This is a genomic window from Ulvibacter antarcticus (genome assembly GCF_003688405.1).
GTDB classification, from domain to species: Bacteria; Bacteroidota; Bacteroidia; order Flavobacteriales; family Flavobacteriaceae; genus Ulvibacter; species Ulvibacter antarcticus.
On record NZ_REFC01000012.1, the window covers coordinates 288,357 to 403,699 of the forward strand.

Consider the following 115,343-nt stretch of genomic DNA (forward strand, 5'->3'; position numbering starts at 1 on the left):
CATGTTTAAATTCGCTGGTCGCCAAAACCACACCGCCGAGGAAAGCGCCCAAAGCGGGACTCAAACCCACTAATTCCATAACATAAGAGATCCCAAAAACAATCAATAATGCTGAGGCTGTTAATAGTTCTCTCACCTTAGTTGAAGCCACTTTTCGCAACATTGGGACAACAAGATATCGACCAGCAACCACTATGGATACTACCGAAAGTACAATCGCCAAGGCTTGAAAACCTAAAGGTAAATTATCTAGTAATTTGGTATGAACAGCAACATCGCCAGTGTTAGCAATTAGGGTCTTTTCAGTATTCGCCAGCAAAGGAAGAATACCCAACATGAAAATCACGATAATATCCTGAAATAGGAGAATTGAGAATGAAGAAGCTCCATAGGTCGTATTCATCAATCCCTTTTCTTTTATAGCCTGAAGTGTAATTGCAGTAGAAGAAAGTGCCACAGCCATTGAAACTGTTAATGAAATCTTCCAATCAATTCCGAAGGAAACAAAAAGCAGATATGAAATAAGCGTCGTACCAACGACTTGGACTCCTCCCATTCCAAGAATTGTTTTTCTCATCCTCCAAAAATCCTTCGGTTCTATCTCAAGACCAATTAAAAACAGCATCATAACCACTCCAAATTCTGCAATTTCCAGGATATCTTCACCTTCGTGACCCACGTATCCCAAGACATATGGTCCTATTAGAATACCTGCAAAAAGATATCCAATTACAGAACTCAAGCCTAGTTTTGTAGCAATTCGTACGCAGATAATCGCGCCGGCAAGAAAAACAATTATTTCAAAAAGAATACTTCCACTCATACTTTCATATTAAAACTAATTCTCAATCAATGGTGGCAACTAAACTATAGTTTTCACCTTACAGCAAAGGTATAATTTGAAATTGTTTTAATACATCGTATTAGGATTCTTCGAACTTTTCGGAATCTGTTGAATAGCATCCCAATGCTCGCAGATTTTTCCCTGTTCGTCAAATCTAAAAAAATCCATGGTCACATATTGATCATTTTCAGGCCATGTTTGATGCGTATGCAGTGCTACCAGATCTCCTTCCGCAATGCAACGTACAAATTCTATAGTCTTTTCGGGATACTCCTGTTGCATTCTTTCAAAATAAGTTATAAATCCTTCTGTACCATCTGCAACTTCTGGGTTGTGTTGTAGATACTCACTACCTACATATTCGCTAATTGCTTTTCTAGGGTTCCCTTTATAGGCAGTATCATAGAAAGCTATTGCATTTTGCTTATTATTCTCTAAACTCATTTCAAAAATTTTAGTTTTTTAACCAATCAACTACGCGAGTTGAGTCATAATTTCTGCTTCAGGTAATCTCGATTTTGGCAAAGCTGCATTAAAGTCGGTTGCTTTTCGATATCCCAAAGATACGACAGCCAATGCAGTAAATCCTTTTTTGCGAAGACCGAATTCGGTATCTAATGCTTTAAGGTCTACCCCTTCCATTGGCACGGCATCAATACCTAAAGCTGCCACACCTAGTAACAATGAACCCATATTCAAATAAACTTGTTTTTCCAACCAATGTTGCAAATCTTTGAAGTCGTATCTATGTAAATCTGCAAATACCTTTCTTCCGGCGTGCATTTGATCTTTAAACTCTTGTTTTGCATAACGACCATCCTTATCCTCCTGTTCTAATAAATGGCGCATATAGGTTTCATCTGCATCCGTTCTGGCACAAAAAACGATCACGTGCGACGCGTCCATTACCTTCGGTTTATTAAAGCTAAAAAAGCCTTCTGTTGCTTTGCTAACACGTTCTTTTCCTTCGGAAGTATTTGCAATAATAAAGTGCCATGGCTGCATGTTTGTACTTGACGGACTCAGGCGTAGAACTCCTTTTATTTGTTCGAAATGTTCTTCGGAAATTTTCTTGGAAGCATCAAATTCTTTTGCTGAATAACGTTTGTTCGAAATATCAATTAAATTCATCTATCAGTATTTATATATTAATTAAACTATAAAAAGTATAGTGACAAAAGTAATTACAGTTAATGTTTCTCACAATAACGGTCGAAAATGATAGTACAAAAAAAGCATACATAAAAATATTAACTATTTGTTAATCAGGATTTTAAAAATAAATTTATTTACTATAAAAAGTATAGTTGTATTAATAGTTATAGTGTTGTAGCTTTGCCCTTAAATATATCATCATTATGGAAGTAGCTCCTAAAAAACAAATCATAAAATATAACGATAAACTGTTTTCCTGTTCTACAAGCATCGCCATGGAATTAATTGGTGGCAAATGGAAAAGTGTCATTTTGGTTTATTTAATCGATGGTAAAAAACGGTATAGTGAACTTCGGAAATTAATTGCGACCATCACTGAACGTACACTTAGCTTACAGTTGAAGCAGTTGGAAAAAGATGGTTTAATTAATAGAAAGGTTTATACAAGAAAACCTCCGTTAAAGGTTGAATATTCGCTCACTCCTTTCGGTGAAAGTTTAGCGCCTGTTCTAATATCTATTGCCAAATGGGGAAACACTGTTGCAAATGAAAAGGGAGAGTTTTTGGAGGTAGATTAAAGTGAAGAATTATGATTAACAGACGGCTATATTTTTTTCAGAATAAACCTAAAAAATTGTTGGATTCTATCTATTAACCCGATGAATAGATATAATCCATAATAAAAAGTGATCGTAATATTTATCAAAATAAATAGGATTAATAGCCCCCATTTCAAGCGTACAGCCCAAAAAAACCAACTAATGTCATGTTCCGAATTCAAATCGTTTACAAATATTAAGAATTGATAGTTTTCTATGACGTCGGCAATACCTGGAAAAAAGCAAGCTACATATAAAAACCAAGGCAAGCTTTTACCTATAGAAAGGGCTAGTATTTTTATTGATATTAGAAAGAGCAAGGTATAAACTGCAATAAAAAACCAATCCAGAAACACATGATTTTTAAGTGTTTCTATCTTGTAGGGGGCTAACATTGCCTGTAGGTCATTCCAATTATTAGAAAACTGGATTTTCATTAAATTATCGACCTGATAATCATTAAGTAAGTAAAAAAGGCTTCCCACAATTAATAGAAAGGTAAATAAAACCCCCCAGCCAATACTGTATTTTACTAATTTGGTGAGCATGATTATTTCATTGGATTGTTAGCGCTATTTGTACGTATTTCATAGTATTCAGACCAGTTAAACTTTTCTAACTGTCGGATTGCCGCCTTAGCTCCTTCAAGAAACAAGGCTTTTTTATCTTCTGGTTTCATCCAAAAATTCAACCAATTAAACCCTTCTGTTTGTACGGTTTCTATACGAGTTTCAATTTCTTCATTTCGAAATAAATATTCATTATCATAAAAATTTCGAAAAGTAGAAAAGAAGGACATTATATACGATACCAACTTAACATTGTCAAACTCATCTTTTACTTTAAGTTTCTTTTTTTCTATTTCCTCGGGGGTTAGCTCTTCAGCTTTTTTGAGTACTCTTTTTGACAAGAGCACACCAAATGTTGGAAATCTAGGGTTTTTATTATCAATCCTATGAAACTCACGAATGGGAAAATTAGACAACATACCCCCATCCACAAATCTAGCTTCCAATAATACTGGATCTTTGGGTACGTTCGTGTTATAATGTTTTTTATTCGGAATAAATGTATAATAGATAAATGGAAGTGACATAGTAGCTCTTAAGTAGGCAGCCGGTTTTATTCTATCGGGATCAGTCCAGTAAAATCCAGCTTTTTCGGGAAATTTCACGATTCGATTATGTGTGAGATTTGCCGTTATTAATACTAATCTGCATGTTCCTTTTGTCTCCTTATACAGCTTGTTTTCTTTTAAGCGATCATTTAACTGAGATGTGTCATCTATTTGAAGTAAACCCAACAATTTATCAGCCCAGTTGTAAAACTCCTCCCCAGTGTTTATACCAAAGCTACTCTTAAGTAACTTTACCAATAAAATATAAACCAGAATGATAAACGCGCCAATATTCATAGTACCAATGAGAAAATCATACGTACGCAAATCTGAACCCGTTAAGCCCACACTGATATTAAAAATAAGGCCGAACAAGGCATATATTCCTACTAAAAAAGATAGTACTAAGATAAGACACAATAAACGCAACCACAGTGCCTTATAATTTTTAAATAATTGCCGCTGAATGGTTCCAATGAATCCAGATTTTTCCATGAATTTACTAAAATCGGTATTTGCTATTATGTGCGTTAGTACTTCCGATTTTGTTGTTTGTCTGTGTTCTTCAGGGGTACTGAAAGGAGATTCCTGTTCATAGATACTGTTAGGTAAGCCTGCCAAAAACATCGCATTAATGGCACCCGCACTCGTTCCACCATGGCTATAAAATCGGATACCAACTTTTTCCATGACATAGGTGTAGCCTAAAAGCGCAATCCCATACATTCCGCCACCTTGTTGAACAAGATCGATAACAGGTCTTTGGTAGATTTTTCCTTTAAAAGTTTCTGCGATAGTGACACTGGAAATACAATGACGATTAATTTTACCATCTTTTAGTTTGCTTCCAATTTTGGAGTCCTTTTTATTGATCTCTTCCTTAAGCAATTTATCGGCTTGAAATAACATTTCAAAAGTGTTTACTTTATTATTTTCTGCTATTGTCTTTTCCTTGTATGCCTTATTGAAAAAATCTTCTATATCCATTATGTAGCAATTCTATATTAATCATTAAAATATGGGTGGATCATATCTTAAAAATTGGCTCTGAATACATTAAAGATAATAGATTTAAAAACCAATGAAAACGCTTCTTCTTAAAAAGGGGTTATTACCCCTTCGTTAATTATTGATTTACCTCTAACCTCGATGATAAATATGAGTTACATTAGCGATTTACTTGAAAGTCAGACAAATCTAATAATCCTAACAAAAATCAATTTTTAATAATGGAAGAATACCTTGTAACTATTACCTGTGAGGATATTTCTATATTTAAAACTATCATTAAAGAGAATGGAAGGATCCTCGAAAAGTGTAAAGGAAGCCCGGTGAAATATTATTGTTTTAATGCCGTACTTTCTAAAACCGCAATTGAGAAAATAAGGCATTTTGCGCATGTCGAAATTAAAGAGACTCTTATTTCTAAATAGAAGATGAAATGCTCTTGATTAATATTGATAGCTAAATATGGATCATTTCGAGATTGAATTATAGTCAGTTTAAGATTTGAAATTATCTATATAGCGCGTTCAAGTATAAAATATTCTTTAATATTTCACTTCAAAAGTTAAGATTCGTTAAAGTTATTATTAAAGAAATACTAAAGTGCATTATCGATGCAGAATGAATGAAGAATATAATCTAAATTCGTGCTAACAAATAAAAAATCATACCATGAAAAGACAACAGAAAACAGGATTATTGGCGTTATTAGGACTTGGTGCAGGTGCGTTTGCGTTTTATAAATATAAAACTATGTCACCAGAGAAAAAAGCTCAGTTAAAAGGAGATCTTAATGATGCAGGGCGTAAAATAAAAGATAAAGTAGAAGAGGTAGAATCTACCCTTTCTGATAAATACGTTCAGCTAAAAAACACCGTTAGAAAAGAAGCTAATGATATTGCCAGCTAAACCTTTGGTAAGCTTAGACAAAAAATCCTGCTAAATGCAGGATTTTTTGTTTAGAAAAAGTGCTGTCGATCATCAACCGTAAAATGTCATATCGCATATAGCTTTTTAAATGATATAATGACTATCCTAACAGTAGAATTGGTGTTTTTTTTGATCTTAATTTATTATTACCTTTTTTGTAATAGTTTCCCTATTGCTCTTTAATTCAAGTAAATACACTCCGCTAGACAAATTTGATGTGTTATATTGAAGCGATTCATTTAGTTCGTTCTGGTTGTATAATTTGGAGTCAATTTTCTTTCCTTCTGTGGAATATAAAGTAAGTTCTAACTGTGTTAAGTTTTCAATATCTGTGATACGTAAATTAACAGCATTGGTTGTTGGATTTGGATATACCGAAATGCTATTGCTTCCTTGTTCAACTTCAGTAACATTCAATGTTCTATCGATTCTAAATAGCTTTGTGTTAGCAAGGATATCAGAATAATAAAAGAAATAAGCGTTTTGATCTGTAGTAAATTCATGGTGACTAAGGACATAAGTTTCCGGAACTTCAATAGAAATTAAACCCGAATTATTATATCCATAAAGTGTTCTTTCGTCAGCTTCATTTCGAAATGAAATGAAAAGCGTTTCCTCAAAAGCAGTATGTAATCCAGAAAACTCTAAGTCTTGTGGTGCATTTGGAACTAAGGTTGCTTCTGTATTTCCGGCTACATATTCGACCAAAACACTTTTGGATTCAGCATCTTGATAAGCCATCAACAACCTATTACTTAATGCTCCGGAGGTGTAAAACGCCGAATGGTCGGATGGACCTGGAATTTCAATCAATTCATTTCCGTCGAAAGAATATAGAAAAGAGGAAGATGTATCATGTCGATACACTATAAAATAATCCTTGCCACTCAACTCTCCAGCATATTGATATGGTTCTAAATTTGAAGAAGTTTCCATTGCAGTCAAAATCGTTCCATCGTAAACATAAACATTTCTTATCTCGGTGTCTTTATCTTCATAACGTAAAAACAATTTATCATCCTTTACTCCAACAATATCATATAGAACACTATTATTAGGGGGAACAATAGGAGCTAAATTACTGCCTTCATACGTATATAACTGAAATCGTTCACCAGTTGTTACTGTTTCATCGTAATAGCTTAGGATTAATTTGTCATTAAATTCAAATTCAATTTTTGCCAATCTGCGATCTGCCGGGTTTGGAATTACGTTAAATGTTACGCCATTAAATGTCCATAGCTTATAATCGTAAATCACAGTTGTAAGTCTGAGAAATAAGGTGTTTTGAAATTCAGAAAAATAGAAATTTCCTCCTCCAAATAAAGTCTCGGGTATCTCTGTTACAACTAACTCACTACCATCAAATGAAAGAAGGACTGGATCCTCGGCCGTTTCTTGAGCCGCAAAATAAATATGATTATTAAAAGTTGCCAAGTGAATAGCAACATCATACAATGTTGGAAGTTCGTATTCCGTGATTTGTGTTCCATCATATTCATATAAAGTATCAACCGTATGATTAGCCAAACTCACAAAATAGTTGTGATTTGAATATGCTCCAACATAATTTTTTAAAAAAGGTTGTGGTCCAAACGGAATTAATTCAAAATCAACTTCATCAAAGGCGTATATAGGATTAGGTTCTCCCGGATTATAATATTGAAGAAAATAGAGGGCATCATTGGATTTATCAAAGTCACCGTATGAAAGATCCGGCTGATTCAGTAACGGGTCTATCGACTGAGCAATGGAAGTCACAAAGAAGAATAAAGAAAGGAGAAAAAGAACCTTAAATTTTAATGATTTTTTTTCAATAGCCATATATATGCGATTTCTTATTAATTGATGTTTTATAAAGAAATCCAAATATAGAAAAATCTCGACATACTCGATACAGTTCTTTAGTTCGAGTTTATGCGATACAATTATTTAAGATTACTACTTTGTTTAAATTAATCGCAATTCAATTATACTTCCTTAGTTTATTGTTTAATAGGAAGCTTTATTAAAGACGGATATTCTGAAGAATGGTGAATCTTATTATGTGCCACAACACCTACAGATTCATCGTAGTTCTTGCCTCCAGTATTTAAATTACGGGCGAATCTCGGAAAATTACTACTGCTCACTTCAATTCTAATCTTATGGCCTTTTTCAAAATAGTTACTAGTCGACATAGGAGTTAAATTAACTTTATACACCTTCCCTTTTTCCATAAAAACTTCTTTTTCATATCCTTCTCGGTATCGTACTCTCTGGATGGTTTCATCTAGGTTATAAGCGGTTCCGTCGGGATATACATCGATTAGCTTGATAGTGACATCGGTATCCTTAACATCGGACGAAAGATATAGGCAAGACTCTATAAAACCGGTTACTTCTACTCCTTCCGCTAATACTTCCGAAGTATACACCAAAATATCCTCCCGCGTTTCCATTTGTTGCTGATCGAAAGCTCCACCTTCCACGGCATTTCCTGTACAGCATACATTTCCACCATGCGATAGCACAGGATTCATCGGGTCATATGTAAATGAATCCGGATTATCTTTCTTGGGTTTCTTTATCGTTAAAAGACCATCACCTGCAGCTGTATTTGCTTTTCCGTTACTGTTAAGATAATAAGTAACCATCTTTGTATCCTCCGGAGGCCATTCTTCCGAAGATTGCCATTTATTACTTCCCATTGTATAATACTGAACTCTCGGTGTTTTGGCTTTAAAGTCATTCTTTTCTCCCTTTAGCCAAAGGTCAAACCAACTATAAATAAGATCTTCATAATTTAGTCGAGCGTCTCCAATATTACGTTCACCTACTATAGTGTTTTCGGTAGCACGTGTATATCTACAATGCAAAGTGGGTGCTATTACCAAATATTGATTATCCCGAATTTCCTGCTTAGAGGCATTATATCGAATATCCTTAAATAAGGCCAAATTTGGACTAATAGACACATCGTACCAGGAAGTAAACCAGAAACTAGGCACATTAAAATCCATGCTGTCATGGTACAAACCACTCGTGAACCAATCGGGATGATTCGGAGTTCTCCTTACCATTTTATCGAACACTTCGCGCTTTCCATGTACATTTTGAATAATATCCTGAATAGGAAGATGACTTAATGCCTTGGCCATATCAATTTCCGGATTTTCCGGGGCCAGATCGTAAAACCTCGAAATACGAATTAAATCTTCCTGAGTAGCTCCTTCCGGGATCCGGGGCTTAAATTTATCATGCTCCACACCGTATAACCATGAAAAGAATAACAATTGCTCTGCTCCTCCTCTATACCAGTTCCCCTGCTCCATATAATCTCCCACTTTTCCAATTCCTGCTCCGTACCCCATAGGGACCATAGCGGCAAACGCAGGATTATCTAGAGCAGCAACTGCCATTTGCCATTCTGCTGTAGAAGAGCAGCCCCAAGCGCCAATTTTACCGTTAGACCATGATTGATCCTTCATCCACGAAAATGCATCGTATCCATCTGTCAATGGCATACCAAGTATATCCCATTCTCCTTCAGAATAATACCGCCCTCTTTCGTTCTGTACTACATACGCATATCCTCTTTTTACAGCATCATAGGCATTTTCTGCAGTTCTGGTTTTTTCTTCACCATCACCCCACGAATTAAAATTATAAGGGGTTCTGGAAAAAATAATCGGTACTTTTTTATCTGTCTTTGGTCTGTAAATATCGGTTGCCAATCGAATTCCGTCACGCATAGGCATCATTACTTTTTGATCGATAATTGCAATCTCATGTAGTTTTTCTAATACATCTTCCTGGGCTTGAAGGCACATACTTAAAAGGAGTATTAACAGAAAAAAGTAACGATTACAGGCAAAACGTTTCATGAGCTTAGTTTTTGATATTAATAGATGCTTAAAGATACTTAAATTGATAATCAGTATTTTCTATTTTATGAAATTTAGTATTTAACAATTTTATCTTAAAGAAAATACATATTGTTAATAAACTGATTTACAAATATTTATAAACCTAATTCTACTCAAACTTTAAATATTTTATCAAATCAATTTTAGTCGCATGATAGGCTTTAAAGCCAACTACACTAAATACTAAGACGAGCAGTAATATGGGAGTAACTATATATGGCCATATAGGCATGTCAATGCGATACACAAAATTATCAAGCCAGTTTTGCATTAAAAAATACGCGATTGGTAACAGTATCAATGAGGCGATCACTGTAATTTTTAAAAAACTGTTTATCAAGGGTAGAATTATTTCTCGTGCCGATGCTCCTAATGTTTTTCGAATAGCAACTTCTTTTAAGCGCTGTTGTATCGTTAAGGTAGCCAAAGCAAATAATCCAAGTAATGAAATGATAATGACCATAATCGATAAAATTAAAAACATGGTTTGTTGCTTTTGATATTTATCATAGGTCTCGGCGAACTTTTTATCGAGAAAGCCATAGGAAAAGGGATACTCACTATCTACATGAACCTTCCAAAAGTCTTCAATTGCAGAAATAGTTTGTGCGACATCATCAGATTTTACCTTAAACTGCATCGCATGAAGCCAGTCTTTTGAAAAAGAAAAAGTGTTCCAATGTAATAAGAACATTGGGTCTATTTTTGTATCGAAACCGTCAAAATGATAATCTTGTATCATTCCAATCACTTCTAGTGGTCTGTTATCCTCGTCCCGCATCCATCCTACTCGCAACTTTTTTCCAATTGGGTCATCATAAATTCCCAATCGCTTGGCTGCAGTTTCATTGATAACGATACTTGAAATTGTGTCGGATGAGAATGCTTCAGAGAAGCCTCTACCTTTCAAAACTTTCAGCTTTGCAAAATCGATATAATTGAAATCGACCAGATTAGAACCTGAATTAAAACCAACATCACCATAGGAAAGGTTGGTTCCGTTTACATTTCCTTCACCTGGAACAAACATGCTTGCAGACACATCAAGAATATTGGAGTTTTTCGATAATACTTGTTTTGCAAGTTCATATTTTTGGTATTCGCTTCCGACGTTAAAAACATCAACAACCAGAGTTTGATCTTTATCAAAACCAAGGTCCTTATTGATCATAAAATGTATCTGACTATAAATCACCAGAACACCAATTAGAAAAAACCCGGAGATTAGAAATTGCAATGCCAACATCGCATTTCGCACTAGAACTCCTTTTTTAGATCGGGAATAGTTCCCTTTTAATACTTCGATCGACTTAAATTTAGAAACATAGATCGCTGGCACAAGACCGATAAAGAGAGACGTAAAAAAGGCTACACCGACTATCTTAAGGATACTTGTTCCATTAAAAATGGAGATATCTTTTCCTATAAACTCGTTAAAATAAGGCAAGATAAGCTCCACTAATAGCAAAGCAAACAATAATGCCATAAAACCTTGAACTAAAACCTCCAAAATATAATGTATAGTCAGCTCCTTTTTCGAAAGTCCTAAAGTTTTTTTAACTCCAACTTCCTTAGCTCTCTGGCTTGCAGACGCGGTTGAAAGGTTAATGAAATTTACACAGGATATAAGGATAAGTAATAACGACAGCCCAGTAAGCACCAATAATAGCTGGTAATTTCCCTTCCCGCTCGGGCCGGCATAATCTGCCTTATGATGCAATCGAATGGTTCCCAGATTTTCGAGCAGCACTTTTATAACGCCATATTTATCATCAAATTCTTCTAGAGTTATCCCACTACCCTCTAATTTTGGCTTTATATTTTTCTCAATAATAATATTGTTCATTTTGCTTTTTACTTCCGCTACATCGGCTCCTGGAGTAAGTTTACAAAAGAGCTCATTTTGGAAATTCCCCCAATGTAGCTCGAAGGGTTCTGAGAACTGGATTAGTAGATCCGATTCATAATGGGAATTACCCGGAACTTCATAAACACAACTAACAGTATAATCTTCCTCGTCTATAGTAACAAGATTTCCGATTGCACTTTTATCCCCAAAAATCTCTTCTGAAAGGGTTTTAGATAAAGCAATATGCTTTCTGTTTTCTAAAAATTTACCTGAAGAACCTTCCAATATTTCAAAAGGGAAAAAATTAAAAAATTCTGGCTCGGTAAAAGTAGTTTTTTCAGTAAAAGTGTTCTGTCCATTGTACTTTAGAACACGGCTCCTATAAAATGGTGATATTAAAACCGTTTCTTCAACCTCCGGAATGTCACTTTTAAATAGAATTGCTTCTGCCGAAGTACTTGAAAAGTAAATCCCGTTTCGCTTAGACTCATTTGCTATGCGATAGACATCATCCTTATTGGGATTCCATTGATTGTAACTATTTTCATCATTAAAATAGAGCATTACAATAAGTAAACCTGCCAGACCTAAAGTCAGTCCAGAGATATTTACCAATAGATTTAGCCAGTTTTTTTTACTATTTCTATAAAATATTTTAAACCAGATTTTTAACATTTTTGTTTGTTTTGATGTTCGATTTTGATTGCTTTCTTCGGAAACGCTTGATTAATGCGCTATTATAATTTGGACGATTAGAGTTGATCTTTTACTGAATGAGAATGTCTAATTTTTGTTCGTTTTTTATTTCTGAAACAATTTCCCCATCCTTCAAGCTGATTGTTCTAGTTGAAAATTTTGCATCATAGGCAGAGTGAGTCACCATTATTATGGTAGTTCCCTGTGCGTTTAATTCGGAAAGTAATTCCATTACTTCATTTCCATTTTTACTATCCAGATTACCAGTAGGCTCATCAGCCAAAACAAGCTTGGGATTCGTAACTAAAGCTCTAGCCACTGCTACACGTTGTTGTTGCCCTCCTGAAAGTTGTAAAGGGAAATGTTTTGCTCTGTGTGCAATTCCAACTCTTTCAAGCATTTGGGTCACTTTAACTTTACGATCTTCCGGCTTCACTTTATTGTAGATTAAGGGAAGTTCGACGTTTTCGTACACTGAAAGCTCATCAATCAGGTTGAAGTTTTGAAACACAAACCCAATATTAGCCTTTCTAATAGAAGCTCTTTGTTTCTCATTATAAGATGCAACCTCTTCCACATCGAATTGATAACTCCCGTCATCCGGGGAATCTAGGAGACCAATAATATTTAGTAAGGTAGATTTTCCACAACCTGAAGGCCCCATGATTGATAGAAATTCACCTGTATTTACAGATAAACTTAATTGATTTAGTGCAGTAGTCTCCACTTCTTCAGTTCTATAAGTTTTAATAAGATTTTTAATTGTGATCATAGGTTAAAAAGTTTTAAGTAATTCAATTAATTCAGAAATGATTGTCAGGATTATGTTTAGAATGAATGTCATCATGCTAGTTTCAATTAATAGTTATTTCTTCTACGTCTAGAAAATCATCATAGCTGGAGATGATAACCTTGTCTCCTTCTTGAAGTCCGTCCATAATTTCGTAATAAAAGGGATTTTCTCTTCCTAGTTTTATGTTTCTTTTTACTGCTTTATTTTCAGAATCTAAAACAAATACCCACTTCCCATGTGTACTTTGATAAAACATCCCTTTGGAAATCAAAAGCGCCTGTTGACTATTCGATAAAAACAGCTTAGTTTGTAGCGACATTCCTCCTTTGATAGTATTGTTGAGTACCTCTTCGTCAAAAGTAAGTTCCACTTCAAATTGTCCGCTAACTACTTCGGGGAAGATCTTAGAAACAGATATTTCATAAGATTCAGATCCTACATTGACAATACCTTTAGTGCCTTCAACTAGTTTTGAAATATAAAATTCATCCACTTTCGCAACCAGTTTGTACCCATCCAGCACAGCAATTTTACCAACAGATTGCCCTTGAATGTAATTCTCTCCTAAATTTGGGTTGAAAGACGACAACATCCCATCTATTGGAGCTTTTAGTGTAAAGTTTTCCTTGTTTTTATGAAGTAACTCAAGGCTCTTCTGCATATTCTGAATTGAAACATCGATACGAGAAAGTTGCACACTTCTATCCCCTTTTTCACGAGATACGCTTTTTTTAATAGCCTCATTACGTTCGCTCTGATACTCGTATTCCTGTACCGAGGCCTTATAATCGTTTTTGGCAATTACATCTTTTCTATAAAGCGTTGTATCTGTTACATATTGACGCTTCGCATTTTTATACGAATTATCGATACTTAGTAATTGCTCAGTTAAATTGAGTTGTTGGGATTTTATATTTACACGTATGTTTCTTAGATTATTAATCTGTTCAACAATTGCCGTCTCCTGAGTTAAATAGCTAAGTTCTGCGTTCGGATTGTAAATTTTTAAAAGAGGCGTTCCTTTGTTTACCATTTGTCCACTTTCTACAAATATTTCAGATACAGCTCCACCCTGAACCACGTTTATTAAAACGGAAGTTTTAGGTTCAACCTGACTATTAAATAAAATCACATCTTCAAAATCGGCTTTTTTCACTTCTCTAATTGCAAGAGTATCATTATCTAGATTTACCTGTCTTTTTCTTGTAAAATTATAAACTGTCATTAATAACAATAGGATAAAAATGGTCCCACCAATAAGCATCTTTTTGTTGTTTTTATTTTTTGGTTTTAATTGCTTGTCCATTATAACTTAGTTGTTTTAAAAGATATATGCCACAAATATGCCATCAAAAAAAGAATTGTAAGTTATTGAATTATAAGTGTTTATGATTTATAGGTTTTCACTACTGTTCATTATCGAACATTTATTTGTTCGTTTTCAAACATCTGTGTACTTATGCATATGCGAAAGAAGGAAGCAACCATATTAATTGTAGATGATGATGACGATATTTTGTTTTCTGCCAGAATTAGCCTGAAAAAATACTTCACGACAATCTTAACTACAAATGATCCTCGAAAGATAACAACTAAACTATCTGAACAACTGGATGTAGTTTTACTGGATATGAACTACCGCATTGGCTTCGAAGATGGTAAAGAAGGCCTGTATTGGTTAAAGCATATTAAGAAAATTAGCCCTGAAACCACTGTCATTCTAATGACGGCATTTGGAAGTGTAAACCTTGCGGTCGATGCTATAAAAATGGGCGCAACCGATTTTATTCTTAAACCCTGGAATACAGAAAAATTATATAGTATTGTAAATGCAGGGGTCGAACTCGCCCGATCTAAACGCAAGAATACGCAGTTAGAATCGATACAATCGCAAAAGAATACTGAATTCCATAAAAAGACAGAACATATCATAGGTGATTCTCCTGCTATGAACCATGCTGTAACGATGTTAGAAAAGGTGGCACCTACCGATGCAAACATTCTGGTTTTAGGAGAAAATGGTACTGGGAAATACGTGTTTGCAAAGGAGATTCATATTCAATCTGAAAGAAATAATCATCCTTTTATTCATGTAGATCTTGGATCATTAAGTGAGTCATTGTTTGAAAGTGAACTATTTGGATATTCGAAAGGGGCTTTTACCGATGCTCATAAAGATACTTTGGGTCGATTTGAACTTGCAAAAGGGGGTACCATTTTTCTGGATGAAATTGGCAATATACCATTGCACTTACAATCGAAACTTCTTACGGTCATTCAAAACAGAAAAGTGTCGCGCTTAGGAGAAGCAACAGAGAGATTATTGGATGTGCGAATAATATGTGCCACCAATGCCGATATTTATCAAATGGTGGAAGATGGTGATTTTCGCCAAGATCTTTTATATAGAATCAATACGATTGAATTAAATTTACCTCCCTTACGAAACAGGCAGGAAGATATTTTACTTTTAGCGGAGCACTTTCTTAAAAATTTAAGTCAGAAGTACCGTAAGACGATTTCTGGAATGTCTTCTGAAACTATAAAGGCACTTCAAGAATATCATTGGCCAGGGAATATTAGGGAGCTAGAGCATATTATTGAACGGGCTGTTATTATTAGCGATCATCAAGAAATTGAACCTTCAGACTTACATTTTTCAAATCGAAAATTTGATAATTCGTCACCGCCTGCGACATTAAATTTAGAAGAAACCGAGATCAATCTTATTAAAAATGCCCTTGAGAAAAACATGGGTAATATTAGTAAAGCAGCCAAAGAGTTAGGGCTCACCCGCGCCGCTCTTTATAGACGTTTAGAAAAATATAATATCTAAAGTGATAAAATCAACCTACATACAAATCATAATTCGTTCGCTATTACTGGCAGCAACCGCGATCACATCTTTTTACACCCTACAAGAAAGTTTCTTAATCACTTCTATAGTTTTGATGCTCTTATTTTTGGGCCAGATTCTTCTATTCATAGATTATATTAAATCAACCTTGGCCGAAGTAGAAAAATCGATTGATTGCTTATTGTATGAGGACTATACATTCACGGTTCATAATAGCAAACAAAAGTATCCCTTACATCAAAAGACGGCATTACTATTAGAAAAATATAAGAAGGCTGCGCTTCAGCAAACCTCGGAGCAACAAATTTTCACTAATATCATTAACAGTTTGTCGATTGGTATACTTATGCTTCGGAAGGATACGGATGGTAAAATTGATGTGTATCAGTTAAATGATACGTTTGTTGATTTTTTGAACATTCCGAAGTACTACCAGTGGAATCTTCTGAAAGAAAAGATTAAACCAATAGCAGATATTTTTCAACACGAGGAATGGCAGAAGAGAAAACATGTACTTTCTCTGAAACTTAACGACACTACAGAAACTTTTTATTTTAAAACTGCAGTGACTAAAACCCATGAATTCGACTATTTGATTGTCACGATGGAAACGATTCAACAACTAATTGATAAAAAAGAGAAAGAATCGTGGTATAAACTGATGAATGTAATGTCTCATGAGATAATTAATACCATAACCCCAATAAGCAGTCTGGCTGAAAATTTAGATTCATTGTTGCAAGAAGGAGCGCCAAACGATGAAACTCTAATTGAGCTTTCACAGGGCTTGAACATTATAAAAAGACGCTCGCACCACCTCACCACTTTTGTCGATTCGTATCGAAAACTTGCAGAGCTGCCACTTCCTGAAAAAGAAATATTTAATGTTGCCCGATTAATCAGAAATACCATATCACTTTTTCAGCCTGAATTTGAAGAAAAAAAGGTGAACATCAACTTAAATGCTTCAGAAAAGCTGAATCTTTCAGCAGATAAAAAACAAATGGAGCAAATTCTAATAAACCTAATTACCAATAGCATTTTTGCGGTTTCAGGAACCGAAAATCCTCAAATCGATATTGAATTAGTTCAGAAAAACAACAAATGTATTATATCCGTTTCAGACAATGGGGAAGGTATTCCGAAGGACATTAAAGAGAAAATATTCATCCCTTATTTTACCACCCGTAAAAATGGCTCGGGAATTGGTTTAACGCTGAGCAAAAGCATGGTTGAATCGCACAACGGAACCTTATTTTTTAGTTCTGGAAATGGTAAAACCACATTTATTGTCAGTTTAAACAATTCAATTGCAATTTAAAAAATTCGTAATAAAACTATACCGACGTCATCCTTGTAAGCGCATCAAGGGCATAGTTAGCACCAATATTTGCGTCCAAATCCAAAGATTCTTCCCTTCCTAATGTGTAATACAAGGAATTGACATCTTTCTTAGAATAACAGACGATCATATCTGCCAGCACATTGTAAGCCCCTTTAGTCTTTTTAGCTCCGCTGTTAAGATCACCATAGCTATTGGAAGCAAACTTTTTACAACTCACGGTCTCATTTCTATTATTTATATAGCTACGTCCAGAGACTACCTGACAGCCTGCAGAATAATTTAGTCCTCCTATCCCACTCCAATGGATATTGATGCTATTATTTACATTTACCCCTCGTTTTACACCGTTTCTATCGGTCACTTCAAGGTCTTTACTTGTAAGAGCATTGTCGTCATTCCAATCGCGAAGTACCAACACTCCTGTTGAATCGAATGGTTTTAGTGCTCGATATATCTTTTTCTCTATGGAAATCTTATGCCATCCAAAACGATATTTATGCTGACCTTCTACTAGAAATGCTTCGTCCTTACGTCTAGCCATTCGAACACTAGGATCTGTAGAGCCCCAAAATTTAAATACCATTCCATTAATTAATAAAACGAAGATGTCGTCATTTTTACGATCTGAAATCGAAGTATCTTCTTTTCGTCGAATACCAATAAGGTGTATTTTATCTGTATCGAAATTCCAATCCTTAACTTTAATAGTAGAATATGTTTTATTCATCCCATTGACATGTTGCATGATTGGTCCCGGATTATTCATATAATGGGTTTTCGCTTTATTTAACAATGCGATCCAATCTTTATACTCTTTAGAGGAATTTGTCGGTGACCCTTTACCCCAATCTGCAACGATGTGCTGATCTTTCCAACGTTGCACGTGTTTCATGGTTCCATTTCCTACGATTCCATCCGGAACCATCGATTTGTCACCATTAGGATCCAATGTTCGAACATACTCTTGAAATAACCTGGCAGCAGCCTGAGTCACATAATCGAAAATACCATCTATCACGCCACGAGGCATAAATCCAGCTTTAAAAAGAAATTCCTGAAGTTCTTTCACCTGACTACCATTTTCTTCCCGAAAAGATCGCCAGGTGGTACGGTCGTCATCTCTAAAAGATACTTTTCCCACCAAAAGACCGTCTTTATGGTAAGGTGCTAAAAATCGTTTGCGATCTGCAGGAATTTTTCCGGTATCACAGCTGCCTAAGAATAGTGTGCTCATAATATTTTTGATTTAGTTAGTTGATTTTTTCATTAAGTCTCCATTGGTTACATACATATTTTCATAGGTTGATGTTTTTGTAACATCATTAGCTACAACTGTAATTTGATTTTTTTCGACATCAATTATATGCACGCTATTTTCATTTTGGTTTAAAAGATAAATTCGTTCGTGCGTTCTTCCCATATCTTTTAAATCAACCGAATACTCTTTCTCTTGCTCAACCCATTTATAACTCCATTTTCCGGGAGAGTCCATTATATAATATGTCGATAAATTTAAATTAATTAGCGTGGCGTTTAATATATCGAATGAGGACCCGGAAGTATCGTTAAGGGCTGTTTTCATTAGTGGATAAAGCTTTTTAAGTTCTAGATCTTCTCCAAACATTTGGGCACTACATAATATCATAGAATCGTCAATTACAATGTAATCTATGGTCTCATTGTTAATTTTTATTTGGCGCGCATTTATAAATTTCCAGGGAAACGATTTAGCAAGGTTTCCTTGATACTTAGTAAATGTTTTATTAGAGTCGTCAAACTTTATAAATTGATTAGGGACAGAATCAAATTGACTTCTAACATGCCATGTGCCCGGAAATACATAACCCATTGCATTTCTAAAGGAATACTTCAATTCATTTGGTAGAGTGGCTAAATTGGGATCGTAAGTAATGGCCAATTTAATAAGTAGATCATAAAATTCATCTGCTGTACCGTCGATGTTTCTTCGTATCCAGAATCCTGCTGCTTCCTTAGAGTAATAAGGAAATGCTCCCGGTTTAATTTTATCCATCGTATTGAAATAATATCGATACTGTTTATTTCTGAAAAAATTATACGGATTACCAGATTCCAGATGTTCTAAATAAGCCGCTTTTTGTTTTTCGACAAATAGTGAATCCTTTTTCAACAATACATAGCTTCTAATATAAGCTTCGGCAAGAATTTTCAAATGTTTATTATAGACCCGCTGCGTCAGTTGTTGAAACTCAGCATCGGTACCATCAGGAATCATATTATTCGAAATCCATTCAACAATCTCCGGATTATAGCGTGCAAAATCATTTTCGTAATACCTGATGCCTTTTTCATGAGGCCCACTTAAAAACACTTCCAGAGGATTGCTCATGAATTTGAATTTATCCATATTTAAAAGTGTAGCATGTTTTTCTGCTAAACCCCTAATACCTGTAGTGTAATCCAGTGGAACTTCAGCTTCAATAGCCGATTTCCATATATTCTTGATAATCCAATTATTAGCTCTTTGTTGGGCGAATAACACCTCATTTTTACTTTTATTAATTAAAAATAATGCAGTGATAGATCCTATTGCCATAATCCCTAGCATTATCATAATAAGTGCGATGGTAAAACGCTTTTTTTTCTTACGATCTCTTTCGGCTACTTCTATTTTTAGTTGTTCTTCATTACTTTTTTTTAGATATAAAATGCAATTGTCAAATCCTTGTATATATCGGTTACCCCATGCAGGAATCGGCTTAAAATTATCATACCACCCTTGTGCTGTTTGCAGCTCACTGCCCGTTAAATAATCTTTTTTTCCTTCGGAATGCAATCGAGTAGCATCCGATAGCTGTAAATAGTGAGATGCAGCTTCAGCTTCTTTATCCACCCATTTCCCAAGAGTGTTCCATTGTCTAATCAAACTTTCGTGGGAGATATCGATGATAATATCTTCTCCAGCTTTGCTTTGGTTTAAAAACGATCGCTGATTACCTATAAAAAGATTCACAATCTTGAGAACTTCTTCTGTGCTACCATTTGTTAACTCCACTAATTGAGAGAGCAATGCAGGACGTCTAATTTTTCGACCATTTTCATCTGTGGTCGACAGAGACTGAAATATTTTTTTTGTAAGCTCGAGCTCATTGTCGGTCATACCAATAAGTGCTTCATCGGCATGTATTGACAGTGCTTTTTTAATGCCTCCTATTTGTTCGTAATCTGCTAAATCGAGTTCACCATTATTATCATTCTTGATTTCATGTTCCCAAATACGCATCAATGCATGCTCTAACAATGGCAGTTCATCTTTTACTTTTCCTAAATCATTAAGAAGTCGGTTAGTGAGTGAAGGGTTGACTTTTCGACCAAATAGCTTAGCTGGAGCTTCAATCACGTATTTTAGTTGCTTTCTAGTCATATGTGGCACTAAATACTGACTTCGATTCATTGCCTCCGGAAGTCCATGAAACTGTGCACAATCTCCTATAAAATCAGATCTCATAGTCGTAACCACATAAATAGGGATTCTATTTTGTTCTGAAAGCTCCAGAATAATATTCACAAAATCTATTGCTTCATCAATTTTGGCAGCGTCATTATGTTCCATACCAAATCGAAAAAGTTCTTCAAATTGATCGATCAGCAAGAAAAAATTGGTGTTCTTATTTGTGTCTATTTCAGAAAGCAGTGAGAGTATAATACTCACTCCTTCTTCTTCAATTCGACGAGCTAATTCATCTACTTTATTTATATCCGGAAGCTCATTTGTTTGATCAAAAAAAGCTTTTGCGAGGTTCCATACCGGTTTTCGACCGGGTTTCATTATTGCAATTTGCCAGTGATCGCTATCCTGCACCAAATATCCTGCTTTCAATGACGGAATAAGACCGGCACGAATTAGTGATGATTTCCCACTTCCAGAGCCACCTACAACCGCCACAAAATGATATTGATGTAAACGCTGCAAAAGTTCTAAGATCTGATTATTTCTTCCGAAGAAAAGAATGCTTTCATCAGTATTAAAGGGTCTTAAGCCAACGTAGGGATATAATGAATACTCACTCATAACTTCTGCGCCTTTAAATCAACTAAAAATTTTGCAAGCACTCCTTTATTTATAACTACATCTCTACTACTGTTTACGATATTGACTTTCAAAAATTTCTGATTTATTAGAAGATCAGTATCATTTTTGGTTGGTGGAGCCATGTAAACGTAAAAATCTTCTATGGGATAATCATTGGTTACTATAAGTTGTAGGGCTGCACTCATGCGCTCTGTTAGCCACTCTTTAGAAACATTTCCGTAGATAAAAATCAGTTTTTTCACCTGACTCATTCGATCTCCCAATAAGTTGATGTTCTTTCTAGGGTCATCTTCTTGCGGATTAATATAGGGTTGAATATGGTTCTCAAGTAGCATTTTACTTAAGTTAAGTGCGTGCAATTGGTCTGTAAAATGGGTATCCAGAAGTACTTTCAATTGTTCAGTTTCTACAAAGTCATTCTTCCTTTTTGCTTCAAGTTGTTTGGCATAGGCAATAATTTCACGAGCAATTGAACTTTTAGAACTTCTTATAAATTCGTAGGCTTTTTGTGAAACCTTGCCCGATTCTAAGCCCTCAAGAAATGTTCTATAACTAGGATCTTCAATTTTAGAAATATCTGTTTCAGACGGTAGCCAAATCAATTGTGGTTTTTCAGATTCTAATGTTATTTGGGTTTGCCTTTGAGAATACCAAAATTCGGGGTCTCCATCAATCTCACGACCCGGAATACTGTCTAGTAAATGTACGGCGAGGTCGGAGGCTGCTATCATTTCTGCAACTTTTTCCTTATGTGACTCAGCATCAAATGGTGGAGGGACACCTTCCAAGATGTCAAAACCTTTTTTTTCAAGCTCGTAAATGATGCGTTTTCGAGGTGTACGAAGCGTGTCTGCGACTTCCCCCATATAGATTTTGAATGTCTTTTCGGAAGATTCTCCCTGCTTTTCTGTAACAGCCGTACTTTCTCCTTTAGGAAACTGAACTAGTAATTGCCAGATCGCATCTCGCAAACTCTGCATTTCTTTACGGAATTCTACAGAATTAACCTCCAAGGTGTTTCCGAAGAAATCCTTCTCTTTCGAATCGTGAAAAGGAAATCCTGTGGTGCCGCTAAGTTCAGTGGGCCATTCCTCAAAAGGGACATTATTTAGAAGGACATTTACAATTCGAGATCGATTATCGATAATTAAACCAACATTATCGTTTTCAGCTTTGTTTTTAAAGGATTCAACTTCCTTTCGGCAATAGTCGGATTGAATATAGCCAGGAGAGTTTAAGCAAATCATGATCGCAGACTTTTTTATTCCATCTTCGATCGAATTATCAAACACGACGCTACCATCAAAATTTCTATTATCCCACCAAATTTTAATCTCTCCCGAACGCCCATATCTTTTATCCAGCATAATGGTCAGGTTCTGAAAAAACAATTGAATCCAACCTTCCTCCTGCCCCGGAAATTTGGAATTATCAACGTGGGCATAACTTATAAATATATCGTAATCGTAACCCGGTGTAATAGCCATATTTAATTTGATTTAAAAAAATTCAAATTCTTAACCAAATGACCTTTAAATAGTAACAGGTTGCAATAAATGACAACACATTTACTTTTTAATGACCACAATAGCCTTCACCTAAATATTTTGGGGAGAAATTAGCACCGTTTTGGAAAAAACACATCAGTACTAAGATTAAAATGCTCATCAAGAACTAAGCATTTGTTGAGAACTAATTTAAACATAATTTTTAAAACATTCACTATGAATCTATTATCAAAACATATTTGTTTTAAAAAGAATTTTAGTCCAATGTCAATTCTGCATTATTTTTCTGTTTCTTTATTCATGAAGCGTTCCAGTATTACCAGCTTTTTCGAAGTATTAATGAAATAAACTCCAGTAAGTAATACGCCGGCGGCAATAATAGATTGTATAGTGACCGTTTCATTCAAAAAATACCACCCTAATGCGAGGGCAATAATTGGATTCACATAGGTTGAAGTAGCTACCTTTTCCGGAGACACTACCCTAAGTAGATAGTTGAAAGAAGTAAAAGCTACGATGCTTCCAAATATAATAAGCAACACCATTGACCATTGCACGTCGTTGCCCCATGTAGTTGGGGACGTCCATGTTTCACCAAATATAAGACTGGATATCAACAATAAAATACCACCAAACAACATTTGGTAACCCGTATTTACAAAGTAGTTTTCGGGGAGATCTGCTTTGCCAACAAACAAACTACCATAACCCCAACTCACCATACATGCAAAGATCATTAACATTCCTAAAACAGAATTCTCCTGACTTACAATCTGTTCCTGGCTGACCAGCAGATAGATTCCTATAAAACCTAAAAATACACCAACAACCGACATTGCTTTAATACGCTTTCCTTGAAATATTCGCATTAAAATAAGAACCACTAATGGCTGTGCTGATATTTCAAGAGCAGCAAAACCACTATCCACATATTTCAATGCCCATACTATTACCCCATTTCCGAAGGTGAGGAACAGAAAACCTGCTATTGTAGTATTTATAATCTGCTTTTTTGAAATCTTCAAACTTTTCCCCATAAATAAACAGAGTATGAAAATGAGGATACCTGCTGAAAGAAAACGTACTGAAGCCAACATAAATGGAGGTAATTCAGCTACTGCTATTTTATTAAGAAGGTAGGTCGAACCCCATATCACATAGATCGAGAAGAATGCAAGAATGATTAAAGTAGCACTGGATTTTTTATCCATATTTTGCAGTAATTTATATGCGATATTACAACAAATTGACGGCCCAATAAATATATTTTAGTTTTTTTCTTCGGAAGAATTATAATTTTCATTCCTTCTGAAACGAGGTCATTTTAAAACACAAAAGCTAAATTTCAATTTGCTTTTCAATGGGTTTGTTCCTTTCCGAAGTTAAAAAACGACAGATTTAAACTACAAAAGAGAGGCAATTAGGTCAGGGTCTGAATCTTCTTGTATATCTGAAAGTTTCAGAGTATCGAGAAACTTGTTAGAAAAAACTTGCTGCATTTTCTTTGATAACAAACTGCCTCTAAGCGCTTTCCATTGCTCCACTTTGTTTCCAAACATATGAGTTGCTAAATCGGGAAATGCCCAGTCTGAGATCTTTCCCCAATGAATCGTAAATGGAATATTGTTATTCTTTAAAACTTCCAGCATTCTGGTGCTGTATTCTTCCATACTTATCAGCTTGTTTGATCCACTCCAAATAATACCATCAATCTCAATCATACAAGTAATTGGAAATTTTGTAAATGCCAAGGTAGCTTCAGATTGCTTCACAAATCGCATGGCAAATATTCCGGGAATCGGGCCATCCTTTTTAGTCATTTTAGTAAGAATATTCAGTGCTTTTTCAGAATCAGAATGATCCACTCCTATTGACATCGCAAAGGCTGGTCCTTGATATGCGGCATCCCAAAAAGTTTCATATAAAGTACCAATGGTTTCTTCATTCACATTTGGCAAAACCGATTTCTCCAATCTCTTTATAAACCATGGGATACTGTTTGGAAATTTTTCACTTATTGAAATAAGCAAATAAATCAAATCCTTATAAATCGACTTCTCAATAGTGGTAAATGGATCCGGATAAGGTAATTGATAGGGCTTTTTATACATCGCTTCCACTACATACTCACTATCATCTGTATATGGGTTTATAAAGACTTTAAAGTGATAAGGAGTCAAAGGATTTCCCTGAGAATCGGTCTCCCCAGCTATTTTGAACTCCGAATTCTTAAAATCCATTGTATTCGAAAGTTTCATGGCTAGATTTTTATTAATCTTCCTAACATATCGTTTTAAGAGATATAGATCTTCAGCTTCCAAAACAATACCATGAATAAATCCAAAGGATCCCAATCCTACCAATGCTGCATTAAATAATTCGTCATTTCTTATAACTTTTGCATTTATTTTTTCGGCAAATGCATTTGTAAGCCCGGGTTTTGTATGACGCTCTAAATAGACATTGTCTGCAGGCGAAGGCCCGGTAATAATATTAAGTCCGACAATATAATCCTGTACAGAACCAACATTTAGCGCAGAGCCATGCACTCCTGTAGAAATACATCCGGCGATGGTCTGGCCGTTGCTCGCTCCCGTTGTTTTCAAGGATTTACCGTGTTCTTCTAATTTCTGTGAAATTTCCTTTATCGTGTTGCCACATTCAAAGAAAAATAAATTTCCTGCATTGTAAGAAGACAAGGCGTGTAAATCCTGAGGAAAAATATTCAGATCCAGATTCATCAAGTTATTTTGATGAACATTATCTTTTTGATGCGCAATACTCGACATAGACCAGCGGGATCCATATGCTCTAAAGCCTTCGTTTTGGTCTGCGCAGTCTTTTATTATACGCTGTATTTCTACAGCAGCATCATTATAACGATCTGTTGAAGACGGGATCGAAGCTCTACCTTCCAATCGAGTGACATACATTCTTTTTAAGGGAAACGGACCATTTTTATGTAAAGTGTCCCATTCTTGCTTTTCGAAAATAGTTGTGGTAGCCATAGTTTTTAATTTGAAGGTTTCATGCAAACGTATTTAAGTTTCACTTTACGTTTGCTTCCAAAGCTGAAGATATATTTCATGCTACCGCTAAAGGTGTTTTTATATTCTACCGAAAACAGTTTTCCAGTCTCACAGCCATCCCTTAAAACCCGAAAAATAACATCATCGGTTAGAGTTCCTGCTTTTAAAACTGTATCAATTTCGACCACCATTTTATCACGATACCAATCATCGCCTTCCATTTCAAGAGGTGGCATAGGTGATCCTTTGGTGCTCACAATACGAACGGAATAACAAGAGATCATCGTAAAAAACACGAAGGTCAGAATGATACTTCTAAGGAGAAATTTGCTGGTTAGTTGCATAACTCAATTGATTTTATTTATAATTAGTAATCAGTCCAGCGTACCAGAACAATCAATTACTTAAACCTATTAATGGGAGTTATATAGCTGAATATGATTCAGTAAGCTAAAGATAGCTTGTTTTTTTGAAATATGAAAATTAACTAAAAAGTAACTTATGTCTTAAAGTGTTTAATTTATATTTATGTTTCAAAATAAAAAACAAGGTGAATTATTATCTTTAAGTATTGATTAATCTAAATTTATTAAATGAAATTAAAACTTTCAAGTTACAACAGACGCGCACTTTATGGTGGAATTATTGCTGCATTTATAACAGGGTTTGGCGCCTTCATTTTAGGAAATATAAGTGGTTATGAAGCAAAATTGCTCATAAAAGCATCCTTACCTGGCATTAACACTTTGTGCAACACCATAGCCTTGGCTTCAGCTACTATTCTTGCACTACTTTTAACCTTACTTAGTGTGAGTTCCGGTTCCAAATCTAAACTGAAAGACTCTCATTATAAACAGGTTTTACGCATCGCAAAGACCGACACTGCGGTTTTTATCGTTTCTCTTATTACCTTCCAACTTTTCAATATTCCAATCACTGAAGCCGAAAACGTACCTCCAAGTTGGTATACAAATATCTACTATATAAGTCTTGGCGTTTCTGCCATTCTAAGCGGAGCACTCATTACAGTAGTAATAATGCTTTACAATGCCATAGTAAATATTATTAAAATAGTAGGACTGGGAGAACGCGATCATCCGCTTATTTTTCAAGAGGAAGAACAAAAAGAAGAGAAGGAATAATTCTCTTTACTTCTCCCAAAGACTATCCGTAAAATATTCTCTACTATCGAAAAAATTCTGAGTCACTTTAAAATCAGATTGAGCTGCGACCTTTTGTATTTCTGAAAGATCATATTTCTTAGATAACTCCGTCCATATCATTTCGTTCTTCTGAAAGCTTACTTCTAAGTTGAGTTTTTTTATACTAACCAATTGTTCCTTCAGACTTACTAGATAGCTCTTTACCTCTCCACTAAAAGGATTATAGGAACAAAAGAAATCGAAATCGTCTATATTAAAATTACCGTCAAATTCAGAATTTATCCTTCTTAATAAATTTAAATTAAATCGTTTTGTGATTCCTCCATCATCATTATATGCAGTGCGAATTGTATTTGGGTTTTTCTTTAAATCGATTCCTATTAACAATTTATCGCCTTTGTTCATATTCTTATTAAAGAGTTCCAAAAGAGACGTAACCTCGTCAGGTTGGTAATTCCCTATATTTCCGCCTAAGAATAACAACAAACTAGGTACATTGTGATTTGAAACTTTCTCCAAAATTTCAAAGTAATCCCCTACCTGTGGCTTTATTGAAAGTTCAGGTAATTGTTTCTTTAGTTTTTCTGAAAGGGTCGTAATGGCTTCCTGCGAAATATCAATAGGTATATAATCGAAACTTATATTTTCTGAAACAAGATACTCCAACAATTGAAAAGTCTTGAAACCGTCACCCGCACCAAATTCTATGATCTTAAAATGTTTGGAAAATTGGGTGGCACTCACTATATTTGAAGCTTGTTCCGTAAGAATTTCTAATTCACAATTAGTAGGGTAATATTCTGGCATCCCCATAATCTCACGAAAAATCCTACTACCTTCATCATCGTAAAAATATTTCGAAGACAGCTTCTTTTCTTTTGAAGTTAAACCCGAAATTACATCCTGTGCAAAAGTCTTATCCATATTATTTAGCTAATCGTATTCCTGAAAACATCCATCGTTCGTCAGTATGAAAGAAATTTCTGTAAGTATGTCTACTATGATCATCAAAAGTGGCAATCGAAGCACCTCTTAACACCATTTGATTCACCATAAACTTACCGTTGTATTCGCCTAAAGCACCCGGCACTTTTGAATATCCAGGATAGGGCAAGTAAGCGCTATTGGTCCATTCCCAAAGTTGCCCCCAATTTAATTTTGAAGATGCCACTTCCCATTCAAATTCGGTAGGAAGACGCAGTTGTTTCCATTCGGCATAGGCAGAAGCTTCAAAAAAACTAAGATGCTGTACAGGAAGGTTTGGTTGCAAAGATTTAAATCCAGACAAGGTATAGGCATGCCATTCTTCCTTTACTTTATGCCAATATTTTGGAGCTTTTATATTCTTCGATTGTATAAAATCCCATCCTTCGGCATGCCAGTAATTAAAATTAGAATACCCACCAGCATCAATGAATTCTATATATTCCTTATTGGTTACCAACTGATCACAAATTTCAAACTTCTGCAAATAAACTTTATGTTGCCCGAGCTCATTATCGAAACAAAATCCATCGCCCTTATACCCTATTTGATATATTCCCTCATCAAATTTTAAAAATTCTGGTGAGCTGTTTATTTCTGAAAAAGTAAGTTTATGCTCAACTATTGGAAAGGTGGGCTGATTTCCAAGTATATATTTTATATCATAATAGAAAAGTTCTTGATGCTGCTGTTCGTGCATAAGTCCTAATTGAAGCACTTCTTTTGCTTCTTCGGAAGGATTGCCATTTAAAAACTGCCCCATCTTCTCATCTACAAATGCTCGAAACTTAATTACTTCTTTCATCGTTGGCCGTGTCATTAGCCCGCGATTAGGACGTAATATTCTTGTTCCTGCATTATTGTAATAACTATTAAACAAATACGCAAAGTCTTCATCAAAGACCTTATAGTTTTCAGAATACTTAACTAATACGAACTGTTCAAAAAACCAAGTTGTATGCGCTAAATGCCATTTCGGTGGCGACACATACTCTACCGGCTGTACCGAGCAATCTTCAGGTTCAAGCGAAGCTGAAATTTCTAAAAATCTATTTCTGGTCTTTTTATAGGTATCTAATAAACTCATTTTATCACTTCTGTTTCAATTATTACTTCACTTTGTAATGTTCTGTGGACTGGACATTTTGATGCAATTTCTTTAAGCCGCTCTTGCTGCTTATCATCTAAATTTCCGACAAATTTTAATCGCTTGGAGATATGATCAAATCGCGTAGGTTTATCAACCTCAATCAAAAGATCATCACTGTGTTTCTTTGAATATGTGATATATGTGTACACTTCCTGCAAATCCCATTTCTTTCGTTCTGCATATAACTTTAGCGTCATTACAGTACAGGCAGCAAGACCCGCACTTAGCAGATCATAAGGTGAAGGACCGAAGTCATCTCCTCCTATACTTTCAGGCTCGTCAGCAGTAAACGAATGTTTTGCCGTTTGGATAGCAGTAGTGAAATTATGTTCTTTTAAATTGAGATGTGCCACAAGTTGTTCGCCATCGGTATTCAGCATTTCATTCTCAGCTTCGTCAAAATAAGCTTGCACCCAAACGCCAATCATATTTCCAACATATCGGCTGTCTTTTACATTAGTTAATAAATGATCTGCCTTGTCTAAACTCACAAAACTTTTGGGGTGCATAGCATTGAGATATAACTTTTGCGCATTGTCAATTCCAACAATGGCATCTATTGGAGAATGCAGTATTAGAATCGGTTTGCGTAAATTTTTTGTTATCTCCGGAAGGTCAGTCTTACTAAAATCATCAACAAACTCCTGATTGATCTTAAAAGGTCTTCCTCCAATATTAACAGCCACTTCTCCTTTTTCATTAACTTCATTAAACTGATGCGAAAACAAGTGAGTAACGTGATCAACAGTGGACGGAGCTCCGATTGTGGCAATCGCCTTTATGTTATCAAGTTTTGAAGCAGCTACTATCACTGCAGCACCTCCTAAGGAGTGTCCAACGAGTAAGGACGGAGCTTTATAGTTTTCTGTGATATAATTATTCACCGAAATCAAATCGTCTACATTGGCTGAGAAATGGCTTTCTGCGAATTCTCCTTCACTCTTTCCTAAGCCAGTAAAATCGAATCTCACAACTCCAAACCCATGATCTGTGAGGGATCTGGAAATATTTTTCACTGCACTTAAAGTACTGGAACATGAAAAACAATGCGCGAATATTGCAAAGTAGTTCGGTTTTTCATTGGCTGGCAATTCCAAATGCGCCTGTAGCTTATAGCCCTTCTGGTTCGTTATTTCGAGTTTTGTATTTTTCATTTGGCGTTTTCTTTTAGTTAGCTATCATCAATGAGCCGAGTTTCTTTTTGTCTACCACTTTCGAAAAGTTTTGAAGCAGTAGTTGTAATTTAGGATCAATAAAATTCTTACAAAATGGTTTCTCAGGGTCCTTGAAATAATAATTGGTTATTTCTGGCCTCGAAGCTTTGAATTCAACGAACGGAAGCGTTTCTGTAATAAGTTGTTCTTCAAAATTTGGTAGCAATTCGATCAATATCTTAACTACTTCTTTTTGTTGTACTTCGGAAAAGTAGTACACTGCAGACCGGTATTTGGTTCGCATAGAATGATATGAAGTACTATTATGTGTATGCAAATGCACTTCTACTAAGGTCTGAAGCGAGATTACTTCAGAATTAAAATGTACAATAACAGCTTCTGAAAAAGCAGTATTCTCTTCCGAAGAAGAGACATAGCCCTGTTCCACATCCTCGACCCCTTTTAACGATTGGAATACTGCTTCCGTACACCAATGGCAGCCTCCACCTAGTCCTATTTTTGTTAGATTTTGTTTCAAATTAATTCCTTTTGCTTTCTATTAACTGTTTGTCACCTTTAACATCATTATTTAATTTCTACTCCTTTCCAAAAAGCAACATATCCTTTAATAGATTTTGCAAGAGCAGAAATTTCCGGATAAAACCATGCAGCATCCTTATTTTGTTCACCATTTACTTCTAAAGTATAGTACGAAGCTTCCCCTTTCCACGGACAATTAGTGTGTGTATCGTTTTCCACAAAATACTCCTCATTAATACTGTCTGGCGGAAAATAGTGGTTTCCTTCAATTACAATGGTTTGATCACTTTCGGCAAGTACTTTATTATTCCAAATGGCTTTCATATTACCTTTTCAGTTTAAAATTATTTATAAAATCTAATACTTTTTCTTTCGGCATTTCACAGGGTTTTAAAAGCTCAGATTGTTTAGTAATATAATAGTTACAACTAATAAAATCAGTTCCTCCCAGGGCTTTGGCATACAACTTCATGCTTTTACCCTTATTAAAATCGGTTCGGGTAAGTCCATACTTTTCACCTTTATAATAAACTTCCGAATATCCAATCGGTATTAATTGCATCCTATCAATAATCATCTTACGAACTACAGGATAACATGGAACATCCTACCTTATTTCTAGCCCATTCGGGTCGTTTTACGAACCATTTCTCCATTTCCGGTTGCTCATCGTAAGGCTTTTTCAATAAAGTATATAATTCATCTATGAGCGAATAATCTCCTTTATCTGCAGCGTCAATTGCTAATTGAGCCATATAATTGCGAAGTACGTATTTCGGGTTTACAAGATTCATTTTTCCTTTTCTTTCTGAATCTGAAACACTTTCAAATTGCAATCTTAACGAATACTTTAAAAACCATTCTGCCCATTGTTTCTTTATCTCTTCTGAAACTTCCGAAGGTGAATAGAATGCATCTTCAATGTTTCCGATCCCTTCTGAAGTTTTTTCCTTCTCAAAATGACCCAGATTTCTAAAAAATAAGGTCATGTCTGTTTCAGACAGGTGTAAAAGTTTCTCAAGCTCCTGAATCATTTTCTCATCCTCGTCCCTTTCCGAAGCCAATCCAATTTTTGAACGCATCATCTCCAAATACTTTGTTCTAAAACTCGATCTGTAATCATTCAGAATAGCTTCCAAAGCCGCTGCATCATCGATTAACGGGAATAATGCATTCGCTAATTGCAGTAGATTCCAAAGTACAATTTCCGGCTGATTCCCGTAACGATATCTTTTGTGTTGACTATCAGTGGTATTGGGCGTCCAGCCAAAATCATAGCCTTCCAACCAACCATAAGGGCCATAATCGATTGTTAATCCTAAAATCGACATATTATCGGTATTCATAACTCCGTGTACAAATCCCACGCGCTGCCAATGAATCACCATTTCTAAACTCCTTTGGGTCACTTCTTTGAAAAAGGCGAGATAGGTCTCCTTCGATGGTTCTCCTAAATCTAAATAATGCTTACGAATTGTAAAATCAACTAAAGTTTTTAAAGTTTCATCATCCTGTTGGGCGGCGAAAATCTCATAACTCCCAAATCGCAAGAAAGATGGAGCCACCCTACAGACCACAGCACCCTTTTCATATTCCTGATTCCCGTCATAAAGCATATCGCGTAACACCTCGTCACCAGTAAACGCAAGGCTCAAGGCACGTGTGGTAGGAACTCCCAAATGATGCATTGCTTCACTGCATAAATATTCACGAACCGACGAGCGCAACACTGCCAATCCATCTGCCGATCTAGAATAAGGGGTAGGTCCGGCACCTTTTAATTGTAGGGTCCAGGAAGTGTTTTCCGATTCTATTTCGAATAGATTTATTGCGCGTCCGTCGCCTAATTGCCCTGCCCAATTCCCAAATTGATGCCCAGCATATAACATGGCGTAAGGTTGGGTTTCCGACTTTACTTTATTCCCGGTAAATAGTTGCAAGAACTCTGAAGATTCACTAAAAGATTGAGTCATTCCTAATGTTTTCAGCATTTCATCAGTCACGTGAAGCATTTCCGGGTTTTTGGTTCGAATAGGATTAACATACGAAAAACAAGCTTTAGACACTTGCCTTCTATAGTTTTCCATGATCGGATCAGCGGGTAATTCCTTGGTAAATGTGTTTTTTACTGTGAGGTTCATTAAGTATTTTTTATCCAATAATCTTACTCCATTTTTCACTATTTGCAGCTACCGATTTAACATAACCGCAAACGGCAACAGCCGAATGTCCTTCTTGCGTAAGTTTTTCAAATGTTTTTTCGACTAGAACTTTTCCAATTCCCTTTCCTCTTAAACTCAATGGGACTTCAGAATACACCAAGTACATTTTATCGTTTTTCAGTTCGTAATTTACTCTTGCCGTTGCCCCTTCTACCATCATAGTATAGCGGTTATTAGCTTTATCGTGTACTATTTCAAGTTCTTCTAATTTCAATTTTGAATTCATTTAATATGTGTTTTAAAAAAGCATGAGTTAAAGTAAATAGTAAGGTTTTAAATCTATTTGTCACATTGAGCGCAGTCGAAATGTCTCGGTTAAAAGATTATTAAGTTTTCGACTGCGCTCAAACGGACATATTTAATTGCTTGTTACTAAACCCCATGAATATTTATAAAAGTTCATTAAACCTTTACATTCTTTAATTTATCTGCGTGCATTTTTCTCAATTTTGCCAATTTTGGATCGATTACAGCGGTGCAATAGCCCTGCGTAGAATTATTTGCATAATAATCTTGATGTGCAGCCTCAGCAACAAAAAATTCGCCTATCGGACTTATCTCTGTAACAATTGGATTTTCATAATATGGAGCTATTTCTTTTGCAACCACATTGGCTATTTCGCTTTGTTTTTCAGTGTGATAATAAATCACAGATCTGTATTGTGATCCTCGATCTGCGCCTTGACGATTCAAAGTTGTAGGGTCATGGCTCGTCATAAAAATCACTAATAGATCTTCATAACTTATTTGATCCGGATCGAAGCTTACTTGAATTACTTCTGCGTGTCCTGTTAAACCTGAACAGACTTCTCTGTAAGTGGGAATTCCGGGCACTTTTCCGCCGGTATATCCTGAAACCACTTTTTCAACGCCTTTTACTTCATTGAAAACAGCTTCAATACACCAAAAACAGCCGCCACCAACCGTCATTAATTCTAATGATTTATTTTTCATTTTCTTGCCTTTCTTTTTCTATTTCCATCGATTCTGAATTGATACAATATCGCAATCCGCTGGGTTCCGGTCCATCGGGAAATACGTGCCCCAAATGAGCATCGCAGGTATTACACATCACTTCCACGCGCACCATTCCGAAGGAGCCATCCTTATGATATTTAATTGCATTCGATTTAATTGGTTGTGTAAAACTTGGCCAACCACTCCCCGATTCAAATTTAATAGTTGAATCGAATAATGCCGTACCACAACAAACACAGGCATACTTTCCTGCATCATGAATACTGCATAATGCTCCGCTATGCGGTGCTTCGGTACCTTTTAAACGGGTGATTCGAAACTGCTCCGGACTTAGAATTTCGCGCCATTCTTGCTCTGTTTTTTCAACTCTGCGATCGGGTATTGGGTTTCCATTGACACTAAAACTTATTACTTCTTTCCAGGTTAACATACTTCTTGCCTTTCTTTTTTTAGAATTTAATTGTTTAAGTTTTTACTCGAAACTATAGTCGTAATAAAAGTGATTTCATTTCAATTTACAAAACTCGATAGTTTCTTTGAGATCAGCAGTTATTGCAAAACTCAACGAATACAGTAAAGTTAAGATCATCAAGTTAAAATAGAGAAAATGAGATGCTAATTGATTGTTAATGTTGACGCGTTTGTGAAGTAGTTTCTCTTTGGAATACATTATAATTTTTAATTTTTCTTCGGAAAAAGCCAAATATAAACCTACGATCGTAGTAGAATATCAACCAATAAATCTATTCTAAAATAAGCCTCGAAACCTTAGTAGTTTCCGAAGCACTTAAACGTACGAAATACAGACCTGACTGCACTTTTACATTCTGAATATTAGTGCCATCCCAAACAAGCTGCTGGGCACCTTGAACCGATTCGTTTAATAAGGTCTTCATTATTCTACCCGAAATGTCAAATATTTCAACCCTAACATTCTGATCTTTTTTGCTTGTAAACTGAATAGTTGTCTGATCTTTAAAGGGGTTAGGAACACATTTTAAATTATCGACCACTTCCGAAGCAAAAGTAGTAATTCCCAAAAGTGAAGGGGTAATATGAGAATAATAAACATCCTGTCCTCCATTGAAGGTATTTACCCAGGCAAGATGCGCTCCGTTATTGTCGGAGACCATATCGAAATAATCTCCCATTTTATTTTGTTGAGGGTAGCCAATATTAGGATCGAATTGATCCGACAGTTTTAAATTTCCAGACCAAGTGACACCCTGATCTTCTGAATAAGTAAAATATAATGCCGACAGATTCGTACCTGAAGGTGCGTCTCGAGTATCTAGCCATGCAACATCTATTCTGCCATTAGGAGCTACAGACATGGTTCCAAACCACTGATAAGCAGTTTCACCAACATCGTCGTTAATGCGTTGGGGAGCATCAAAATTATTTCCGTTATCGGTACTTCTTGCGAACATTACATCTCCGGGATCACTAATAGAATTCCGATTGACGGATGCCAACACATATACATTATTTTGTCCGGGACCATTAGAAATATCGACATCCACCCAAACTTGACCCATGAGCCCTGAAGGATTAGGTGGTACTTGTGCCCATATACGCCCGTCCAGATCTACTGTACTCACAGAATCCCAGGTAACAGGACTTATATTCGGGTCCTGCGCGGTTGATGATTTCACCAACACTACATCCGATCCATATTTTCCGGTTATATACAACACACCGTCTGAATCCACTGCCAACGTGCCCCAGATGGGATTACTATCAATTAGTGAACAATTTTCAAAGGTATTACTGCCGTCTGTGGAGCGGGTAAAAAAACCTGGAGAGCAGGTCGTAAATGACGGATTCCAATTGGAATAATTATTTCTTGCACTTATGCCATTGGTTTTATCAATTCTCATCCATTGTTTGTCTCCTCCATAGGCAGGAAAAGGCGCGCCCCAGTCTACACCTCCATTGGTGATCTTATAGACATCACAATTAAAACCTCCTCGCAAACTGTTGTAATAAAAATTTCCGTTAGCATCAAAATCAAGAACCGGATCGGAGCGAAAAAATCCCGGATCCAAAACTCCCGGAAATTCCCAAGTTAAACCTCCGTCTAAAGAAAATCCATTGCCCGCCTGTCGAAAATTACTAGTCACAGTGTCAAACTGCCGCCATCCAATAACAATACGATTGGGATTAGTAGGATCCACCGCAATGGAAGGCTCATTTGCCGCATCGCCTAGTATATCATTACCATTACTATCTACATTTACCTGGCGCGTGAAAAAATCGCTGCCATTTATTCTATAAGATGGTCCGCGCTCCATGCTCTCTCTATCCACGAATACATAAGGGTCGTCGGGAACTTCAGTATGAGTCTCGCTCAAGTCTTGCGATCGTAGTGAAGGATAAACACATATTAATAAAACTGCACTGAAAACTTTTTTAGAAAGTGACTTAAACATGATATGAGCGTTTGAGATGTATTTAAAAATACGACTTCGGAAGAGATATCGCAACCGAAGTGCGTTTTTTAATTTGTTAGTTTACAGTTAATAAGTGTTTTACAATTCGGTTTTAGATAGAAATGAAGTCTGGCACTTTATTTGAAGTTTCTCTTTTGAATTAAAACCATCGATTATGAGATATTCAGATAAAGCGCCCGAGGTAAATGCAGGTAGTATGGCCGATATTGCATTTTTACTATTAATTTTTTTCTTAGTCACAACAACAATCCCAAACGACAAAGGAATAGCAAGAAAAATTCCACCGCCTTGCCCGGCTGGAATCGATTGCAATATGAAGTTGAAGGAAAGAAATGTGCTTCGAATTTTGGTAAATGAGAAAGATGAGATTATGGTCAACAACAAACTGACCGATTTAATGGAACTAAATGAAACTTTAAAGGTTTTCATAGATAATAATGGAGATAGTAGCTGTAACTACTGCAGTGGAAGTAAGCTAGACACTTCTTCCGAGAATCCGAATGAAGCCACAATTACCGTTAACGCAGATCGAAATTCTTCTTATGAAACGTATATAGCGATTCAGGACGAATTGACTCGAGCCTATTTTGAGCTCCGTGAGAATTACGTGAAAGAAGTTTTAAAAACATCAACTGCCGCACTATCTTCAAAGGATATAGAGAAAGTTCAAAAAGCATATCCTTTCAGAATTACCGAGGCATCAACTCAATAAAGAACCACAATTTCTAAGCATATATTTCAGTAAAGAAAAAATATGTAGGAAACTTTAAATATTTTCTTACATTCGTTTTTTAAAATAATAAAGAATCATGATTAAAAGAATAGTAGTATTTGCCCTAATTTTCACATGTAATTTGACTGTTTTCGGACAGGAAGAGCCAATTCAAATAGTTGATGAAACAGTCGCCAACAGACTAATGTTATATGCTTTAAATGAAACTGATACTGATTATGATGTAATGATCACCGTCGATGGGTCAGGGTTTAGACAAAGCAAGGCTAAGCCAAGAATGACAAGGGTTCCGGCAACTTCACGTGTGCAAATTGCAAGGTTAATGATAAACCGTGGTGAAAATCCAAAATACACTTATACCTTGGTTGTAAATGATAGCCTTTCAAGAAGAGCCTTGAGGCGTGAGTTTGAGTTGGTAAAAATTGCACCTAAAAAACCAATCACTGTGTACATCACCCAAAATTGCATGAAATGTGATAGTATAATGCAGCCATTGAAAGATAGTAAATGGCAATTTGATAGTCACAATTTAGCTGAAAAACCAGAAATGGCTAAGCAACTTAAAATGGCGGTTCCAGAACTGGACGTTATGGAAACTCCTGTTTTTAGCATTGGAGGTTTAATATTCCCTGAAGTTAAAAATTATGAAGAATTAATGGAAGAAATGACTAAAGAATAAGTATTACTCTCATTTCTAATCCTAAAATAGCTCCTGAAAAGTAAATCTTATGTCGGTTCGAGCGCAGTCGAGAACTTTGAGTTGTTAATTATATCGTAGGTCTCGACTGCGCTCGACCGGACAACTAGGTATTGATTATAAATTCCTAATTAGTATACACTACCATCTAATAGGTCGGTAATCTTTCAAAAATTTACCGCACCAATGCTTTCCTGAATTAATACCATCAAACAATGGATCCATCACCCTAGCTGCACCATCAACTATGTCTAAAGGCGGTTGAAAATCGTGTAATTCTGCTTTTCTTTTTGCCAATTCAATCGGATCTTCATCGGTTACCCATCCCGTGTCTACAGCATTCATATAAATACCGTCTTTCGCTAAGGTAGCCGAGGATGTGTGTGTCAACATATTTAAAGCAGCTTTCGCCATGTTGGTATGTGGGTGGCGATCTTCTTTGTGAAAACTATGGAATTTTCCTTCCATTGCGGTTACATTAATGATGTGCTTAATTCCTGTGTTTTCTTTTTTCATTAGGTCGGAAAGGCGGTTACACAAAACAAACGGAGCTACTGAATTAACCAACTGTACTTCAATCATTTCGGTGGTTTCAATTTCACCTAAACGCAAGCGCCAGCTATTGGTTTTCCGAAGGTCAACTTGTTGTAAATCGGCATCCAACTCCCCTTCCGGAAAGACTTCTTTAGCACTTAAGGAATTATCGAAACTATAAGGAATTTGGGATAATTTTGCAGACGCACGAATTCCAATACCGGGTTCGGGACCGTGCCAGGTAACAGGTAAAACGTTATTCTGATTATTGGAAGTAGCCAAAGCAAGTGACTTAAGCTCTTGTAAACACTGTTCATGATCTTGCAATAGATCTTTGGCAAATTTTGGAAGTAAGTCCAAGGACATTTCTTCTTTTTCCATTAAATGCTGATAAAATCCGGCAGGTCTTCTAACGGTTTGTGCTGCATTATTGATTAGAACATCCAACCGATCGTATTTCTGTTCAATATAATTACAAAAAATCTCTACACTAGGAATATGACGCAGATCGAGGCCATGAATTTTAAGACGATGTCCCCATTCTGTAAAATCTTCTTCCTTGGAAAAACGAAGGGCAGAATCTACCGGAAACCTTGTGGTAGCTACAACCGTTGCTCCTGCACGTAAACACATTAGAGTAATATGAAATCCAATTTTTAAGCGAGAACCGGTAATTACTGCTACCTGACCTTTAAGGCTCGATGTTTGAAACCGTTTGGCATAATTAAAATCTCCACAGTCTCCACACATGGTATCATAAAAGTGATGCAACTTAGTGAACGGTGTTTTACAAACATAGCAATTTCGGGGCGTTTCTAATTCGAGTTTAAGGTCCTTAGATTTCCCCGAGAGCTCAATCATTTTGGGCGCCACAAATACAGTCGCTTCGCGTGCGCTACGAATACCAGTTACTTTACGAGCGTGTTTATCTCGGGCAGCTTTTTTACGCCGTTCGTTCTTTTTGGCATCTTTTTTTCTTTTTGCAAACTCTTCTCTATTTGGACGGGAAAACATTCCGGCAGCTTTAATTAAGGCAGTCCGTTTTTCTTTTGGAATATCAAAAATCTGATTGGTGTCACCTACCAACTGATTCAACACAACAATACATTTATCAATCTCTTTTTCAGTCAACTCCTCTTTCACTTCCAAATTAGTTTGCTTCATGGTTTTGTAATAATCGTGCAAATATATAGCAAAAACCACTTCATATTATTAAATTTATTCAAAGGGCTGATATAACTAAATTCTACTTTACTCCAGAATAGAAATACGTACTTTTCTATTCTTTAATTTACTGTTATTGAGTGTTTTAACGATATTATCTGCAAGTGATACTGGAACTGCTACATAACTGCAATCTTGCTTTAATTCTATCACCCCTAGTTGATCTTTCAATAGTTTTCCCTGCTTAAAAAATAAACCTGCAATATCACCTTTCGAAATTTTATCTTTTCTTCCTCCCGAAATGTATAAGGTTTCCCATTCTGATGGCTTCGGAAGTGGTTGTGATTTCAAAACTTCTTTTTCTGAAATATTTATATAATCGGGAAGCTTCTCGTCCTTTCCTAAAAGCAAATACGCAGTCCCTTCAGCATTCATACGGGCTGTTCTACCGTTGCGATGCGTAAATTCGTGCTCTTTGAAGGGTAGCTGATAATGGATAATAAACTTCATTTCAGGAACATCAATTCCTCTCGCTGCCAGATCCGTAGCAATTAAGACCTGATTTGTTCCGTTTCTAAACATAATCAACGCTCTTTCCCTATCTATTTGCTCCATTCCACCAAAAAAACAACCGTGACTGATTCCTTTTTCATAAAGATAATCACTCACATACTCGATGGTATCTTTAAGGTTACAGAAAATGATTCCGGGAGCATTTCCTATATGCGATAACAATTCAACCAAGGTTTCAAGCTTATCTCTGGTTGGCGACTCTACTATTCGCACCTTTAATTGCGATTCCTTTTCTGCAATGAAATTAAGCTTCTTAGGATCTTTTAATCCAACAAAAGCAGGTATTTTAACGGCCTGTGTTGCAGAGGTAAGTATTTTTTTCTTCAGCTTCGGAAGCGCGGCTACAATCTCTCGCATTTCAGTCTCAAAACCGACTTCAAGGGATTTGTCGAATTCATCTAAAACCAGCGTCTTTATAGAATCTGTATCAATAGTTTCTCTTCGGAAATGGTCTGCAATTCTTCCCGGAGTTCCAATTAAAATCGCAGGAGCATGTGCCAGATCGATCTTATCCTTCCCAAAAGGCCTTCCTCCATAAACAGCATTTGCCTTAAACCCTGTACCCATTTCACGCAATACACTTTCTATCTGAAGTGCCAGTTCTCTTGAAGGTGTTAAAATTAAAACCTGTACTTTTTCAGAATCCTGATCCAATGAATCAATTATAGGAAGTAAAAATGCCAGTGTTTTTCCGGTACCGGTTGGAGAAAGCAGCAGTATGTTTGAAGCGCTATCAATTGCAGCAGCCGCTTCCTGTTGCATCGGATTGAGTTTTTCAATTCCTAATTTTTTGAGAATACTTTTCTGATCTTTATGGTTATTGGACATGGTGTAAAACTTCGGTTAATGGGAGTAGGGATTTACTAACGCTTGTTGCGCTTGTTATAATTTTTATCACCCCTCGTCTTTGGCTTTTTATATTTCTTCTCAATTTTCGCTCTATAAGATCCCCCTTGATTCTCTTTACTATTCTTTTCACTTTTCTCGTGAAAGCTAGCACCTTTGGTTTCAATAACAGCCGCTTTGTGCGGATTATTGATTTCAACTATTGCTGGTTGTTCTTCGGGGGTAAGTCTCTTTGAAACCTCAATGTTTGAAGGTATTTCCAATTTTGGAATTGAGTAATCCATCAACTTTTCTATGCTATCTTTAAAAGGTGTTTCAAATTCAGTATGAAACAATAACGAACGTCCCTCCTTCTCTGCACGTCCAGTTCTTCCAATTCTATGCATGTAATTTTCGGGATATCGCGGGGTATCGAAATTAATTACATGTGTTATTTTGTCTAAATCCAGACCACGTGCCATTACATCGGTAGCTACCATGATTCTATTCTTCCCTTCATCGAACTGATTGATAGAACGAATACGATAATTCTGAGTTTTGTTAGAATGAATTAAACAGGATTCTTCGCCATAAGGCTCTTCCAATTCTTCGAAAAGTCTGTCGGCACTGCGTTTGTTCGATACAAAAACCAAAACTTTACTAAATACCTCTTTATCTTTCAGCAGATCTATAAGTAGATTCACTTTTGTATAAAAATTAGGAACTGCGTACGAATGCTGCGTTATATTTTCAAGAGGTGTTCCACTTATAGCTACGGAAACTTTTTTTGGATTGATAAAGAAATCGTTAATAAGCACATCAACGTCTTCGGTCATAGTAGCCGAAAACATAATATTTTGACGCCTTTCAGGAAGCAATTCGAAAATATTGGTTAGCTGAAATCTAAAGCCCAGGTCCAACATCACATCAACCTCGTCAATTACTAATTTCCTTACCGTTTTCAACTGAATTACTCTGCTTAAACAGAGGTCATAAAATCTTCCGGGAGTAGCAACAATAATGTCTGCCCCCTCGTCCAAGGCTTTTTTCTGGGTATTTATATTGGTGCCTCCATATACCCCAACTACTCGTTGCGGCATATATTTTGCAAATTTTTCTATTTCTTCAACCACCTGAATAACGAGCTCCCTAGTAGGGACAAGAACCAAAACTCTTAGGTTAGGCTCTTTTGAAAATCTCATGCTCTGCAGTATGGGAAGCATATAAGCGAGTGTTTTCCCTGTACCCGTTTGTGCGATCCCTACCATATCCTTTCCAGACATCACCACAGAAAATGCTTCAGACTGAATTGGAGTCGGTGTTTCAAACCCAAGATCGTCTATTGCATTGTGTAAGAATTTATTCAGTTTTAAATCTTCAAAAGCACTCATGAACCAATTTTTGGCAAAGGTACGGTTTTGTAGTACGGTGCGATAAGAAAATAAAGGATTGTTGAAACCATAGCGGAAGCTTCCCTTTTAGCTACCTTTGCCACTAATAATTTCTAATTCTTAGGCAAATTGCATCCAAAAAACATTCACAACGACGCATATAATTTCGATGCACTTTGTAAAAGTCATCCCCAACTAACAGAATTTGTAGTCATTAATGAGTACGATACCGAAACAATTGATTTTTCAAACAGCGATGCAGTTCTTCATTTGAACAAAGCATTGTTATCGCATCACTACGCTATTTCTGATTGGAACATTCCTCCCCATTACTTATGTCCGCCAATTCCCGGGAGAGCAGATTATCTATTTTATATTTCAGATTTACTTTCTGAAAGCGGGGTCACCAAGAAAATAAGAGGTCTTGATATTGGTGTTGGTGCCAATTGTATTTATCCCATTTTAGCCGCGAGATTATTTAAATGGAAGATGGTTGGGGCAGATAGTGATGCTTCCGCAATTGCTTCAGCTAAAAAAAATGTAAGTGCTTCGGAAGGATTAGCGGAGTTGATCGAAATACGATATCAAGATAATAACGCTAACATATTTGAAGGCATCATCGCTCCCAACGAATATTTTGATTTCACCATCTGCAACCCACCTTTCCACACTTCCGAAGAAGAAGCAACAAAAGGTACACTACGAAAACTAAGGAATCTACATCAAAAGGATCAACCATTTCAGACAAAGAAAGAGATTACCCTAAATTTTGGCGGACAAGCCAATGAGCTGTGGTGTAATGGTGGGGAAGCACTGTTTATAAAGCGAATGGTAAAACAGAGTGTTCAATTTAAATCGCAAGTTGGATGGTTTACCACTTTGGTTTCAAAAAAAGAAAATCTCAATAAGATCTACAAACAAATAGATAAACTAAAGGCTACGCATCAAACTATTAAAATGGAACAAGGAAATAAACAGAGTCGGTTTGTTGCATGGACGTTTGAAAAGAATTGAAGTGTTAACAACTTGAATGAAATTTGCGTCAAAATCCAAAACATCCCCTCCTAGCCTCCCCTTCAAATGGGAGGAAAATATAATTTCTTACATCTTTAAAAGAACAAGACGCTATTCCAGATCTTCATGGGCTTCTATATCTTTCCGAAGATCTAATTTACGGAAGGTTGGCGATACAATTCCAGTAGTTACAACGGTTATCAAGGTCATTGTGCCTCCAAATACCACCGCAACCACCGTTCCCATTAATTTTGCTGTTACACCGCTTTCGAAGGCTCCTAACTCATTTGAGGAGCCAACAAACATTGAATTCACTGAAGCAACTCTTCCACGCATTGCGTCCGGAGTTCTAAGTTGAAGTATCGTTTGACGAATAATCATAGAGATCCCATCTGTTACTCCACTTAAAAATAGAGCGATTACCGAAATCCAAAAGACCGAAGAGAGTCCGAAAACGATCATACAAACACCAAATCCGAAGATTGCCATCAACAATTTCATTCCGGCGTTTTTATTTAGCGGGAAATAGGCAGATGTAAACATTATTATTAAGGCTCCAACTGCCGGGGCTGCACGAAGAATTCCGAAGCCCTGAGACCCCACATGTAAAATGTCCTGAGCAAATATGGGTAATAAGGCCATAGCACCTCCGAAGAGTACGGCAATCATATCCAGTGTTAATGCACCGAGAATAATTTTGGTATTCATGACAAATTTAATTCCTTCTTTTAGGCTTTTAAATACAGGTTCTCCGATATTCGGATTTAAAATCGGTTTTTTTGGAATCTGTGACAAACCTAATAAAGCAATCAAAGAACAGCCGAAGATTAAAAACATAGAACCATGGACACCTATAAAATGAATGGCAAAACCACCGATTGCGGGTCCAATTACTGCGCCCATTTGCCAGGTTGAGCTACTCCATGTTGCCGCATTGGGGTATAATCTTTTAGGTACCAATAAAGAAAGTAAAGAAAATATGGTTGGTCCAATAAAGGAACGAACAATACCCCCCAGAAAGACAAGGAAATAAATACAATACAAAATTGTTTGTAGAGAAAGGTCTTCGACTAATACGGGCCAGGTGATTAAAAAAAGTCCAAGACTTATTATTGAAAAACCTAGAATGCATTTAACTAAAAGCCCTCGCTTTTCCTTTTGATCGACGATATGGCCTGCAAATAAAGCCATGGCAACTGCCGGAATAACTTCCATAAGTCCAATAATCCCGAGCGACAATGGATCTTTTGTAAGGGAATACACTTGCCATTCTATAACTACAAATTGCATAGTCCATGCAAATACCATTGCGAAGCGAACCAACAAGAAAACTCTGAATTCTTTATATCGAAGCGAAGCGTAAGGATCTTTTTGAGCCATAGATGACATTGGTTTAACGCATGTTAATCCAAAGGTGGATGACCATTAATTTCTTCAAAGATCCTATCGAAATTTTCACGTATATAATTTCGAAGTTTAAGTCTATAATCGTCTTTTAACCAGGAGATAAAGTTATGAGTACTCTTACTAATGCATTTCGAATAGCGTTCAATACGGAAATCGATGTCGTCGCCAAGCATTTTCGCCAAGCCCAGTGCATCATAGACATCCTCACTGTTTTCAGTACAGATATAAGCATGCTGGTCGATAGAGCGCTCGAGTATCACTTTTGAAGTCTCACCATTTCGAACCGATTCTGTATATGCATTCTTAATATCAAAGTAGACTTCCTTCGATTTTCCAAACTCGGCTCTTAGTTCGTCTGGCATTTCATACCTAAAATGACTTTCAAGTTCATCATCATCCATTAAGCTGTCTAGATAGGACGACGGATATTTAAAAATTCTTTGCCAATCGAGATCAGCGCCCCAAGGTCCGAAACGATGAAAATTGTTTCCGAGATCAATGACGTTGAAAATGTTTTTATTTTTCAGAATACGTGATCCACGACCAATCATCTGATAATATAAGGTAAGGGATTTTGTTGCTCTATTTAGTATAATAGAATCGACAGTTGGTTCATCGAAACCAGTTGTTAAGATACTTACAGATGTTAAAATAGCATCTGGCGTATCTCTAAACCATTTCAGGATGTGTTTTCTTTGTTTTTTAGTAGCAGTATTATCCAAATGCATTATCGGATATCCTGCGTGTTTAAATGCGTCATATACAAATAAAGAAGTATTGATACCATTGTTGAAGATCAATGTCTTTTTTCCGAAGGAACGCTCTCTATAGGCCTGTAGTAAACGAGTTAACATATCATTCCCCATATACAAATCATCTGACGATTTCACTGTATAGTCACCATTAGCCCCCACTTCAAGAGATGTTAAGCCTACATTATAGGAAAACACTTCTGCTCTTGATAGAAATTCATTTTCAATTAGGGATTCGATACTTTCACCTACGATTAAATCATCGTAGTTCTCATTCATGGGAAGCTTGATATTCGAACTAAGGGGTGTAGCAGTAACTCCCAGAAGAAAAGATTTCTCAAAAAACTTAAACAGTTTTGTAAAGGAGTTATAATGTGCTTCATCAATAATCACTAAACCTATATCAGAAATATCCAGTTTATCGTCCTGTAATCGATTGTTTAGTGTTTCGACCATTGCGACGAAACAGCTGTAGTCAGCTTGGTCATCGAGATTTGCCGTACTATTAATCACCTTGTTTACCACATTAAACTCGGTAAGCATCGTTGATGTTTGCTTACAAAGTTCAATCCTATGAGTAAGCACTAAAACTTTTTTATTGTGATGTTTAAGATACTGACGGACAATTTCAGAAAATATGACCGTTTTTCCTCCTCCTGTAGGCAATTGATAAAGCAAGTGATAATCTTCCGGGGCATCTTCAAAACTTTTAAAAATTTTATCGATTGCACCTTTTTGATAACTATAAAGAGCTTTACCACTAGTAGTTTCCTCCAGGACTGAAATTGAATCTTTCTGAGACATTGAATTTTTTTAGACGTGCAAAGATAGTTTCTATAAAGGGTTTTTAAAGAATATAAATCAAAAAAATCTTTTTCTCTTCGGAAATGGATACGTAAATGTTCTTATCCACATCTCCAAAACGCAAAAATATACTTTGAAATTGTAAGCCCTTTTCATGAAAATATGAGGCCAAAATCTAAAAGAATTTGTAATGTATTTCGCACAGTAAATAGCTTTCAATTCCTACAAAAAAATAAAGAATATTAACATTATTCGACATAGCGTAAACTATAGTCGTTTAAAAGCATTATCTAAATATTTATTTAACAGTTGGTTACAGAAATAGAATTATCTTTGTAGAGCCCAAATTAGTCATATATGAAGATTCATTATTCCTACAAATTATTCTCCTTTCTGTCCATCTTATTGTGGTCATTTACACATTCATTTGCTCAAGTTGGAATTAATACTACAACTCCAAGAACAACTTTAGAAGTTGGTGGAGATTTAAGAGTTTCAGAAAGTTTAGAAATTGGGACTCTAAATCCGTTAGTTGATGCTGACACTTCTACCTTTCTCATTCAAAATAATTCAAATTACATAAAATCGCTGGATGTAAGTAATCCAACGGGGGCCGCTTTAGGATATATCCAAGAATATGTGATTACAAATCCAGAATTAGATTGGGTACGTGATTTTAACACTGGAATTGATTCTAAGGATTATGTATTAATAGTACTTTCTGCTTCATACGACCTTGAACTGAAAATTTCTACCTCCTCAAATGCTGTAGACAATTCCAGTCTGCCGTATACTGCAACTTTTATTCAAGGAAACAAATGGCATATTATCGCGGATTATCCTATGGTTGCCAATAAGGATACATCTGCAATCGGGACCTGGACCATCACTACCTTGATTTTTTCTAAAGATCTTTCCAAGCAACTAGGAAGCCTTAATATCCCCATGTTAAACGCATCGACCGGAAGTGCATTATCTCCAATCATCGATTAAATACTACCTTCTATGAAAAAATTAATAATCGTAACCTTATTATTAGTGTGTTCTAAAATTATAGCCCAGGTTGGGATTGGAACAACTAAACCGTCGGCAGATTTACATGTTGGTGGAGATTTACTTGTACAAGATTCATTTTACTTAAAGAGTCTTGGTACTGTCTCTCCTACCGATGAAAATTTCAAACTCATAGCTTTGAATACAAACTCAACTCCAGCTGGTGAAGTTAAAGTTCTTGATGTGGATGCACTTTCTGTAGCACCTGTAAATGTGATTAATTATGAATTTACCAATATCTCTCTTGATAATTTAACCGATTTGGATCTTCAATATGATTCTTCAAAATATATTGTTGGGATAGCGAATTTTAGATATGTAGGAGATGCAATATTAAAAGGACCAGATCCGGTAACAAAATCTATAGGAAATTTTGTGGTGCGAACCTTCGAAAGTGGAGGTACATGGCATCTTGAAATAAAAAACAGAACTTTAGATTTGGCTGTAGGAAAATCGGTAACATATCACGCCACACTTATTATTTACGATAAATCTTACTACAAACATTTAGCCCCAATCACAACAGACCTAGGGGGATCGAATTCAGGAAATGCATCCTCTGTCCCAGTTTTAGAATAATATAATACCTACACTATGAAAGTATCAATGCTCAATATATCACTATTATTAATAACCAGTTTCTGTTTTGGACAAGTTGGTATTAACAAATCGAATCCAGCAAGTACTTTGGATATAAATGGTGACATGAAAACAGATGGCAGTGTTTATCTAGAAGCTCCTGGTGAAAGCACCACAATTAGAAATTCTAAATTACTTATTGTTTCCCCAACCGACAATATTGTTAGGTATGATATTGATGTGAGTAAATATGGTCCGATAAATTACGCTGAGTTTGTATTTAGAGGGCTATCAAAGAATGGTCTACATGATTATGACACTAAGATTTCTACAGACAAATACATTGTCTCGGTACAAGGTTTCTATTATTTAGAAGCAGTTACAGATGATACCGATATTATGGCTTACAGTAATATTAGTACTAATAATGTAGAAGGTTTTCAAGTGTATGCCTATGCAAATCCGGTAACAAACACTTGGTTTCTAAGAGCTTTTGTAAATAATTCAGAGTTTAGAACAAGAATTGCCGGTGTTTTTGCGGGAACTCCAATAGATATGTATTTGAATCTTATTATTTATAGAAACGGATTTATCACAAAGGAAAGAACCGCCATGAGTATAGATATGGGTAATTCAGAAACAGGAATTGCGCCGCTCCCAACGGGATTCTAAAATTTCATTTTAGTTTTAATTGTTAGTTAGTTTAAACGAAGAGGTGCTATTTAGTGTGGTTTCCTCTTCGTTTTTTTTGACTTCTACTTTGGTGGAAAATACTCGTGCACCCTACTCCATCCACTTTTCTTTCAAACTTAATTACAAAGTGGTTTGTTAAATAATTGTTAAAATAGTACTTTGCATTACATAGTACTGTAACATTTATATCTATCGCTCGTCTATTAAGTATAACAATCAAAAAACAACAATCATGAGAACTTTAGACAGCAATCAAATTACAGAAAGAATAAGCACAAGTAAAGCTTACGCATGGAACCTAAAAAGACGTTATAGATAGTCTTTCAGAAAAAATTCCTCAATCAAAAAACAAAAACAATGAGAACTCTAGACAGCAATCAAATTACAGAAAGAATAAGCACAAGTAAAGCTTATGTATGGAACTTAAAAAGACGTTATAGATAGTCTTTCAGAAAAAATTTATCAATCACAATTCATTCATCAATCAAAAAACAACAATCATGAGCGCATTAAAAAATAATTTAATTATCGAAAGAGTAAGTACAAGTAAAGCTTACGAATGGAACCAAAAAAGACGCTACAGATAGCCTTAAGACCTAATAACTTTAAACCCAACCACCATGAGAACGTTAAGTAACTTTCAGAAAAAGAGAAAATTTGGATGGCAAAAACAGGATCTACTAGCCTATTTTGAAGAAGACGTCCTAAACAACCTGAAAGATCCATTATTCCCCAGGTTTAGACGTTCCCTTCTTTAAAGAACTAACTAACAATCAGACAAACTGAATTTTAAATTTTTAAAATTCAGTTTTTTTTTGTCTTAATCGTAAATTCCAAATTCATCATTTTCTTCCCAAAAGAACATATGTAATGATTTATCATTTTCAGATTCTTCAAGTAGGAAGCTGTTTTCGTTTTGAAAGTCTTCCGAAGCAATTTCAAAATAAATATTCGATTCGGCTGCAAAGTCATCTTCAAACTGAAATAAGATGTCTTTTTCTTCTAAGTTTTGTTCGTTATAATTTTTCATGACAGTAAAATTTAAAGTTACATTTCCACTACTGTGGTTTTCTATTGTCAAAAATATGCTCCAAATCTAATTCTACCAACAACAAACACCCTGAATACAAACGACTTACGCCCCGATTTTACACAGGAAAAAGCCTGTTTATAGACAGGAAAAAGCTGTGATCCACAAAATTACATAGGTGCTTCAACTTGATACTTCAATGTACATTCCACCAAGCTGTCTACTGTTAGTGGAATACTTGGATTGGTATAATTAGAGTATATTTGGTAGCATAATCTCAACAACTAGCCACAATGAAAATCAACACAGTTTTAAAATGTTTTTATTTCTCTCGTTCTTTTCTGAAAAGTTATCGAACCCTAATCATGCTTTTAATTGTTTCATTGGTCACAATTTCTTGCAAACAGAAAACCGAAAATACCGCTATGACTGAAGCAGATATTATTTCAAAAGCTAAAGAAATCCACGATAGAGTAATCACATTGGATACACATTGCGATATTAACGTAAAGAATTTTACAGACTCTATAAATTACACACAGGATCTTGAAAATCAAGTGACTCTACCAAAAATGAAGAAAGGAGGTCTCGATGTTGCCTGGTTCATAGTTTATACCGGACAAGGAGAGCTAAATGCAGATGGTTATGCAAAAGCGTACGAAAATGCAATGTCGAAATTTGAAGCTATTCACAAACTCACCGAAGATATCGCGCCCGATCAAATTGCATTAGCTACCACTTCCGAAGAGCTTAGAACAATTATAAAATCCGGAAAGAAAGTAGCAATGATAGGTATTGAAAACGGTTATCCTGTAGGATTGGATATTTCGAATGTTCAGAAATTCTACGATCTTGGCGGACGATATATGTCACTTTCTCATAACGGCCATAGTCAGTTGTGCGATAGTAATACCGGCGAAGAAGTTGGAGTTTGGCTACACAATGGGCTCAGCGAATTAGGTAAACAAGTAGTTACCGAAATGAACCGTGTTGGAATGATGATCGATGTTTCTCATCCTTCAAAAGAATCCATGCGACAAATGATCGAATTAAGTAAAGCACCAATTATTGCATCTCATTCTTCCGCCAGAGCATTATGTGATAACAGTAGAAATCTGGACGATGAGCAATTACAATGGATGAAGGAAAACGGAGGTGTTGTACAAACTGTAGCCTTCACTTCTTATTTAAACACAGAGAAATACGAGACTCGTGCTAAGGTCGAAAATGAAATTGGAAAAGAAATTGCAGACTCTATGGGAATAAAATGGTTGGCGCGAAAGGAAATTATGGCCTTACCTCCGAAAGAGATCGCAAAATATTTTGAATTCTTAGGGAAAATGAGGCCAATACAGAAAAGGAAATTAGCTACAATGACCGGCCTCCCTCCTGCTGTAGATGTTTCCGACTTTGTTGATCATATCGATTATTTAGTTGAAAAAATTGGAATTGACCATGTTGGCATTAGCTCCGATTTTGACGGAGGTGGTGGAATTGAAGGTTGGAGCGATGCTTCGGAAACATTTAATGTTACGCTCGAACTAGTAAAAAGAGGTTATTCTGAAGCGGATATAGAAAAACTTTGGAGTGGTAATTTATTGAGAGTTCTGGATGAAGTACAGGCTGTGGCTAATGAAATTGAATCTGAAAGCTAACAGAAAGGTGAAACTTAGCTTTTATCCATACTGTTTATCTCTGTGATTGAAATCCTTTTTAAAGAAACACCTCTTTAAATTGAATACCCAATGTTTGACGCAACTCGCGAATATTCTTTTCTTCACCTGGTATAATCAGAGCCAAGGAAACTCCGGATTTACCGGCTCTGGCCGTTCTACCACTTCTGTGTGTGTAGTAATCGATTTGGTCAGGCAACTGATGATGAATTACAAAAGCTAAATTATTTACATCAATTCCTCGCGCCGATACATCAGTGGAGATTAAAAATTGTAAACTCTTATTCTTAAAAGCCCGCATCACCTTATCACGCTCTTTCTGTTGCATATCGCCTTCCAAAGCTTCCACCGAATGACCGTTGTCTTTTAAGGCAGTAGTAAGATTCTGAGTGCCAGCCTTGGTTCTGCAAAATATGATACCTCTTTGCAGTCCCTGACTTTGAAGTAAGCGCGAAATGATTTCAGTTTTATCTTTAATGGTTGTGGTGATATATTGGTGTGTGATGTTTGCATTTACCAAGGCGTCCTTATTTCCCTCGATTCTAGGCGCATCAACCGTCATATATGTCTTAACAATCTTCTTAATCTCTTCCGGCATAGTAGCCGAAAATAGCCAGGTATTTCGTGTTCCGCTGGTATACTTTAAAATCCGATTGAGATCATCCTTAAATCCCATACTTAACATCTCGTCGGCCTCGTCCAATATCAAAGTAGAAATATTCTTAATATTGATATCTTTTCGTTCAATTAGATCCAACAATCTTCCCGGAGTTGCCACCACAATGTGTGTGGTACGTTTCAGGTTATTTATCTGCTTGTCAATTTTCTCACCACCATAAACTCCTTCAGAAAAGATCTTATAATCGCAATACTTTGTGAATTTAAAAAGTTGCTTCTGAATTTGCTGTACCAATTCTCTAGTAGGCGCTAAAATAAGAGCCTGAATATTCGGGTTTTCCGGATCGATTTTATGCAACAAAGGTAATCCAAAAGCCGCTGTTTTACCGGTTCCGGTTTGTGCCAGACCAATCAAATCGGTATTAGAACTTAATAATATAGGAATAGCAATCTCCTGAATTTCTGTCGGTGTTTTAATTCCGAGTTCGTTCAGCGATTTTATGAAATCCTTTCGGACTCCCAATTCGAGAAATGTTGACATGTATTTTTACTAGATTTTCTTTACGCGGACTGCGTTTAAGCCTTTCATTCCTCTTTCAAGTTCAAAGCTTACTTTATCACCTTCGGCAATATCTTCAGTAGTTCCACTAACGTGTACAAAATAACGTTCTGAATCTAACTCGTCGATTATAAATCCGAAGCCTTTAGAACTGTCGAAAAAATCAACTTTTCCTTTGTGTATTGGATCTACGGGCTCTTCATCCTCTTTTTTAGGAATTCCAATCACAATATCTTCAGCATCCACTTTTACCTTCTGAGATGGGTCTGGTGGTGTATCGGTAAAACGTCCATATTCGTCTACATAAACAAGCATATTTTCTAGTCCGCCGCCTTTTGAGTTTAATTTACGCTCGGCTGCTTTCTTTCTTTTTTCTTCCTGCTTCTTAAGTTTTTTCTTTTCGCGTTCTTTTTTACCGTAGGTCTCTTGTGATCCTGCCATTTACTGTTTTGTTTTTTTAAATTTTGGTAAAGGTACATATAATTAAGATGCAATGCACAAAATAGCGTTTATGAGAAGCTTAATTATGTAGTTTTGTAGTAATTAATTCTGAAAACCTGTAAATCCAATAAATGTCTGTCGAAAACTATCGCCTTTTTATGCTCTTTAAGCCTTATGGCTATATAAGTCAGTTTATCACCAACGACTCTAAGGCGCGATCTAAGAAGTTTCTGGGTGAGCTTTACGACTTTCCTGAAGGCACTATGGCAATTGGACGTTTGGATGAAAAGAGTGAAGGACTTTTATTGCTTACTACGGAAGGAAAAATAAGCACACTCATTAATAGTCGGAAAGTTGAAAAAGAGTACTACGCACAAGTCGATGGCAGCATTACTTCCGAAGCTATTGAACAATTACAAAATGAAGTGGAAATAGGTATTGAAGGCGAGAAATATATAACAAGGTCGACAAAGGTTCATAAAATCGACTCTCCTAACCTTCCCGAAAGAGGCCGAAAAATAAGGGATGACAGACATGGTCCTACTTCCTGGATCTCAATTACAATTAACGAAGGTAAATTTCGGCAAGTGCGCAAAATGACCGCTGCCGTAGGTTTCGCAACACTTCGATTGGTTAGAGTGCGTGTTGGAAACTTAAAACTTAATGGGCTGGATGTTGGTCAAGTACGGGAAATTGAGAGCATCAAGGCCGTTGTTGAAAGTTCGGTCAAACTATAGTTCTTAAATTTTCGCCTGATAGGTATATAACTCGTAATACCTGCCTTGCAAAGCGATCAATTCGTCATGCGTTCCTCGTTCCGCAATTTTACCGGACTCTATCACTAAAATCTGATCTGCCCTTCGAATTGTACTCAAACGGTGTGCAATCACAATCGTTGTTCTGTCTTTCACTAACTCCGCCAAACTTTTTTGAATTAACGCCTCACTTTCAGTATCGAGATTTGAAGTTGCTTCATCTAAAATTACAATTTTAGGATCTGCCAATACCGCTCTCGCTATAGCAATACGTTGCCGTTGACCTCCAGAAAGCTTCACTCCTCTTTCGCCTATAAGCGTTTCAAGACCGTCGTCGAATCTATCGGTGAATTCATTTACATAACCTGCCTTTACTGCTATTTGTAATCTTTCTTCGGAAGCATTCGGTCGCGGGAACATAATATTCTCCCTGATTGTACCTTCAAATAAGAATTCATCCTGCAAAACAACCCCGAGATGTTTTCTGAAGCTATTAAGATCCACCTTAGAAATATCGTGACCATCGATCGTGATCTTCCCTGACTTCGGATTTAAAAAACTAGCCGATAAACCTGCAATCGTAGATTTCCCGGAACCTGAACTTCCTACCAAAGCGGTCACCGAGCCTGCGGGCGCTTCAAAAGTAATGTTATGCAGTACTTCCTTCCCTTTTTCGTAGGAGAAAGAAACATCGTCGAACTTTATATTTCCCTTAAATTCTTCTAAAACAATTGTTCTATTTTCTTCATCAGCTTCGGGCTCCATGTTCATGAGTTCTTCGGTACGATCCAGTCCGGCCAGTGCCTCGGTTAACTGACTCCCAATATTGCTCATTTGCACGATGGGCGCGATCATAAATCCTAATAATAATGTAAACGATATAAAATCTCCTGTTGTCAATGTACCTTGCATGATGTAGTAACCTCCGATTCCCATGATACCAGTTGATGCCAATCCTAATAAAAAGGTAGAAGTACTCGTCATTATGGCAGTAGCCGTTAAACTCTTTTTTACATTCTGAAACAATCGATCCACGCCTTTTTCGAAGGCAGCGTTCTCCTGTGCTTCAGCATTAAATCCCTTAATCACCCTCACACCGGCGAGAGTTTCAGTAAGCCTTCCGGTGACTTCGGCATTGATAACCCCACGTTTTCTGAAGATAGGACGGATATATTTAAAAGCCTTAAGAGCCACAATTCCGAAGATAGAAACAGGTACAAGAACGAATAAAGTCATAGTCCAACTAATTTTCAGCAATAAAACCAATGAAATTACTGCGGTAATCGTCCCTCCTACTAATTGTACTAATCCGGTTCCAATAAGGTTTCGAATCCCTTCTACGTCATTCATAATCCGGGAAACCAAAGCGCCCGATTTGGTATTATCGAAGAAGCTGATAGGAAGCGAAAGCACTTTTTTCTGTACTTGGGCACGTAATTCAGATATTAAATACTGTGCTTGTACACTTAAAATACGGGTTAACAAAAATGAAGTAACGGCTTGTAAAAGTATCGCTATTCCTACGATCGTAAGCAAACTATACAATTGATCAAAATCCCGGTTTGGAATCACATCATCCAGTAAAGCCTTACTTTTCCAAGGCAGTACTAAACTCGACAAACGACTGATCACAATAAGTATAAGTCCGATAAGGACTAGGTTTCGGCGTGGCCAGATAATGGTTTTAAAAGCCTTGCCTAAGGTGACATTCGGTTTCTTTTTTTCTTCTGAAGTATTTTTTTGGGCGTAGTGCTGCATGAATTTGATGCTATTTTGAAGCTTTTAAAATAGTTGCAAAGATACAAGAAAGCCATTACTTTCTGTTTGAAAATAATGGCCTTTAATCGTTAAGGTTTTCAGAAAAAACTAATCCTCTAGTTCCAAAGTAAAAAATTCATTTACCTGCTTGCCAAAGACTTTTGAAAGTTTTAAGGACAATAAGGTAGAAGGCACAAAGCGATTGGTCTCAATCGAATTTATGGTCTGTCGGGAAACGCCGATCTTTTGAGCTAACTCTTCCTGTGTAAGATTCAAAATAGCACGTTCGACTTTAAGTGTGTTCTTCATTATGCATTCCTTTTTAATACCCAGAAAACCGTTAGATAAACGATCAACATAAACCATAGAATTTGAAAGTCGCCCAGGTTTTCGAAAATGGGTTTATCCTCGCTTAATATCAAAGCCACTATAAAATTTACTACAGGCTGTAATAACACATAAAACACTCCTACTATAAATGCTACAGAAAACGATTTCGCTCGGAAATTAGTAATCATTTCATCCTCAATTTTCTCTTTGGATAACACAACAATTAATAAAGTAACTAACATTATTTTACGAAGTACTATTTTTAATACTTCAAGATCTCCTTCAAAAAACTTTGTTGATAATATAGTTGCGAAAGTTATAAAGAACAATACCCAGCCAATCTTTTTATAGACATTTGGCAATCGAAAGCGTAGTAGTCTATTAATCTTTAGTTCATCCCGATTACAGTCTTTTGTTTGTTTCATAATAACAAGTTTATTTATCATAATGACAAATATAGTTATTTTTTTGTAAAACTAGCTTTACATTTTAATTTTAACTAATGTAAGAAGTGTTATCCCCTTCCAATTTACATTTTACATTTAAAATTTTGCGGCTTTAACTCTCTAATCCTTAATAATTACAACAGTTGCTTTGTTTCCGGTAAGTAAATTCCATTTATAAGCAGAGACAAGAATACCGTTATCATCATAGACATGTAGCTCGGCAGTATTAGGTCCCGACTCTCCTTGATTGAGCGCCATAAAATCAATCTTATTTGCGCCTTTCTGTAGATTAAGATCGAAACCTCTAAAGGTGCTATCTAAGGAAATATCACTTTGTACTACATCATCATTCACAAAAACACGAATGCGATCGCCGTCTACATATTCATGGTCGCGATATACGACATTTACATAACTAGCGCCCGTAATAAGATCTCCTAAATATTGATCTTTCCCGTATTCTTCTTTTGCCTCTGTATCTTTAGTAAAGTATTTAGGCGCTTTGTTGCTTTTATTGTCCTTTATTAGCCCATCATCTCCATCCATACTAAAATCTTTCTCTTCTTCTTTTCCTAGCTTGGGAAGATTATTAGGATTGTATTTATTATCTGGCGTCGTTAAGCTCGGCATTTTTGATGCGGGTAGCTCAAAGCCATTTGGAGCTACAACATCATTTTCAGTTTGTTCAAAACGCGTTGAATTATTGCTGGGATTATCAATTTGGGCAAAACCGGCATGCATACAAAGGACAACAAGAAAATATGTGGTGAAAAGCTGCTTGTTCATTTAAATTATTTTGTTCAAACTTAGTATACAACAATTGCACCAAACGCATCATTAACATATAATTATAAGGAATTGGCGTTTATTATTTCTTTCTGAAATTCCTTCCGAAGAAACATAACCAAGAACAATCATTTTAATTTTTGAGCATTTTCTTTACAATATGGCTACCCTTATTGTTTTGGATCTTCAAAAAATAAACGCCCGGGGCTAATGTTTCCAGTTGATTAAAGCTAATTGTGTTTTCATTATAAATGAATTCAGCCCTTAATTTACGTCCGTTTATATCGTACATTTCAACTGTACTATTTTCTGAAATCAATCCTTCAATAACAAAACTATCATAAAACGGATTTGGTGTTATTATTACTTCGGAAAGGTTTTCAGAATTAATCGAGTCTAAAAGATTTGAGTCGTAATCCGCCACTTCAAAATCATCAAAATAAAAACCATCGGAAGAGGAGTTATTAACATTGTTTAAATAGAAACGAAATCTAACATTATTTTCACTTGTATAATCTGAAAGATCCACGAATTGCTGTTTCCAACGCTCGCTAAGGGTAAATGTCGTCATATTTTGCCATGAAGTCCCACTGTCTGTAGAAATCTGAAAGCGCAGTAAGTCTCCATCTCCTAAAGAATATTTCGCCATAAATGATATTCCAGGAAATGAGGTAGAAGTCAAATCGAATATTTCGTTAAGTTCAAAATAATTCTGCGTAAAAGTGGCGTAAGTTCCGTCATTTGAATCACCAAGACAGCCTATACCGCTATACGAATCATCATCTATGGCCCCCCAATCAACACCAACACCGGAAGCCGTCCAATAAAGATTGCCGCTTTCACTATCATCGAAAAATAAAACATCTTTCTCCCCAATATTTATAATAATTTCTGAAGTTTCATTTTCCACTCCTTCCTGAAGTGTACTAATAATTAAATTAAAAGAAGTGTCTGAAAAAGTAGGATCTACGGTAATTACAAATGGGGCAGAATTATTATCCTGTCTGGTCCTTGCAGCAATATCACCATAGGCAACCACAGGAGAAACAGAAACACCGGAAACTGAAGATTGCACAACTACTTCAGAATTTAATGAAGCAGCTCCTACTCCAACATTTTTAACTTCTACGACCAGCTCAAAACTAGATCCAGGCAAGGCAACACCAATTTGGTTATGAGATTGTACGTCTAGATAGGCACCGGCAATCCAGGACTGATAAAACATAGGGTATACATTTTCGTCTACTAAATCGAAAATCTGACTTTGTGGAGGCCAAAATCCACTTAATCCAAGTTCAGGTGTCCAACTGTAAACTCCTTCTGAGTAATAATAGTCAATGGCAGTACCACAAGCATTATACCCAACCATTTCTAATGCACTTCCATAAGGGTAATTATTCTCACTTAAAAAAGAGGAAGCCCATTCAGCATATATTTCAAAATCCGGTGGAGTAACGTTTCCATAAGGCATTATAAATTTTCCACCATAACAATGGATCGAAAATGATGTCTTGGGTTGAATCAACGCAATTAAATCGCGAACCGCTATAGTTTCAGGTTCTGAAAATGGACCGGTTCCATGATAAGCAGCTGAGCATTCATTGTTACTAGCACAGGAGCCGTTCTGAGCAAATTCAAATCCGTAGTTTCTATTGAGATCTACTCCCATACACCCTCCACTGTTTACGTTCCGGTTTTTACGCCAAAGCCCTCCACCATCGGGATTGGTCTGTTCATTATAAACATATCCATCTGGATTCACCACAGGCACAAAATATAGTTCGCGATTATCAATAAGATATTGCACCTGAGGGTTGGTTGCATAATTCTCCAAAAGCCAAAACATATAATTTATATTGGTCGCCATAGACAAAGGCTCTCGGGCATGATGTAAACTGTCAAAGTAAGCCGCTAATTCTCCTTCGTTACTGTCGGGATTATCAGAAATTTTTACCATCCAAATTTCACGCCCTTCGTAACTAAGACCAATACTCGTTTTTGCAGTTATTAGGTTTGGAAAATCCTGTCTCATCTCATCCAACTTAGCCCCTATCTCATCATAGGTATAATATCCTCCCATTGATCCAAAATCAAATCCATTGGCCGTAAATTCCGATTTTGTAACATTGCTGCTCTTTTCCAAATCAAGAAGTTGCTGTTGCTTATAATAAGCATTGAAGTCCGGGATAGTAATTTCAAAAGTAAAATCGGAAGTTGTCAGCATTTCTAATTCGGATGGATTAACATAGAACGAAATTCCATTTTGTGTATCACCTTCATAATGGTCAATATCTAAGCCCAATGAAATCAATTGTTCCATTTGGAGGGAATTTTCTAATTGTACCTTCACCTTACTATAGATCAATTGTTGTGAATGACCGAAAATTGAATAAAATAAAAGGGAAATAACAAATGTTATTCTAAGTAGCGTATTTGGTTTCATAATTTCAACTTTATTTTATTCCTCTATTATAGAATCAGATCAAAAAATAAAAAGCTAAGCTAATTAGAGTTTTCCTTTTTTTTATGACGATACTTTCTACTAATAAAATACAACACAATAAAAATGACCGGAAGAACGATATAGATGATGATATCTTCTGTTTTGCTAAAATCAACTGGAGAATTATTGTTGGGATGTGGTACTTCTTTTGGTATTTGCGCCGTTCCCTTTAGTATAAAAAGAAAGTTAAGCACTAAAATATGTAGGAATTTTACTTTTTTAAACATGGTTTATCCTTATAAAACAGAAAATTACGGCTTTTTACAAAAAATAATTCACAAATAGTGTTAAGAATTAGGAATTGTAGTTTCAAAGAACTACTATGGAGGGTTATTAAAAATTAGTACCTAAAAAAATCAGGAAAATATATGAGACAACTCAAGATCACGAAGCAGGTTACCAACAGAGAAACAAAATCTTTAAACAGCTACTTACAAGATGTTAGTAAGATTGAATTGATAACTGCAGAAGAAGAAGTTGAGTTAGCCCAGAGAATTCGTGAAGGAGACCAGGAGGCGTTAGACAAACTAACCCGTTCGAATTTACGATTTGTGATTTCTGTTGCCAAACAGTACCAGAATCAAGGACTAACCCTGTCGGATCTTATTAATGAGGGAAATGTTGGATTGGTAAAAGCAGCCAGTCGATTTGATGAAAAAAGAGGATTTAAGTTTATATCCTATGCCGTATGGTGGATTCGTCAGTCGATTTTGCAAGCCATATCAGAACAGTCCAGAGTGGTTCGTTTACCACTAAACAAAATTGGAGATATCAACAAGATTAGAAAAGCTGCTATTCATTTGGAGCAGGTACACGAAAGAGTACCTTCTGCTTCAGAGATTGCACGTGAAGTTGATATGTCTATTAGCAATGTAAAACAAGCGCTTAAAAATTCAAGCAGAAGTTTATCGATGGATGCTCCTTTTCAAGAAGGTGAAAACGATAATAATTTATATGACATTTTAAGTTCGGGTGAGTCACCAAATCCGGATCGAGAATTGATGCAGGATTCGCTTCGAATAGAAATTGGACGTGCCTTAGATACTCTATCTCCAAGAGAGGCAGATGTAGTAAAACTAAGTTTTGGATTGAGTGGTCAACCGGCCATGTCACTTCAGGAAATTGGAGACACTTTCGATTTAAGCCGTGAGCGTGTGCGTCAGATTCGTGAAAAAGCAATTAGACGTCTTAGACAACAATCGAAGAGCCATATCCTAAAAAACTATTTAGGCTAGACTTTTTTCGAAATAATATAAAATGTAAACCCTCTGTTTTTATTAAAAAATAGGGGGTTTCTTACATTTTTAACGTAATCTAACACTCTAACATCTTATTTAACAAAACTATAAGAGACGTGTTGTAATTACTCTTTAGGAAGCAAATATATTTGCATGACAAACCTAAATTTAATTACAATGAAAAAATTAATCGTATTAACGCTATTAGCAGGATCATTCATTACTGTTTCTTGTGTTTCAAAAAAGAAATATGTTGAACTAGAAGGACAGTATAACGACACTCGTTCTACTCTTTCTAAAACTCAATTGGAGAAAGAAGAAATTGAAGGAAAGCTTGCCAAAATTGAAGAACGCGTTGCCAACTACAATGCAAAAATTCAATCCCTTTCAACCGTAAATCAAGATTTAACCAATCTTAGCAACGAACGTTTACAAAAGCATGGAAATGTTGTTCTATCTAACAATGATAAAGAGCAAATGAAACAAGCTTTAGCAAATGTTGATCAAAACGAATTAGCGAAGGCTCAAACGCTTCAGGATTCTATGAATCTAATCGTATCTTATAACCTTAAGAAAAACTTAGATAGTAGTCTAATCGCAGATGGTCAGGAAGACGACATTAAAATCGACATTAACGAGACAGTAGTAATGATTACTATTTCTGACAAGCTATTGTTTAATTCCGGAAGCTATAAAGTAAATCCAAAAGCTAACAATTTATTAGAGCGTTTGGCGAATGTAATTAATAGTGAGCCTGCTTTAGAAGTTATGGTAGAAGGTCATACTGATGCTCAAACTGTAAAGCCGGGTGCTTATATTAAGGACAACTGGGAATTGAGCGTTGAGAGATCAACTGCTGTTATTAGAACGTTGCAGGACAAGTATGGTGTTGCTCCGGAAAAATTAATAGCGGCTGGAAGAAGCAGTTACCATCCCCTAACTGAAAATGACAGCAAAGAAGGTCGTTCTGTTAACAGACGTACAAGAATAGTTATTTTACCTAATCTTGATAAATTCCTTGCGCTTCTTTCTGCGAACTAAGACTTTGCAATTAAGTACAATATTGTAGATAACAACGCTGTTTTTTTATACATTTTAAGAAAACAACTATACGAAGAATGCGACTCCTAAAAGAGTCGCATTTTTTTTATCCAATTGAAAAATAGCGTACCTTTAATCTCTATTTTAGAAAGGACTACCATGCGCGTTGAAGACTCTAAATACAAGGATAGTTATGAAAGAAAAGTCGTTCTAGACTCTGGCAACTATTACTTTTTCAAAAAATTCATTGTTGCTGAAAACAAAACCGGGATTCACTTTACTTGGGAAGTTGCAAAAGAGGTAATTAGTCTTGCTTACGAGCATTACGGTGATGACATTCAAGTTACCTATATTTCCAACAGAGTAAATGAATATACACTCAAAGCGCAAGATTGGCTTAATTTCTATAAGGAACGCCACCATCTTGAGGCAATCGCAATAGTGGCGTATAATAAATTAGGCATTATGAATGTGATCCTGGAAATGGTTTTTAATCATATTAAATTTCGCAAGTTCAACAGCTTAGACGATGCTATAAACTGGGTAGACTCTCTTGATTACTGATTGATAATTCTATTTAGAAGGTGGCATCGATGGTCTCACTTCTATCTTACTAGGCAATGTTCTGGGGTTCATTTTTAAAAGATCTACAACCAATTCCCCTATATCCTCGCTCTGAATTTTCCATGAGTCACTTTCGTTGGGACTATTGCCATTAAAATGTGTTGAAACCGAGCCCGGCATAATAGTGCTCACCTTAACCCCGTGTTTCCGAAGATCTAGCATCACGGCCTGCGTAAATCCTGTAAGTCCGAATTTACTAGCATTATAAGCACTACCTCCCGCAAAGAAATTAGTGCCCGCCAGACTTGAAATACTAATATAATAGCCTTTGGTTTTAATAATTTCATCTACAGACGCCTTTAATGTGTAAAAAGCCCCACTTAAATTTGTGTCAATAGTCTCTTGCCATTGTTCTATTGTAAGATCTTGTATGGAACCAAAATGTCCTAAACCTGCATTTGCAATTACCACATCCAATTTTCCAAATTCGGCTATGACCTGTTTCACAGCATTTTCCTGACTTTTATAATCTCTTACATCTGCCGCAATACCTATTGCATGAACCGAATCATTACTAAATTCGTTTAAACGTTTTGCCGCCTCTTTTGCCGATTTTTCCGTTCTTCCTGTCACTGCGACATATACTCCGCATTGTAAAAGACTTTCAGCAATTCCGTATCCTATTCCTTTGGTACCACCTGTTATTAAGGCTACTTTTGATCGTAGTGAACTCATTATATTTTTGTTTTTTTATTATGTAATTACCATTTAGCACTAATTTTTAGCAATAAACACTTGATTTAGCGGTTATCAACTTCTTTATCCAAAGTTACAAAGTGGCAGAGGTTTTCTTCCTAAAATAATACTAAATTTACACATGCGATTACGACTCACTTTTAGTTTTATAGTCTTTTTTTCTTTTTTTTCTTCGGAAGCTCACGCACAGAATACGCTGGTAAATATTGCGACTCTCTCTTCGGAATTTTCTTATGAAATACGTTATGCAACGCCCAATAACTTCATAAAAGAAACTTTGTACGATTGTGCCGTTTGTTTGCTGCAGCCCGAAGTAGCTGAAGCATTATTGGAAGCCAACCAATATTTCTGTGAATTGGGCTATAGAATACGGTTGTATGATTGCTATCGTCCGTTAGATGTTCAAAAGAAGATGTGGGCCAAAGTCCCGAGACCTACCTATGTTGCCAATCCTTATGGGAATGGTTCTATTCATAACAAAGGCGCAGCAATCGACATGACTATAGAAACTTTAGATGGTTGTTTTGTGGATATGGGTAGTGATTACGATTTCTTCGGAAGGGCTTCTCATATAGATAACTTCAATTTTTCAGAAGAAATTATGGCAAATAGAAAGCTACTCATAGATGGAATGCGAAAAGTAGGTTTCAAAACCGTACGTACCGAATGGTGGCACTACAGCTTCAGAAAAAACTGGTCCTACCCTACTTTAAATGAACCGCTACCATGTAACGATTGAGACCAGAAAAATCTTTATATTATTTTATCTCCCTACACTTTTCAAAGAGTATAATAAAACAGGGAGAAACCGAATTATAAGTAGTAGGTTTATAATTTTTCATACTATTATTGTTTTGAGTCTAGTTCTCTATCTCTAGGATCTTTTCTAAGTTTTAAAGGAATATCTTCTTCTGTTCTGTAAATCTTCAACTCCATAATATCTGCAGGCAAATTAAAGTCTTTTGCTGCCAGAGCTTCTTTTACTTTTCTCATTACCATCCCTCTTAGCACTCTCGAAGCTCTTCTATAATCTACGGTATCGACCCAGAAAAACACTTTTAAATTTACGGTACTCGCAGCCAATTCATCCTCAATTACAAAATTTTGATGTATGTCATCCTTAATTATTTCAGCTTCATTATCCAGTACCGATTGAATCAGTATTTTGGCGGCTTCGATATTGTCCTCATAGCCTATACCAACCACAAAATCCACACGGTAGAATCCGTCGGCAGTGTAATTTTCGACCGGTTTTGTTAGTACATCACTGTTGGGTATATAAATATCCCTTCCGTCGAAGGTCTTAATATGTGAATACCGAAAATTAAGTGCTTTTACCCTTCCGAAGATATCATCAATTTTAATGGTATCATTAATGTTAAAAGGTCGGTTAAACGCAAGAATAATACCTGCCAGAAAATTTTTACCTATATCCTGAAACGCAAAACCCAGGACAATTGCAGCTCCACCGGCGGCGGTCAATATCCCTGTAGCGACCCCACTCAAACCGGCAACTTGTAAGGCAAGCATTATGGTAATCAGAATCAGTACTGTTTTAACAGCCTGGGCCAGAAACCTTGACATCAAAGGGTCTTCAGCCTTTTTAAGGATTCTCTTTTTATATATATTCGTAATGAGTTGTGAAATTAGAAATCCGATGACAATTATAAGTATCCCCAAAGCAATCCTGGGAAGCACCTGTAAAAACTCATTATAATAATTTTCAACGGATGATATTATGGTTTCCGTGGGTGATTGATTTTGTAAATTCATTAATGTGCAGATTTTACCTTAAAGATAATTCTACCTTTATTTAAATACATCCTAATCGCATAAAATTTTCTAAAAAATTATACTACTACACTTCTTACCGTATATTTGCTTCAAAATATAGCATATTGGAAAAGACTATCAAGACATTTAAGATCATTAGCACATTAGAAGCTATCTCCTTTTTGGTGCTTTTAGGGATTGCAATGCCATTAAAATATATCTGGGAACTTCCAAAGATGGTGAGTGTCGTTGGCATGGCACATGGGGTTTTATTCCTTTTGTATATAGCCGGCGCCGTTTATGTTTCTCAAAAACTCAATTGGAATATTAAAAAACTAATCATTGCCGTATTATGTTCTGTTATTCCTTTCGGGCCTTTTTATGTTGAACGCAACTATCTATAATGGGTTCAGAAATCCTTAAATATTACAGTTGTTGGTTTCAGGAATTATTTCTTGATTCGGGCATGAACAATGATCTTGCTATTTTCCTAAATGTAGTAATCAATTGTATCGTTCTAATTATTGCTGTGATCATTATTGATTTCATTTGTAAGAAGATTGTTGTTGAATCATTTAAGGCTTTTAGCCACAGCACAAAAACAACTTTAGATGATTTTCTCGTACTCAGCAACTTTCCCAAATACGTTGCGCATTTTGTGCCGTTTGCTATTGTCTGGTATTTAATTCCTGTTATTTTTATTGAGTATCCTGTCATTGCTAAGTTTCTTTTAGGGACAATTGACATTGGAGTAATAGTTCTCTTCGTTTTCATTTTAAGAAGTATTTTAAGATCTATAAGGAACTACCTTCAAACTAAAGAAGAATTCCACGATAAGCCTTTACAAAGTTATGTTCAGGTTTTAATGATCTTTGGCTGGGGAATTGCTATCTTTTTAATTATTAGCATCTTAACCGGTTATTCTATCGTTAGTTTAGGAACACTTGGAGCTGCTTCTGCCATTTTACTACTTATATTTAAGGATACGATTCTTGGTTTTGTAGCAAGTATTCAGGTTTCTGTGAATGATATTGTTCGCATTGGAGATTGGATTACTTTTAGTACTTATGGCGCCGATGGTTATGTTACCGAGATCAATCTTGCAACTGTGAGGGTTCAGAATTTCGACAATACCTACACCACGATTCCTACCTATAGTTTAATTGCAGATTCGTTCCAAAACTGGAGAGGTATGCAGGAATCTAAAGGAAGACGTATTAAGAGGTCTTTGTGGATAAAGCAGAATTCTGTAAAGTTTTTATCTTCGGAAGAATTAGAAGAACTAAAAAAAATTCAGCTAATTGCACCATATATTGAACATCGCGAGAAAGAAGTTGATCGTGTGAATACTCAAACTGAAGCAGATAAAAATCTGTTAATCAATGGAAGAAATCAAACCAATCTAGGGGTTTTTAGAAAATACGCCGATGCATTTCTACATGAAAACCAGGCAATCAATAAAGATCTTTTTTTAATGGTTCGTCATTTAGCACCAACAGATAAAGGCTTACCCTTAGAGATATTCTGCTTTAGCTACGATAAAAATTGGGAAAATTACGAGCATATTCAGGCAGATATTTTTGATCATCTCATTGCCGCTCTCCCCTATTTCGGACTAGAAATTTTCGAATCACCTACTGGAAAGGACTTAGAAAAATTAAAGTAGGTCATTTTCTCTATTAGGCTGTTTTAGTCTTAAACTTAGTGTCTATAGAGCTTTCCGTAATAAGAATCATATTATTCAAGCTTGGAAAATTTTAAGAAGATTGTAACATAATAGTCCGTTTTGAGACTTACTTTTACGTTAAACAATTAATCTTAACTCATGAAAAAAAATAACTTAGTACTTATAGCCTTTCTCTTAATCGGCTCATCCTCAATAATTGCTCAATCGGCCGATGAAATTATCGCCAATTACTTCGAAAATACGGGCGGAAAAGCGAATTGGGAAAACTTGGAAGCTCTAGAATATTCTGGACAGCTTAATATGCAAGGAATGATGATTCCAATTATCAAAATAGACACCAAAAGTGGTAAAACTATGTCGAGAGGTGACTTTCAAGGACAGTCTTTCTTTCAGGAAGTTTTCGATGGAGAAACCTTGTGGAATACGAATCAGATGACCATGGCTGCTGAGAAAAGCGATGCGGAGTCAACAGAAAATTTCAAAAAGAACTTAAATGATTTCCCTGATCCACTATTGAACTACAAGGAGAAAGGGTATACTGCAGAATTAATTGGAAAAGAAACTATTGAAGGTACTGAGACCTTCAAAATTAAATTGGTTAAAGAACCTATTATGGTTGATGGTGTTGAGGCCGATGATGTAAGCTATTATTACTTCGATACTGAAAATTTTGTTCCTATAGTTATGGAGACTGAAATTACCTCAGGTCCGGGAAAAGGAATGACCGTAATTGCTAAATATAGTGACTATCAAGAGGTAGACGGAATATTCTTTGCATTTTCAATAAAAAATGGTGTAAAGGAAATGCCTGGAGAAACTGAGATCACAATTAAGGATATTAAAATAAACCCCGAAATAGAAGATAGTATTTTCGCCTTTCCGGAAAAGCAATAATTACTAGTTTAAAAAAAAATCTCTGTTTTTACAGGGATTTTTTTATTTATATTCTGAAGTAGAACTACCAACCAAAAACCTCATTAAAATGAAAAATATCCTTCTCTTACTCGGTGTCACTTTTGCCTTGGCATTTAGCAGTTTTGCACAAGAAACTTCCTTCAATGGGAAAGAACTTTTTGGCGATATGAAAGCTCGACATATTGGACCTGCTCTTATGAGCGGTAGAATAAACGACCTTGAAAGTCACCCAACGAATGCCAGAATACTTTATGCGGGAACCGCTGGTGGTGGTGTTTGGAAATCTACCGATGGTGCGGCTACTTTTGTTTCAATTTTCGATGAGCACCCGCAATCTATTGGTGTGGTAACCTTAGATCCTAAAGATCCCAATAATGTGATCTGGGTTGGTACAGGAGAAACCTGGACACGGAATTCAGTTTCTGTTGGGAAAGGGCTATTTAAATCTACCGATGGTGGAAATAATTGGAAAGAAATTGCAGGATTTGAAAATAGTGAACGAATAGCATCCATTGTAATTAACCCTCAAAATACCGATGAGATTTATGTTGGCGTTTTGGGTGCATTGTGGAGTGATAGTAGTGATCGAGGAGTTTATAAAACTATAAATGGTGGAGAAACCTGGAATAAAATATTATATGTAGGAACTTCAACTGGTGCAGCAGACGTAATAATGGACCCTAAAAATCCAGCAATATTGTATGCTTCACTTTGGGAATTTAGAAGGACAGCTTGGGGGTTCAATTCTGGTGGGGAATCAAGTGCATTATATAAATCTACAGATAGCGGTAAAACATGGAATAAAATACATAATGGTTTTCCTGCAGGAAAATTAGGACGAATCGCTGTGGCTGTAGCTCCAAGTGATGGTAATATTCTATATGCTGTTTTAGAAACGGAAGACAAAACAAAAAATGGCCTTTGGAAATCAACCAACGCCGGACAGATTTGGGAACATCAAAATAGTGATTTTGGATTAACTGTTAGACCTTTCTATTTTTCACGAATTACCATAGATCCTAAAAACCCGGATGTTGTTGTAAAAGGAGGTTTGAGTGGGTCAATTAGTCGCGATGGAGGTAAAACCTTTAAAGATTTAGGCAATATGCATAGCGATATTCATGATATAAGCTTCGATATAAAAAACAGTGACATCATTTATTCCGGTACCGATGGAGGTGTCTATAGATCCTGGAATGGAGGAACAACCTTCGAAATCGTAGAAAATCTTCCGCTTTCACAATTTTATCAGATTAGTGTTGATGATGCCGAGCCATATAATGTTTACGGAGGCCTTCAGGATAATGGATCATGGTATGGACCATCATCTTCACCGGGTGGCGTAAATGCTCGGGACTGGAATAGTGTTGGATATGGTGATGGTTTCAGAGTATTAAAACATCCAACCAAGAATATAATTTATTCAGAAATGCAAGGCGCTGAAAATGTATGGCGTTACGATGTCGATAACAATCGTACTAAGACAATACAACCACTTCCGAAGAAAGGAGACCCCGAATTGAGATTCAATTGGAATGCGCCAATGGCGGTGAGTCAACACGCTCCAGATCGATTTTATATGGGAAGTCAGTTTCTTCATCGCTCGAACAATATGGGAGATAGCTGGGAAATCATTTCTCTCGACCTAACAACAAATGATAAAACCAAGCAGGACCAGGCGAAATCTGGTGGTCTATCGGTAGACAATAGTGGTGCTGAAAACCATACTACCATTTTTACCATTGCTGAATCTCCCTTAGATGAGAAGGTGATTTGGATAGGAACAGATGATGGAAACGTGCAAGTAACAACGAATGGAGGGAGTTCATGGACAAATGTTACGGGAAATCTGGTAGGTATTCCAACAAATACATGGGTATATCAAATTGAGGCAAGTTCGCACAATAAAGGTACTGCTTACGCGGTATTTGAAGGGCATACTACCGGTGATATGAGACCTTATGCATTAAGAACAGTAGATTTTGGAAAAACATGGAAATCAATTATTTCAGACGATATTGATACCAAAGCCTTTGTACGAAATATTCAGGAGGATTATGTAAACGAGGATTTACTTTTCCTTGGAACCGAATTTGGACTGTATGTCACTATCGATGGTGGAAAAAGTTGGTCTCAATTTACAAATAACATGCCTCTTGTTGCCGTTCATTCCATCGAAATGCATAAAAAAACCAGCGATATTGTGATGGGTACTCATGGCCGAGGGGTTATTATTATTGATGATATTAGTCCATTGCGACAGTTAAATAAAGAAATATTGACAAAAGATGTGCACTTTTTTGACAACCAGCCTTTTGATATGGTTGAAGATAGTGATTTTTCAGGTTCCTTCGGAAGTGAAACACAATTCGTGGGCGCTAATAAAAGCACATCAGCTCGTATTGTTTATTACTTGAAGAAACGTCATACTTTTGGAAAAATGACACTCGAAATTCAGGATATGGAAGGAAACAAGATCACACCACTTGATGCCGGAAAATCAAAAGGGTTGAACGTAGTTGAATGGAATTTTAGTAAAGTAACACCCAAAATGGCTGCAGCGAAAACTATTTCGTTTGGTGGGTTTGTAGCACCCAGAGTCCCAGCCGGCAAATATAAAGTCGTTCTCACAAAAGGAAAGGAATCGTATGAACATATAGTGGAAACTCAATATGATAAAAAAACTATTACTACGATAGCTGAAAGAAAGGAGCAAGAAAAATTGACCGAAACGCTTTTCAATATGGTGGAAGACCTCGCCTTTATAGTTTATGAATTAACGGAAACACAGAAGGCCGCAACTGAAATTATGGAGAATAACCCAAAAGGGAAGAAACTCGCAGAAAAATTATACAATTCATTAGAATCACTTCGGAAGGATCTGGTAATTACTTCTGGTGATAACTATGTAGCGACAGCAGAAAATGAATTAAGAGAGAAGATGGGCGAATTGTATAGCAATGTTGCGACTACTTACGATAGGGTTTCGGGAGCTCACAAACTTAATTTCGATTTAATTTCAGAAGATTTCAGCAAAGCAAAAAAAAGATATGAGGAAATCAAGGAAAAAGAAGGTGAAAAATTCTACACTTTCCTTGAAAAAAATAAACTTCCATTGCCGCAAATTGAGACAAAAGCAGAATACTTAAAAAGAGATTAAATGGCAATAAATTTTCATAATGATGCCTTATAAAGTTAGTTCTTTACGAGGCATTTTTTATTGATTAATATAGACCGACTTTTTATTGACAAATTCTTTTATTCCATGTTCACTTAGCTCACGGCCATAGCCACTTTCCTTAATACCACCGAAGGGTAATCTAGGGTCACTCTTCACTAATTCATTAATAAACACAGCACCTTCGTCAAATTTATAAACGTGTTTTTCTATTTCATCAATATCTTTTGTAAAGATTGAAACACCTAAACCAAATTTAGAATCGTTTGATAACACAATCGCTTCATCCAAAGTTTTAAATGTAGTTACCGACAATACAGGTCCGAAAGTTTCTTCTTTAAAAACAGGCATGTTTGGAGTAACATTGGTTAAAACAGTTGGTTCAAAATACGCTCCGATTCTCTTCCCTCCTATTTTTATTTTTGCACCTTGCTTGACAGATTCAATCACTAAGTCTTCAAGTTCTCTGGCTAAATCCTCTTTTGCCATCGGTCCAATAAAGGTGTCTTTTTTCATAGGATCGCCACTTTTTAGTTCGCCTACAGCAATCAGTAATTTTCGAAGAAATTCGTTTTCAATCGAAGCATCAACCAATAATCGTTTACCGGCTATGCAACTCTGACCGGTATTCTGAAACCTCGCTTGAACGCAGGTCTTTACTGTCGATTCTATATCACAATCTTTTAATGCTATTAACGCATTATTTCCTCCTAATTCCAACACCGTTTTTTTGATGTATTTACCAGCTGTCCCGGCAACCGAGGAACCTGCCGGACCACTTCCGGTAAGTGTAACTGCTTTTACAATGTGATTTTTTATGACCTTTTCTACTTTATCACTTCCAATTAGTAATGTAGTAAAGCATCCTTTAGGAAATCCTGCACGTTTGAAGACTTTTTCTATATTCAAGGCACTTCCGAAGACATTAGATGCGTGTTTTAATATTCCTATGTTTCCCGCCATCAAAGCCGGAGCTGCGAATCTAAATACTTGCCAAAAAGGATAATTCCATGGCATAATTGCTAAAACTACACCTAATGGTTCATATCGAACATAGCTCTTGTGTGCTTCTGTTTTTATAATCTTATCATCGAGTTGTTTCTCTGCATTATTTGCGTAATACTCACAAACCCATGCACATTTTTCAACTTCTGCAATCGCCTGTAATATCGGTTTACCCATCTCAAGTGACATTGTTTCTGCATACGTCTCCTTATTTTTTTTTAATTCTGAAGCCGCTGCTAACATTAGCTGTTTTCTCTTATTAAAAGAAGTTTCTCTCCAGGATGTAAAACGCTTGTTAGCTTGTTCCAAAATATCGTTTACCTCCTTTTCAGAATGCCCTTGGTAAGTTTCTATAGCTTTATCAGTATATGGGTTAACAGAAGTGATTTTTGAAATTTTTTTATTTTAAAATTACTGAAACTCCCCGTTAACAAAGGCGCGATTAAGATAAAATTAACTGCAAAAATTGTTAAAATCACTGTTTATAACTTGTCTGCTTTCAGAAATAATCACAAAATGAAACCTGTACCTTTAATTAAACACAATGTTATGGAAACGCGTGAAAAAGTATTATTAGAGTTAAGACCAGAAATTCCTTCAGCTAAAATCACATCTTTTATGTCTTCAGAAGAAACATTTCAAAATGGAACGATACGTCCTGTGGTTAAATTGCAGAACGATCTTTTGGTGGCAGTTTTTAAAAACTATGTTTGTAAACATAAAAATGTTTTTAACGATCTTACAGTTGATAAAAAACTGGACTATATCGAAAATGCGATTCATAAGGATATGAAGTTTCGAAATTCATTAAAAGGTATTATTATTGGTCAATTTACAGTAAAAGAGTACTTGCTTTACACTCAAAATTCTTCAGCCTTAAACAAAAGAATGATGAATATTGTAAAGGAACGCTTAAAGGATAACCTCTTACAATTCGAGACTAATACGCTAGCTATAGCGACTTAATAGTTTCTTGTTATTTCAGAAAAGTAAGACAAAGGAATCCGATTATTATTGTCAGTGAAAAACTCATTAAAGTTCCAATGAGGACATATTCTGTTTGTTTTCTGGCGCCACTTTTGCCCTTATCACTGAATCGAAGTATTGATTTTGCTGCGATTAAAAAGCCAATGGCAGAAAAATTATTGGTCAGAATAAAAGTAAGCACTAAGATTCGCTCAAAAATACCAATATAACGCCCCGCTTTTTCGAGACTTGGAAATTCGCCTTCATCTCCCGCAATTTCTTCTTGCCAGCGTTGTGTAGCTTTTCCAATGATAAAACCTACCGGAAAGACAACCAACAGATACCCAATAAATACGACCAATATCTCTTCGGAAGCTAATGATGATGTTATAAATGGAATAATTTCTGAAAAACTATCGGTAAGGTATAACCAGATTCCTAGCAGTACTAATATATGAAGTAGTTGATCGATGAGAAAATATCTCAACGAATCATTTTTCTTACTAAGTTTCCACAAATCTATAAAAAAGTGACTTACACTAATAAGAATAGGCACTCCCCACATACTCCAATCTTGAACAATTACATACGTTAATAATCCAGCTAGTAATGCATGAAAGTATAAAAATGGCGATCTCTCTTTCTTTAAGCGCTTCTGTAGTATGAGTTTTTGCGATTGTAACACAAAATCGGTAACTATATGTGCCAGCAATAATTGTAATGCTAAAATTAATTCTGGTCTCATTTAAAATTATTTTGTGCTACTGCTATATAGCGTTCCAATAATAATTTAATTTCATCCCAACCGGCTGCCTTCTTTCTTTGGTTAATCGCCGCCTGACTTCGATTAAGTCGTGTGGCAATATCTTGTTCCTTAAGCCTTTTTAATAAAAAATAAACGACCTCTGCAGAAGCAACCGACCAGCGATCCGTTATTGAATCCAAAAATTTTAGATGTACTTTAAACTCGGCATTTATTTCTTGGTTTGCAGTGGTGAGTGCCATTTTAACGCCTTCCGATTTCATAGCATCTAAGGTTCTTCCCGAAAATTGAAAAGCTTCGCCATTACTTTCTTCAAGTGCACCTTTCTTATAAGTTGCTTTTCCTATTCCAATAGAAATTCGGATATCGGCCATTGGAATTGCATTTTTAGGAAGATCCTTGGACATAACATAAGCACGCACAGCCGCTTTTATCTGAAGCGCCATCGATAAAGCTAATTCTGTGTTCTCAACGACTCCTTGAAAACTATCACCTCTATACATAGAAAAGAATATAGACTCATTTGGGAATTGTTTTTCCAACTTAGAGAACTCATTCTTCAATACTTGAACAACTGCCTTTAGAGCATCTGGATTGTACTCCGATGAGTTAATAAGATCACCACTTAAAATTGCTATCGTTTTCATGAGACTTTAAAAATACATAAAAATATAATACTACAGGCTTATAAATACAAATTATAAGTTAAATAGCTTATAATTATGTTATATAAGCAAAAAGACTTATAAATAATCATTTAATAAGTGAAACGCCATTTAAATCGGTGGTGAGCACGTCGCTCATATAATTAAAAAAGGGATGTAATAATTTGTAATGGTCTAAGAGATTGTCTTTAAAGTCTTCTGAAAAAACTTCTTCATCTGTAAAAGGATGCATCACAACAAAGCTCTTAAGTCTTATAAGATCAATGTTAGGGTCTTCTTTATTGAAACCTTTCGGAGCGGTTTTCACTTCCCCTCTACGGTTAAAACCATCAAAAGCTTTTTGAAAATCTTTTTGCCTTAAAATTGCCCTTATTTCTGAAGTATCCATTTCAAATTCTTTGCGAATTCTCAACAGATCGGCAGGATTTGGATCAAAAAAACCGCCAGCCATGGCCGAAGCTCCTGGTTCAAGTCTAAGGTAATATCCGCCACGTCTATGCGCCCCTGCCCTACTAAAACTTGCACTTCTATGTACATTGTAAGGAGTTTTATCTTTACTAAAACGAATATCCCGATTGATACGGAATACCTTCAGTTTAGCAATTTCATCTACCTTATTTAAACCCGCTTCTATTTCTGAATAAAAATTCTTAAAATGCTTCTCGCCCTCCAAATATTCCTTCTTATGCTCTTGCATCCAATCACGATGGTTGTTCTTTTTGAGTTTCAGTAAAAATTGGAAAGAAGATTTTGGTATCGTAATACTCATATTTTTCGTTTTTAGCAACTATGAAATTACGAAAAGTTGGGCTGAATTAATAATCTACATAAAAGCGCCACCTTATCTTACTTAATAAAATTATGTACATTTATAGATAACAACCTGTCTGTGAATGATAATATCAGGCTTAAAACCAATCAAAAATGACTTTAACAAATAAACCTTCGAAAGCCTTTTGGATTATCGCTGTCATTGCGCTTTTATGGAATCTGATGGGTGTTTTTCAATTCTTAAGCAGTACACTGATGGCAGAAGAATTGCGCAAAACGCTAACTGAGGCACAAATAGCACTTTTAGATAGTATGCCAGGTTGGTACGATATTGCTTTTGGAATAGGAGTATTCGCTGGTTTACTTGGTTGCATTTTGCTTTTAATGCGAAAGAAAATGGCCATAGTTTTGTTCGCTTTATCTCTTCTTGCAGTCTTCATCTATATGGGCTATTGGGTAATTGGCACCGATGCAACGAAAGTTTATGGGATGGAGGCGATTGTGATGCCATTAGTAGTAATTGCCGGATGCATCTTTTTGTACTTTTATAGTAAGGGAGCTGCTAGGAATGGATGGCTGACATAATTTAAATTCTTACTCCATTACAACCACTTTTTTCGTTTGAAGTATACCAACATTCCAATGAACACCGCCAACATTGCGGCCCATAAATAATAATAACCATACTTAAAATGCAACTCGGGGATGTGGTCAAAATTCATTCCGTAGATACCTGCCATAAATGTAAGCGGTATAAAAATGGATGCCATAATAGTAAGAACCTTCATCACCTCATTCATCTTATTACTTATCGTAGACATATACATATCCATTAAACCCCAAATCATTTCCCGATAAATATCCACACTTTCACTTACTTGGATAATATGATCGTAAAGATCGCGAATGTAGTTTTGTGTTTTTACATCGATAAGCGGTGAGTCTATTTTTTCCAGTCGGTTAATCACTTCCCTTAAAGGCACCACTGCTCTACGTATACGAAGTATTTCTTTCTTTATATTCTGAATATCTTGCGTAATATCCTTTTCAATAGTATCCTCGAAAAGTTGATCCTCAATTGCTTCTATTTTTATACTCAAAGTTTCTATTACGGCGAAATAATTATCAACTACTGCATCTATAATCGCAAACATTAAATAATCAGCCCCCGCATTTCTAATTCTACCTTTTGAATTTTCCAGACGGTCTCTTAAGCTATCGAAAACATCACCATCTGCCTCCTGAAAGGTCACCACAAAATCTTTTCCAAGGAGCAAACTTACATGCTCATTCATAAACTCACCATCGTCATTATAGTGAAGCATTTTAAATACTATAAATAAATAATCTTCATACTCATCTATTTTAGGACGCTGGTTTGTCGTTACTATATCTTCTTGAATTAATGGGTGAAGATTGTAATGTTCTCCCAATTTCTCAATGGCAGTAGTATTACTTAGACCATCGACATTGATCCATGTAATGTGTTCAGAGCCCTTATATTTAAAAGCATCCTCGATTTTAACTGTATCCACTCGTATATAATGATCCTTCGAAAAATCAATTATTTCAAGCTTTGTTGGATAATCTAATTTTTCTCCAGTGTATGTTACTGTCCCTGGTACTGAATTATGAATTTTTTTTGCTTTACGTTTTGGAATTTTAAATTTATTTTTCTTGGACATAACAATAGAATATTTAGTTTTAAAGATAATAAAAATGAAGATAGTCCACTTTTGAATCGTTTAAAACAATGTTAAAAACATCTAATAATATTTACTAATAAAAAGTAAGAATTTTCATAGATTTGTTTTTAATGTATTCGTACCTTAAACTGTTGTTTTTCAACGGATAAGTAATAATGAAGAATTTTTTAATAGCTTTTTCGGTGTTCATAGTCTGGTCCTTTTTCGGATTGTGGCTATATTCTTGGTTCGATTCTGAAGAAAATTCTGCTATGGTTAAGACACAACCTATAGAAACTAGTATCGTTGAACCTGTAGTAAATCCTTCCGAAGCAACCGAAAAGAAATTCAACAAACCTGATTCATCATCTTCTACAAATACGGATACAATTCAGGATACCGATACAAATTCCGAAGTAAAAGAAGTGAAACCTACTGGTCTAACTGCGCTAAGTAATGGCCTCACAATTTTTTCACTTTCTGAAGGAATATCGATCAAGAAGAATAATGCCGATCTTATTATTCCTGAAACAATTCAGGACTTTGCATACAAGATTAATTCCTATCTTATTTCTCATCCGAAAATGGAGGTACATATAAATTCATTTTATGGTGCTTCTGAAAACATACAAACGCCTAATTTAGGTGTTCGCAGAGGAGAAAAAATCAAAAACATGCTGGTTGATGTAGGTGTTGCTAACGAGAAGATCGTTGTAAAACCAACTATAAAAGAAATCGATTTTGATGAACATGAATTGTATAAAAATGGCATATCTATTGTTTTTAAACCTTTAGACTCGAATCGTATAGAAGAATTAAAGACAAAATTAACAGCTAGAAAAACGGTATACCCCATTTTCTCCAATACTGGGATTTTGGTAAATAAAAATCTGGAAGATCTCTTAACAGAAGTGAAACATATTGTTCAGAACAATCCCGAAACTCGAATTGAATTGATTGGGCATACAGATAACATTGGAAGTGACATCGACAATTATAAAATGGGGCTTAATTATTCAATGCAAGTAAGATGGTTTTTGGTTGCAAAAGGAGGCATAAAGAGAGCTAATATAAAAGCGTCTTCAAAAGGTGAATCAGACCCTGTAGATACAAATAATAGTGAACGCGGTCGAATAGCTAACCGAAGAATTGAAATAGTGTTCTATTAACTAATTAAATGACAGATTTAGTAAATTTTATTTCGTCTCTATCAAATTACATCGGCATTTTCATGCTTATGTTTAGCACCTTTTTGATAGGTTATTTTTCAGCTTGGTGGTTTCAAAAGTTGAACTATAGAGGTATAATTACCAAATTGAAACGGGAAATAAACACATCCATCATACAAAAAAATGTGAAGGACATAGATACCATTTTCACCGAAATAAAACCAAAGATTATAGAGGTTGTTAAAAGTACCCAACGAGAAGTTTTAGTAGCTCCATCTCTCGAAAGAACAGCTGAAAAAGCACGTTCCAGCTTTGTTACATATAGCAGATCAAGACCCGAGCTTGATTTCGATAGTTTTGGATATGCAGATGAAGACAACAAAGACGATCTTACACTTATTAAAGGTGTAGGACCTTATGTAGAGCAAAAGCTAAATGAAATCGGAATTTTTAATTTTGAACAGGTAAGTAAGCTCAAAGATGCAGATATTCGAATCATTACCGATCTTATAGATTTCTTTCCAGGAAGAATTGAACGTGACAATTGGGTAGGTCAGGCTCAGCAACTTAACGAAAAATAAACTTTCAATTCATGCAGTTAGCAACCCTCGATTGGATTTTAATTATTTCTTTTTTTACCATTTTTCTTATTATTGGGCTTCTAGTCGCAAAAAGATCCGGAAAAGACTCCAAAGAGTTCTTTCTTTCAGGGAGAAATATGCCATGGTGGTTATTAGGTATTTCCATGGTAGCAACTACCTTCTCTGCCGATACTCCTAATCTCGTGACCGATATTGTAAGGCAAAATGGGGTCTCAGGGAATTGGGTATGGTGGACCTTTTTAATCACTGGAATGCTTACAGTCTTTGTTTATGCTAAATTATGGCGACGTTCTAAAGTCCTTACAGATCTACAATTCTATGAACTAAGATATAGCGGAAAGGAAGCGGCTTTTTTAAGAGGATTCAGGGCTTTGTATCTCGGAGTTTTCTTTAATGTAATGATTATGGCTTCGGTTTGTTTGGCGGCCATAAAAATTGGTGGAATTTTATTCGACCTATCAGCAATTGAAAGTGTGCTGTATGCATCGGTAATTACGGTGATTTATAGCTCTATCGGTGGATTAAGAGGTGTTATTTTTACCGATTTTCTTCAATTTATTGTCGCGATGATTGGCTCTATTTGGGCGGCATACTATATCGTAAACATACCAGAAATTGGAGGCCTAGATAAACTATTAACGCATGAGAATGTCGTAGGAAAATTAAATTTTCTTCCCGATTTTAGTGATACCAATTCATTATTAGTCCTTTTAATTATCCCAATCGCAGTGCAGTGGTGGAGTGTTTGGTATCCTGGTGCCGAACCTGGCGGAGGTGGTTATATCGCCCAGCGAATGCTCTCAGCAAAAGACGAGAAAAATGCTATAGGTGCAACTTTACTCTTTAATATCGCGCATTACGCATTACGCCCCTGGCCATGGATTTTAATCGCACTTGCATCTCTTGTTCTGTATCCAGAGTTATCCGACATAAGTAGAGAATTTCCAAATGCGGTTTTGGGTCATGATTTAGGGTATCCGGCGATGCTAACAAACTTACCTGCAGGATTACTCGGATTAGTACTTGCATCGCTTATAGCGGCATTTATGAGTACAATTTCCACACACCTCAATTGGGGATCATCGTATATTGCCTTGGACTTTTACAAACGTTTCTTAAAACCTGATGCCTCAGAAAAACGAATAGTTGCTGTTGGTAGATTATCCACGGTAGTTTTGATGATATTAGCGGCTGCACTAGCCCTACTATTAAGTAGCGCCTTGAGCACCTTTGCCATCTTATTGCAGATTGGTGCAGGTACCGGGCTAATATTTATACTTCGATGGTTTTGGTGGCGAATAAATGCTTATAGCGAAATCACTGGTATGATCGTATCCTTTGCTGTAGCGCTCTTTTTCGAGTTTACTGATTATGGTTTGGAGGATTATCAAAAGCTGGTGTATGGTGTCGCAATAACTACTGTGAGCTGGATTTTGGTTACATTTATAACGCGTCCAACAGATTCGAAAACGCTAGCGAATTTTTATAATGCTGTAACTCCTTATGGAAATGGTTGGAAGCCTTTTAAAGCAGTTGCCAAAAAAGAAAATATTGCACTTAAAACAACGCACGATAATTTTACAATCGATCTCGCTTCTATGTTATTAGGAATCGTATTTGTATATACTTCCCTATTCGCAACCGGATATGTGATCTATGGAAATTTAGTGGGAGCCATTGTCCTTATTACGATCGCGGTCGTTTCGGCAATTACCATCTTTATTCTTTGGAAGAAGAAGTAGAACTACTTAAATGTTTTAGAAATAAAAAAGCCATTTCAGTTAATACTGAAATGGCTTTTTTTAAGTTTTAATCGCTAATTAGTTATTCCCTAGAATTAAGGGTAAACCACTATCTCCTGACCCAATAACTATTACTTTCGTATTAGGTGACTCTGAAAGCTTTATCGTAGCATCTATTCCTTTATCCTGAAGAATCTTATCAGTTAATGAAGCACTTAGAATACGGTTTGATTCTGCCTTTCCTTGAGCTTCGATAATAACCTTCTCTGCTTCTTTTGAAGCTGTTACTAGTCTGAACTCATACTCCAACGACTCTTGTTCTTGTTTCAATTTACGTTCTATCGCTTCCTTAATAGTAGCTGGTAGAGTAACATCCCTTACTAACAACACATTTAATTGCACATATTGCTTCTCAAGTATCTTTTTTGTCTCTTCGAAAATTTCGACCTGTATAGCATCTCTCTTACTTGAATACAATTGCTCTGGTGTATATCGACCTACAACACTTCTGGCAGCACTTCGAATGGCAGGTTGAATAACTCTTTGCAAATAATCCTTCCCTAACGATTGATGCAGATTACCTAAATCCTTGTATATCGGCTCATACCAAGCCGAAGCTTCGATTATAATTTCAAGTCCGTTGGATGATAGTACTTTCATTTTTTCAAAAAGCTCTTGTTGTCTTACTTCATAAACAAAAACTTTGTTCCATGGTGCTACTATATGAAAACCTTCCCCTAATGGAGGTTGGTTAGTTACTACACCATTATCGAATGTTTTATACAACACTCCTGCTTCTCCAGAATCTATTGTTACTGCCGACTTAGCAATTAATACGATCAACAATATTACTATGATGATCACTGGTATTCCAATTTTTGGTAATTTTTCCATTTTTATATTTTATGAGTTTAAATAAGTCCGTTGTATTTCCTAGCAAACCACTCGATTGTTAGTGAAATTATTATAAGCGCGAGAAGATATTTCCAATCGATCAAAGGTACTACTTTTTGTTCGCTTTTTTGAATAGGTTGAAATCTGTTATCATCTAATAAAGAATCTATCAAATTTGAAAATTCATTAGTAAAAAAAGTTTCACCTTTTGTCTTTACAGCTAGTCTTTCAAGCTTTCCGATGTTCGCATTTAAAAACTGCTGTTCCACGTTAAAATCCAGTATTGTAAAATTACCGCTTCTGGAAACGGCCTCGTCTGTGACAGAAACTGTATACTTATACTCCCCTGCTTCTAAGCTATTTAAATCTACTTCATAGAAGTTATTCTTTAACAACATTGGAAAGTTGGTTCGCTTCAAACTTTCAGAATTAACAACAGAAATAGTTAGTGATGATCGGGCGTCGAAAACAAAATTCTGGTCAAAATACTGCGCCGATATCTTTATTGGATTGTTATTATAATAAAAGCTTTCATTATTTACTTCCAGCCTACTCCTTCTCTTATTCGAAGCTAAATATTGCACAAGTTTGGCCGTAAAGTTGTCGAAATCTTCAAAGTTAGATTTATCAAGATAGGTTTGCGCTCGCCATTGCCATAAACCTTCACCATCCCAAATAGCCGTGCGAATCCCATTTAACTCCATTGTAGCCAACATAGGCGAATCGTTATCGAAACCATTAACCGATTGTTTAAGCAGCACTTCATTGGGAACTGAAACCTGTAATGAGCCGAATGTTGCCTTTAATGGTCGCATATCGCTAAAACCAATGTCTTCAACTGCAAATGTGCCATAATTCGGATTTAAAATAGCTCCAACATCTTCAGATTGCCTGTTAATTTCTTTTCTGAAATAATTTTGAGCGGAGTTTAAAAAATTCCAATCTGTTTTAAGCCCGGCAATGATAAATGTATTCTTCTTTAGTTTCTCTAATTCTGAAAAAACCTTAGTAAAACTGCGGTCCGGTTGATAAAGTAGTATTAATTGATAATCATTGAGCACGTTAATTGCCTCTGAAGGTTTTTTGAAACTAACTGTACGTTGTTCGTTGGTAGTAATCGACTTCCTTAAGGCACCCATATCCGGATGCACTATATTACTTACAATTAAAACATTTGTTGCCTGATCAATAACTTCGACCGCGAACTGCTTACGATTATTAGATGTGTTCTTTTCACCTTCTAATGGCACCAAAGTCGCTGTGTATTTCTGTAGACCTACGCTTGAAGCGTTCAATGTAAAAGATACCGTTTTGGTATTGTTTTCTTCGGAAAATGAAACATTAGTCCGATGCACTACTGCTGCACCTTGATTTACTACAAGTTGTGAGTTTTGAGAACCAACGCCATCATACACCAAAATCATTTCAACAGGAAACTGATTTTTCAAAAAGGCATATCTGTTGGTGTTTAGGCGTTCAATTTTAAGATCTGTATGTCTCGTTGAATCTCCCAGAACCACCGCGAATATTGGATTTTTAAAGTTAGATGAAGAAAATTCGTAATCACTGCCCAGTGTCTGATTCCCGTCTGTAATTAAGATGGTTGGCGCTATTTCGTTTCTGAATAATTCATTCACTGAAGCCAATGCTTCAGAAATATTCGTATTTTTTTCTGAAAAGGACAGCGTGTCTACTTCTTTGAAATCACTTCCGAAGGAAAAAAAAGAAAGATCGAATTTATCATTCAATTCGGAATTAGCTTTTAACTCATCAACTATCTTTTGAAGGTTTTCAGTCTGATTCAACTCGGCAATAGAAGCCGAATTATCTAGCAACACCGGAAGTTTTGGTTTTTCGAGGGTGTATGTTTCTGATTTAAACTTGGGATTAATAAGGAGTAATAGAATCGAGAATAACGTAATGAACCGAAGTAAACCGAACAGCCATTTTAAGGTACCGGTGTATTTGGTTTTATAACCATACATAAATATCGAAACAGCCATTGCAATAATGCCGGCTATACATATATATAAAATGGTTTCTGCTGTCATAAATGATAAACGAGGATTGGAAACTGTACTAATTTCCACTCTTTAGAGGCAATTCGAAAAATCTAACTTGGCATCTTACGTAAGCATCCCACCGTCGACGTTTAATACCTGGCCGGTTACATAGGCAGATAAGTCACTGGCAAAAAATACACAGGCATTTGCAATGTCATCGGGTGATCCTCCTCTTTTTAGTGGAATTGCATCTCGCCAACCCTGTACCGTGGCCGCATCAAGTTTCCCGGTCATTTCTGTCTCTATAAAACCAGGCGCAATCACATTACAACGAATATCCCGTGATCCTAGTTCAAGAGCAACAGATTTAGAAAATCCGATAATCCCTGCTTTAGAAGCGGCATAATTCGTTTGCCCGGCATTACCCTTTACTCCAACTACCGAACCCATATTGATAATAGACCCTTTGCGTTGTTTCAACATAGTACGCTGAACGGCTTTGGTCATATTAAATACAGACTTTAAATTTACTTCAATAACCTTATCGAAATCGGCTTCAGACATACGCATAAGGAGATTGTCTTTGGTAATTCCAGCATTATTTACCAGAATATCAATACTACCAAAATCTTCCAACACCTTAATTGCCAAAGCTTCAGAATCACTAAAACTTGCAGCATCGCTTTGATATGCTTTAGCTTTTACACCTTTTTTAGACACCTCTGTTGCTAGCGCCTCGGCAGCTTCCGAAGAAGAACTGTATGTAAACGCGACATTCGCACCGTGATTTGCAAAAACTTCAACAATGCCTCTACCAATACCACGGCTTCCTCCTGTGATAATGGCAGTTTTACCTTCTAATAATTTCATAAGCTAAAGACTTTATCCAAAAAATTTAACGAGCCACTAATATAAAAAGATATTCGGCGACTGCCTTAGAACTATTCGTATTTTATTTGATTCTTACTTAGAATGATAATGTTGTATCTTAGTAGAAATCAATCAAATATACAATCATGAAAAAAATCATTTTAATTTTAGTCCTTATTTTATTAGGTGCTTGTAAAAATATAAGCGAAACAAAGGAAACTGCGATTGCCCCACCTCCCGAAATATCGGTAGAGGATTTCTTCAAAAATTCTGAACAAAGATCGTTTCGAATATCGCCGGATGGCACCCATTTAGCGTATTTAGCGCCCTACAACAAGCGAATGAACATCCATGTACGAGCCATTGATTCGGAAGAGGTTGTTAGAATTACAAGTGTGGAAGATCGAGATATTGCTGGGTACTTCTGGGCAAATAATGATAAATTGGTATATATAAAAGATGATGGTGGGAATGAAAACTTCCATTTGTTCTCGGTAAACAAAAAAGGGGATGATGAAGTGGACCTTACGCCTTTTGATGGCGTTAGAGCACAAATAGTAGACGATCTAGAGAATAATGAGAACGAAATGATCATTGAACTCAATAACAGAATTCCACAGGTTTTTGATCCGTATCGCATAAACATCAACACTGGTAAAATGGAACTTATTTACGAAAATCCCGGAAATATTACCGGATGGCAAACAGATCATGATGGAAAGCTCCGCATCGCTTATGTAACGAATGGTGTTGATAACAGTATTTTATACCGGGAAACAGAGAAAGATGATTTCAAGGAAGTAATTACAACAAATTTTAAGCAAACCTTAACCATTCAGTTCTTTGATTTTGACAATGGCAATGTTGTATATGCCCTATCAAACCTCGGAAGAGATAAGTTGGCAGTTGTAAAATACGACCTTAAAGAGAATAAGGAAATTGAAGAAATTTACATCAATCAAGATGTTGATGTGGACGAAGTTAGTTATTCAGACAAAAGAAAAGTCCTAACTTCAATTAACTACAATGATACTAAACAGAAAAGAAAATTTCTGGATGAAGAGACAGAGCAATTATTTAGCCGACTGGAAAAAGAATTAGGTGACACGAATGAGTATTATATCACCTCTTCGAATAAAAATGAAGACAAATTTTTAGTGTATGTAGGAAATGACACATCCAGAGGTGCCTATTACTTCTATGATAAGGAGAGTAAGGAATTAAAGAAAATTGCAGATCTAAGTCCATGGATAAATCCGGATCACATGGCGTCAATGAAGCCAATTAGTTACACAAGTAGAGACGGACTTACAATTCATGGTTATCTTAGCTTACCTATAGGACGAGAGGCCAAAAATTTACCGGTGGTAATAAATCCGCACGGAGGCCCTTGGGCAAGAGATTTTTGGGGATATAATCCTGAAGTGCAACTATTAGCGAATAGAGGATATGCCGTTTTACAGATGAATTTTAGAGGCTCTACAGGCTACGGAAAGGCTTTTTGGGAGAAATCATTTAAACAATGGGGTCAGTCCATGCAAAATGATGTAACAGATGGAGTACATTGGCTTATTGATCAAGGAATAGCAGATCCCGATCGTATAGCGATCTACGGCGGGAGTTATGGTGGTTATGCCACGCTGGCGGGTATTACGAATACTCCAGATCTATATGCCGCAGCTGTGGATTACGTTGGCGTATCTAATCTATTTACTTTTATGGAAACTATTCCTCCATATTGGGAGCCTTATAAAGAGATGTTATATGAAATGGTTGGAGATCCAAACTCAAATGACAGTATTATGATGAAAGCCAATAGTCCCGTTTTCCAAGTTAATAAAATAACAGCAGCGCTATTTGTTGCCCAGGGTGCAAACGACCCTAGAGTTGCTAAAGACGAATCAGACCAAATGGTGAATGCTCTTGAAAAGCGAGGCGTTCCAATTCAATATATGTTGAAGGAAAATGAAGGACATGGCTTCAGAAACGAAGAAAACCGTTTTGATTTTTATAATGCGATGACAGAATTTTTAGATACCAATATGAAAGAAAAGGTTGACGAAATAAAAACTTAAATGCTATAAAAAAGAAAGGGCTTATCGAAATAGATAAGCCCTTTTTATATATGATTTTGGAAATTATGATCTCATAACTTCAGCTACCTTCTTACCAATACCGGCAGGAGATTCAACAACATGAATTCCACATTCTCTCATTATCTTTTTCTTAGCTTGAGCAGTATCGTCGCTACCACCTACTATGGCACCTGCATGCCCCATTGTTCTTCCTGCGGGAGCAGTTTCACCGGCGATAAAGCCAATGATAGGTTTTTTGCTTCCACTTTTCTTGTACCAATATGCAGCATCTGCCTCTAGCTGTCCACCAATCTCACCAATCATAACTACAGCCTCTGTTTCCGGATCATTGATAAGCATCTCTACAGCTTCTTTTGTGGTTGTTCCAATAATTGGATCTCCACCAATTCCTATCGCTGTAGTAATTCCTAAACCTTGTTTTACAACCTGGTCTGCAGCTTCGTAAGTTAAAGTTCCTGACTTAGAAACAATCCCAACATTTCCTTTTTTGAAAACAAAGCCTGGCATAATTCCAACCTTTGCCTCTCCCGGCGTAATTACACCTGGACAGTTAGGTCCTATTAATCGACAATCCTTATCTTTTAGATAATCTGCTGCTGTTATCATATCTGCAACAGGAATTCCTTCAGTAATAGTAATTATCACCTTAATTCCGGCATCGGCAGCTTCCATAATTGCGTCTGCAGCAAATGCTGGTGGCACAAAAATAATAGTGGTATCTGCTCCAACTTCTTTAACAGCCTGTTCAACAGTATTAAATACCGGTCTGTCTAAATGTGTTTGACCTCCTTTACCTGGAGTTACACCTCCTACAACATTAGTACCGTATTCTATCATTTGACCAGCGTGAAAAGTTCCTTCACTACCTGTAAACCCTTGTACAATTATTTTGGAATTCTTATTGACTAAAACGCTCATTCTGTTTTTAATTTATTGAATTTTATTGATAAAACTTCTTCTCACCAAGGAGACCGAAGTCGCGTGCAAATATACTTTTTTTTAGGGAAGGATGTAAAGGAAATTAAACTTTTACCTTATGATAGGATTCAGTAGTTTCATCATTATCAGTAACCGGTTGACTTACCTGATATCCTCGATATAACATCCCTTCTTTCACTTGCCAAATTGCTATAAAATGTGCTATTCCTAGTTCTTCATCAGGATTTTCGATGGTTTTTACGTAGTATTTATAACGAATAGTAACGTAGTCATCATCAGAAAGCATATGACTTACTTCTACACGCATGTCATAGTATGTTCTACGTATTTCTGCGAAAAATTTAGAAAGTTCTTCAAAATGCATGATTGCCAATCCATCAGCACTATTCCAAATTAATTCTACATCCGGATGAAAAAAGTCTTTTACTTCAGAACCATCCTTCAGAAGATCCAGTTTATAAAATTCTTTTACAACTTCTTTTGCTGCTTTACTCATGATAATTTATCCAGTTTTTCGATTATATCTGGAATTAAGCGTATCGACGCCAATTCCTTGTATTTTTTTCTAAAATCATCTGCCGGTGTTCCAAAGTAAGATTTATGTCCTGGCAATGATTTGCTTACACCACTTTGAGCCGAAATTATTGCTTTTTCACCAATTGTTACACCACTTGTGATTCCTACCTGTCCCCAAATCGTAACAGAATCTTCAATTAAAACACATCCTGCTATTCCTACTTGCGAAGCTATTAAACATCGCTTTCCTATTACCGTGTCATGTCCAACATGCACCTGATTATCGAGCTTTGACCCCTCACCTATCGTGGTTGAAGCTGTAACTCCTCTATCTATAGTACATAGGGAGCCCAAATCTACATTATCTTCAATCACAACATTGCCTCCACTTACCAACTTATCAAATCCATCAGGTCGGTTTTTATAATAAAATGCATCCGATCCTAAAACACTACCTGCATGAATAGTAACATTATTCCCAATGACCGTATTATCATAAATAGAGACATTAGAATGTATGACACAATTATTTCCAATAGTCACATTATTGCCAACAAAAACATTAGGTTGAAGAATAGTGTGTGTGCCAATTTTTGCCGAATCTGCTATAACGGCTCTTGCTGCAATAAATGGATTAAAATGATTTGTAAGTTTATTAAAATCGCTAAACGGATCGTCTGAAACCAATAATGCTTTACCCTTTGGACATTCTACCTCCTTATTAATGAGAATAACAGTAGCTTGAGATTGAAGTGCCTTATCGTAGTACTTGGGATGATCTACAAATACGATATCCCCTTTACGAACGACATGAATTTCATTCATTCCCAAAACCGGAAAGTCATCATTCCCAACGTATTCGCAATTGAGAATTGTGGCGATGTCCTTGAGTTTCTGGGGATTTTGAAATTTCATAATGTTAGTTGTAATATATTTCTAAAGTAATCTATATTGAACCTTTACCAAAGGCCTTAAAGACTACTCTTTAATTCTTTCCTGATATTGTCCCTTTTCGGTGTCAATTCGAATTTTATCACCTTCATTGATAAATAACGGTACATTCACTTCAGCACCTGTTTCAACAACGGCCGGTTTGGTTGCATTAGTTGCCGTATTTCCTTTTACACCTGGCTCGGTAGAAGTTACTTCCAAAATTACGTGAGCAGGCATTTCCACAGATAAAGGAGAATTGTCTTCCGTATTAATAATAACGGTCACTATTTCACCTTCTTTCATCAATTCGGGCGTGTCCAGTGCTTCTTTTAACAATCTGATCTGAGTATAATCTTCAGTATTCATAAAATGATAAAATTCACCTTCAAAGTACAAGTACTGAAATTTATGTGTTTCAACGCGAACATCATCAATCTTATGTCCGGCAGAAAATGTATTATCAATTACTTTTCCAGAGGTTACACTTTTTAGCTTAGTTCTAACAAAAGCAGGACCTTTTCCGGGTTTAACATGTAAAAACTCGATAATTTTAAAGATATCATTATTGTATCTAATACATAATCCTTTTCTTATATCTGAACTTGTAGCCATAGTTTTCTCCGCTACTGCGGTCTTATTATTTATTAAACTTATCTGTAATCGATACTAGTTATTTCTATTCTGAGTATCGAATTAGTTTTATTAATTGTTACTGAAGTAACCTTTCATTATTCCTCGCTTCGCATTTTTTATAAATTGAAGGATCTCATCACGTTCGGGAGTTGCTTCCATCTCGGCTTCAATTATTTCTGAAGCTTGCGTATTATTATAAGTACCCTGATATAAAATCCTATATATATTTTGTATTTCTCTAATTTTTTCAGGAGAAAACCCTCGTCTTCGAAGTCCAATTGAATTTATACCAACATAGGATAAAGGCTCTCTTGCTGCTTTTACATATGGCGGCACATCCTTTCTCACTAACGATCCTCCCGTTACAAAAGCATGGTTTCCAATCATACAAAACTGGTGAACTGCCGTCATTCCTGCTAAAATAACATAATCACCAACAGTGCAATGTCCGGCCAATGTACTATTATTTGAGAAGATACAATTGTTTCCAACAATACAATCATGTGCGATATGACAGTACGCCATGATAAGACAGTTTTTTCCTATAACTGTTTTTCCACGATCAACAGTTCCTCTATTTACTGTCACATATTCGCGTACAGTAGTATTATCTCCTATCTCTGCAGTTGTTTCCTCATCCTGAAATTTCAAGTCTTGTGGAATAGCAGAAATTACGGCTCCCGGGAAAATATTACAATTTTTACCGATCCGTGCTCCTTCCATGATGGTCACATTAGAACCTATCCAGGTTCCTTCGCCAATTATCACATTATTATGGATAGTTGTAAATGGCTCAATAACCACATTTTTTGCAATTTTCGCGCCCGGATGGACGTATGCTAAGGGTTGGTTCATTTAAATGTTTTTTGTTTTTACTATCTGCGCCATTAATTCTGCTTCAGCCACTAATTTATCATTTACATATGCATACCCATTCATAAGTACTATTCCCCTACGAATTGGTGACATTAATTTCAGATCGAATATAAGCGTATCTCCAGGGTTTACCTGTTGCTTGAATTTCACATTATTAATTTTCATGAAATAAGTAAGATAGTTTTCCGGATCCGGAACTGTACTTAAAGCGAGAATCCCTCCCGTTTGCGCCATAGCTTCTACTATAATAACTCCTGGCATAACTGGTGCTCCCGGAAAATGCCCAACGAAGAAAGGTTCGTTCATCGTAACATTTTTTAGGCCTACTACGTGAGTGCTGGAAAGCTCTAAAATTTTATCTACAAACAAAAATGGAGGTCTGTGAGGCAACATATCCATAATTTGATTCACATCCTTTACGGGTGGTTTCGACAAGTCGAATTGCGGTACTTTATTCCTACTCTCCAGTTTTATAATCTTAGAAAGTTTTTTTGCAAACTGAGTGTTTACGTGATGTCCGGGTTTATTAGCAATTACTTTACCACGTATTCGTGTTCCAATTAATGCAAGATCTCCAACAACATCTAACAGCTTGTGTCTTGCAGCCTCATTAGCATGATGTAAGGTAAGATTGTCTAAAATCCCATTTGGTTTAACCGATATTTTATCTTTTCCAAAGGCGGAACGTAATTTTTTCATGGTTTCTGGAGAAAGCTCTTTATCTACATACACAATGGCATTGTTCAAATCCCCTCCCTTTATTAAACCATGCTCCAGAAGCATTTCAATTTCATGTAGAAAACTAAAAGTACGTGCATTAGATATTTCTTTTTTAAAATCTGAAATATGCTTTAATGAAGCATTCTGAGTCCCTAAAACCTTGGTTCCAAAATCGACCATGGTAGTAACTTGATATTCTTCCGAAGGCATTACAATAATTTCACTCCCCGACTCCTCATCGGTATATGAAATTACTTCCTTTACTATATATTCTTGTCTTGCGGCATCTTGTTCAACAATTCCTGCCGCTTCTATTGCTTCAACGAAGAACTTAGAAGATCCATCCATTATTGGAGGTTCTGAAGCATTTAGTTCCATTAAGCAATTATCTACTTCCATTCCAACCAAAGCCGCAAGTACATGCTCGGATGTTTGAATCTTCACCCCGTTTTTCTCAAGATTTGTACCTCGCTGTGTATCTACAACGTAATTCGCATCGGCTTCAATTATCGGATTATCTTCAAGGTCCACTCGCACAAAAGCATAGCCGTGATTCTCTGGAGCGGGTTTAAAGGTAAGGGTGACTTCCTTGCCTGTATGCAATCCAACACCGGTAAGCGTAATCGCCTTACCAATAGTGCGCTGTTTTACTTTAGAATCACTCATCTTTTATGTTTTTTTCAAAGGTATTAAATCGTTCTATAATTTTTGGTAGATTCTTAAAGTGCACATAACTTTTATTGTAATCTCCGTAATTAAGAGCAGGAGATCCCTGCAAAGTTTCATTATCCTTAACATTTCTACCTATCCCACTTTGTGCCTGAACGCGAACATTATTACCAATAGTGATATGTCCAGCAATTCCAACCTGTCCTCCAAAGATGCAGTTTTTTCCAATCTTGGTAGAGCCGGCAATTCCTGTCTGTGCTGCTATGACAGTGTTTTCTCCAATTTCTACATTATGAGCAATTTGAATTTGATTATCAAGCTTTACTCCATTCTTGATGACTGTAGATCCTAAAGTTGCTCGATCAATCGTAGTTCCAGCGCCAATATCTACATTCTCACCAATCACAACGTTTCCTGTTTGAGGAACTTTAGTGTACTCTCCTTTTTCATTGGGTGTAAAACCGAATCCGTCTGCACCAACTATCACACCGCTATGAATAACGCTGTTCTTTCCAATTACAGTTTCAGAATATAATTTAGCACCTGCAAAAACAATAACATTGTCTGCTATTGAAACATTATCACCTATATAGACATTTGGATAAATTTTTACATTATCCCCAATTTTCACATTTTCACCTAGATAACAGAATGCTCCTAAGTAGACGTTTTCTCCGTATTTAGCAGTCTCAGCAATAAAAACAGGTTGTTCAATTCCTGTTTTATTTAGTTTTACCTGATTGTAGTACTCTAATAATTTCGAAAAAGATTTATAAGCATCCTCCACTCGGATAAGTGTTGTAGAAATAGGATTTTCGGCAGTAAATGCCTTGTCAACAATCGTTATTGAAGCCTGAGTTGTGTATATATATGGGGTGTATTTAGGATTTGCTAAAAAAGTAAGACTTCCTTCACTTCCCTCTTCGATTTTTGAAAGTTTCGATACTTCAATATCAGAATCTCCATCCACTTCACCTTCTAATATACCCGCTATTTGTGCTGCTGTAAATTTCATTGATTGGGATTGATTTGAATCACATAGCAGCTTATTCGCAAGGTATTTCTAAAAATTGATATAAACTGCTTACAATTCATTCTTGCAAAAATAGAAAAAAAGGTTTAGTAATTGCTTTTCGGATAACATAGATAATATTTTATCACTTTTTTCGACAAGGCTTCAAGGTTTAATTGATCACTCGCTTTGGCCACATCCACCACTTTACCCGATTCTTTCATTAAGTTTATCGTGTCTTTCTCCATATTATACGCCTGGTTGTCAATTTGACCATCGAATACAAAATAAGATGCTTCCGCTTCGGTATAGTTGCGTTTCAACATTAAATCTTGTTTTTTCTTTGCTATTTCTTCGGAAGGAATTGGGTTATTTTTCAATTTGATTCGAAGTAGATCCCGATTCAATAGCATTTCAGATAGCTGGCTTAGCACAATGTCTTCCGAAGCTACCCAAGACTTCATTGCCGAAACGATATCGTAATCATCAAGCTTAGAAAAAGTATCTAAAATCTCTTCTGAAAAATTTTCAACCCTAATTGAATTTTTCAGAAAAAAAGTTAAAGCTGCACTGGCCGGTAAATTAACTCCTTGCTGTGTAAGTTCTTTAGCACGTTTCAATACCCGCATTAAAAGTTGTTCGGCCACAATTCCTGTCTTGTGTAAATAAACCTGCCAATACATAAGTCGACGGGCAACGATAAATTTTTCTACGGAATATATCCCTTTTTCTTCAACTACCAGTTTGTCATCCTTTACATTAAGCATGGCAATAAGGCGTTGCGAATTTACCGCACCTTCGGAAACTCCCGTATAAAAACTATCTCTTCGAAGATAATCAAGTCGATCCATATCCAACTGACTCGATATAAGTTGATGCAGAAATTTTCTTTCATACTCATTTTTGAAAACAGAAATTGCAAAGCTTAATTTTTGATCAAATTCGGTATTAAGCGATTCCATAAAAAAAAGTGATATTTTTTCATGATTGATATGATCCACAATGCTGTGTTCCATTGCATGCGAAAAAGGTCCGTGGCCAATATCGTGTAGTAATATCGCTATTAAGAGTGCTTCTTCTTCAGCTTCAGAAATCACAACCCCTTTTAAACGCAGTACTTGAATGGCCTTTTGCATTAAAAACATGGCGCCTAATGCATGGTGAAAACGAGTATGATGTGCCCCTGGATACACAAGGTATGACATCCCCATTTGAGAAATTCGCCGTAACCTCTGAAAGTAGGGATGCTCAATTAAATCGAAGATTAACGCACTTGGAATGGTAATAAAACCATAGATAGGATCGTTTACTATTTTGAGCTTGTTTCGTTGATTCAAACTTTAACTTTTAATTATTAGTAATGATTACAGTTTAGTAGCACTTCAGGATTAAATTTGAGGGTGATATATCGACGTCGAATAAATGAACGGCTTCAATATTAAAAACAAACAAATATACATATATGAGCGACATAAAAGTACTTTGGGTAGATGATGAAATAGATTTGTTAAAACCGCACATTTTGTTCTTAGAGAATAAGAATTATAAGGTAACGACGGCTCAAAGTGGTACTGAGGCGCTTGAAGAAGTAAGAAAACAAAATTTTGATATTGTTTTTCTGGATGAGAATATGCCGGGACTCACCGGTTTGGAAACTCTCGCTGAATTAAAAGAATTTGAAGCCTCACTTCCCGTGGTTATGATTACAAAAAGCGAAGAAGAATACATTATGGAAGAAGCAATTGGATCAAAGATTGCTGATTACCTCATTAAACCTGTGAATCCCCATCAAATACTGTTGAGTCTTAAAAAAAATCTGGATCATTCAAGGCTAGTCTCAGAAAAGACTACTTCTAGTTATCAGCAGGAGTTTAGAAAGATCGCAATGGATTTATCGATGGTTAATTCCTATGAGGAATGGGCAGATATGTACCAAAAATTAGTGTATTGGGAATTGGAATTAGAAGGAATAGAGGATTCAGGAATGTTCGAAATTCTTGAGTCACAAAAAACAGAAGCCAATACACAATTTTGCAAATTCATTGATAAGAACTATTCAAAATGGTTTGAAAGAGGTTCCGATTTTCCAACTATGTCTCATACATTGTTCAGAGATAAGGTAGTGCCAGAACTAAAAAAAGGTGAATCTACATTATTAATTGTGGTTGATAATTTAAGATACGATCAATGGAAATCATTCGAACCATTTATTGCTAATAATTATAAAAAGAAAAGTGAGGAGATGTATTATGGTATTTTGCCTTCTGCTACTCAATACGCCAGAAATGCCATATTTAGTGGGCTGATGCCTAGTGACATGGAAAAATTGCATCCAGACCTCTGGTTAAACGATACAGATGAAGGTGGAAAAAATATGCATGAAGAGGAGTTTTTAAAGGCTCAGATTGATAGATTGGGATTAAGTTTGAATTGGAGTTATCATAAAATTTCGAGTTTGAAACAAGGAAAGCGCCTAGTCGATAATTTTAAGAGCCATAAGAATGAGGACTTAACGGTGATAGTCTACAATTTTGTGGATATTATTTCTCATTCAAAAACGGAGATGGAGGTAATAAAAGAGTTAGCGTCGACAGATAAAGCCTACAGATCACTTACCCAAAGTTGGTTTAAAAACTCCCCTCTAATGGAGATTATCCAACAAGCTTCGCAATTAGGCTTTAAACTGATTATAACAACAGATCATGGGACAATTAATGTGAAAAACCCGTCAAAAGTAATTGGGGATAAAAACACTAGTTTAAACTTGAGATATAAGACTGGAAGAAGTCTAACTTACGAAGAAAAGGACGTATTAGTAGCAAAAGAGCCAAAATCCATACATCTACCAACTATCAATATGAGTAGCTCGTTTATATTCGCTAAGGGTGATATGTTTTTCGCATACCCTAACAATTATAACCATTATGTGAGTTATTTTAGGAATACATACCAGCATGGGGGGGTTTCTTTGGAAGAAATGATTATTCCTTTTGTGGTATTGGATCCAAAATAAATGTAGGATTATTCCTAATAAAATACCGTTAATCGATATTTTATGTAAATAAGCCGAAAAAAATTATATATTTGCTCGCAATCAAAATGTATGCAGATTACTTATTTGTTAAAAGATTTATCAAAAGTTGCTGATAAAATTTTGTCAATAACTCCCAAAAAGACACTGCTTTTCTATGGTCCAATGGGTTCTGGCAAAACAACACTGATAAAGGAATTAGCAAAAAGAATTGGTGTAACAGACGTAATGAGCAGTCCAACCTTCTCAATTGTCAATGAATACCAATTAGATCAAGACAAGCTATTTCATTTTGATTGTTACCGAATCGCTTCCGATGAAGAAGCATTCGATTTCGGTATTGAGGAGTATTTAGACTCTGGACATTGGAACTTAATCGAATGGCCGGAAAAAATAAAGAATATTCTTCCTGAAGAAACAACATCATTAAATATCATTATAAATAATAACGGAAGTAGAACCTTAACAATAAATAATTAGCCAGTGAACTAAAAATTCTTACGATAACATATCTTACTTTCATATATCAATTATATTTGCCCCAAATAGCATAATTTTTTGACAGGATATCTATTATCCAAAAAAAACTACTAAAGATACGGACAATATAATTGCAATACTTGTGTTTTTTCGAGCTAGGTTTGTACTATTAACCTCACAAAAACAAACATTATGAAAGTAGCAAGAAACCTTATTATCGTAGCAATTTTTGGAATGGGATTATTTGCATCCTGCACTCCGGAGAACATTGAAGATGGACAAACAGAGCAACAAGTCGACAAAACACTTAAACCCCTACAAAACGGATAAAAAGTCCAATGTAAAAGGTGGAATAATTGTTTTATTAATTGCAATTGCACCAATATTATTTTATTCTTATAGAAGTTTTCCAGAGTCACAGACTTTGGAAACTTCTTTTTTTACGTTAAAAACTAGTTTTCCTAATTTTTACTCTTTCGCGTGGTATTTTACAGGAAAGTTTATACCATTATACCTATTGTTATTATGGTTTTTTACCTGTAAACATTGGTGGCATTGGATTATTTTAGTACCCATTGCCATGTATGCCTTTCAAATATGGGGGGTGTTGAACGAGAGTAATAACCTTGATGAATTAGAGTTAGTTTATTTATTCCCATTAATGATGGTCTTAATTCCTCTTGTTTATCTAATTCGGGCAAAACTCTTTAATGAAGTAAGGGGTAATGATCTTAAATCGTTTGAAGAAGATCTGTTAACTAAAAAGAGTTTTTGGCAGCAATTCAGAGATTTATTCCATTAAAATTTCACCTCAAGAATTAAGATTAAATATGTAACTTGGTGCGAACAACCAGTTGCCAATGTCTAAATCTCCATTTACCAAAGCACAATTACTTCCACAGGAAGAAACCCTTGAAATTACACGTCAAAAGGGAGAACTTTTTATTGGAATTCCAAAAGAAACGTATTTTCAGGAAAAACGGATTTGCCTTACACCAGATGCCGTTGCAGCTGTAGTTGCTAATGGACATAGAGTGCTAATGGAAAAAGGAGCGGGAATTGAAGCAGGATTTAGCGATAAAGACTATAGTGACGCTGGTGCTCAATTGTCGAGTGATACTGCAAAGGTATTTGGCTGCCCTATTATTTTAAAAGTAGAACCACCTACTATTGGGGAGCTTAAACTTATAAATCCGAAATCTATTTTAATTTCGGCACTTCAACTGAAAACTAGACAAAAAGTTTATTTCGAGACTTTAGCAAAAAAGAAAATTACGGCATTAGCTTTTGAGTTCTTAAAAGATGAGGATCATAGTTATCCTGCCGTTAAAGCTTTGAGTGAAATTGCCGGAACTGCTTCGGTTTTGATTGCTGCTGAGCTTATGGTAAATGCAAAAAAAGGCAACGGACTCTTGTTTGGAAATATTAGTGGTGTTCCTCCGGTTGAAGTAGTGGTTCTTGGCGCAGGAACCGTTGGAGAATTTGCTGCACGATCTGCCATTGGCCTTGGTGCTAACGTAAAAGTATTCGACAGTTCAATTACGAAATTGCGAAAACTTCAAAATAATCTAGGGAGAACCCTATACACCTCTACAGTTCAACCTAAAAACCTTATGAAAGCTCTGCGCCGTTGCGATGTTGCAATTGGAGCTGTAAGAGGAAATAATCGCTCTCCAATTATTGTTTCAAAAACCATGGTCGAAAACATGAAAAACGGGGCCGTAATTATTGATGTAAGTATCGATATGGGCGGATGTTTCGAAACCAGCGAAGTTACGTCACATGATCAGCCTACCATTATTAAAAATGGCGTGATACATTATGGAGTACCAAATATTCCAGCTCGATATCCAAAAACAGCATCAATTTCGATTAGTAACATTTTTACACCCTATTTATTAAATATGGCAGAATATGGGGGGCTGGAAAATGCGATTCGTTTTGATAGTGGTTTAAAAAATGGTTTGTATTTTTACCGCGGAATATTAACAAATAAAGCTGTTGGCGATTGGTACGATCTACCGCATAGTGATTTGAATCTACTCATCTTCTAAAGCTGCATTGAATATAACGTATTATACATATGAATTTTGCGCGTAGATTAGTCTTTTATATAGGTGGATTTATAATTGGACTTATTTTATTGTTCTTTTTTTTAGGGGGAAAGAAAACATCTTGTGATTATGGCCCTGAAGCTCGAACTTTAAAAAATATCCGTATAAAGCCCCGATATTTTTCTAATAATGTTTTGTCTAAATTGAAAGAGAAAGGATTGGATACGAGTTCAGTAACTGTTCTTCTCAAAAGCGGCGATGTTTTGTTTTCAGAAAGCAATACCGACCTTGATTCCTGTAAAATATATGTTATTCAGGGTGTCGCATTCAAAAGAAAGTGCAAGATGAAAGTCGAAAATTGTAATGATAAGGCAACTATTCTTGAATTACAAGTGAATTGACTAGAACGAAAAGTATTATGTCTTTAGACGGTTGGACAGTTTTTTAATACAGTACGATGGATATATTCCGTGTCTTTTATAAAATGCTTTTGAAAATGATTCAGCCCCTTTAAACCCACAATCAGCAGCAATTGCTTTTATGGAGTACTTTCTGAATACTGGGTTCTCGGTCAGTTCTTGCAAAGCATACTCCACTCTCAGGTCGTTAATATATTGTGGGAAATTTTTTTCTTTCTGCATATTGATCACTTTTGAAAGATATCTCGAGTTAGTTTTAAATATAGTTGCCATACTGTTCAAGGATGTCTTTTGGGATAAATATCCCTTTTTCATTTCATAATCAGTTAAACAAGATAAAATTGAATCGAAGATCTCTGAAGACATTTCAGGTGTTTTCACTATTCTTTTTTCATCTTTTAATGCTTCCCCTTTCGATGTTACTATTAGTCTCTCAAATTTCCTTTTATAAACGAGTTGCCGGTTAAAATAATAGCCAGTTGCTATTAAAAAGAGGATTACAGCACTACCCACCCACCATAATTTACTTTTTGATTTTTTGTTTTTAAGTTTTAATTCCGAGATAAGATTTTCTTTTTCTCTAATGAGATTAGGTGTTTCAAATTTTTTTATAAGATCAGGTTCGAAAAATTGATAGTTCTTTTTGAAAATACTATCAACAAATAGTAGCTTATTCCTGTAATGAATTTGCTTTTCAGTATGCCCAATCTTATCATAAAACTCCACTAAGGATTCAAATAATAATCTTTGATTCGGAAGAAATAACAATTTGTCCATTGAATCGAAAATTGAATCTGCTTTATTTAAATTTTCAATTCCTTCAACCTTTTTACCTAATTTTAATAAAGATAGTCCTTTGAATAAATATACATTCAAATAAGATTGATTTGAAATATTCCCTTTTTGAGCTTTAATGAGTTCATCCGCTTCATCGATAGATTTTTTATATTTCTTTAGATTATAATCATTTTCAATTGATAATTCTAAAAATAAATAATAATAAAAATCACTTTCATTAGTATAACCTACATAACTCTCTGCCGTATTAATCCCACGATTGATATAAAATTCCGCTGAATCCATTTTTTTTAGATTAATATAACAAAACGCAAAATTAAGTATTGATGACAACTCATTCTCCAAATGTATCTCCTTCAAATAACCATAAGCGCCTTCACGAGTTGAGCTCTTCACGTCTCTTAAATACTCCTTATCATTCATTAACTTATGCCGTAATCTTTGAAGATTCAAAGCTTCTAATTTATTTCCCCAAATTGCTTTATGTTTTATTAATAAATCTAATAAATAAATCTGTTGGGACATATTATCCCGTTCAATTGCTATGTCATAAGCGGTTATAGCATTTTCAGTAGCGAATATCAATTTACCTAAACCTTGATACTCATAACTTTTTAGAATATATCCTAATCCTGGATACGTAATATTATCAAGATCTTTAGTAAGTTCAATTATACTATCTGCGAATTGAATATTTTTTTCTGGATGGAAAATTCTGGCAAGTCGATCATAGCCTCTAGCCATTTTTATCGTGTCATGTTTTTGTCTCGCCCTATTTAAGTAGGTCCTTGCAACCACCTCGGCCTTTAATGAATCGATTACAACTTCATTAAAGAGGGTTAACAATTCTTCATCATCAAGGGTTTTTAAATGGGAAGGAGATAAATCCTGGGCATTTATAAACTGACACACTAGAATGCATAAAACGGATAAACAAAATTTCATAAAAAAGATTATGACCTAAAACTAACAAAAAAAAACTTCGCATTAAACTAATATGGAGTTGTAGATAAAAACTTACCTATTCTAGACTTTAATTCCCTTGTTAACAGAATTTAGAGTCATTTTTAAGAAGTCGAAATTCTTGAATGGCGACCGCTTTATTCAAGAATAACGAGGTGTTAGCCTTGCAAGCCTCCTATAATCATAGCATCTTTGAGCTATAGATTTGTAAAAGAAAAGCAACGACAGAGACTTTCTTAACTATTATTAACTGGGGAGTTGATGTACACGAAAGTCTTTTAGTTGCTTATTTTTTTGAATCGATTTAGCTTCTAATGAGTAGAAAATTACTAAATCCCTCTTCGAGCTTTTTCTTTCTTTAATAGTGTAAGCTCTCTACTTGTCTGTCCTGCCACAGATGTATTTTCTTCAGCACGTCTTATAAGATATGGCATCACATCTTTTACAGGTCCAAATGGGATATACTTGGCAACATTATAGCCTTCAGTTGCTAAATTGTAGCTAATATGATCACTCATGCCGTATAGCTGGCCAAACCAAACTCTGGCATCATTTTTAGCAATTCCCTTGTCACTCAAAGCATCCAGAGCTAGATAACTGCTCGCCTCATTATGAGTACCTAAAAATAATGAGATGTCATCCAGATTATCCAGTATATACGTCATCACTGCGTTAAAATTATCATCGGTAGCTTGTTTGCTTTCACAGATTGGGGAACTATAACCCTTGTCCTCTGCCCTATCGTTTTCCTTTTCCATATAAGCCCCTCTCACTACTTTGAACCCAAGTTTGTACCCTTTAGATTTAGCTTTTTGATGTTGATCCTTCAAATAATCAAGACGATCCCAACGATAACACTGTAGCGTATTAAATACAATAGGAGTATCCTTATTATACTTTTCCATCATTAGCTCACAAAGATTATCGGCGGCATTTTGCATCCATGATTCTTCTCCATCAATTAATAAGGATATATTACAACCATGTGCAACATTACATACTTTGTCGTATCTCTTAACTATTCGCTCCCATTCCTCATTTTCAGATTGCGAAAGTGACTCATTCTCGGTTATCTTTTGCCAAATCTTGAAGCGACCAAATCCTGTTGGTTTAAACACTGAAAATGGCATTGCCGATTTATTTTCAGCAAAACGGGTAAGTTCAATTACCTTTTCAAGAGTAGCATCAAATTGTTTTTCATCTTCTTTCCCTTCCACAGAATAATCCAAAACAGAATGCACATCAGCTCCTAATAGATTATCCACTACGGGAAGGCAATCTTCTTCACTAATTCCGCCGCAAAAATGATCAAATACAGTTGAACGTATCAATCCTTCTACCGGCAAATGCAGATTTAATGCAAATCTGGTGGCTGCTGTACCTATTTTTACCAGAGGCTCATGCGAAATCATTTTAAATAAAAAATATGCACGATCTAGTTCAGAATCACTTTTAAGCTTAAAAGCGACTTCTGTATTGTCAAAAAGAGTTTTTGATTTCATAAACTAAAAATAATGTTCACAAATATAGTTAGATTTGGCATTTAAATAAACAACAAATAACTTTCCATACAATGAAACAAGTTATCAAAGAACGCGGTTCGGTTTACGGCAATGAAAATTCCATTGATCTCCTTACCAATATACTTGAAACTCTTTCACCTACACGAATTTTTATACTTACAGATACAAATACTGCAAAGTATTGTTTACCCTATCTACTAAAGCGTGTAACATTACTCTCAAATGCAAAAACCCTGACTTTCCAAGAGGGAGAGGCTCATAAAACAATAGAAACTTGTTCTGAAATATGGAATTCATTATCACAAAATGGAGCAGATCGCAATAGTTTACTAATCAATCTAGGCGGCGGTGTTGTGACCGATCTTGGTGGGTTTGTTGCTTCTACCTTTAAAAGAGGTATTGAATTTATCAATATCCCGACCTCTCTATTAGCAATGGTCGATGCTTCAGTTGGAGGTAAAAACGGCGTAGACTTAGGAGTTTTGAAAAATCAGATAGGCGTCATACGAAATCCATATTGCGTTATTATCGATGTCGATTTCCTGAATAGCCTTCCGAAGCAACAAATCACTTCAGGATTTGCAGAAATGCTAAAACATGGTTTAATACATTCTGAAGATTATTGGACAAGGGTAAAGCGCTTTCCAATTGCAAACACTTCCGAAGCTAAAGAACTAATTTGGGAATCCATCGAAATAAAAAACAATGTGGTGGAACAAGATCCTGAAGAGAGAGGATTGCGAAAAACGCTTAATTATGGTCATACTTTAGGACATGCCATCGAATCTTATTTTCTTAAAAACCAAAACAAACAAGCTTTATTGCACGGAGAAGCAATAGCTGTAGGAATGGTACTCACTACCTTTATTTCTTCAGAATTGTCAGCATTTCCATCTACTAAACTTAAAGAAATAACCGAGGTTATATTAGCACATTTTCCGAAGCAGGAATTCTCAAAAAACGACATAGAGGAGATCATTAAATTGCTCATTTATGATAAAAAAAACCGAAATGGGAAGGTGCTTTTTGTATTGTTAAAGGGTTACGGAGACCATATAACTGACTGCGAAGTGCCTAATGCCTTAATTCACAAGGCATTCGATTATTATAAAAACTTCGAAAAAAATATTTAGTTTTTATTTGACCTTCTAATTTTTTAAGTAGATTTATCCCAACTAATCACAGAAAAGCTCCCAAAGCCATGAAACGTATTATTGTAGATTTTAAAAAACTTACTCCAGAAATCCTATCCTTACTCGTCGAGAAGTATCCTGACGGCTATGATGATGACAATGTTATTACTTTTAAAAACGCCAAAAACGAAACTGTAGAAGCTGTAGAAGTAAAAACCGAAGACACTATTTATTTGGTAAAAGTAAGTTCCCGACTAGAAACAAGTATGGCCAACTTTGATGAAGATGACTATGACGATACCGATTTTCAAGAACCAATCACTGATCTACCGGATAAGAAAAAGTTCGAAGAAGAAGAGGAAGAGGAAGATGAGGAAGATCATGATGATCATGATGATGAAATAAGAAAAGAAAGAAATGATGACCGTGATGGTGAAGAATAGCATCTTTAAAACGATGAATAAAAAAAGAGACAAATAATGTCTCTTTTTTTATTCTATTCTACTCCAATGAAATATTATGAATCTAAAATAGTAGTTGATTTTACTCAACTCACTATAAATATCGTTCCTCTATAACGCCTCTATGGTGAATTTCATGTCCGCAGATTATAAATCCGATTGCTCTTACTGAGAGTAGATTATTATTTGCCTTCCCTCCTTTTCTCAAATCTTGATCGGTTAAGCTTTTGAAGAAAGTTAAAGTTGCTTCCCTAACACTCTTATACTCGTGCAACAAATCCTTTAAATCACGTGAGTTTGCGTTGCAATTGGCTCCAAAAATATTTTCGTCGAATCCTTCAATCGAACTGTTTTCATTTCGTGCAAAGTAAAGCGCGCGATAACAAAACACCCGTTCTGTATCGATAAGATGTAGTAAAATTTCTTTTGGAGTCCATTTACCTGCGTCATACTGGTAATGGAGCTTTGATGCTGGAATTGAATTAAAAAATTGATGAGTTTGTTCACTTCCAAGCTGTAATGCCTCAATTAAAGGAAGCTTAGACACCAAATTGATATATTGTTTATAATAGGGAAAATATTCTGTGTCTTTTATTTCAGTTGACCGCATGTCGTTATAATTTAATATAAAAGTATAAAAAAACCCTTCAGTATTCCTAAAGGGTTTTAAAACAGTATTTTTTATTCTAAATCTCCTTAAATATAGAGTGCATCAATCTTGTCTTGTCGTTGATACTTTCCTCGAGAGAAATCATTGTTTCAGTTCTGGTTACGCCTTCAATATCATCTATATCGTAGATAATATCTTTGGCATGTCCCGTATCTCTTGCTCTAATCTTACAGAAAATATTAAATTTCCCAGTAGTGACGTGAGCTACAGTTACGTGTGGTATTTCGATTAATCGTTCCAAAACAAACTGTGTTTGAGACGTTTTATGAAGAAATACTCCCACGTATGCAATGAAGGAATATCCTAATTTGTTATAATCCAATTTTAATGAAGAACCGGTGATGATGTTGGCTTCTTCCATTTTCTTTACTCTAACATGAACCGTTCCAGCGGAGATTTGAAGTTTTTTTGCGATATCCGTAAAAGGAGTTCTAGTGTTCTCGATTAACATATCGAGGATTTGATGATCTGTGTCGTCTAACTTGAATTTTGCCATTATTGTGGTAACATTTGTTTGTACGGTAAAAATAATATGAAATAACTAATAAAAAATCATTTTAACGGAAAAATAACGAAAGAAGTATCACTTTCTTTAACAATTGTAGTGACATTTTGTCCAAGATCAATATTTTTATGTGAATTTATTAAAATACGCTCACCTTTTAAATCAATCTCTTTGTGACCTTTAAGTGAAGTATTTACTGTTTTACCTTCAATCACAGCATGAAACTTAATCTTATTTTTCTCCAGCACTTCGGAAAAATGAATAACAATATCTACGGGCTTCCCATTCTCTACTAGACCAACGTTTCGAAGAATCAAATCTCTGAAATTATCTTCGTTTTGAGGTATTTTGAAGTAATCTTTATAGTCAATTTCGTCTTCTGAAGCGTTTGTAATCCCAAATAACTCCAAATAAGCATAAAAAATAAATTCCCTTGTAACTTCCCTATTGTAGTCGTTTTCATAATGTCCAGCTTCAAAAAGGATGGTGGGGACATTTAGCATTTGGAAGGTGTCACCAATGCAATTTTGATTAAAGCCATCGTCATATCGTCCTATTTGCTTCGGAATTAATCGCTGTAATCGTTGATTCATTCTAACAATATGCTCCATTGCCGTTACTCTAGAAGCTGTCACTGATCTTTCTGCATCGGCTGAAGGCGCTAAGAATGAAACCGTGGCCGATTTTCCTGTATCGACACCATATATTGAACGCTGATCATGTAGATTGAGACAAATATCAGGCTTTATTTCTTCGAACACCTTCCTTATTACCTTACTCTCTTTCTGACTTAAATCCTTAGCGTCTCTGTTAAGATCAATTTTGTTTGAATTAACACGAGTGTATAATTTTGCCCCGTCCGGGTTTAAAATTGGAATTATGAAGAAGGTGTATTCATTTAAAAATGCCTGAATCTCTTTCTGAAAAAATTCTTTTTGATCTATAAACTTCAAAAAATCAAAAATTGCCTTAGTGGTTGTACTTTCATTTCCGTGCATTTGTGACCAACCCAAAACTCTTTTTTTTCCATTCCCTATTTTAATAAGTGGAATATTTTTTCCCAATTCCGAAGTTCCTGCAACAGAAATCTCAAACGAATTTTTGTAAGAATCCAGGATAGGAAGTATGTGATTCAGGGTAATATATCTACCACTTATTCTTGCTTCAAAATAGGTGGTATACCAGCTTACAATATTCATAGTTAGAATGTCTTGTGACAAAGGTAAACATTGCTTTGTTTACAAATGTAAACAAGAGATATGTCACATTTTGTGTGGTATTGTAAACAAAACGAAGCACTTTGGATCTAGGCTATTTATATTTTTTAACTAAATTATAAAAATATGATTTAATTATATTATTTTCAGCATTTTAACTAACTCAATATAAAGTTATAATTTAAAAATAATTGATACTTTGGAAAGAAATAATTGTACTTCAGGAAGTAATAATTTACATTTGTAACCGTTATCCTTAAAACAACCGTTTACAATGGTAAACACTTCAGATTTTTCAAAAAGACTGCAAAAGGTACTCGATTTTTACGGGGTATCTGCTACTGCTTTTTCGGAAGAAATTGACTTTAATCGTTCTACGATTTCCCACCTCCTTTCTGGCAGAAATAAGCCTAGTTTAGAATTCGTAATGAAGGTGCTTCAGAAATATCCCGAGGTAGAATTATATTGGTTGCTAAATGGCAAAGGCAGTTTCCCTTCAGAAAAAAAAATCACTTCTGCCCCACTTCAGAAATTAGATAAAAAAGAAATTATCGATATACCATCTAATTTTTCCGAAGTAAAAACAACGACTTCCGAAAAACAAATAGAGCGAATCGTAGTTTTCTACAGAGATGGAAGCTTTAAAGCGTACGAAAACTAATTAGTTTCACGAAAATTTCAGAAATTTGTATAAAAATTTTCTATGCGATTTCCCCTTATCCTTTTACTAATTTTATCTCTAAGTAGCTGTTATAACGCAGAACGAAGCTGTGATGACTTTCGTACCGGCAGCTTCGAGTTTGAAACTATGGTAGGAACAGAGATTCAAACAACCACATTTGTACGAAAAGATTCCATAGAAATTGATTATTTTAGAGGGAAAGCGGACACTTCTTATGTTCGATGGATTAATGATTGTGAGTGGATTTCTGTAAAGAAGAATCCTGTTAACATGGCGGAGGAACAGGCCATTCACTTCAAAATACTGAGTACAACTGGTGATAGTTATGACTTTCAGTACAAAAAAGTGATTAAAAAAGAAAATGAGAAAATGACCGTGTTTCGTGGAACAGCCAGGAAAACAACAGATAATTTCGAATAAGTTTTAATAAAATACAAATTTACGAGCACCTATGTTTGAAATTTTAACCTCACCTGACGCCTTAGTTGCACTTTTGACCCTTACTTTTTTAGAAATTATTCTAGGGATCGACAATATTATCTTTATTTCATTGGCGGCAAGTAAACTTCCGGCACAACATCAGAAAAAAGCTATAAATATAGGGCTGTTCCTGGCAATGCTTATCCGTATTATTTTGCTGTTCGGTATTTCGTGGTTAGTCGCGATGGAAGCACCATTTTGGATTATAGATCTTTCCTGGATGAGCGCAGGGATTAGCGGACAAGGAATTATATTGTTTTTAGGAGGTATCTTTTTGTTATATAAAAGTACGAGTGAAATTCATGAAAAAGTAGAAGATAAAGGTCATGACGAAAGAGAAGTGATCAAAAAACGATCTACTACTCTTACCCAAGCGGTTATTCAAATATGCCTGATCAATATTGTCTTCTCTTTCGATTCCATACTCACAGCTGTGGGAATGACGAATGGCATAGGAAACACCCCTACAGACGCTTTAATTATCATGATCATTGCTGTAATGATTTCTGTAATTATAATGATGATTTTTGCAGCACCAGTAGGTCGATTTGTTAATGAACATCCAACAGTACAACTGCTCGGATTGGCTTTTTTAATATTAATAGGTTTTATGTTAATTACAGAAGCCGCACATTTAGTACATTTAGAGGTATTTGGATCTGAAATAGGAGCCATTCCTAAAGGTTATTTGTACTTTACCATTGCATTTTCACTATTTATTGAATTTATCAACATGCGATACCGAAAACGAACCTCATCAATTGTCACTACAAGACCAAAGGATGAAGAATAACACTAACTAAAAGAATATTACAGATGCACGACTTTAAAACCAACTGGACCCGCCAAGAATTAAGCGCATATCTCTTATTGTATTGCGCTCATGCCGATTTTATTGAATCTGAAAAAGAAGTAGAGTTAATACGATCAAAAGTGGATAAGGAGCATTATAAATCAATACACGAAGAATTCGAGATTGATAATGATTACCAAAGTATTCAGAAAATTGAAGCCGCTATCGATCGTTTAGGTTATAATAAGGAACAGATTCATGATCTTGTTGAAGAAATGAAAATGCTTTTTCATGTTGATGGAGAATATGACGCAGCAGAAAATGCGCTATTTACTGGGCTTAAACATCTGTTAGAAGGAAAAGAGTGATAATAAAATAGCTCAAGCCACCCATACCCTGATGACTCATTGATCGCAAGATGAATTAATTCTTTTTAGAGAGAATTTTGTTCTGCTCTTCCATTAATTTTTCAATATTTGAAAGAAGTTCAATGTTTTTAGGTGTCTCCACCGTTTTATTCTTTGGATCTTCTGCTTTTTTCTTAAACCGATTGATAAACTTTATAACGATAAAAATAGTAAATGCTATGATTATGAAATCAATCAAAGCTTCAAATAAGGCACCATAACCTATTGCAACTTCTTCCATTCCTTCGGAAGCTTCTCGTAAAACATAGGTTCGGTTGGCGAGATTCACATCATCCGTTAGCAATGACAAAGGGGGCATTACTACCTTCTTTACGATAGTATTGACGACATTATTAAAGGCAGTACCAATGATGATACCTACCGCCATATCGATCATATTACCTTTTACAGCAAAATCCTTAAACTCTCTAATAAAACTCTTCATATCATCTTAAAACAATAAGGTTTGACCTTCATCATCTGTTGGTGGCTCCTCTTCGTTACTTTTTTTATTTTCTTCGGAAGTAGGTTTTGATCCGTTTTCATTTTCTGAAGCATCATCAGCACCCACCGCTTCTTCATCTATTACTTCTATTTCTTCAGGCACCACAGGCTCTGGAGCTTCATAAGGCAATGGCGCTAAGGCGTTAATCTCTAAAACTTTATCCTTTGTTAACTGATTTCCCATTGCAGATATACCCTTAATAGAAATAAATTCTTCGAGATCAACTTCCATGTTTTCTTGTCGGTCTTTTCCTCTGTTTTTAGCGAAGACAATTTCGGCAACCGGGCGGTAATCAGTGAATAAGCGTTCCAGGTATGATTTTGGGTGTTCGGTAATAATAAATTCTTCTTTGTCAGGATGTTCAATTATAAATCGCTTCACATAGAACAGCTCTTTTTCACCTTCCCAATAAACCGCAGTTATGGGCTTTTTAGGCTCCCATTTTTCCAAAACAATCATATCGTCATCAAATCGCAAGGTAAGCTCCGGAATTAGCGTTTTCATTACACCCTTCTGATTGACAATCAACAACCTATCCTCTTTTCTGAATTCGCCCAACAATTCACCTCTTTCGTCAACATTGAGACGCTGCACGGTGTCATCGAACCATATTTTACGTGGTTTTAAAGTAGAAAGTCCTTTTTCCTTGAGTTCAATTCGCTTTACCGAATACTTCGTAACGATATTCCCTTTAGAATTTCGACCTTTTACCAACTGATCGGCAAAATCAAGATCGAATTTCAATTTCTTTATACTTCCACTTTGACGTAGCAACACAGTCACCACTTCTGCTTCGCCATTCGGGTTAGCCGTAAAGTACAATGCACTGGACCCTTTGCTACCATTGGTAAGATCGTATTCTTTATCGCGGGTTGTACCCGTTACATTGAAACGCTTCACATAAGTTGGCCCTTTTGGACCATCCTTATAAATCATATTGTAAATAGTCCTTTTGTCTTTTTTCTTAAAGACAGCTACATGAAGTATTCCCTTACCGATAAAGGTCTTGGCATCAACTTTAGTCACCATCATAACCCCGCTTTCAGTAAATACAATGATGTCATCAATATCACTGCAATCGGTTACATATTCATCACGTTTTAGACTGGTTCCTACAAATCCTTCTTCTCGATTCACATATAACTTAGTATTTCGAATCACCACTTTGGTAGCTTCTATATCATCGAACACCCTGATTTCAGTTTTACGCTCTTTTCCATCTCCATATTCTTTCTTCAATCGCTTGAAATGATCAATTGCGTATTCGATTAGGTTATTCAAGTGATGCTTCACCTGAACTATATTATCGTCCAGTGATTCAATACGTTGATTTGCTTTGTCTTTGTCAAATTTTGAAATTCTTTTAATACGTATTTCTGTAAGCCGAACGATATCATCTTCGGTAACAGCACGCTTCAAATGTTTTGTAAAAGGCTTTAAACCTATATCGATTGCTTTGATAACTCCCTCCCAAGTTTCTTCCTCTTCAATGTCGCGATAAATTCTGTTTTCAATAAATATACGTTCCAGAGAAGCATAATGCCATTGCTCTTCCAATTCGTGCAACTGTATCTCCAATTCACTTTTAAGTAGTGCAACCGTTCGATCTGTTGAGCGTCTCAACATTTCGGTCACACCAACAAAAAGTGGCTTGTTGTCCTCAATTACACAGCCTAATGGTGAAATAGACGTTTCACAATTGGTAAAGGCGTAAAGAGCATCTATGGTTTTATCTGGTGAAATGCCACTAGGAATATGAATAAGTATCTCTACATCGGCTGCAGTGTTATCCTCAATCTTTTTAATCTTGATCTTCCCTTTATCGTTCGCCTTCAGAATAGAATCTATCAATGACGACGTATTGCTTCCGAAGGGAATTTCATTAATAGCGAGTGTATTTTTATCATGTTGCACAATACGCGCCCGACTTCGGATTTTCCCACCACGTAAACCATCGTTATAATTTGTTGCATCCATGATTCCGCCCGTTGGGAAATCTGGCAATATTGTAAATCGCTTCCCCTGTAAATGCTTAATGGAAGCTTCTATCAGCTCAATAAAATTATGCGGAAGCACCTTGGTCGAAAGTCCAACTGCAATCCCCTCAGCCCCTTGTGCCAGAAGCATTGGAAACATCACAGGAAGATTAATCGGTTCTTTTCTACGACCGTCATAAGACGCTTGCCAACCCGTAATTTTCGGATTGTAAACTACATCTAACGCAAATTTTGAGAGTCGAGCTTCAATATATCTAGAAGCCGCTGCTCTATCGCCAGTTAGTATATTTCCCCAGTTTCCCTGAGTATCAATTAAAAGATCTTTCTGTCCAATCTGCACCATGGCATCAGCAATACTCGCATCCCCGTGAGGGTGATACTGCATGGTATGACCCACGATATTTGCTACTTTGTTATAACGACCATCATCAAGATCCTTTAACGAGTGCATAATACGTCTCTGCACCGGCTTAAAACCATCTTCTATTGCGGGCACAGCACGCTCTAATATTACGTAGCTGGCATAATCCAAAAACCAATCACGATACATTCCGGTGACCTTTGTAATGGTATCTCCCGATGTATCTTCATTGGCTCCTAAATAATCAGGGCCAGTTATTTCTTCTTCGTTGTTTGGATTTTCGTCCACAGTTTTTAATACTTTTTATAGTTTAGATTACTTCACAATGACAAATAAGCGATTCGAGTTGGTACCACTTAAGTCTAGTTGAATATTATTTAAGTTAACATTTTCAATTAACTTCAAATCAAAACAATTACCTTCCTCAATATAAAATTGAAATCTTAAAATGTCGGTTTCTGTATCGTTTAATTTAAGATTATATGCTTCTCCGGATATCAACTGAAAATAATCAAACCATATCGCCGCTTCATCTCCATTCTGAGAGAAATTAATTCCTAAAGGAATATCTAAAGCATCATTAAACAATTGAATATCTTCAAAATCATACGTTAATCCATCTCCAATTAAATTAAGACCATTCGCATCAACAATCTGAAAACTGGCAATTGGCTGAATTGGTTGAATAGAAGCGCACTCCTTTTTTTTAGAACAACTAAATGCTAAAAAACCAATTAAACTTATTATAATTCCTGTTTTGACAACTTTTACCATGACTACTCCTCCACTTTATCAACTTCAAATTTTAGATTATCAATGATAAATTTTTGCCGATCCGGAGTGTTCTTTCCCATATAGAAGGATAGTAATTCCTCGATACTCATTGACTTATCCAACATCACTGGATCCAATCGGATATCTTCGCCAATAAAATGCACAAATTCATCTGGAGAAATCTCACCAAGCCCTTTAAATCGGGTGATTTCAGGTTTTGGTTTTAGCTCTTCCATGGCATCTCTTCTCTCTTCTTCGGAATAACAGTAAATCGTTTTCTTCTTATTTCTAACTCTAAATAATGGCGTTTGAAGTATATACAAATGCCCCTCTTTAATCATTTCAGGAAAAAACTGAAGGAAAAAGGTAATCAATAGTAAGCGTATGTGCATCCCATCGACATCGGCATCCGTAGCGATTACGATATTATTGTATCGCAAATCCTCCATGCTTTCCTCAATATTCAACGCCGCCTGAAGCAGGTTAAATTCTTCATTTTCATAGACTATCTTCTTTGAAAGTCCGTAACTATTAAGTGGCTTCCCCTTTAAACTAAAAACCGCCTGTGTATTTACATCTCGGCTTTTTGTAATACTTCCACTTGCCGAGTCACCCTCGGTAATAAACAGTGTGGATTCCAGATTTCTTTCATTCTTTAAATCACCCAGGTGTACTCGGCAATCTCTTAACTTCTTATTATGAAGATTTGCTTTTTTAGCACGATCCTTCGCCAGCTTCCGAATTCCGGACAGTTCCTTTCGTTCTCGCTCTGCCTGCATGATCTTGCGTTGCAGACTTTCGGCTGTCGCAGGATTTTTATGCAGATAATTATCGAGGTAAGTTTTTAAAAAATCATTGATAAAAGTACGTACCGTTGGTAAGTCGCCTCCCATATCGGTAGAACCGAGTTTTGTTTTCGTCTGACTTTCAAAAATAGGCTCCATTACTTTTATGCTAATGGCCGAAATAACAGATTTACGAATATCACTGGCATCGTAATTTTTTCCGAAGAACTCACGGATCGTTTTCACCAAACTCTCTCTAAAAGCCGCTAAATGCGTTCCACCCTGAGTAGTATTTTGTCCGTTTACAAAACTGTGATACTCCTCACTATACTGCGTTTTACTGTGAGTAAGCGCCACTTCAATATCCTCACCTCTTAGATGAATAACTGGATAGAGCATATCGTCCTGAGAGGTATTATCTTCAAGAAGGTCTTTAAGTCCATTTTCTGAAAAGAATTTTTCACCGTTAAAATCTATAGTCAATCCCGGGTTGAGATACACATAGTTTTTAAGCATTTTTGAAACATACTCGGTGCGATACTTATAGTTTTTGAAGATTTCCTCATCCGGAATAAAAACTACCTTGGTTCCTTTTCTCTTTGTTGATTCTTCGACTGAAGAATCCGTTGTAATTACACCTTGGGAGAATTCGGCATATTTCATCTGATTATCGCGAACAGATTCAACCTTAAAAAAGGAAGATAATGCATTTACCGCCTTGGTTCCTACTCCATTTAATCCAACAGATTTTTTAAAAGCACGGCTATCGTATTTTCCACCCGTATTCATTTTGGAAACTACATCAACTACCTTCCCCAACGGAATTCCACGTCCGTAATCACGAACTTTTACCTCTTTATCTTTAATTCGGATTTCGATGGTCTTTCCGGCACCCATTACAAACTCATCGATACAGTTATCAAGTACTTCTTTTAATAAAATATAAATACCATCATCGGGCGAAGAACCATCACCTAACTTTCCAATATACATTCCCGGACGCATGCGAATATGCTCTTTCCAGTCCAGGGAGCGTATATTATCTTCTGTATAATTCGTTTCTGCCATAAAATAAAGGGTGTGGCACGAATATAAAATTATACTGTAAAACTTAAAACCCATTTCAGGGAAAGTAATTAACAATAAATAAAAGCCATTGTTAGTAAGATGAGTGCCAGAACTTTCATATCAAAAGCAGAATTTCAGCAAAAACTCAAAACTTAAAAATTCCATAAATAATTCCTACTAAATTGTTAAATGTTAACGTACCTAGATTGATTTGAAGTATTTTCAATTCATGAAAAAACTTACACTAGCCTTAGCAATTCTTCTTTCTTATTCTTCAATCAACGCGCAATCTAGCGTCAGCCCCTATGAATGGGACTGGGTAAAAGATGGGATTTGGCTTGGCGCCTCCCTAGGTGCAACTGCTTATGGTTTTACTTTGATACAAAATAAAGATGATTTAGGAACAGATGCCTCTGCATTACCAAACAAAGAAGACATTAGTGGCATTAATCGCTGGGCTGCCGGTAAGCACGATGAAGATGCAAGTAAATTAAGTGACATTCCATTTGCTTTAGCGTTTGCAACTCCATTTATTATGTTATTCGACGACGAAGCAAATGATCATACCGGTAAAATTGCAGGGATGTATATTGAAAGCTTAGCTACCACAGCCGGTCTTTTTACAATTGCAGCTGGATTAGTCGATAAATCCCGACCTTATGTATATGATGAAAGCGGCGATACCGATTTAGGAAGACGACTTAAAAACAACGGGCAACGTTCATTCTATTCTGGTCATGTCGCGGCAACAGCCACAGCTACATTTTTTGCCGTTAAAGTATACAGTGATTTTAATCCAGACTCTCCGGCTACACCATATCTATGGGCAGGAGCAGCTGTATTGCCGGCAACAGTAGGATATTTAAGAATTGAGGCAGGACAACACTTTCTAACTGATGTCTTAATAGGGTATGTTTTGGGATCTGCTACCGGATATTTTGTTCCGGAATTACATAAAACCAAAGGTGCTAAACTAGATGTCTATCCTAGCTCAGGAATGAGTTTTACTGGTGAAAATTATTCCGGGATGGCGCTAAGATATACGTTTTAGGCTTTAGGCTTTAGGCTTTAGGCGAAAATATTAGTTTTTAGTATTTTCAAATTGAAAATTATACATTAAATCGGAAGTGCATTACATCTCCGTCTTTTACAATGTATTCCTTTCCTTCAACTCCCATTTTCCCGGCTTCTTTGACCTTAGCCTCACTTCCGAAGCTTACATAGTCGTCATATTTTATCACCTCAGCGCGAATAAATCCTTTTTCGAAGTCAGTGTGTATTACACCTGCAGCTTGTGGGGCCGTTGCGCCTACTGGAATTGTCCAGGCACGGACTTCTTTTACACCAGCGGTGAAATAAGTTTGAAGATTTAATAATGAATAAGCTCCTCTAATTAACTTCGCAGATCCCGGCTCGGTAAGCCCCAGATCATCTAAGAACATTTGTCGTTCTTCAAATGTTTCTAACTCGGTAATATCTGCCTCGGTTCCTACTGCTAAAACAATAACTTCTGCATTTTCACCGGCGACAGCTTCTTTTACCTTATCAACATAAGCATTCCCATTCACAGCTCCCGCTTCATCTACATTACAAACATACATCACCGGCTTGTCTGTAATAAACTGCATTTGAATGATATAATCTTCTCTTTCAGAATCTAGTAACTCTATGGCTCTAACCGAGATACCAGCTTCCAATCCAACTTTTACTTTAACCAATGCAATTTCCTCTTTCTGTGCTTCTTTGTTTCCGGTTCTCGCAGCTCTTTTAACCTTTTCCAGTTTTTTATCGACTGTTTCAAGATCCTTCAGTTGTAGTTCAATGTCGATGGTTTCCTTATCTCTTATAGGATCCACGCTACCATCCACATGCACAATATTGTCATCGTCGAAGCATCGTAATACATGCAAAATAGCGTCTGTTTCGCGTATGTTTCCGAGGAACTGATTCCCTAAACCTTCACCTTTACTGGCGCCTTTAACAAGTCCGGCTATATCAACAATCTCTACGGTAGCCGGCAACACTCTTTCCGGATTCACCAATTCTTCCAACTTTAAAAGACGCGCATCGGGTACATTTACAACACC

At 35.9% G+C, this 115,343-nt stretch carries 108 protein-coding genes (2 of these 108 cut by a window edge); 41 read left to right on the forward strand and 67 right to left on the reverse strand.

Translation table 11 applies throughout. The features are described from left to right. From BXY75_RS06080 to nfsB, 3 genes are all read right to left on the reverse strand, one after another. Positions 1-823: the 5' portion of a monovalent cation:proton antiporter-2 (CPA2) family protein gene (locus BXY75_RS06080; RefSeq protein WP_121906823.1), read on the reverse strand. 1,040 nt of this gene lie to the left of the window's left edge; 823 of the gene's 1,863 nt are visible here — the first part of the coding sequence; it begins with the start codon at positions 821-823; its stop codon lies beyond the left edge, outside the window. Between the two features lie 87 nt (positions 824-910). Then, entirely contained in the window at positions 911-1,288 is a 378-nt protein-coding gene (locus BXY75_RS06085; protein ID WP_121906824.1) for a nuclear transport factor 2 family protein, read from the reverse strand. Positions 1,289-1,318: 30 nt separating this feature from the next. Continuing rightward, positions 1,319-1,975, reverse strand: coding sequence for an oxygen-insensitive NAD(P)H nitroreductase (gene nfsB, locus BXY75_RS06090; protein ID WP_121906825.1), 657 nt, complete (start codon positions 1,973-1,975; stop codon positions 1,319-1,321). Positions 1,976-2,202: 227 nt separating this feature from the next. Between nfsB and BXY75_RS06095 the strand changes: the two genes are divergently transcribed. Continuing rightward, the gene (locus tag BXY75_RS06095) at positions 2,203-2,577 is read left to right on the forward strand and encodes a winged helix-turn-helix transcriptional regulator (protein WP_121906826.1); all 375 of its coding nucleotides are present in this window, start codon (positions 2,203-2,205) and stop codon (positions 2,575-2,577) included. A 571-nt stretch (positions 2,578-3,148) separates the two neighbouring features. Here the strand turns inward: BXY75_RS06095 and BXY75_RS06105 are convergent. Next, on the reverse strand, positions 3,149-4,702 hold the full coding sequence (locus tag BXY75_RS06105) for a patatin-like phospholipase family protein (protein WP_121906828.1): 1,554 nt from the start codon (positions 4,700-4,702) through the stop codon (positions 3,149-3,151). 242 nt (positions 4,703-4,944) lie between these two features. Between BXY75_RS06105 and BXY75_RS06110 the strand changes: the two genes are divergently transcribed. Both BXY75_RS06110 and BXY75_RS06115 read left to right on the forward strand, forming a co-directional pair. Further along, entirely contained in the window at positions 4,945-5,148 is a 204-nt protein-coding gene (locus BXY75_RS06110; protein WP_121906829.1) for a hypothetical protein, read from the forward strand. A 244-nt stretch (positions 5,149-5,392) separates the two neighbouring features. Then, positions 5,393-5,629, forward strand: a complete 237-nt coding sequence (locus tag BXY75_RS06115; protein ID WP_121906830.1) for a YtxH domain-containing protein — start codon at positions 5,393-5,395, stop codon at positions 5,627-5,629. Positions 5,630-5,785: 156 nt separating this feature from the next. Here BXY75_RS06115 and BXY75_RS06120 read toward each other — a convergent pair whose 3' ends face one another. The 5 genes from BXY75_RS06120 to BXY75_RS06140 form a co-directional block, all read right to left on the reverse strand. After that, on the reverse strand, positions 5,786-7,474 hold the full coding sequence (locus BXY75_RS06120) for a T9SS type A sorting domain-containing protein (protein WP_121906831.1): 1,689 nt from the start codon (positions 7,472-7,474) through the stop codon (positions 5,786-5,788). Positions 7,475-7,635: 161 nt separating this feature from the next. Continuing rightward, a complete protein-coding gene (locus BXY75_RS06125) occupies positions 7,636-9,516 on the reverse strand; it encodes a CocE/NonD family hydrolase (protein WP_121906832.1) in 1,881 nt (626 codons plus the stop codon). Between the two features lie 151 nt (positions 9,517-9,667). Beyond that, complete coding sequence (locus tag BXY75_RS06130) at positions 9,668-12,082, reverse strand: ABC transporter permease (protein WP_121906833.1); 2,415 nt, start codon at positions 12,080-12,082, stop codon at positions 9,668-9,670. A gap of 91 nt (positions 12,083-12,173) precedes the next feature. Continuing rightward, positions 12,174-12,875 (reverse strand): ABC transporter ATP-binding protein, encoded by a 702-nt coding sequence (locus BXY75_RS06135; protein WP_121906834.1) that lies wholly within the window; start codon positions 12,873-12,875, stop codon positions 12,174-12,176. Positions 12,876-12,957: 82 nt separating this feature from the next. Continuing rightward, the gene (locus BXY75_RS06140; protein WP_121906835.1) at positions 12,958-14,202 is read right to left on the reverse strand and encodes an efflux RND transporter periplasmic adaptor subunit; all 1,245 of its coding nucleotides are present in this window, start codon (positions 14,200-14,202) and stop codon (positions 12,958-12,960) included. A gap of 159 nt (positions 14,203-14,361) precedes the next feature. Between BXY75_RS06140 and BXY75_RS06145 the strand changes: the two genes are divergently transcribed. Together BXY75_RS06145 and BXY75_RS06150 are read left to right on the forward strand one after the other, a co-directional pair. Beyond that, positions 14,362-15,732: a sigma-54-dependent transcriptional regulator gene (locus BXY75_RS06145; protein ID WP_121906836.1), complete on the forward strand. Its 1,371-nt coding sequence runs from the start codon at positions 14,362-14,364 to the stop codon at positions 15,730-15,732. Position 15,733: 1 nt separating this feature from the next. After that, positions 15,734-17,074: a sensor histidine kinase gene (locus BXY75_RS06150; RefSeq protein ID WP_121906837.1), complete on the forward strand. Its 1,341-nt coding sequence runs from the start codon at positions 15,734-15,736 to the stop codon at positions 17,072-17,074. A gap of 16 nt (positions 17,075-17,090) precedes the next feature. Here BXY75_RS06150 and BXY75_RS06155 read toward each other — a convergent pair whose 3' ends face one another. The 6 genes from BXY75_RS06155 to BXY75_RS06180 all read right to left on the reverse strand — a co-directional run bounded on the left by BXY75_RS06155 (position 17,091) and on the right by BXY75_RS06180 (position 26,051). Beyond that, the gene (locus BXY75_RS06155) at positions 17,091-18,332 is read right to left on the reverse strand and encodes a peptidoglycan-binding domain-containing protein (protein WP_121906838.1); all 1,242 of its coding nucleotides are present in this window, start codon (positions 18,330-18,332) and stop codon (positions 17,091-17,093) included. Between the two features lie 12 nt (positions 18,333-18,344). Further along, positions 18,345-21,149: an nSTAND1 domain-containing NTPase gene (locus tag BXY75_RS06160; RefSeq protein ID WP_121906839.1), complete on the reverse strand. Its 2,805-nt coding sequence runs from the start codon at positions 21,147-21,149 to the stop codon at positions 18,345-18,347. After that, positions 21,146-22,657, reverse strand: a complete 1,512-nt coding sequence (locus BXY75_RS06165; protein ID WP_121906840.1) for a toll/interleukin-1 receptor domain-containing protein — start codon at positions 22,655-22,657, stop codon at positions 21,146-21,148. The genes BXY75_RS06160 and BXY75_RS06165 overlap by 4 nt, the downstream gene beginning before the upstream one ends. Before the next feature lie 299 nt (positions 22,658-22,956). Continuing rightward, on the reverse strand, positions 22,957-23,889 hold the full coding sequence (locus BXY75_RS06170; RefSeq protein WP_121906841.1) for an EamA family transporter: 933 nt from the start codon (positions 23,887-23,889) through the stop codon (positions 22,957-22,959). 192 nt (positions 23,890-24,081) lie between these two features. After that, positions 24,082-25,686 (reverse strand): FAD-binding protein, encoded by a 1,605-nt coding sequence (locus BXY75_RS06175; protein WP_121906842.1) that lies wholly within the window; start codon positions 25,684-25,686, stop codon positions 24,082-24,084. 5 nt (positions 25,687-25,691) lie between these two features. Continuing rightward, entirely contained in the window at positions 25,692-26,051 is a 360-nt protein-coding gene (locus tag BXY75_RS06180) for a hypothetical protein (RefSeq protein ID WP_147437238.1), read from the reverse strand. 249 nt (positions 26,052-26,300) lie between these two features. Here BXY75_RS06180 and BXY75_RS06185 point away from each other — a divergent pair, with 249 nt between their 5' ends. Further along, a complete protein-coding gene (locus tag BXY75_RS06185; RefSeq protein ID WP_121906844.1) occupies positions 26,301-26,849 on the forward strand; it encodes a hypothetical protein in 549 nt (182 codons plus the stop codon). 6 nt (positions 26,850-26,855) lie between these two features. Here the strand turns inward: BXY75_RS06185 and egtD are convergent, their stop codons facing one another. From egtD to BXY75_RS06240, 11 genes are all read right to left on the reverse strand, one after another. Continuing rightward, positions 26,856-27,794, reverse strand: a complete 939-nt coding sequence (gene egtD / locus BXY75_RS06190) for an L-histidine N(alpha)-methyltransferase (RefSeq protein ID WP_121906845.1) — start codon at positions 27,792-27,794, stop codon at positions 26,856-26,858. A 1-nt stretch (position 27,795) separates the two neighbouring features. Next, positions 27,796-28,941, reverse strand: a complete 1,146-nt coding sequence (gene egtB, locus BXY75_RS06195; RefSeq protein ID WP_121906846.1) for an ergothioneine biosynthesis protein EgtB — start codon at positions 28,939-28,941, stop codon at positions 27,796-27,798. Next, entirely contained in the window at positions 28,938-30,158 is a 1,221-nt protein-coding gene (locus BXY75_RS06200; RefSeq protein ID WP_121906847.1) for a bifunctional alpha/beta hydrolase/OsmC family protein, read from the reverse strand. Before BXY75_RS06200 ends, egtB begins: the two co-directional genes overlap by 4 nt. Positions 30,159-30,171: 13 nt before the next feature. Then, positions 30,172-30,696, reverse strand: a complete 525-nt coding sequence (locus tag BXY75_RS06205) for a peptide-methionine (S)-S-oxide reductase (RefSeq protein ID WP_121906848.1) — start codon at positions 30,694-30,696, stop codon at positions 30,172-30,174. A gap of 47 nt (positions 30,697-30,743) precedes the next feature. Beyond that, on the reverse strand, positions 30,744-31,022 hold the full coding sequence (locus BXY75_RS06210; RefSeq protein ID WP_121906849.1) for a DUF427 domain-containing protein: 279 nt from the start codon (positions 31,020-31,022) through the stop codon (positions 30,744-30,746). Position 31,023: 1 nt separating this feature from the next. Beyond that, positions 31,024-31,260 carry a peptide methionine sulfoxide reductase gene (locus tag BXY75_RS06215; RefSeq protein ID WP_245962931.1) on the reverse strand — a complete coding sequence of 79 codons (237 nt, stop codon included), beginning with the start codon at positions 31,258-31,260 and terminating at the stop codon, positions 31,024-31,026. Between the two features lie 16 nt (positions 31,261-31,276). After that, positions 31,277-32,839: a protein adenylyltransferase SelO gene (locus BXY75_RS06220; protein WP_121907372.1), complete on the reverse strand. Its 1,563-nt coding sequence runs from the start codon at positions 32,837-32,839 to the stop codon at positions 31,277-31,279. A 10-nt stretch (positions 32,840-32,849) separates the two neighbouring features. After that, positions 32,850-33,146 (reverse strand): GNAT family N-acetyltransferase, encoded by a 297-nt coding sequence (locus tag BXY75_RS06225; RefSeq protein ID WP_121906851.1) that lies wholly within the window; start codon positions 33,144-33,146, stop codon positions 32,850-32,852. Positions 33,147-33,322: 176 nt separating this feature from the next. Further along, positions 33,323-33,874 (reverse strand): peptide-methionine (S)-S-oxide reductase MsrA, encoded by a 552-nt coding sequence (msrA, locus tag BXY75_RS06230; protein ID WP_121906852.1) that lies wholly within the window; start codon positions 33,872-33,874, stop codon positions 33,323-33,325. Beyond that, on the reverse strand, positions 33,864-34,328 hold the full coding sequence (gene msrB, locus BXY75_RS06235; RefSeq protein ID WP_121906853.1) for a peptide-methionine (R)-S-oxide reductase MsrB: 465 nt from the start codon (positions 34,326-34,328) through the stop codon (positions 33,864-33,866). Before msrB ends, msrA begins: the two co-directional genes overlap by 11 nt. Positions 34,329-34,641: 313 nt before the next feature. Next, positions 34,642-36,330, reverse strand: coding sequence for a T9SS type A sorting domain-containing protein (locus BXY75_RS06240; protein WP_121906854.1), 1,689 nt, complete (start codon positions 36,328-36,330; stop codon positions 34,642-34,644). 175 nt (positions 36,331-36,505) lie between these two features. On the opposite strand from BXY75_RS06240, the gene BXY75_RS06245 reads away from it, so the two are divergent. Both BXY75_RS06245 and BXY75_RS06250 read left to right on the forward strand, forming a co-directional pair. Next, the gene (locus tag BXY75_RS06245) at positions 36,506-37,063 is read left to right on the forward strand and encodes an ExbD/TolR family protein (protein ID WP_121906855.1); all 558 of its coding nucleotides are present in this window, start codon (positions 36,506-36,508) and stop codon (positions 37,061-37,063) included. 97 nt (positions 37,064-37,160) lie between these two features. Further along, the gene (locus BXY75_RS06250; RefSeq protein WP_121906856.1) at positions 37,161-37,763 is read left to right on the forward strand and encodes a hypothetical protein; all 603 of its coding nucleotides are present in this window, start codon (positions 37,161-37,163) and stop codon (positions 37,761-37,763) included. 159 nt (positions 37,764-37,922) lie between these two features. Here the strand turns inward: BXY75_RS06250 and BXY75_RS06255 are convergent, their stop codons facing one another. The 3 genes from BXY75_RS06255 to BXY75_RS06265 form a co-directional block, all read right to left on the reverse strand. Then, positions 37,923-39,479 carry an SDR family NAD(P)-dependent oxidoreductase gene (locus BXY75_RS06255; protein WP_121906857.1) on the reverse strand — a complete coding sequence of 519 codons (1,557 nt, stop codon included), beginning with the start codon at positions 39,477-39,479 and terminating at the stop codon, positions 37,923-37,925. 87 nt (positions 39,480-39,566) lie between these two features. After that, on the reverse strand, positions 39,567-40,880 hold the full coding sequence (locus BXY75_RS06260; protein ID WP_121906858.1) for a DEAD/DEAH box helicase: 1,314 nt from the start codon (positions 40,878-40,880) through the stop codon (positions 39,567-39,569). Between the two features lie 35 nt (positions 40,881-40,915). After that, positions 40,916-42,268 (reverse strand): DEAD/DEAH box helicase, encoded by a 1,353-nt coding sequence (locus BXY75_RS06265; RefSeq protein WP_121906859.1) that lies wholly within the window; start codon positions 42,266-42,268, stop codon positions 40,916-40,918. Positions 42,269-42,397: 129 nt separating this feature from the next. Between BXY75_RS06265 and rlmF the strand changes: the two genes are divergently transcribed. Next, positions 42,398-43,282 carry a 23S rRNA (adenine(1618)-N(6))-methyltransferase RlmF gene (gene rlmF / locus BXY75_RS06270; protein WP_121906860.1) on the forward strand — a complete coding sequence of 295 codons (885 nt, stop codon included), beginning with the start codon at positions 42,398-42,400 and terminating at the stop codon, positions 43,280-43,282. Positions 43,283-43,393: 111 nt separating this feature from the next. Here rlmF and BXY75_RS06275 read toward each other — a convergent pair whose 3' ends face one another. Together BXY75_RS06275 and BXY75_RS06280 are read right to left on the reverse strand one after the other, a co-directional pair. After that, on the reverse strand, positions 43,394-44,662 hold the full coding sequence (locus tag BXY75_RS06275; RefSeq protein ID WP_121906861.1) for an MFS transporter: 1,269 nt from the start codon (positions 44,660-44,662) through the stop codon (positions 43,394-43,396). Positions 44,663-44,685: 23 nt separating this feature from the next. Further along, positions 44,686-46,245, reverse strand: coding sequence for a DEAD/DEAH box helicase (locus BXY75_RS06280; protein WP_121906862.1), 1,560 nt, complete (start codon positions 46,243-46,245; stop codon positions 44,686-44,688). A gap of 357 nt (positions 46,246-46,602) precedes the next feature. Between BXY75_RS06280 and BXY75_RS06285 the strand changes: the two genes are divergently transcribed. The 4 genes from BXY75_RS06285 to BXY75_RS17125 all read left to right on the forward strand — a co-directional run bounded on the left by BXY75_RS06285 (position 46,603) and on the right by BXY75_RS17125 (position 49,328). Continuing rightward, positions 46,603-47,238 (forward strand): hypothetical protein, encoded by a 636-nt coding sequence (locus BXY75_RS06285; protein ID WP_121906863.1) that lies wholly within the window; start codon positions 46,603-46,605, stop codon positions 47,236-47,238. Between the two features lie 12 nt (positions 47,239-47,250). Beyond that, the gene (locus BXY75_RS06290; RefSeq protein ID WP_121906864.1) at positions 47,251-47,877 is read left to right on the forward strand and encodes a hypothetical protein; all 627 of its coding nucleotides are present in this window, start codon (positions 47,251-47,253) and stop codon (positions 47,875-47,877) included. Between the two features lie 15 nt (positions 47,878-47,892). Then, positions 47,893-48,549, forward strand: a complete 657-nt coding sequence (locus tag BXY75_RS06295) for a hypothetical protein (protein WP_121906865.1) — start codon at positions 47,893-47,895, stop codon at positions 48,547-48,549. Positions 48,550-49,190: 641 nt separating this feature from the next. After that, positions 49,191-49,328 (forward strand): hypothetical protein, encoded by a 138-nt coding sequence (locus tag BXY75_RS17125; protein ID WP_170152857.1) that lies wholly within the window; start codon positions 49,191-49,193, stop codon positions 49,326-49,328. Between the two features lie 62 nt (positions 49,329-49,390). Here the strand turns inward: BXY75_RS17125 and BXY75_RS06300 are convergent, their stop codons facing one another. Further along, the gene (locus BXY75_RS06300; protein ID WP_121906866.1) at positions 49,391-49,600 is read right to left on the reverse strand and encodes a hypothetical protein; all 210 of its coding nucleotides are present in this window, start codon (positions 49,598-49,600) and stop codon (positions 49,391-49,393) included. A gap of 425 nt (positions 49,601-50,025) precedes the next feature. Between BXY75_RS06300 and BXY75_RS06305 the strand changes: the two genes are divergently transcribed. Then, complete coding sequence (locus BXY75_RS06305; protein ID WP_245962932.1) at positions 50,026-51,255, forward strand: dipeptidase; 1,230 nt, start codon at positions 50,026-50,028, stop codon at positions 51,253-51,255. Positions 51,256-51,313: 58 nt separating this feature from the next. On the opposite strand, the gene BXY75_RS06310 is transcribed toward BXY75_RS06305, so the two are convergent. Beyond that, on the reverse strand, positions 51,314-52,432 hold the full coding sequence (locus tag BXY75_RS06310; protein ID WP_121906868.1) for a DEAD/DEAH box helicase: 1,119 nt from the start codon (positions 52,430-52,432) through the stop codon (positions 51,314-51,316). 9 nt (positions 52,433-52,441) lie between these two features. Next, positions 52,442-52,891 carry a cold-shock protein gene (locus tag BXY75_RS06315; RefSeq protein WP_121906869.1) on the reverse strand — a complete coding sequence of 150 codons (450 nt, stop codon included), beginning with the start codon at positions 52,889-52,891 and terminating at the stop codon, positions 52,442-52,444. A 131-nt stretch (positions 52,892-53,022) separates the two neighbouring features. On the opposite strand from BXY75_RS06315, the gene BXY75_RS06320 reads away from it, so the two are divergent. After that, a complete protein-coding gene (locus BXY75_RS06320) occupies positions 53,023-53,628 on the forward strand; it encodes a pseudouridine synthase (RefSeq protein ID WP_121906870.1) in 606 nt (201 codons plus the stop codon). Between the two features lie 3 nt (positions 53,629-53,631). Here the strand turns inward: BXY75_RS06320 and BXY75_RS06325 are convergent, their stop codons facing one another. The 5 genes from BXY75_RS06325 to BXY75_RS06345 all read right to left on the reverse strand — a co-directional run bounded on the left by BXY75_RS06325 (position 53,632) and on the right by BXY75_RS06345 (position 59,286). Then, complete coding sequence (locus BXY75_RS06325) at positions 53,632-55,404, reverse strand: ABC transporter ATP-binding protein (RefSeq protein WP_121906871.1); 1,773 nt, start codon at positions 55,402-55,404, stop codon at positions 53,632-53,634. A gap of 108 nt (positions 55,405-55,512) precedes the next feature. Next, positions 55,513-55,713, reverse strand: a complete 201-nt coding sequence (locus tag BXY75_RS06330; RefSeq protein ID WP_121906872.1) for a helix-turn-helix transcriptional regulator — start codon at positions 55,711-55,713, stop codon at positions 55,513-55,515. Continuing rightward, complete coding sequence (locus BXY75_RS06335) at positions 55,713-56,159, reverse strand: hypothetical protein (RefSeq protein WP_147437239.1); 447 nt, start codon at positions 56,157-56,159, stop codon at positions 55,713-55,715. The genes BXY75_RS06330 and BXY75_RS06335 overlap by 1 nt, the downstream gene beginning before the upstream one ends. A 141-nt stretch (positions 56,160-56,300) precedes the next feature. After that, complete coding sequence (locus tag BXY75_RS06340; protein WP_121906874.1) at positions 56,301-56,966, reverse strand: hypothetical protein; 666 nt, start codon at positions 56,964-56,966, stop codon at positions 56,301-56,303. Between the two features lie 133 nt (positions 56,967-57,099). Next, positions 57,100-59,286 (reverse strand): M14 family zinc carboxypeptidase, encoded by a 2,187-nt coding sequence (locus BXY75_RS06345; RefSeq protein WP_170152858.1) that lies wholly within the window; start codon positions 59,284-59,286, stop codon positions 57,100-57,102. A 551-nt stretch (positions 59,287-59,837) separates the two neighbouring features. Here BXY75_RS06345 and BXY75_RS06355 point away from each other — a divergent pair. The 3 genes from BXY75_RS06355 (at position 59,838) to BXY75_RS06365 (ending at position 62,312) form a co-directional block, all read left to right on the forward strand. Further along, complete coding sequence (locus BXY75_RS06355; protein WP_121906877.1) at positions 59,838-60,704, forward strand: sigma-70 family RNA polymerase sigma factor; 867 nt, start codon at positions 59,838-59,840, stop codon at positions 60,702-60,704. A gap of 180 nt (positions 60,705-60,884) precedes the next feature. Next, complete coding sequence (locus tag BXY75_RS06360; RefSeq protein WP_121906878.1) at positions 60,885-61,748, forward strand: OmpA/MotB family protein; 864 nt, start codon at positions 60,885-60,887, stop codon at positions 61,746-61,748. A gap of 159 nt (positions 61,749-61,907) precedes the next feature. Next, complete coding sequence (locus BXY75_RS06365) at positions 61,908-62,312, forward strand: hypothetical protein (RefSeq protein ID WP_121906879.1); 405 nt, start codon at positions 61,908-61,910, stop codon at positions 62,310-62,312. Between the two features lie 9 nt (positions 62,313-62,321). Here BXY75_RS06365 and BXY75_RS06370 read toward each other — a convergent pair whose 3' ends face one another. Beyond that, positions 62,322-63,047 carry an SDR family oxidoreductase gene (locus BXY75_RS06370; protein WP_121906880.1) on the reverse strand — a complete coding sequence of 242 codons (726 nt, stop codon included), beginning with the start codon at positions 63,045-63,047 and terminating at the stop codon, positions 62,322-62,324. 142 nt (positions 63,048-63,189) lie between these two features. Here BXY75_RS06370 and BXY75_RS06375 point away from each other — a divergent pair, with 142 nt between their 5' ends. After that, positions 63,190-63,807 (forward strand): M15 family metallopeptidase, encoded by a 618-nt coding sequence (locus BXY75_RS06375; protein WP_121906881.1) that lies wholly within the window; start codon positions 63,190-63,192, stop codon positions 63,805-63,807. Positions 63,808-63,914: 107 nt separating this feature from the next. Here BXY75_RS06375 and BXY75_RS06380 read toward each other — a convergent pair whose 3' ends face one another. Further along, the gene (locus tag BXY75_RS06380; RefSeq protein ID WP_121906882.1) at positions 63,915-64,841 is read right to left on the reverse strand and encodes a mechanosensitive ion channel family protein; all 927 of its coding nucleotides are present in this window, start codon (positions 64,839-64,841) and stop codon (positions 63,915-63,917) included. A gap of 125 nt (positions 64,842-64,966) precedes the next feature. On the opposite strand from BXY75_RS06380, the gene BXY75_RS06385 reads away from it, so the two are divergent. The 4 genes from BXY75_RS06385 (at position 64,967) to BXY75_RS06400 (ending at position 70,603) form a co-directional block, all read left to right on the forward strand. Next, positions 64,967-65,245, forward strand: a complete 279-nt coding sequence (locus BXY75_RS06385; protein WP_121906883.1) for a DUF3817 domain-containing protein — start codon at positions 64,967-64,969, stop codon at positions 65,243-65,245. Further along, positions 65,245-66,507 carry a mechanosensitive ion channel family protein gene (locus tag BXY75_RS06390; RefSeq protein ID WP_121906884.1) on the forward strand — a complete coding sequence of 421 codons (1,263 nt, stop codon included), beginning with the start codon at positions 65,245-65,247 and terminating at the stop codon, positions 66,505-66,507. Before BXY75_RS06385 ends, BXY75_RS06390 begins: the two co-directional genes overlap by 1 nt. 159 nt (positions 66,508-66,666) lie before the next feature. After that, entirely contained in the window at positions 66,667-67,422 is a 756-nt protein-coding gene (locus tag BXY75_RS06395; protein WP_121906885.1) for an outer membrane lipoprotein-sorting protein, read from the forward strand. A gap of 88 nt (positions 67,423-67,510) precedes the next feature. After that, positions 67,511-70,603, forward strand: a complete 3,093-nt coding sequence (locus BXY75_RS06400) for a WD40/YVTN/BNR-like repeat-containing protein (RefSeq protein ID WP_121906886.1) — start codon at positions 67,511-67,513, stop codon at positions 70,601-70,603. A gap of 57 nt (positions 70,604-70,660) precedes the next feature. On the opposite strand, the gene BXY75_RS06405 is transcribed toward BXY75_RS06400, so the two are convergent. Beyond that, complete coding sequence (locus tag BXY75_RS06405) at positions 70,661-72,022, reverse strand: NAD-dependent succinate-semialdehyde dehydrogenase (protein WP_121906887.1); 1,362 nt, start codon at positions 72,020-72,022, stop codon at positions 70,661-70,663. 153 nt (positions 72,023-72,175) lie between these two features. Here BXY75_RS06405 and BXY75_RS06410 point away from each other — a divergent pair, with 153 nt between their 5' ends. Then, entirely contained in the window at positions 72,176-72,592 is a 417-nt protein-coding gene (locus BXY75_RS06410; protein WP_121907373.1) for a glyoxalase, read from the forward strand. A 10-nt stretch (positions 72,593-72,602) separates the two neighbouring features. Here the strand turns inward: BXY75_RS06410 and BXY75_RS06415 are convergent, their stop codons facing one another. The 3 genes from BXY75_RS06415 to BXY75_RS06425 form a co-directional block, all read right to left on the reverse strand. After that, the gene (locus BXY75_RS06415; RefSeq protein WP_121906888.1) at positions 72,603-73,337 is read right to left on the reverse strand and encodes a DUF3307 domain-containing protein; all 735 of its coding nucleotides are present in this window, start codon (positions 73,335-73,337) and stop codon (positions 72,603-72,605) included. Then, a complete protein-coding gene (locus BXY75_RS06420) occupies positions 73,334-74,002 on the reverse strand; it encodes a SatD family protein (RefSeq protein ID WP_121906889.1) in 669 nt (222 codons plus the stop codon). Before BXY75_RS06420 ends, BXY75_RS06415 begins: the two co-directional genes overlap by 4 nt. A 106-nt stretch (positions 74,003-74,108) precedes the next feature. Then, positions 74,109-74,789 carry a DUF2461 domain-containing protein gene (locus BXY75_RS06425; protein WP_121906890.1) on the reverse strand — a complete coding sequence of 227 codons (681 nt, stop codon included), beginning with the start codon at positions 74,787-74,789 and terminating at the stop codon, positions 74,109-74,111. A gap of 257 nt (positions 74,790-75,046) precedes the next feature. Here BXY75_RS06425 and BXY75_RS06430 point away from each other — a divergent pair, with 257 nt between their 5' ends. Further along, positions 75,047-75,376 carry a hypothetical protein gene (locus BXY75_RS06430; protein ID WP_147437241.1) on the forward strand — a complete coding sequence of 110 codons (330 nt, stop codon included), beginning with the start codon at positions 75,047-75,049 and terminating at the stop codon, positions 75,374-75,376. 17 nt (positions 75,377-75,393) lie between these two features. Here the strand turns inward: BXY75_RS06430 and corA are convergent, their stop codons facing one another. Next, positions 75,394-76,476, reverse strand: coding sequence for a magnesium/cobalt transporter CorA (gene corA / locus BXY75_RS06435; protein ID WP_121906892.1), 1,083 nt, complete (start codon positions 76,474-76,476; stop codon positions 75,394-75,396). A 176-nt stretch (positions 76,477-76,652) separates the two neighbouring features. Here corA and BXY75_RS06440 point away from each other — a divergent pair, with 176 nt between their 5' ends. The 3 genes from BXY75_RS06440 to BXY75_RS06450 are packed head-to-tail and all read left to right on the forward strand — an operon-like array spanning position 76,653 to position 79,989. Further along, entirely contained in the window at positions 76,653-77,645 is a 993-nt protein-coding gene (locus tag BXY75_RS06440) for an OmpA family protein (RefSeq protein ID WP_121906893.1), read from the forward strand. Between the two features lie 8 nt (positions 77,646-77,653). Continuing rightward, positions 77,654-78,226, forward strand: a complete 573-nt coding sequence (locus BXY75_RS06445) for a hypothetical protein (RefSeq protein ID WP_121906894.1) — start codon at positions 77,654-77,656, stop codon at positions 78,224-78,226. A gap of 11 nt (positions 78,227-78,237) precedes the next feature. Then, positions 78,238-79,989: a sodium:solute symporter family protein gene (locus BXY75_RS06450; protein ID WP_121906895.1), complete on the forward strand. Its 1,752-nt coding sequence runs from the start codon at positions 78,238-78,240 to the stop codon at positions 79,987-79,989. 78 nt (positions 79,990-80,067) lie between these two features. On the opposite strand, the gene BXY75_RS06455 is transcribed toward BXY75_RS06450, so the two are convergent. The 3 genes from BXY75_RS06455 to fabG are packed head-to-tail and all read right to left on the reverse strand — an operon-like array spanning position 80,068 to position 83,756. Beyond that, complete coding sequence (locus BXY75_RS06455) at positions 80,068-80,883, reverse strand: prohibitin family protein (RefSeq protein ID WP_121906896.1); 816 nt, start codon at positions 80,881-80,883, stop codon at positions 80,068-80,070. A 17-nt stretch (positions 80,884-80,900) separates the two neighbouring features. Further along, entirely contained in the window at positions 80,901-82,973 is a 2,073-nt protein-coding gene (locus tag BXY75_RS06460; protein WP_245962933.1) for a vWA domain-containing protein, read from the reverse strand. A gap of 36 nt (positions 82,974-83,009) precedes the next feature. Then, a complete protein-coding gene (gene fabG / locus BXY75_RS06465; RefSeq protein WP_121906898.1) occupies positions 83,010-83,756 on the reverse strand; it encodes a 3-oxoacyl-[acyl-carrier-protein] reductase in 747 nt (248 codons plus the stop codon). 146 nt (positions 83,757-83,902) lie between these two features. On the opposite strand from fabG, the gene BXY75_RS06470 reads away from it, so the two are divergent. After that, positions 83,903-85,831 (forward strand): S9 family peptidase, encoded by a 1,929-nt coding sequence (locus BXY75_RS06470; RefSeq protein ID WP_121906899.1) that lies wholly within the window; start codon positions 83,903-83,905, stop codon positions 85,829-85,831. A 63-nt stretch (positions 85,832-85,894) separates the two neighbouring features. Here the strand turns inward: BXY75_RS06470 and sucD are convergent, their stop codons facing one another. The 8 genes from sucD to BXY75_RS06510 form a co-directional block, all read right to left on the reverse strand. Continuing rightward, the gene (gene sucD, locus BXY75_RS06475) at positions 85,895-86,770 is read right to left on the reverse strand and encodes a succinate--CoA ligase subunit alpha (protein WP_121906900.1); all 876 of its coding nucleotides are present in this window, start codon (positions 86,768-86,770) and stop codon (positions 85,895-85,897) included. Between the two features lie 103 nt (positions 86,771-86,873). Then, on the reverse strand, positions 86,874-87,287 hold the full coding sequence (locus BXY75_RS06480) for a nuclear transport factor 2 family protein (RefSeq protein ID WP_121906901.1): 414 nt from the start codon (positions 87,285-87,287) through the stop codon (positions 86,874-86,876). Then, positions 87,284-88,222 (reverse strand): UDP-3-O-(3-hydroxymyristoyl)glucosamine N-acyltransferase, encoded by a 939-nt coding sequence (locus BXY75_RS06485; RefSeq protein WP_121906902.1) that lies wholly within the window; start codon positions 88,220-88,222, stop codon positions 87,284-87,286. Before BXY75_RS06485 ends, BXY75_RS06480 begins: the two co-directional genes overlap by 4 nt. A 63-nt stretch (positions 88,223-88,285) precedes the next feature. After that, a complete protein-coding gene (gene efp, locus BXY75_RS06490; RefSeq protein WP_121906903.1) occupies positions 88,286-88,852 on the reverse strand; it encodes an elongation factor P in 567 nt (188 codons plus the stop codon). Positions 88,853-88,942: 90 nt separating this feature from the next. Beyond that, positions 88,943-89,728, reverse strand: a complete 786-nt coding sequence (gene lpxA, locus BXY75_RS06495; RefSeq protein ID WP_121906904.1) for an acyl-ACP--UDP-N-acetylglucosamine O-acyltransferase — start codon at positions 89,726-89,728, stop codon at positions 88,943-88,945. After that, the gene (locus tag BXY75_RS06500) at positions 89,729-91,135 is read right to left on the reverse strand and encodes a bifunctional UDP-3-O-[3-hydroxymyristoyl] N-acetylglucosamine deacetylase/3-hydroxyacyl-ACP dehydratase (RefSeq protein ID WP_121906905.1); all 1,407 of its coding nucleotides are present in this window, start codon (positions 91,133-91,135) and stop codon (positions 89,729-89,731) included. Next, the gene (gene lpxD, locus BXY75_RS06505; RefSeq protein WP_121906906.1) at positions 91,128-92,153 is read right to left on the reverse strand and encodes a UDP-3-O-(3-hydroxymyristoyl)glucosamine N-acyltransferase; all 1,026 of its coding nucleotides are present in this window, start codon (positions 92,151-92,153) and stop codon (positions 91,128-91,130) included. The genes BXY75_RS06500 and lpxD overlap by 8 nt, the downstream gene beginning before the upstream one ends. A gap of 104 nt (positions 92,154-92,257) precedes the next feature. Next, the gene (locus BXY75_RS06510; protein ID WP_121906907.1) at positions 92,258-93,487 is read right to left on the reverse strand and encodes an HD domain-containing protein; all 1,230 of its coding nucleotides are present in this window, start codon (positions 93,485-93,487) and stop codon (positions 92,258-92,260) included. 125 nt (positions 93,488-93,612) lie between these two features. On the opposite strand from BXY75_RS06510, the gene porX reads away from it, so the two are divergent. The 5 genes from porX to BXY75_RS06530 all read left to right on the forward strand — a co-directional run bounded on the left by porX (position 93,613) and on the right by BXY75_RS06530 (position 97,715). Beyond that, the gene (porX, locus tag BXY75_RS06515; protein ID WP_121906908.1) at positions 93,613-95,163 is read left to right on the forward strand and encodes a T9SS response regulator signal transducer PorX; all 1,551 of its coding nucleotides are present in this window, start codon (positions 93,613-93,615) and stop codon (positions 95,161-95,163) included. 90 nt (positions 95,164-95,253) lie between these two features. After that, positions 95,254-95,661 (forward strand): tRNA (adenosine(37)-N6)-threonylcarbamoyltransferase complex ATPase subunit type 1 TsaE, encoded by a 408-nt coding sequence (gene tsaE, locus BXY75_RS06520; protein WP_121906909.1) that lies wholly within the window; start codon positions 95,254-95,256, stop codon positions 95,659-95,661. 192 nt (positions 95,662-95,853) lie between these two features. Then, positions 95,854-95,991 (forward strand): hypothetical protein, encoded by a 138-nt coding sequence (locus tag BXY75_RS17130; protein WP_170152859.1) that lies wholly within the window; start codon positions 95,854-95,856, stop codon positions 95,989-95,991. A gap of 94 nt (positions 95,992-96,085) precedes the next feature. Continuing rightward, positions 96,086-96,463 carry a hypothetical protein gene (locus tag BXY75_RS06525; protein ID WP_147437242.1) on the forward strand — a complete coding sequence of 126 codons (378 nt, stop codon included), beginning with the start codon at positions 96,086-96,088 and terminating at the stop codon, positions 96,461-96,463. A 58-nt stretch (positions 96,464-96,521) separates the two neighbouring features. After that, on the forward strand, positions 96,522-97,715 hold the full coding sequence (locus BXY75_RS06530) for an alanine dehydrogenase (protein WP_121906911.1): 1,194 nt from the start codon (positions 96,522-96,524) through the stop codon (positions 97,713-97,715). A gap of 416 nt (positions 97,716-98,131) precedes the next feature. Here BXY75_RS06530 and BXY75_RS06540 read toward each other — a convergent pair whose 3' ends face one another. Continuing rightward, positions 98,132-99,877, reverse strand: coding sequence for a helix-turn-helix domain-containing protein (locus BXY75_RS06540; RefSeq protein WP_121906913.1), 1,746 nt, complete (start codon positions 99,875-99,877; stop codon positions 98,132-98,134). Between the two features lie 347 nt (positions 99,878-100,224). After that, positions 100,225-101,397, reverse strand: coding sequence for a proline dehydrogenase family protein (locus BXY75_RS06545; protein ID WP_121906914.1), 1,173 nt, complete (start codon positions 101,395-101,397; stop codon positions 100,225-100,227). Between the two features lie 71 nt (positions 101,398-101,468). On the opposite strand from BXY75_RS06545, the gene aroB reads away from it, so the two are divergent. Next, positions 101,469-102,551 (forward strand): 3-dehydroquinate synthase, encoded by a 1,083-nt coding sequence (gene aroB / locus BXY75_RS06550; protein ID WP_121906915.1) that lies wholly within the window; start codon positions 101,469-101,471, stop codon positions 102,549-102,551. Positions 102,552-102,619: 68 nt separating this feature from the next. Beyond that, positions 102,620-102,994 carry a hypothetical protein gene (locus tag BXY75_RS06555; RefSeq protein WP_121906916.1) on the forward strand — a complete coding sequence of 125 codons (375 nt, stop codon included), beginning with the start codon at positions 102,620-102,622 and terminating at the stop codon, positions 102,992-102,994. A gap of 112 nt (positions 102,995-103,106) precedes the next feature. Here the strand turns inward: BXY75_RS06555 and BXY75_RS06560 are convergent, their stop codons facing one another. The 3 genes from BXY75_RS06560 to BXY75_RS06570 form a co-directional block, all read right to left on the reverse strand. Continuing rightward, the gene (locus BXY75_RS06560) at positions 103,107-103,622 is read right to left on the reverse strand and encodes a DinB family protein (protein WP_121906917.1); all 516 of its coding nucleotides are present in this window, start codon (positions 103,620-103,622) and stop codon (positions 103,107-103,109) included. A gap of 76 nt (positions 103,623-103,698) precedes the next feature. After that, positions 103,699-104,178, reverse strand: a complete 480-nt coding sequence (locus tag BXY75_RS06565; protein ID WP_121906918.1) for an Lrp/AsnC family transcriptional regulator — start codon at positions 104,176-104,178, stop codon at positions 103,699-103,701. A 56-nt stretch (positions 104,179-104,234) separates the two neighbouring features. After that, on the reverse strand, positions 104,235-105,386 hold the full coding sequence (locus tag BXY75_RS06570) for a M14 family metallopeptidase (protein WP_121906919.1): 1,152 nt from the start codon (positions 105,384-105,386) through the stop codon (positions 104,235-104,237). Between the two features lie 292 nt (positions 105,387-105,678). Here BXY75_RS06570 and BXY75_RS06575 point away from each other — a divergent pair, with 292 nt between their 5' ends. From BXY75_RS06575 to BXY75_RS06590, 4 genes are read left to right on the forward strand one after another with little or no spacing between them, the layout of a single operon-like run. Beyond that, positions 105,679-106,065 carry a helix-turn-helix domain-containing protein gene (locus BXY75_RS06575; RefSeq protein WP_121906920.1) on the forward strand — a complete coding sequence of 129 codons (387 nt, stop codon included), beginning with the start codon at positions 105,679-105,681 and terminating at the stop codon, positions 106,063-106,065. A 42-nt stretch (positions 106,066-106,107) separates the two neighbouring features. Continuing rightward, positions 106,108-106,506 carry a DNA topoisomerase IV gene (locus BXY75_RS06580; protein WP_121906921.1) on the forward strand — a complete coding sequence of 133 codons (399 nt, stop codon included), beginning with the start codon at positions 106,108-106,110 and terminating at the stop codon, positions 106,504-106,506. Positions 106,507-106,537: 31 nt separating this feature from the next. After that, the gene (locus BXY75_RS06585) at positions 106,538-107,359 is read left to right on the forward strand and encodes a TerC family protein (protein ID WP_121906922.1); all 822 of its coding nucleotides are present in this window, start codon (positions 106,538-106,540) and stop codon (positions 107,357-107,359) included. 23 nt (positions 107,360-107,382) lie between these two features. Continuing rightward, positions 107,383-107,727, forward strand: coding sequence for a hypothetical protein (locus BXY75_RS06590; RefSeq protein WP_121906923.1), 345 nt, complete (start codon positions 107,383-107,385; stop codon positions 107,725-107,727). Positions 107,728-107,782: 55 nt separating this feature from the next. Here the strand turns inward: BXY75_RS06590 and mscL are convergent, their stop codons facing one another. Genes mscL through BXY75_RS06610 form a run of 4 tightly spaced genes read right to left on the reverse strand, consistent with a single transcriptional unit; the run spans position 107,783 to position 113,256 of the window. Then, positions 107,783-108,211 carry a large-conductance mechanosensitive channel protein MscL gene (mscL, locus tag BXY75_RS06595; RefSeq protein ID WP_121906924.1) on the reverse strand — a complete coding sequence of 143 codons (429 nt, stop codon included), beginning with the start codon at positions 108,209-108,211 and terminating at the stop codon, positions 107,783-107,785. Positions 108,212-108,217: 6 nt separating this feature from the next. Then, positions 108,218-110,887 carry a DNA gyrase/topoisomerase IV subunit A gene (locus tag BXY75_RS06600; protein ID WP_245962949.1) on the reverse strand — a complete coding sequence of 890 codons (2,670 nt, stop codon included), beginning with the start codon at positions 110,885-110,887 and terminating at the stop codon, positions 108,218-108,220. Between the two features lie 57 nt (positions 110,888-110,944). Then, positions 110,945-111,403, reverse strand: coding sequence for a hypothetical protein (locus tag BXY75_RS06605; RefSeq protein WP_121906926.1), 459 nt, complete (start codon positions 111,401-111,403; stop codon positions 110,945-110,947). A gap of 2 nt (positions 111,404-111,405) precedes the next feature. Next, positions 111,406-113,256, reverse strand: a complete 1,851-nt coding sequence (locus tag BXY75_RS06610; protein ID WP_121906927.1) for a DNA topoisomerase IV subunit B — start codon at positions 113,254-113,256, stop codon at positions 111,406-111,408. A gap of 229 nt (positions 113,257-113,485) precedes the next feature. Between BXY75_RS06610 and BXY75_RS06615 the strand changes: the two genes are divergently transcribed. After that, complete coding sequence (locus tag BXY75_RS06615) at positions 113,486-114,307, forward strand: phosphatase PAP2 family protein (RefSeq protein WP_121906928.1); 822 nt, start codon at positions 113,486-113,488, stop codon at positions 114,305-114,307. A 58-nt stretch (positions 114,308-114,365) separates the two neighbouring features. Here the strand turns inward: BXY75_RS06615 and ychF are convergent, their stop codons facing one another. Next, positions 114,366-115,343: the 3' portion of a redox-regulated ATPase YchF gene (ychF, locus tag BXY75_RS06620; RefSeq protein ID WP_121906929.1), read on the reverse strand. The gene runs 117 nt beyond the window's last position; only the last 978 of its 1,095 coding nucleotides appear in the window; its start codon lies beyond the right edge, outside the window — the gene reads right to left on this strand; the stop codon is at positions 114,366-114,368.

Excerpts from the sequence above, each read along its gene's own strand:
- BXY75_RS06085 (WP_121906824.1), bottom strand. The coding sequence starts at position 1,288 with ATGAGTTTAGAGAATAATAAGCAAAATGCAATAGCTTTCTATGATACT.
- nfsB (WP_121906825.1), bottom strand. The coding sequence starts at position 1,975 with ATGAATTTAATTGATATTTCGAACAAACGTTATTCAGCAAAAGAATTT.
- BXY75_RS06095 (WP_121906826.1), top strand. The coding sequence starts at position 2,203 with ATGGAAGTAGCTCCTAAAAAACAAATCATAAAATATAACGATAAACTG.
- BXY75_RS06105 (WP_121906828.1), bottom strand. The coding sequence starts at position 4,702 with ATGGATATAGAAGATTTTTTCAATAAGGCATACAAGGAAAAGACAATA.
- BXY75_RS06110 (WP_121906829.1), top strand. The coding sequence starts at position 4,945 with ATGGAAGAATACCTTGTAACTATTACCTGTGAGGATATTTCTATATTT.
- BXY75_RS06115 (WP_121906830.1), top strand. The coding sequence starts at position 5,393 with ATGAAAAGACAACAGAAAACAGGATTATTGGCGTTATTAGGACTTGGT.
- BXY75_RS06120 (WP_121906831.1), bottom strand. The coding sequence starts at position 7,474 with ATGGCTATTGAAAAAAAATCATTAAAATTTAAGGTTCTTTTTCTCCTT.
- BXY75_RS06125 (WP_121906832.1), bottom strand. The coding sequence starts at position 9,516 with ATGAAACGTTTTGCCTGTAATCGTTACTTTTTTCTGTTAATACTCCTT.
- BXY75_RS06130 (WP_121906833.1), bottom strand. The coding sequence starts at position 12,082 with ATGTTAAAAATCTGGTTTAAAATATTTTATAGAAATAGTAAAAAAAAC.
- BXY75_RS06135 (WP_121906834.1), bottom strand. The coding sequence starts at position 12,875 with ATGATCACAATTAAAAATCTTATTAAAACTTATAGAACTGAAGAAGTG.
- BXY75_RS06140 (WP_121906835.1), bottom strand. The coding sequence starts at position 14,202 with ATGGACAAGCAATTAAAACCAAAAAATAAAAACAACAAAAAGATGCTT.
- BXY75_RS06145 (WP_121906836.1), top strand. The coding sequence starts at position 14,362 with ATGCGAAAGAAGGAAGCAACCATATTAATTGTAGATGATGATGACGAT.
- BXY75_RS06155 (WP_121906838.1), bottom strand. The coding sequence starts at position 18,332 with ATGAGCACACTATTCTTAGGCAGCTGTGATACCGGAAAAATTCCTGCA.
- BXY75_RS06160 (WP_121906839.1), bottom strand. The coding sequence starts at position 21,149 with ATGAGTGAGTATTCATTATATCCCTACGTTGGCTTAAGACCCTTTAAT.
- BXY75_RS06165 (WP_121906840.1), bottom strand. The coding sequence starts at position 22,657 with ATGGCTATTACACCGGGTTACGATTACGATATATTTATAAGTTATGCC.
- BXY75_RS06170 (WP_121906841.1), bottom strand. The coding sequence starts at position 23,889 with ATGGATAAAAAATCCAGTGCTACTTTAATCATTCTTGCATTCTTCTCG.
- BXY75_RS06175 (WP_121906842.1), bottom strand. The coding sequence starts at position 25,686 with ATGGCTACCACAACTATTTTCGAAAAGCAAGAATGGGACACTTTACAT.
- BXY75_RS06180 (WP_147437238.1), bottom strand. The coding sequence starts at position 26,051 with ATGCAACTAACCAGCAAATTTCTCCTTAGAAGTATCATTCTGACCTTC.
- BXY75_RS06185 (WP_121906844.1), top strand. The coding sequence starts at position 26,301 with ATGAAATTAAAACTTTCAAGTTACAACAGACGCGCACTTTATGGTGGA.
- egtD (WP_121906845.1), bottom strand. The coding sequence starts at position 27,794 with ATGGATAAGACTTTTGCACAGGATGTAATTTCGGGTTTAACTTCAAAA.
- egtB (WP_121906846.1), bottom strand. The coding sequence starts at position 28,941 with ATGAGTTTATTAGATACCTATAAAAAGACCAGAAATAGATTTTTAGAA.
- BXY75_RS06200 (WP_121906847.1), bottom strand. The coding sequence starts at position 30,158 with ATGAAAAATACAAAACTCGAAATAACGAACCAGAAGGGCTATAAGCTA.
- BXY75_RS06210 (WP_121906849.1), bottom strand. The coding sequence starts at position 31,022 with ATGAAAGCCATTTGGAATAATAAAGTACTTGCCGAAAGTGATCAAACC.
- BXY75_RS06215 (WP_245962931.1), bottom strand. The coding sequence starts at position 31,260 with ATGCAATTAATACCGATTGGATATTCGGAAGTTTATTATAAAGGTGAA.
- BXY75_RS06220 (WP_121907372.1), bottom strand. The coding sequence starts at position 32,839 with ATGAACCTCACAGTAAAAAACACATTTACCAAGGAATTACCCGCTGAT.
- BXY75_RS06225 (WP_121906851.1), bottom strand. The coding sequence starts at position 33,146 with ATGAATTCAAAATTGAAATTAGAAGAACTTGAAATAGTACACGATAAA.
- msrA (WP_121906852.1), bottom strand. The coding sequence starts at position 33,874 with ATGAAAAATAAATCATTAGAATTAATGACGGTTGGTGGCGGCTGTTTT.
- msrB (WP_121906853.1), bottom strand. The coding sequence starts at position 34,328 with ATGTTAACCTGGAAAGAAGTAATAAGTTTTAGTGTCAATGGAAACCCA.
- BXY75_RS06240 (WP_121906854.1), bottom strand. The coding sequence starts at position 36,330 with ATGTTTAAGTCACTTTCTAAAAAAGTTTTCAGTGCAGTTTTATTAATA.
- BXY75_RS06245 (WP_121906855.1), top strand. The coding sequence starts at position 36,506 with ATGAGATATTCAGATAAAGCGCCCGAGGTAAATGCAGGTAGTATGGCC.
- BXY75_RS06250 (WP_121906856.1), top strand. The coding sequence starts at position 37,161 with ATGATTAAAAGAATAGTAGTATTTGCCCTAATTTTCACATGTAATTTG.
- BXY75_RS06255 (WP_121906857.1), bottom strand. The coding sequence starts at position 39,479 with ATGAAGCAAACTAATTTGGAAGTGAAAGAGGAGTTGACTGAAAAAGAG.
- BXY75_RS06260 (WP_121906858.1), bottom strand. The coding sequence starts at position 40,880 with ATGTCCAATAACCATAAAGATCAGAAAAGTATTCTCAAAAAATTAGGA.
- BXY75_RS06265 (WP_121906859.1), bottom strand. The coding sequence starts at position 42,268 with ATGAGTGCTTTTGAAGATTTAAAACTGAATAAATTCTTACACAATGCA.
- BXY75_RS06275 (WP_121906861.1), bottom strand. The coding sequence starts at position 44,662 with ATGGCTCAAAAAGATCCTTACGCTTCGCTTCGATATAAAGAATTCAGA.
- BXY75_RS06280 (WP_121906862.1), bottom strand. The coding sequence starts at position 46,245 with ATGTCTCAGAAAGATTCAATTTCAGTCCTGGAGGAAACTACTAGTGGT.
- BXY75_RS06285 (WP_121906863.1), top strand. The coding sequence starts at position 46,603 with ATGAAGATTCATTATTCCTACAAATTATTCTCCTTTCTGTCCATCTTA.
- BXY75_RS06290 (WP_121906864.1), top strand. The coding sequence starts at position 47,251 with ATGAAAAAATTAATAATCGTAACCTTATTATTAGTGTGTTCTAAAATT.
- BXY75_RS06295 (WP_121906865.1), top strand. The coding sequence starts at position 47,893 with ATGAAAGTATCAATGCTCAATATATCACTATTATTAATAACCAGTTTC.
- BXY75_RS17125 (WP_170152857.1), top strand. The coding sequence starts at position 49,191 with ATGAGAACGTTAAGTAACTTTCAGAAAAAGAGAAAATTTGGATGGCAA.
- BXY75_RS06300 (WP_121906866.1), bottom strand. The coding sequence starts at position 49,600 with ATGAAAAATTATAACGAACAAAACTTAGAAGAAAAAGACATCTTATTT.
- BXY75_RS06305 (WP_245962932.1), top strand. The coding sequence starts at position 50,026 with ATGACTGAAGCAGATATTATTTCAAAAGCTAAAGAAATCCACGATAGA.
- BXY75_RS06310 (WP_121906868.1), bottom strand. The coding sequence starts at position 52,432 with ATGTCAACATTTCTCGAATTGGGAGTCCGAAAGGATTTCATAAAATCG.
- BXY75_RS06315 (WP_121906869.1), bottom strand. The coding sequence starts at position 52,891 with ATGGCAGGATCACAAGAGACCTACGGTAAAAAAGAACGCGAAAAGAAA.
- BXY75_RS06320 (WP_121906870.1), top strand. The coding sequence starts at position 53,023 with ATGTCTGTCGAAAACTATCGCCTTTTTATGCTCTTTAAGCCTTATGGC.
- BXY75_RS06325 (WP_121906871.1), bottom strand. The coding sequence starts at position 55,404 with ATGCAGCACTACGCCCAAAAAAATACTTCAGAAGAAAAAAAGAAACCG.
- BXY75_RS06330 (WP_121906872.1), bottom strand. The coding sequence starts at position 55,713 with ATGAAGAACACACTTAAAGTCGAACGTGCTATTTTGAATCTTACACAG.
- BXY75_RS06335 (WP_147437239.1), bottom strand. The coding sequence starts at position 56,159 with ATGAAACAAACAAAAGACTGTAATCGGGATGAACTAAAGATTAATAGA.
- BXY75_RS06340 (WP_121906874.1), bottom strand. The coding sequence starts at position 56,966 with ATGAACAAGCAGCTTTTCACCACATATTTTCTTGTTGTCCTTTGTATG.
- BXY75_RS06345 (WP_170152858.1), bottom strand. The coding sequence starts at position 59,286 with ATGGAACAATTGATTTCATTGGGCTTAGATATTGACCATTATGAAGGT.
- BXY75_RS06355 (WP_121906877.1), top strand. The coding sequence starts at position 59,838 with ATGAGACAACTCAAGATCACGAAGCAGGTTACCAACAGAGAAACAAAA.
- BXY75_RS06360 (WP_121906878.1), top strand. The coding sequence starts at position 60,885 with ATGAAAAAATTAATCGTATTAACGCTATTAGCAGGATCATTCATTACT.
- BXY75_RS06365 (WP_121906879.1), top strand. The coding sequence starts at position 61,908 with ATGCGCGTTGAAGACTCTAAATACAAGGATAGTTATGAAAGAAAAGTC.
- BXY75_RS06370 (WP_121906880.1), bottom strand. The coding sequence starts at position 63,047 with ATGAGTTCACTACGATCAAAAGTAGCCTTAATAACAGGTGGTACCAAA.
- BXY75_RS06375 (WP_121906881.1), top strand. The coding sequence starts at position 63,190 with ATGCGATTACGACTCACTTTTAGTTTTATAGTCTTTTTTTCTTTTTTT.
- BXY75_RS06380 (WP_121906882.1), bottom strand. The coding sequence starts at position 64,841 with ATGAATTTACAAAATCAATCACCCACGGAAACCATAATATCATCCGTT.
- BXY75_RS06390 (WP_121906884.1), top strand. The coding sequence starts at position 65,245 with ATGGGTTCAGAAATCCTTAAATATTACAGTTGTTGGTTTCAGGAATTA.
- BXY75_RS06395 (WP_121906885.1), top strand. The coding sequence starts at position 66,667 with ATGAAAAAAAATAACTTAGTACTTATAGCCTTTCTCTTAATCGGCTCA.
- BXY75_RS06400 (WP_121906886.1), top strand. The coding sequence starts at position 67,511 with ATGAAAAATATCCTTCTCTTACTCGGTGTCACTTTTGCCTTGGCATTT.
- BXY75_RS06410 (WP_121907373.1), top strand. The coding sequence starts at position 72,176 with ATGGAAACGCGTGAAAAAGTATTATTAGAGTTAAGACCAGAAATTCCT.
- BXY75_RS06415 (WP_121906888.1), bottom strand. The coding sequence starts at position 73,337 with ATGAGACCAGAATTAATTTTAGCATTACAATTATTGCTGGCACATATA.
- BXY75_RS06420 (WP_121906889.1), bottom strand. The coding sequence starts at position 74,002 with ATGAAAACGATAGCAATTTTAAGTGGTGATCTTATTAACTCATCGGAG.
- BXY75_RS06425 (WP_121906890.1), bottom strand. The coding sequence starts at position 74,789 with ATGAGTATTACGATACCAAAATCTTCTTTCCAATTTTTACTGAAACTC.
- BXY75_RS06430 (WP_147437241.1), top strand. The coding sequence starts at position 75,047 with ATGGCAGAAGAATTGCGCAAAACGCTAACTGAGGCACAAATAGCACTT.
- corA (WP_121906892.1), bottom strand. The coding sequence starts at position 76,476 with ATGTCCAAGAAAAATAAATTTAAAATTCCAAAACGTAAAGCAAAAAAA.
- BXY75_RS06440 (WP_121906893.1), top strand. The coding sequence starts at position 76,653 with ATGAAGAATTTTTTAATAGCTTTTTCGGTGTTCATAGTCTGGTCCTTT.
- BXY75_RS06445 (WP_121906894.1), top strand. The coding sequence starts at position 77,654 with ATGACAGATTTAGTAAATTTTATTTCGTCTCTATCAAATTACATCGGC.
- BXY75_RS06450 (WP_121906895.1), top strand. The coding sequence starts at position 78,238 with ATGCAGTTAGCAACCCTCGATTGGATTTTAATTATTTCTTTTTTTACC.
- BXY75_RS06455 (WP_121906896.1), bottom strand. The coding sequence starts at position 80,883 with ATGGAAAAATTACCAAAAATTGGAATACCAGTGATCATCATAGTAATA.
- fabG (WP_121906898.1), bottom strand. The coding sequence starts at position 83,756 with ATGAAATTATTAGAAGGTAAAACTGCCATTATCACAGGAGGAAGCCGT.
- BXY75_RS06470 (WP_121906899.1), top strand. The coding sequence starts at position 83,903 with ATGAAAAAAATCATTTTAATTTTAGTCCTTATTTTATTAGGTGCTTGT.
- sucD (WP_121906900.1), bottom strand. The coding sequence starts at position 86,770 with ATGAGCGTTTTAGTCAATAAGAATTCCAAAATAATTGTACAAGGGTTT.
- BXY75_RS06480 (WP_121906901.1), bottom strand. The coding sequence starts at position 87,287 with ATGAGTAAAGCAGCAAAAGAAGTTGTAAAAGAATTTTATAAACTGGAT.
- BXY75_RS06485 (WP_121906902.1), bottom strand. The coding sequence starts at position 88,222 with ATGAAATTTCAAAATCCCCAGAAACTCAAGGACATCGCCACAATTCTC.
- efp (WP_121906903.1), bottom strand. The coding sequence starts at position 88,852 with ATGGCTACAAGTTCAGATATAAGAAAAGGATTATGTATTAGATACAAT.
- lpxA (WP_121906904.1), bottom strand. The coding sequence starts at position 89,728 with ATGAACCAACCCTTAGCATACGTCCATCCGGGCGCGAAAATTGCAAAA.
- BXY75_RS06500 (WP_121906905.1), bottom strand. The coding sequence starts at position 91,135 with ATGAGTGATTCTAAAGTAAAACAGCGCACTATTGGTAAGGCGATTACG.
- lpxD (WP_121906906.1), bottom strand. The coding sequence starts at position 92,153 with ATGAAATTTACAGCAGCACAAATAGCGGGTATATTAGAAGGTGAAGTG.
- porX (WP_121906908.1), top strand. The coding sequence starts at position 93,613 with ATGAGCGACATAAAAGTACTTTGGGTAGATGATGAAATAGATTTGTTA.
- tsaE (WP_121906909.1), top strand. The coding sequence starts at position 95,254 with ATGCAGATTACTTATTTGTTAAAAGATTTATCAAAAGTTGCTGATAAA.
- BXY75_RS17130 (WP_170152859.1), top strand. The coding sequence starts at position 95,854 with ATGAAAGTAGCAAGAAACCTTATTATCGTAGCAATTTTTGGAATGGGA.
- BXY75_RS06530 (WP_121906911.1), top strand. The coding sequence starts at position 96,522 with ATGTCTAAATCTCCATTTACCAAAGCACAATTACTTCCACAGGAAGAA.
- BXY75_RS06540 (WP_121906913.1), bottom strand. The coding sequence starts at position 99,877 with ATGAAATTTTGTTTATCCGTTTTATGCATTCTAGTGTGTCAGTTTATA.
- BXY75_RS06545 (WP_121906914.1), bottom strand. The coding sequence starts at position 101,397 with ATGAAATCAAAAACTCTTTTTGACAATACAGAAGTCGCTTTTAAGCTT.
- aroB (WP_121906915.1), top strand. The coding sequence starts at position 101,469 with ATGAAACAAGTTATCAAAGAACGCGGTTCGGTTTACGGCAATGAAAAT.
- BXY75_RS06555 (WP_121906916.1), top strand. The coding sequence starts at position 102,620 with ATGAAACGTATTATTGTAGATTTTAAAAAACTTACTCCAGAAATCCTA.
- BXY75_RS06560 (WP_121906917.1), bottom strand. The coding sequence starts at position 103,622 with ATGCGGTCAACTGAAATAAAAGACACAGAATATTTTCCCTATTATAAA.
- BXY75_RS06565 (WP_121906918.1), bottom strand. The coding sequence starts at position 104,178 with ATGGCAAAATTCAAGTTAGACGACACAGATCATCAAATCCTCGATATG.
- BXY75_RS06570 (WP_121906919.1), bottom strand. The coding sequence starts at position 105,386 with ATGAATATTGTAAGCTGGTATACCACCTATTTTGAAGCAAGAATAAGT.
- BXY75_RS06575 (WP_121906920.1), top strand. The coding sequence starts at position 105,679 with ATGGTAAACACTTCAGATTTTTCAAAAAGACTGCAAAAGGTACTCGAT.
- BXY75_RS06580 (WP_121906921.1), top strand. The coding sequence starts at position 106,108 with ATGCGATTTCCCCTTATCCTTTTACTAATTTTATCTCTAAGTAGCTGT.
- BXY75_RS06585 (WP_121906922.1), top strand. The coding sequence starts at position 106,538 with ATGTTTGAAATTTTAACCTCACCTGACGCCTTAGTTGCACTTTTGACC.
- BXY75_RS06590 (WP_121906923.1), top strand. The coding sequence starts at position 107,383 with ATGCACGACTTTAAAACCAACTGGACCCGCCAAGAATTAAGCGCATAT.
- mscL (WP_121906924.1), bottom strand. The coding sequence starts at position 108,211 with ATGAAGAGTTTTATTAGAGAGTTTAAGGATTTTGCTGTAAAAGGTAAT.
- BXY75_RS06605 (WP_121906926.1), bottom strand. The coding sequence starts at position 111,403 with ATGGTAAAAGTTGTCAAAACAGGAATTATAATAAGTTTAATTGGTTTT.
- BXY75_RS06610 (WP_121906927.1), bottom strand. The coding sequence starts at position 113,256 with ATGGCAGAAACGAATTATACAGAAGATAATATACGCTCCCTGGACTGG.
- BXY75_RS06615 (WP_121906928.1), top strand. The coding sequence starts at position 113,486 with ATGAAAAAACTTACACTAGCCTTAGCAATTCTTCTTTCTTATTCTTCA.